87 protein-coding genes, 2 tRNA genes, 1 pseudogene and 1 other annotated feature (1 of these 91 running past the window's edge) are annotated in these 115,343 nt (G+C 45.8%); of the genes and pseudogenes, 52 read left to right on the top strand and 38 right to left on the bottom strand.

Translation table 11 applies throughout. The annotated features are described in order from the left end of the window. Nucleotides 1–126 precede the first annotated feature (126 nt). The 5 genes and pseudogenes from rapA (at nucleotide 127) to MU515_RS08115 (ending at nucleotide 7,160) form a co-directional block, all read left to right on the top strand. Nucleotides 127–3,036: an RNA polymerase-associated protein RapA gene (gene rapA, locus MU515_RS08135; RefSeq protein WP_260259921.1), complete on the top strand. Its 2,910-nt coding sequence runs from the start codon at nucleotides 127–129 to the stop codon at nucleotides 3,034–3,036. A 102-nt stretch (nucleotides 3,037–3,138) separates the two neighbouring features. Further along, on the top strand, nucleotides 3,139–3,876 hold the full coding sequence (gene rluA / locus MU515_RS08130; RefSeq protein WP_260259920.1) for a bifunctional tRNA pseudouridine(32) synthase/23S rRNA pseudouridine(746) synthase RluA: 738 nt from the start codon (nucleotides 3,139–3,141) through the stop codon (nucleotides 3,874–3,876). Nucleotides 3,877–3,915: 39 nt separating this feature from the next. Then, nucleotides 3,916–4,878, top strand: a complete 963-nt coding sequence (locus MU515_RS08125) for a D-2-hydroxyacid dehydrogenase (RefSeq protein WP_260259919.1) — start codon at nucleotides 3,916–3,918, stop codon at nucleotides 4,876–4,878. 128 nt (nucleotides 4,879–5,006) lie between these two features. Then, nucleotides 5,007–6,168: pseudogene (locus MU515_RS08120) on the top strand (YjgN family protein). Beyond that, nucleotides 6,168–7,160 (top strand): M48 family metallopeptidase, encoded by a 993-nt coding sequence (locus MU515_RS08115; protein ID WP_260259918.1) that lies wholly within the window; start codon nucleotides 6,168–6,170, stop codon nucleotides 7,158–7,160. The pseudogene MU515_RS08120 and the gene MU515_RS08115 overlap by 1 nt, the downstream one beginning before the upstream one ends. A gap of 86 nt (nucleotides 7,161–7,246) precedes the next feature. On the opposite strand, the gene MU515_RS08110 is transcribed toward MU515_RS08115, so the two are convergent. The 3 genes from MU515_RS08110 to pepA form a co-directional block, all read right to left on the bottom strand. After that, entirely contained in the window at nucleotides 7,247–10,102 is a 2,856-nt protein-coding gene (locus MU515_RS08110; RefSeq protein ID WP_260259941.1) for a valine--tRNA ligase, read from the bottom strand. 245 nt (nucleotides 10,103–10,347) lie between these two features. Further along, nucleotides 10,348–10,797 carry a DNA polymerase III subunit chi gene (locus MU515_RS08105; RefSeq protein ID WP_260259917.1) on the bottom strand — a complete coding sequence of 150 codons (450 nt, stop codon included), beginning with the start codon at nucleotides 10,795–10,797 and terminating at the stop codon, nucleotides 10,348–10,350. Nucleotides 10,798–10,860: 63 nt separating this feature from the next. After that, nucleotides 10,861–12,369 carry a leucyl aminopeptidase gene (gene pepA, locus MU515_RS08100; RefSeq protein WP_260259916.1) on the bottom strand — a complete coding sequence of 503 codons (1,509 nt, stop codon included), beginning with the start codon at nucleotides 12,367–12,369 and terminating at the stop codon, nucleotides 10,861–10,863. A gap of 191 nt (nucleotides 12,370–12,560) precedes the next feature. Between pepA and lptF the strand changes: the two genes are divergently transcribed. Then, nucleotides 12,561–13,661, top strand: a complete 1,101-nt coding sequence (gene lptF, locus MU515_RS08095) for an LPS export ABC transporter permease LptF (protein WP_260259915.1) — start codon at nucleotides 12,561–12,563, stop codon at nucleotides 13,659–13,661. A gap of 3 nt (nucleotides 13,662–13,664) precedes the next feature. Beyond that, nucleotides 13,665–14,735, top strand: coding sequence for an LPS export ABC transporter permease LptG (gene lptG / locus MU515_RS08090; protein WP_260259914.1), 1,071 nt, complete (start codon nucleotides 13,665–13,667; stop codon nucleotides 14,733–14,735). A 55-nt stretch (nucleotides 14,736–14,790) separates the two neighbouring features. Here the strand turns inward: lptG and MU515_RS08085 are convergent, their stop codons facing one another. Both MU515_RS08085 and nadC read right to left on the bottom strand, forming a co-directional pair. Then, nucleotides 14,791–14,934: a putative periplasmic lipoprotein gene (locus MU515_RS08085; protein ID WP_260259913.1), complete on the bottom strand. Its 144-nt coding sequence runs from the start codon at nucleotides 14,932–14,934 to the stop codon at nucleotides 14,791–14,793. A gap of 112 nt (nucleotides 14,935–15,046) precedes the next feature. Beyond that, nucleotides 15,047–15,949: a carboxylating nicotinate-nucleotide diphosphorylase gene (nadC, locus tag MU515_RS08080; protein WP_260259912.1), complete on the bottom strand. Its 903-nt coding sequence runs from the start codon at nucleotides 15,947–15,949 to the stop codon at nucleotides 15,047–15,049. A 132-nt stretch (nucleotides 15,950–16,081) separates the two neighbouring features. Between nadC and ampD the strand changes: the two genes are divergently transcribed. Further along, nucleotides 16,082–16,630, top strand: coding sequence for a 1,6-anhydro-N-acetylmuramyl-L-alanine amidase AmpD (gene ampD / locus MU515_RS08075; RefSeq protein ID WP_260259911.1), 549 nt, complete (start codon nucleotides 16,082–16,084; stop codon nucleotides 16,628–16,630). A 42-nt stretch (nucleotides 16,631–16,672) separates the two neighbouring features. Here ampD and fldB read toward each other — a convergent pair whose 3' ends face one another. Next, a complete protein-coding gene (gene fldB / locus MU515_RS08070; RefSeq protein WP_260259910.1) occupies nucleotides 16,673–17,194 on the bottom strand; it encodes a flavodoxin FldB in 522 nt (173 codons plus the stop codon). Nucleotides 17,195–17,363: 169 nt separating this feature from the next. On the opposite strand from fldB, the gene xerD reads away from it, so the two are divergent. The 7 genes from xerD to lpdA all read left to right on the top strand — a co-directional run bounded on the left by xerD (nucleotide 17,364) and on the right by lpdA (nucleotide 28,325). Continuing rightward, complete coding sequence (gene xerD, locus MU515_RS08065; protein ID WP_260259940.1) at nucleotides 17,364–18,260, top strand: site-specific tyrosine recombinase XerD; 897 nt, start codon at nucleotides 17,364–17,366, stop codon at nucleotides 18,258–18,260. 16 nt (nucleotides 18,261–18,276) lie between these two features. After that, nucleotides 18,277–19,029, top strand: a complete 753-nt coding sequence (locus tag MU515_RS08060) for a thioredoxin fold domain-containing protein (RefSeq protein ID WP_260259909.1) — start codon at nucleotides 18,277–18,279, stop codon at nucleotides 19,027–19,029. 64 nt (nucleotides 19,030–19,093) lie between these two features. Further along, a complete protein-coding gene (gene recJ / locus MU515_RS08055; protein ID WP_260259908.1) occupies nucleotides 19,094–20,833 on the top strand; it encodes a single-stranded-DNA-specific exonuclease RecJ in 1,740 nt (579 codons plus the stop codon). Between the two features lie 388 nt (nucleotides 20,834–21,221). Continuing rightward, nucleotides 21,222–21,986, top strand: a complete 765-nt coding sequence (pdhR, locus tag MU515_RS08050) for a pyruvate dehydrogenase complex transcriptional repressor PdhR (protein ID WP_260259907.1) — start codon at nucleotides 21,222–21,224, stop codon at nucleotides 21,984–21,986. Between the two features lie 31 nt (nucleotides 21,987–22,017). Beyond that, nucleotides 22,018–24,681, top strand: coding sequence for a pyruvate dehydrogenase (acetyl-transferring), homodimeric type (gene aceE / locus MU515_RS08045; protein ID WP_260259906.1), 2,664 nt, complete (start codon nucleotides 22,018–22,020; stop codon nucleotides 24,679–24,681). A gap of 30 nt (nucleotides 24,682–24,711) precedes the next feature. Further along, nucleotides 24,712–26,622, top strand: coding sequence for a pyruvate dehydrogenase complex dihydrolipoyllysine-residue acetyltransferase (gene aceF, locus MU515_RS08040; protein WP_260259905.1), 1,911 nt, complete (start codon nucleotides 24,712–24,714; stop codon nucleotides 26,620–26,622). A gap of 272 nt (nucleotides 26,623–26,894) precedes the next feature. Next, nucleotides 26,895–28,325, top strand: coding sequence for a dihydrolipoyl dehydrogenase (gene lpdA, locus MU515_RS08035; RefSeq protein ID WP_260259904.1), 1,431 nt, complete (start codon nucleotides 26,895–26,897; stop codon nucleotides 28,323–28,325). Nucleotides 28,326–28,443: 118 nt separating this feature from the next. Here the strand turns inward: lpdA and MU515_RS08030 are convergent, their stop codons facing one another. Next, on the bottom strand, nucleotides 28,444–29,058 hold the full coding sequence (locus MU515_RS08030; protein WP_260259903.1) for a LuxR/HapR/OpaR family quorum-sensing transcriptional regulator: 615 nt from the start codon (nucleotides 29,056–29,058) through the stop codon (nucleotides 28,444–28,446). 369 nt (nucleotides 29,059–29,427) lie between these two features. On the opposite strand from MU515_RS08030, the gene hpt reads away from it, so the two are divergent. Next, entirely contained in the window at nucleotides 29,428–29,958 is a 531-nt protein-coding gene (gene hpt, locus MU515_RS08025) for a hypoxanthine phosphoribosyltransferase (RefSeq protein ID WP_260259901.1), read from the top strand. A 78-nt stretch (nucleotides 29,959–30,036) separates the two neighbouring features. Here hpt and can read toward each other — a convergent pair whose 3' ends face one another. Continuing rightward, a complete protein-coding gene (gene can, locus MU515_RS08020; RefSeq protein WP_260259900.1) occupies nucleotides 30,037–30,705 on the bottom strand; it encodes a carbonate dehydratase in 669 nt (222 codons plus the stop codon). Nucleotides 30,706–30,949: 244 nt separating this feature from the next. Here can and MU515_RS08015 point away from each other — a divergent pair, with 244 nt between their 5' ends. The 4 genes from MU515_RS08015 to lpxL all read left to right on the top strand — a co-directional run bounded on the left by MU515_RS08015 (nucleotide 30,950) and on the right by lpxL (nucleotide 35,543). Continuing rightward, nucleotides 30,950–32,623: a SulP family inorganic anion transporter gene (locus tag MU515_RS08015; RefSeq protein ID WP_260259899.1), complete on the top strand. Its 1,674-nt coding sequence runs from the start codon at nucleotides 30,950–30,952 to the stop codon at nucleotides 32,621–32,623. 143 nt (nucleotides 32,624–32,766) lie between these two features. Further along, nucleotides 32,767–33,690, top strand: coding sequence for an ABC transporter ATP-binding protein (locus MU515_RS08010; RefSeq protein WP_260259898.1), 924 nt, complete (start codon nucleotides 32,767–32,769; stop codon nucleotides 33,688–33,690). A gap of 1 nt (nucleotide 33,691) precedes the next feature. Further along, the gene (locus MU515_RS08005) at nucleotides 33,692–34,462 is read left to right on the top strand and encodes an ABC transporter permease (protein ID WP_260259897.1); all 771 of its coding nucleotides are present in this window, start codon (nucleotides 33,692–33,694) and stop codon (nucleotides 34,460–34,462) included. 148 nt (nucleotides 34,463–34,610) lie between these two features. Beyond that, nucleotides 34,611–35,543, top strand: coding sequence for an LpxL/LpxP family Kdo(2)-lipid IV(A) lauroyl/palmitoleoyl acyltransferase (lpxL, locus tag MU515_RS08000; RefSeq protein ID WP_260259896.1), 933 nt, complete (start codon nucleotides 34,611–34,613; stop codon nucleotides 35,541–35,543). A 76-nt stretch (nucleotides 35,544–35,619) separates the two neighbouring features. On the opposite strand, the gene panC is transcribed toward lpxL, so the two are convergent. The 7 genes from panC to sfsA all read right to left on the bottom strand — a co-directional run bounded on the left by panC (nucleotide 35,620) and on the right by sfsA (nucleotide 41,612). Then, nucleotides 35,620–36,528, bottom strand: a complete 909-nt coding sequence (gene panC / locus MU515_RS07995; RefSeq protein ID WP_260259895.1) for a pantoate--beta-alanine ligase — start codon at nucleotides 36,526–36,528, stop codon at nucleotides 35,620–35,622. An 11-nt stretch (nucleotides 36,529–36,539) separates the two neighbouring features. After that, nucleotides 36,540–37,334, bottom strand: coding sequence for a 3-methyl-2-oxobutanoate hydroxymethyltransferase (gene panB, locus MU515_RS07990; RefSeq protein WP_260259894.1), 795 nt, complete (start codon nucleotides 37,332–37,334; stop codon nucleotides 36,540–36,542). Nucleotides 37,335–37,357: 23 nt separating this feature from the next. Beyond that, on the bottom strand, nucleotides 37,358–37,843 hold the full coding sequence (gene folK / locus MU515_RS07985) for a 2-amino-4-hydroxy-6-hydroxymethyldihydropteridine diphosphokinase (protein ID WP_260259893.1): 486 nt from the start codon (nucleotides 37,841–37,843) through the stop codon (nucleotides 37,358–37,360). Continuing rightward, the gene (pcnB, locus tag MU515_RS07980) at nucleotides 37,840–39,207 is read right to left on the bottom strand and encodes a polynucleotide adenylyltransferase PcnB (RefSeq protein WP_260259892.1); all 1,368 of its coding nucleotides are present in this window, start codon (nucleotides 39,205–39,207) and stop codon (nucleotides 37,840–37,842) included. The genes folK and pcnB overlap by 4 nt, the downstream gene beginning before the upstream one ends. Nucleotides 39,208–39,294: 87 nt before the next feature. Then, the gene (gene gluQRS, locus MU515_RS07975; protein WP_260259891.1) at nucleotides 39,295–40,185 is read right to left on the bottom strand and encodes a tRNA glutamyl-Q(34) synthetase GluQRS; all 891 of its coding nucleotides are present in this window, start codon (nucleotides 40,183–40,185) and stop codon (nucleotides 39,295–39,297) included. 124 nt (nucleotides 40,186–40,309) lie between these two features. Then, on the bottom strand, nucleotides 40,310–40,756 hold the full coding sequence (gene dksA, locus MU515_RS07970; protein WP_260259890.1) for an RNA polymerase-binding protein DksA: 447 nt from the start codon (nucleotides 40,754–40,756) through the stop codon (nucleotides 40,310–40,312). Nucleotides 40,757–40,889: 133 nt separating this feature from the next. After that, entirely contained in the window at nucleotides 40,890–41,612 is a 723-nt protein-coding gene (sfsA, locus tag MU515_RS07965; RefSeq protein WP_260259889.1) for a DNA/RNA nuclease SfsA, read from the bottom strand. Nucleotides 41,613–41,640: 28 nt separating this feature from the next. Here sfsA and hrpB point away from each other — a divergent pair, with 28 nt between their 5' ends. The 4 genes from hrpB (at nucleotide 41,641) to acnB (ending at nucleotide 51,788) form a co-directional block, all read left to right on the top strand. Then, nucleotides 41,641–44,169 (top strand): ATP-dependent helicase HrpB, encoded by a 2,529-nt coding sequence (hrpB, locus tag MU515_RS07960; RefSeq protein WP_260259888.1) that lies wholly within the window; start codon nucleotides 41,641–41,643, stop codon nucleotides 44,167–44,169. Between the two features lie 40 nt (nucleotides 44,170–44,209). Beyond that, on the top strand, nucleotides 44,210–46,570 hold the full coding sequence (mrcB, locus tag MU515_RS07955) for a penicillin-binding protein 1B (RefSeq protein WP_260259887.1): 2,361 nt from the start codon (nucleotides 44,210–44,212) through the stop codon (nucleotides 46,568–46,570). Between the two features lie 44 nt (nucleotides 46,571–46,614). Then, nucleotides 46,615–48,906 carry a patatin-like phospholipase family protein gene (locus MU515_RS07950; RefSeq protein ID WP_432816137.1) on the top strand — a complete coding sequence of 764 codons (2,292 nt, stop codon included), beginning with the start codon at nucleotides 46,615–46,617 and terminating at the stop codon, nucleotides 48,904–48,906. Nucleotides 48,907–49,199: 293 nt separating this feature from the next. Continuing rightward, complete coding sequence (gene acnB / locus MU515_RS07945) at nucleotides 49,200–51,788, top strand: bifunctional aconitate hydratase 2/2-methylisocitrate dehydratase (RefSeq protein WP_260259886.1); 2,589 nt, start codon at nucleotides 49,200–49,202, stop codon at nucleotides 51,786–51,788. A gap of 71 nt (nucleotides 51,789–51,859) precedes the next feature. Here the strand turns inward: acnB and MU515_RS07940 are convergent, their stop codons facing one another. The 3 genes from MU515_RS07940 to MU515_RS07930 form a co-directional block, all read right to left on the bottom strand. Beyond that, the gene (locus MU515_RS07940) at nucleotides 51,860–52,993 is read right to left on the bottom strand and encodes a glycerate kinase (RefSeq protein ID WP_260259885.1); all 1,134 of its coding nucleotides are present in this window, start codon (nucleotides 52,991–52,993) and stop codon (nucleotides 51,860–51,862) included. Nucleotides 52,994–53,009: 16 nt separating this feature from the next. After that, a complete protein-coding gene (locus tag MU515_RS07935) occupies nucleotides 53,010–54,275 on the bottom strand; it encodes a GntP family permease (protein ID WP_260259884.1) in 1,266 nt (421 codons plus the stop codon). 134 nt (nucleotides 54,276–54,409) lie between these two features. Further along, nucleotides 54,410–55,561: a sugar diacid recognition domain-containing protein gene (locus MU515_RS07930; RefSeq protein ID WP_260259883.1), complete on the bottom strand. Its 1,152-nt coding sequence runs from the start codon at nucleotides 55,559–55,561 to the stop codon at nucleotides 54,410–54,412. 72 nt (nucleotides 55,562–55,633) lie between these two features. On the opposite strand from MU515_RS07930, the gene MU515_RS07925 reads away from it, so the two are divergent. The 6 genes from MU515_RS07925 (at nucleotide 55,634) to MU515_RS07900 (ending at nucleotide 61,721) form a co-directional block, all read left to right on the top strand. Beyond that, on the top strand, nucleotides 55,634–56,005 hold the full coding sequence (locus MU515_RS07925; RefSeq protein ID WP_260259882.1) for a YacL family protein: 372 nt from the start codon (nucleotides 55,634–55,636) through the stop codon (nucleotides 56,003–56,005). Nucleotides 56,006–56,189: 184 nt separating this feature from the next. After that, nucleotides 56,190–56,528 (top strand): P-II family nitrogen regulator, encoded by a 339-nt coding sequence (gene glnK / locus MU515_RS07920; protein WP_260259881.1) that lies wholly within the window; start codon nucleotides 56,190–56,192, stop codon nucleotides 56,526–56,528. A gap of 23 nt (nucleotides 56,529–56,551) precedes the next feature. After that, nucleotides 56,552–57,781, top strand: a complete 1,230-nt coding sequence (locus MU515_RS07915; protein ID WP_260259880.1) for an ammonium transporter — start codon at nucleotides 56,552–56,554, stop codon at nucleotides 57,779–57,781. A gap of 171 nt (nucleotides 57,782–57,952) precedes the next feature. Next, nucleotides 57,953–58,966, top strand: a complete 1,014-nt coding sequence (locus MU515_RS07910; protein WP_260259879.1) for a Fe(3+) ABC transporter substrate-binding protein — start codon at nucleotides 57,953–57,955, stop codon at nucleotides 58,964–58,966. A gap of 95 nt (nucleotides 58,967–59,061) precedes the next feature. Then, on the top strand, nucleotides 59,062–60,690 hold the full coding sequence (locus MU515_RS07905; RefSeq protein WP_260259878.1) for an ABC transporter permease: 1,629 nt from the start codon (nucleotides 59,062–59,064) through the stop codon (nucleotides 60,688–60,690). Then, on the top strand, nucleotides 60,690–61,721 hold the full coding sequence (locus tag MU515_RS07900) for an ABC transporter ATP-binding protein (RefSeq protein ID WP_260259877.1): 1,032 nt from the start codon (nucleotides 60,690–60,692) through the stop codon (nucleotides 61,719–61,721). The genes MU515_RS07905 and MU515_RS07900 overlap by 1 nt, the downstream gene beginning before the upstream one ends. 68 nt (nucleotides 61,722–61,789) lie before the next feature. Here MU515_RS07900 and MU515_RS07895 read toward each other — a convergent pair whose 3' ends face one another. The 14 genes from MU515_RS07895 to hemL all read right to left on the bottom strand — a co-directional run bounded on the left by MU515_RS07895 (nucleotide 61,790) and on the right by hemL (nucleotide 84,196). After that, nucleotides 61,790–63,202: a phosphoglucomutase/phosphomannomutase family protein gene (locus MU515_RS07895; RefSeq protein ID WP_260259876.1), complete on the bottom strand. Its 1,413-nt coding sequence runs from the start codon at nucleotides 63,200–63,202 to the stop codon at nucleotides 61,790–61,792. A 50-nt stretch (nucleotides 63,203–63,252) separates the two neighbouring features. Then, nucleotides 63,253–65,661, bottom strand: coding sequence for a glycoside hydrolase family 94 protein (locus MU515_RS07890; RefSeq protein WP_260259875.1), 2,409 nt, complete (start codon nucleotides 65,659–65,661; stop codon nucleotides 63,253–63,255). A 58-nt stretch (nucleotides 65,662–65,719) separates the two neighbouring features. After that, complete coding sequence (locus MU515_RS07885; RefSeq protein WP_260259874.1) at nucleotides 65,720–67,651, bottom strand: beta-N-acetylhexosaminidase; 1,932 nt, start codon at nucleotides 67,649–67,651, stop codon at nucleotides 65,720–65,722. Nucleotides 67,652–67,663: 12 nt separating this feature from the next. After that, on the bottom strand, nucleotides 67,664–68,539 hold the full coding sequence (locus tag MU515_RS07880; protein WP_260259873.1) for a glucosamine kinase nucleotide-binding domain-containing protein: 876 nt from the start codon (nucleotides 68,537–68,539) through the stop codon (nucleotides 67,664–67,666). Nucleotides 68,540–68,543: 4 nt separating this feature from the next. Further along, nucleotides 68,544–70,262, bottom strand: coding sequence for a glycoside hydrolase family 9 protein (locus MU515_RS07875; RefSeq protein WP_260259872.1), 1,719 nt, complete (start codon nucleotides 70,260–70,262; stop codon nucleotides 68,544–68,546). Nucleotides 70,263–70,340: 78 nt separating this feature from the next. Next, entirely contained in the window at nucleotides 70,341–71,336 is a 996-nt protein-coding gene (locus MU515_RS07870) for an ABC transporter ATP-binding protein (RefSeq protein ID WP_260259871.1), read from the bottom strand. A 45-nt stretch (nucleotides 71,337–71,381) separates the two neighbouring features. After that, nucleotides 71,382–72,365: an ABC transporter ATP-binding protein gene (locus tag MU515_RS07865; RefSeq protein ID WP_260259870.1), complete on the bottom strand. Its 984-nt coding sequence runs from the start codon at nucleotides 72,363–72,365 to the stop codon at nucleotides 71,382–71,384. A gap of 2 nt (nucleotides 72,366–72,367) precedes the next feature. Continuing rightward, nucleotides 72,368–73,393, bottom strand: a complete 1,026-nt coding sequence (locus tag MU515_RS07860; RefSeq protein WP_260259869.1) for an ABC transporter permease — start codon at nucleotides 73,391–73,393, stop codon at nucleotides 72,368–72,370. A gap of 2 nt (nucleotides 73,394–73,395) precedes the next feature. Further along, entirely contained in the window at nucleotides 73,396–74,382 is a 987-nt protein-coding gene (locus MU515_RS07855; RefSeq protein ID WP_260259868.1) for an ABC transporter permease, read from the bottom strand. A 171-nt stretch (nucleotides 74,383–74,553) separates the two neighbouring features. After that, nucleotides 74,554–76,236 (bottom strand): ABC transporter substrate-binding protein, encoded by a 1,683-nt coding sequence (locus MU515_RS07850; RefSeq protein WP_260259867.1) that lies wholly within the window; start codon nucleotides 76,234–76,236, stop codon nucleotides 74,554–74,556. Between the two features lie 646 nt (nucleotides 76,237–76,882). After that, nucleotides 76,883–80,266 carry a hybrid sensor histidine kinase/response regulator gene (locus MU515_RS07845; protein WP_260259866.1) on the bottom strand — a complete coding sequence of 1,128 codons (3,384 nt, stop codon included), beginning with the start codon at nucleotides 80,264–80,266 and terminating at the stop codon, nucleotides 76,883–76,885. Nucleotides 80,267–80,462: 196 nt separating this feature from the next. After that, the gene (gene rsmC, locus MU515_RS07840) at nucleotides 80,463–81,485 is read right to left on the bottom strand and encodes a 16S rRNA (guanine(1207)-N(2))-methyltransferase RsmC (protein ID WP_260259865.1); all 1,023 of its coding nucleotides are present in this window, start codon (nucleotides 81,483–81,485) and stop codon (nucleotides 80,463–80,465) included. An 89-nt stretch (nucleotides 81,486–81,574) separates the two neighbouring features. Further along, nucleotides 81,575–82,660 carry an AI-2E family transporter gene (locus MU515_RS07835; protein WP_260259864.1) on the bottom strand — a complete coding sequence of 362 codons (1,086 nt, stop codon included), beginning with the start codon at nucleotides 82,658–82,660 and terminating at the stop codon, nucleotides 81,575–81,577. A 243-nt stretch (nucleotides 82,661–82,903) separates the two neighbouring features. After that, nucleotides 82,904–84,196 carry a glutamate-1-semialdehyde 2,1-aminomutase gene (gene hemL, locus MU515_RS07830; protein ID WP_260259863.1) on the bottom strand — a complete coding sequence of 431 codons (1,293 nt, stop codon included), beginning with the start codon at nucleotides 84,194–84,196 and terminating at the stop codon, nucleotides 82,904–82,906. A gap of 281 nt (nucleotides 84,197–84,477) precedes the next feature. Here hemL and erpA point away from each other — a divergent pair, with 281 nt between their 5' ends. From erpA to MU515_RS07815, 3 genes are all read left to right on the top strand, one after another. Next, entirely contained in the window at nucleotides 84,478–84,819 is a 342-nt protein-coding gene (gene erpA, locus MU515_RS07825; RefSeq protein ID WP_260259862.1) for an iron-sulfur cluster insertion protein ErpA, read from the top strand. Between the two features lie 332 nt (nucleotides 84,820–85,151). Next, nucleotides 85,152–86,243, top strand: coding sequence for an efflux RND transporter periplasmic adaptor subunit (locus MU515_RS07820; RefSeq protein ID WP_260259861.1), 1,092 nt, complete (start codon nucleotides 85,152–85,154; stop codon nucleotides 86,241–86,243). Between the two features lie 8 nt (nucleotides 86,244–86,251). Beyond that, a complete protein-coding gene (locus MU515_RS07815; protein ID WP_260259860.1) occupies nucleotides 86,252–89,368 on the top strand; it encodes an efflux RND transporter permease subunit in 3,117 nt (1,038 codons plus the stop codon). A 68-nt stretch (nucleotides 89,369–89,436) separates the two neighbouring features. Here MU515_RS07815 and shyC read toward each other — a convergent pair whose 3' ends face one another. Then, nucleotides 89,437–90,723: a peptidoglycan DD-endopeptidase ShyC gene (gene shyC / locus MU515_RS07810; protein WP_260259859.1), complete on the bottom strand. Its 1,287-nt coding sequence runs from the start codon at nucleotides 90,721–90,723 to the stop codon at nucleotides 89,437–89,439. A gap of 126 nt (nucleotides 90,724–90,849) precedes the next feature. Here shyC and tyrS point away from each other — a divergent pair, with 126 nt between their 5' ends. Beyond that, nucleotides 90,850–92,037 (top strand): tyrosine--tRNA ligase, encoded by a 1,188-nt coding sequence (gene tyrS / locus MU515_RS07805; RefSeq protein WP_260259858.1) that lies wholly within the window; start codon nucleotides 90,850–90,852, stop codon nucleotides 92,035–92,037. Nucleotides 92,038–92,445: 408 nt separating this feature from the next. After that, entirely contained in the window at nucleotides 92,446–93,291 is an 846-nt protein-coding gene (locus MU515_RS07800) for a magnesium transporter (RefSeq protein WP_260259857.1), read from the top strand. Here the strand turns inward: MU515_RS07800 and dacB are convergent. Together dacB and MU515_RS07790 are read right to left on the bottom strand one after the other, a co-directional pair. Beyond that, complete coding sequence (gene dacB / locus MU515_RS07795) at nucleotides 93,270–94,697, bottom strand: serine-type D-Ala-D-Ala carboxypeptidase (protein WP_260259856.1); 1,428 nt, start codon at nucleotides 94,695–94,697, stop codon at nucleotides 93,270–93,272. The genes MU515_RS07800 and dacB overlap by 22 nt on opposite strands. Nucleotides 94,698–94,797: 100 nt before the next feature. Next, a complete protein-coding gene (locus tag MU515_RS07790) occupies nucleotides 94,798–95,838 on the bottom strand; it encodes a porin (RefSeq protein ID WP_260259855.1) in 1,041 nt (346 codons plus the stop codon). Nucleotides 95,839–96,356: 518 nt separating this feature from the next. On the opposite strand from MU515_RS07790, the gene greA reads away from it, so the two are divergent. Beyond that, nucleotides 96,357–96,830: a transcription elongation factor GreA gene (gene greA, locus MU515_RS07785; protein WP_260259938.1), complete on the top strand. Its 474-nt coding sequence runs from the start codon at nucleotides 96,357–96,359 to the stop codon at nucleotides 96,828–96,830. 62 nt (nucleotides 96,831–96,892) lie between these two features. Here greA and yhbY read toward each other — a convergent pair whose 3' ends face one another. Beyond that, nucleotides 96,893–97,189 carry a ribosome assembly RNA-binding protein YhbY gene (yhbY, locus tag MU515_RS07780; RefSeq protein ID WP_260259854.1) on the bottom strand — a complete coding sequence of 99 codons (297 nt, stop codon included), beginning with the start codon at nucleotides 97,187–97,189 and terminating at the stop codon, nucleotides 96,893–96,895. Nucleotides 97,190–97,343: 154 nt separating this feature from the next. Here yhbY and rlmE point away from each other — a divergent pair, with 154 nt between their 5' ends. From rlmE to truB, 12 genes are all read left to right on the top strand, one after another. Next, the gene (rlmE, locus tag MU515_RS07775) at nucleotides 97,344–97,973 is read left to right on the top strand and encodes a 23S rRNA (uridine(2552)-2'-O)-methyltransferase RlmE (protein ID WP_260259853.1); all 630 of its coding nucleotides are present in this window, start codon (nucleotides 97,344–97,346) and stop codon (nucleotides 97,971–97,973) included. 107 nt (nucleotides 97,974–98,080) lie between these two features. Further along, entirely contained in the window at nucleotides 98,081–100,045 is a 1,965-nt protein-coding gene (ftsH, locus tag MU515_RS07770; protein ID WP_260259852.1) for an ATP-dependent zinc metalloprotease FtsH, read from the top strand. Nucleotides 100,046–100,096: 51 nt separating this feature from the next. Continuing rightward, nucleotides 100,097–100,927 (top strand): dihydropteroate synthase, encoded by an 831-nt coding sequence (folP, locus tag MU515_RS07765; protein WP_260259937.1) that lies wholly within the window; start codon nucleotides 100,097–100,099, stop codon nucleotides 100,925–100,927. A 23-nt stretch (nucleotides 100,928–100,950) separates the two neighbouring features. Next, entirely contained in the window at nucleotides 100,951–102,291 is a 1,341-nt protein-coding gene (gene glmM, locus MU515_RS07760) for a phosphoglucosamine mutase (RefSeq protein ID WP_260259851.1), read from the top strand. Between the two features lie 284 nt (nucleotides 102,292–102,575). Beyond that, complete coding sequence (gene secG, locus MU515_RS07755) at nucleotides 102,576–102,914, top strand: preprotein translocase subunit SecG (RefSeq protein ID WP_260259850.1); 339 nt, start codon at nucleotides 102,576–102,578, stop codon at nucleotides 102,912–102,914. 34 nt (nucleotides 102,915–102,948) lie between these two features. Then, nucleotides 102,949–103,032: transfer RNA gene (locus tag MU515_RS07750), tRNA-Leu, on the top strand. A gap of 56 nt (nucleotides 103,033–103,088) precedes the next feature. Further along, a tRNA-Met gene (locus MU515_RS07745) sits at nucleotides 103,089–103,165 on the top strand. Nucleotides 103,166–103,395: 230 nt separating this feature from the next. Further along, entirely contained in the window at nucleotides 103,396–103,851 is a 456-nt protein-coding gene (gene rimP / locus MU515_RS07740; RefSeq protein ID WP_260259849.1) for a ribosome maturation factor RimP, read from the top strand. Nucleotides 103,852–103,884: 33 nt separating this feature from the next. Next, nucleotides 103,885–105,372 (top strand): transcription termination factor NusA, encoded by a 1,488-nt coding sequence (nusA, locus tag MU515_RS07735; RefSeq protein ID WP_260259848.1) that lies wholly within the window; start codon nucleotides 103,885–103,887, stop codon nucleotides 105,370–105,372. A 20-nt stretch (nucleotides 105,373–105,392) separates the two neighbouring features. After that, nucleotides 105,393–108,077, top strand: coding sequence for a translation initiation factor IF-2 (gene infB / locus MU515_RS07730; RefSeq protein ID WP_260259847.1), 2,685 nt, complete (start codon nucleotides 105,393–105,395; stop codon nucleotides 108,075–108,077). 109 nt (nucleotides 108,078–108,186) lie between these two features. Beyond that, entirely contained in the window at nucleotides 108,187–108,582 is a 396-nt protein-coding gene (gene rbfA, locus MU515_RS07725) for a 30S ribosome-binding factor RbfA (RefSeq protein WP_260259846.1), read from the top strand. Further along, a complete protein-coding gene (gene truB / locus MU515_RS07720; RefSeq protein ID WP_260259845.1) occupies nucleotides 108,582–109,535 on the top strand; it encodes a tRNA pseudouridine(55) synthase TruB in 954 nt (317 codons plus the stop codon). The genes rbfA and truB overlap by 1 nt, the downstream gene beginning before the upstream one ends. Nucleotides 109,536–109,613: 78 nt before the next feature. Here truB and arcA read toward each other — a convergent pair whose 3' ends face one another. After that, the gene (gene arcA, locus MU515_RS07715) at nucleotides 109,614–110,330 is read right to left on the bottom strand and encodes a two-component system response regulator ArcA (protein ID WP_260259844.1); all 717 of its coding nucleotides are present in this window, start codon (nucleotides 110,328–110,330) and stop codon (nucleotides 109,614–109,616) included. Nucleotides 110,331–110,659: 329 nt separating this feature from the next. Between arcA and MU515_RS07710 the strand changes: the two genes are divergently transcribed. Both MU515_RS07710 and MU515_RS07705 read left to right on the top strand, forming a co-directional pair. Further along, nucleotides 110,660–111,046 carry a DUF3293 domain-containing protein gene (locus MU515_RS07710; RefSeq protein WP_349775411.1) on the top strand — a complete coding sequence of 129 codons (387 nt, stop codon included), beginning with the start codon at nucleotides 110,660–110,662 and terminating at the stop codon, nucleotides 111,044–111,046. 30 nt (nucleotides 111,047–111,076) lie between these two features. Next, complete coding sequence (locus MU515_RS07705) at nucleotides 111,077–111,562, top strand: putative 4-hydroxy-4-methyl-2-oxoglutarate aldolase (protein ID WP_260259842.1); 486 nt, start codon at nucleotides 111,077–111,079, stop codon at nucleotides 111,560–111,562. Here the strand turns inward: MU515_RS07705 and MU515_RS07700 are convergent. Beyond that, nucleotides 111,559–112,017: a ribonuclease regulator gene (locus MU515_RS07700; RefSeq protein WP_260259841.1), complete on the bottom strand. Its 459-nt coding sequence runs from the start codon at nucleotides 112,015–112,017 to the stop codon at nucleotides 111,559–111,561. The two genes, MU515_RS07705 and MU515_RS07700, sit on opposite strands and share 4 nt — an antisense overlap. Before the next feature lie 281 nt (nucleotides 112,018–112,298). Beyond that, nucleotides 112,299–112,415 (top strand) — a sequence feature (Thr leader region). A gap of 31 nt (nucleotides 112,416–112,446) precedes the next feature. Between MU515_RS07700 and thrA the strand changes: the two genes are divergently transcribed. Both thrA and thrB read left to right on the top strand, forming a co-directional pair. Continuing rightward, the gene (thrA, locus tag MU515_RS07695; RefSeq protein ID WP_260259840.1) at nucleotides 112,447–114,906 is read left to right on the top strand and encodes a bifunctional aspartate kinase/homoserine dehydrogenase I; all 2,460 of its coding nucleotides are present in this window, start codon (nucleotides 112,447–112,449) and stop codon (nucleotides 114,904–114,906) included. A 26-nt stretch (nucleotides 114,907–114,932) separates the two neighbouring features. Further along, on the top strand, nucleotides 114,933–115,343 hold the start of the coding sequence (gene thrB, locus MU515_RS07690; protein ID WP_260259936.1) for a homoserine kinase. It continues 546 nt past the right edge of the window; the window shows 411 of its 957 coding nt (coding positions 1–411); it begins with the start codon at nucleotides 114,933–114,935; its stop codon lies off the right edge, out of view.

Raw genomic sequence — 115,343 nt, 5'->3', positions numbered from 1 at the left:
TGCAGTAATATTAGCGACCTTTTTCTGCGCCATCGCTGACCTATAATTACCCTCGTCAGCCGCCTTTGAAATGGCGTAAGAACAGCTAAGATAAATAATAAATTTATTAAATGAGGTAGTCGATTCATGACATTTGCTTTGGGCCAACGTTGGATCAGCGATACGGAAAGCGATCTGGGTTTAGGAACTGTAGTAGCATTGGATGCTCGCACTGTGACATTAATGTTTGCCGCTTCTGAAGAAAACCGAGTCTATTCGCGTAACGATACGCCTGTTACTCGCGTGAGCTTTAATGCTGGAGATACAGTAGAAAGCCAACAAGGTTGGTCATTGAAAGTTGAGCAAGTGATTGAAGACCAAGGTCTGTTTACTTACGTTGGTGTACGTGAAGACACTGAAGAAGCGGATGTTGCTCTGCGTGAAATCATGCTGAGCAATCAGATTCGTTTTAATAAACCTCAAGATAAGCTGTTTGCTGGTCAAATTGATCGTATGGACAACTTTGTTCTGCGTTACCGTGCATTGGTGAATCAATATCAGCAGCACAAAAGCCCGATGCGTGGCCTATGTGGCATGCGCGCTGGTCTTATTCCTCATCAGCTATACATTGCCCATGAAGTCGGTCGCCGTCATGCACCACGTGTACTTCTGGCTGATGAAGTTGGCCTAGGTAAAACTATTGAAGCCGGCATGATCATTCACCAACAAGTGTTAGCGGGTCGTGCAGAGCGCATTCTTATCGTGGTTCCAGAAACTCTACAGCACCAATGGTTAGTAGAGATGATGCGTCGCTTTAATCTGCATTTCTCTATTTTTGATGAAGAGCGCTGCATTGAAGCATTTGCCGAATCAGATAACCCATTTGATACCCAACAATACGTATTGTGTTCATTAGATTTCCTACGTAAGAGCCGTAAGCGTTACGAGCAAGCGCTAGAAGGTGAATGGGATCTCTTAGTCGTCGATGAAGCGCATCACCTTGAGTGGAGCCAAGAAAAACCAAGCCGTGAATACCAAGTGGTTGAAGGTTTAGCGGAAAAGACACCAGGTGTCCTTTTGCTCACCGCAACCCCAGAACAGCTAGGTCGTGAGAGCCACTTTGCTCGTCTACGTCTGCTAGATTCTGATCGCTTTTACGATTACGAAGCGTTTGTAAAAGAAGAGGAGCAATACGCACCAGTTGCGGATTCAGTTAGTGCGCTTTTCTCAGGTCAAACTTTGGCGGACGAAGCGAAAAACCAAATTACAGAACTGCTGTCAGAGCAAGATGTTGAACCTTTGTTCCGCATTATCGAAAGCGATAGCGAAGAAGAAGCCAAAGCGGCAGCTCGCCAAGAGCTGATCGATAACTTAATGGATCGTCATGGTACTGGCCGCGTGCTATTTAGAAATACACGCGCTGCGGTAAAAGGTTTCCCGAAACGTAATGTTCACCTTATGCCGATGGCGATTCCGCAGCAATACACGACGTCTATGCGCGTGGCTGGCATGATTGGTGGCAAAATGACACCAGAAGCGCGTGCGATTAAGAACCTTTACCCAGAAGAGATCTTCCAAGAGTTTGAAGGTGATGATGCAAGCTGGTGGCAGTTTGACTCTCGCGTAAACTGGTTGATTGAGAAAGTAAAAGATAAGCGTGCAGAGAAGATTCTAGTGATTGCTTCACGTGCCAGCACAGCGTTGCAACTAGAACAAGCTCTGCGTGAGCGTGAAGGTATTCGCGCAACAGTATTCCATGAAGGCATGTCGATTCTGGAGCGTGATAAAGCAGCCGCTTACTTCGCTCAGGAAGAGGGTGGTGCTCAAGTGCTTATCTGTAGCGAAATCGGTTCAGAAGGTCGTAACTTCCAGTTCGCGAATCAGCTAGTGATGTTTGATTTACCATTCAACCCAGATCTGCTTGAGCAACGTATTGGCCGCTTGGACCGTATCGGTCAAAACCGCGATATCGATATTCACGTACCATACCTAGAAGGTACGTCACAAGCGATCATTGCTCGTTGGTTTGACGAAGGTCTGAATGCGTTTGCGGAAACGTGCCCGACTGGCCGCTCGGTTTACGATCAATATTCAGAAAGCTTAATTGAGATGCTAGCTTCAGGTGATACCACCGAACTAGACGACATCATTGACCAATCTGCGAAGATGAACAAAGAGCTAAAATCGCAGCTTGAGCAAGGCCGTGATCGTCTACTAGAAATGCATTCAAACGGCGGTGAAAAAGCGCAAGCCATCGTAGATAGCATTGCTTCGACTGACGGTGATACTAACCTAGTGACGTTTGCCCTGAGCCTGTTTGATACCATTGGTCTTAACCAAGATGACAAAGGTGAAAACGCATTGGTGGTAACGCCATCTGAGCACATGATGGTACCAAGCTACCCGGGCCTACCTTATGAAGGAGCAACTATTACCTTTGATCGTGAAACCGCACTTTCTCGTGAAGACATGAACTTCATTAGTTGGGAGCACCCAATGATCCAAGGCGGTATTGATCTGCTTATGAGCGAAGGCGTGGGCGTGACTGCTATGTCTTTATTGAAGAACAAAGCTCTGCCGGTTGGCACTATGCTGCTTGAGCTGATCTACAAAGTGGACGCACAAGCACCAAAACGCAGCGGTATTGCTCGCTTCCTGCCTGCTACGCCAATCCGCATTATGTTGGATGGCAAAGGCAATGACTTGTCTGAGCAAGTCGAGTTTGAAAGCTTTAACCGTCAGCTAAGCCCAGTAGGCCGTCATATCGCAACCAAATTGGTTTCTTCCGTTCAAGCGCAAGTACACCAGTTGATTACCGCAGGTGAGGCTCTGGTCGGCGATAAAGTGACTAAGATTCGCGAACAAGCTCAGCAAGAGATGCAAACCAGTTTGAACGCTGAGCTAGAACGTCTACAAGCGTTGAAAGCGGTTAACCCAAATATCCGTGATGAAGAGATCGAAGCTATCGATGAGCAGATTAAGCAGCTAACCGGTTACATCTCTCAAGCGCAATACCAATTAGATTCACTGCGTCTGATTGTTGTTTCGCATAACTAGCCTAGAATCTAAATCATTAAGCCATTTCCGGTGGTTCGCCTAAAACCACCGGAAATTTTATGTCGTAACTTGCCTTTTGACAGGTAGAAATTGGAATAACCAATGGCAATGCTAGAGTACAACCCACCGAAAGATCCATGGGTTGAGATTGTTTATGAGGATGCGCAGATCCTCGCGGTTAATAAGCCGTCAGGGCTACTGTCGGTACCAGGGCGATTAGAAGAGCACTTCGATAGTATGTGGAGTCGTTTACAAAGCGATTACCCAGATATTCAAGTGGTGCATCGACTGGACATGTCGACCTCAGGTTTAATGGTTTTTGCTAAAGACAAGTACGCAGAAAGATCACTGAAAAAACAGTTTCAATATCGTCTAACCCACAAGGTTTACTATGCACGAGTGTGGGGAAATGTTGAACAGGAACAAGGTGAAATCGATCTGCCATTGATTTGTGATTGGCCAAACAGGCCGAAACAAAAGGTATGTTTGGAGACTGGCAAACCTTCAAAAACCTTGTATCAAGTGGCTAAGCGTGAAGAGAAAACCACGATTGTGCGCTTGTTGCCGATTACTGGGCGTTCACATCAGTTGCGTGTTCACATGCAGGCTTTGGGTCACCCAATCGTTGGCGATGAGTTTTACTCAGAAGGTGAGGCTTTTACTTTCTCAGACCGTTTGGATTTGCACGCAGCAGAGCTGAGTTTTTATCATCCGCGTTGTGAATGGTTGCGTAGCTTGTTTGTGCCATGTGATTTCTACCCAGAAGCGCAGGCTGTAGTGCTTAATGTTTTCGATCCTGTGCGAAAATTACCTGATTACAAAACGCTACCGCGTTCTTAGGTAAATGCTCATTAATAGGTAGCGCGTTAAGGAGAACTTATGCCGCTACCTACTGTTGTCTTTCTTGATAGATCGACCATTCCTGATCATATTGACCTTCCCCATCTTCCTTTCGATCATCAATGGATTGAGTACGACTCGACCCCAGCCGAACTAACGGTTGAGCGTTTACAGCAGGCAGATATCGTCATCACTAACAAAGTGGTGCTGTCTGAGGCTGAGTTGCGCCATCTTCCTCAACTCCAACTCATCGCCGTTTGTGCCACCGGTTTTAATAACGTTGATATCAACTTTTGCCAGCAACACCAAATAGCGGTTTGTAACGTCCAAGGTTATGCGACGCGCTCAGTGCCTGAACATGTCATAGCGATGCTTTACGCTCTAAGGCGTAATTTGTTTGGCTATCACCGAGATATTGCCCAAGGGGTTTGGCAAAAAGAACAGCAGTTTTGTTTCTTTACACACCCTATTGGTGATGTTGCAGGTTCAACCATGGGCATTGTCGGTAGTGGCGCTCTTGGTCAAGCGACAGCTCAACTGGCGAAAGCAATTGGTATGAAGGTGCTGTTTGCTGAGCGAAAAGGGGTGCAGCAATGTCGTGAAGGCTTTTTACCGTTTGAGCAAGTATTGCAATACGCAGATGTCATCAGCCTTCATTGCCCTCTCAATCAACATACTCAAGATTTGATTGCAGCCAAAGAGCTTTCATTGATGAAGCCCTCTGCAATATTGATCAACACTGGTCGCGGCGGTTTGGTGAATGAATCCGCTTTGGTGGCTGCATTACACAATGGTGCGATTGCTGGTGCCGGAGTGGATGTCTTTACTCAAGAACCTGCCGATGAATCTAATCCGTTACTTGCGAACATTCATTTGCCTAATCTGCTGTTAACCCCTCATGTAGCGTGGGGGAGTGACTCTTCGATTCGACAGTTACTATCGATCTTAATGGCTAATATACAGGCCTTTGTTGAAGGTAAGGCCAAGAATAGAGTGGTGTAATGTTACTTTTAGAGTGTGATTTGCAGCTATAAACATGACCGCACGGTATGCATTATGATGCACTTGTTCTGATAACTTGTTACTCTTTGCTTCCTTTTGTTTTATAACAGCTTTTGGGATTAGTGAAGATGGAATCTACACAAGTGAGAAATTCAGTTTTATTTAATGGTCGCGCTGGAGAGTTCTTCGGTATCTGGATTGTTAATGTTTTACTCTCAATAATTACTCTTGGGATTTACTCTGCATGGGCAAAGGTACGTACTAAGCGTTATTTCTATGGCAACACACAAATTGCTCAAGAACGTTTTGAATACCATGCAACACCGATACAGATCCTTAAAGGCCGCTTAATTGCGGTGGGCTGCGTGATTGCTTGGGTTGTACTGAGCACCATGAACCCAATCATTTCTTCCATATTATTATTGGCCTTTTATGTCGGCTTTACCTTGGTTGTTATGGAGCAATGCACGATTTGATTGTGCAATGACGAGCTTTGCTAATGTTCGTTTCTCTTTTGCGGGATCGTTAAAAGATGCGTATATCACTTTGTTTGGTCGTGCAGTCTGTGTCTTCGTAGGATTCATTTTAGCCGTAGTTATAATTTCTGTAGCTGGGGCTGCGGGCTCTGCAGTTGCTTTGACTATCGGTGTAATTGGTTCGCTTGCTCTACTACTGTTTGGCCAAGCTTGGGTGATGCAAGGGGTGTATAAATACTTTTTGAATGGTTACCGATACGGCCAACGAGAGTTTAGTGCGGAAATTAAGACGGCTGAATTTGTTAAAATATTTCTGTCTGCAGCATTAGTTGGTTTGGGAATATTGCTGATTATTTTTGCAGTAGGGTTCTTTACTGTACTGGGCGGCACATTCTATGGTCTAGATAATCTGCTTTATTCGGGAGTAGTGGCCCCGATCATGATGGTTACCTACTATTTGGTATTCCTTGCGTTTGGTTTTGTTATGACTGCCTTTATCGCTGCTCGTATCCGAAATTACATTTTTTCTCAGACTCAATTATCTAATGGTGATAAGCCTGAATATAACTTTGAGTCCTCGTTGTCCGCATCAAGTTATGCTTGGTTAATTTTCTCTAACCTGTTGGCGCAAATCGTCACTTTTGGTTTGGCTCGACCATGGGTTATGGTGCGCACCGCTCGATACGTTGCGTCAAGAACGACGGTAATTGGTGATGTTAGTCAATTAGATGCAAAAAGTAGTGACTCGAATATTCGTTCTGCGGCTTCAGATGAAATCGCTGAAGCCTTTGACGTCGGTATAGGCATCGGTTAATGCGCTTCGAAGGTTATGCCTTTCCACCTCACAGCTCGCATAAACAGCGAGCTGTGTTGACGCTTTACAATCAAACATCATTTCGCCTCCAATTTACGGACCACGAAGAACTGGTTTCGTTAGATCAGGTTAAATTCAGCGATTCGGTTGGGAATTTGCCTATTCGGTTAACTTTTCCGTCAGGTTGGGCTTTCGACGCTGATAATAGCGATTCACTTAAAGAGTTAGCGATAGCCTCCAACAAAAATGCTTGGTTAGTAAAGCTGGAGCGATATTGGCTTGCTGTTTTAGCCAGTGTTCTCTTGTGTATATCGTTGACGATTGCAGGTTTCTATTATGGTGTGCCTTGGGCAAGTCGAGCGATCGTTTCTGCTGTTCCTGCTTCTGTAGAGCAGAAATTTGGAGAACAAGTATTTTCTCAATTCGAACGTCATTGGTCAGCCAGTAATGTTCCGTTTGAAGTGAGAAAAAAAGTCCGAGAAAGGCTTAAGCAGCATCTTGTCACTATTGACTATCAGGGGATGCCCATTGAGCTGGTATTTCGTTCTATGGATGAGCAAGCGAATGCGTTTGCTTTTCCGGGCGGCACCATCGTGGTTCTTGATGGCTTAGTATCATTAGCGCAAAACGATCAGCAGTTGGATAGCATTATTTTGCATGAAGTGGGGCATGTGCATCATCGCCACGTCATGATTCAAGTTGTGGAGTCGAGTATTGTTGCGATAGGTGTGGCGGTATTAACGGGTGAAGCAACAGGAGCTCTTGATTCAATGGCAGGTATTGGGGCTTTTTTGTTGAGTAATGGTCGTTCTAGGCAAGCTGAGCAACAAGCTGATATGTTTGCCAAACAAGCAATGATTGATATTTATGGCAGTGCCCAGCCGATGGTTGAAATATTTGAGTTGCTCGATGGTACCAGCCAGTTTGAAATACCGGAGTGGATCAGTACTCACCCAGAAATGCAGCAACGGATTGAAGATTTGCAGCAGTAATAATCGTCAGACTATTTGCCATCGGCACGTCACCTACAAAAAAGGCAGCGATAACTCGCTGCCTTTTGCTTAGGTTTTAAACTAGATTATAGCGCTGCAATCGTTGCTTTCTGCTCTTCTAGTTTCACTAGGGTTTCTTTGTAACCGTCTAGTTTCTCACGCTCTTTCGCGACAACCGCTTCAGGTGCTTTAGCAACGAAGCCTTCGTTACCGAGCTTACCTTCGATACGTTTGATCTCGCCGTGCGTCTTCTTGATTTCGCCATCAAGACGAGCAAGCTCTGCATCTTTATCGATCAGACCAGCCATTGGGATAAGCAGCTCAGCTTTACCTACAAGTGCCGTTGCACATGCTGGTAGCTCATCGCCTTCGCTCACGACTTTGATTTCTTCAAGCTTACCTAGTGACATTAGCACTTGGCGGTTTTGCTCAAGGCGCGCTGCATCAGCTTCGCTTGCTTTTAGCATCACGTCTAGTGGCTTGCTTGGCGCGATATCGTATTCAGCACGTAGGTTACGGATGCTAGTAATGAACGCTTTTACCCACTCAATGTCTTGTAGCGCAGCTTCGTCGAAGTTTGCTTCATCGTATTGAGGTAGAGCTTGTAGCATGATGGTGTCGCCTTCAACGCCGTCTACTAGAGGCTTCACGCTTTGCCAGATAGATTCTGTAATATATGGAATCACTGGGTGAGCAAGACGTAGTGTCTTCTCTAGAACCGTAATCAATGTGCGGCGAGTACCACGTTGTTGAGCTTCAGTACCCTTCCAAAGAACAGGTTTTGTTAGCTCTAGGTACCAGTCACAGAATTGGTTCCAGATGAATTCGTAGATAGTGTTTGCTGCCATATCTAGACGGTAGTTGTCTAGGTGGGCGTTAAACTCTTTCGCTGCAAGTTCAAACTGAGATTCGATCCACTTGTCTGCTAGTGAGAATTCGATCTCACCTTCACCAAAGCCACAGTCTTTATCTTCTGCATTCATCAGTACGTAACGGCTTGCGTTCCATAGCTTGTTACAGAAGTTGCGGTAACCTTCTAGGCGCTTCATGTCCCAGTTGATGTCGCGGCCAGTTGAAGCCATAGCAGCAAGAGTGAAACGCAGTGCGTCAGTACCGTATGGTTCGATACCATTTTCAAACGTCTTACGCGTGTTCTTTTCAATCTTCTTAGCAAGCTGAGGCTGCATCATGTTGCCAGTACGTTTCGCAACTAGAGACTCTAGGTCGATGCCGTCAATCATGTCGATTGGGTCAAGTACGTTACCTTTAGACTTAGACATCTTGTCGCCGTTTTCATCACGGATAAGGCCTGTCATGTAAACGGTCTTAAATGGTACTTGTGGCTTACCGTCTTCATCTTTTACAAAGTGCAGCGTCATCATGATCATACGCGCAACCCAGAAGAAGATGATATCGAAACCAGAGACAAGCACATCAGATGGGTGGAACTGTTTCAGTGCGTCAGTATCTTCTGGCCAACCTTGTGTGCCAAACGTCCAAAGCGCAGATGAGAACCATGTGTCCAGTACGTCATCATCTTGGCGTAGAACAACAACAGGTGCGAGGTTGTTTTCTGCACGAACTTCCTCTTCAGTGCGACCAACATATACGTTACCGTCGTTGTCGTACCATGCTGGAATACGGTGACCCCACCATAGCTGACGAGAAATACACCAGTCTTGAACGTCACGCATCCAAGAGAAGTACATGTTTTCGTATTGCTTAGGTACAAATTGAATGTCGCCGTTTTCAACCGCTTCGATTGCTGGCTTAGCCAGAATCTCAGTACGAACGTACCATTGGTCAGTTAGCATTGGCTCGATAACTACACCACCACGGTCACCGTAAGGAACGGTTAGGTCGTGATCTTTGATTTCGTCCAGTAGGCCAAGCTCTTCAAATTCTGCCACGATAGCTTTACGTGCAGCGAAACGCTCCATACCTTGGTATTTAGTCGGAAGTTCAGTGCTGTATGCATCGCTTGCTTCACCGTTAGTGGTGAATACTTCAGCTGCATCACGGATGTCTGCGTTGAAGGTTAGGATGTTGATCATTGGTAGGTTATGACGCTTACCTACTTCATAGTCGTTGAAATCGTGCGCAGGAGTGATCTTCACACAACCTGTGCCTTTTTCCATATCTGCGTGCTCATCACCTAAGATAGGGATGCGACGGTCAACGATAGGTAGAATGATTTCTTTGCCGATCAGATCTTTGTAGCGAGGATCTTCAGGGTTAACCGCAACGCCTGTATCGCCAAGCATGGTTTCAGGACGAGTGGTTGCAACAACAATGTAGTCTTTACCATCAGCCGTTTTCACGCCATCCGCTAGAGGGTAGCGGAAGTGCCACATGTGGCCTTTTTTGTCTTTGTTTTCTACTTCTATGTCTGAAATAGCAGTGTGTAGCTTAGGATCCCAGTTAACCAAGCGTTTGCCGCGGTAGATAAGGTCTTCTTCATAAAGGCGTACAAACACTTCTTTTACAGCGTTAGATAGGCCGTCATCCATAGTGAAACGTTCGCGGTCCCAGTCCACAGATGCGCCAAGACGACGAAGCTGTTTAGTGATAGTGCCACCAGACTCGCCTTTCCATTCCCAAATTTTGTCGATGAAAGCATCACGACCGTAGTCATGTTTTGTTTTACCTTCTTCAGCAGCGATTTTACGCTCAACAACCATTTGAGTCGCGATACCAGCGTGGTCAGTACCCACTTGCCAAAGCGTGTTTTTGCCTTTCATACGCTCAGCACGGATTAAAGTATCCATGATAGTGTCTTGGAACGCGTGGCCCATATGTAGGCTACCAGTGACGTTCGGTGGCGGGATCATGATGCTGTATGATTCTTTAGTGGTGTCACCGTGTGGCTTAAAGTAGCCTTTCTCTTCCCAAGTCTGATACAGAGCTTGTTCGATAGCTGTTGGGTTGTATGTCTTTTCCATATCGCTCATCTTTCTTCCTCGTCATACTTGGCGTTGTATCGGTGTTGGCTGCATTCGCTCACCTCAATCACATATAAAACATATGCTCAGAGGGTTCGCTCATTTTGCCGCCTAGATACACCACCAATTATCTAGAGGAAGTGTGTTCTGGTTAATGGGTTAATTTGCGTCAATCTTTATAAGTGAGGCTTCTCTGTGAAGATCGCCTTAACTATAAGGATTGCGCGGTTTGTTGTTTGCTGGTTTTAGCTATGCTCAATTTCTATTGTTTGCAGTTGAAAACCGGCGTGGCGATAAAGTTTATACCTTTCTCGCGCTAGCTGCTTTGCTTTTTCTTCGCAAGGCACGAAGTCTACCACCTCAGCAAACTTGTTCGCAAAGGTTGTCTCATTTTCAGCCAAATTTATTACCAATTGACGGTTCCAACTTGGTTTTACCTTTTGGTGGCCAATTTCAATTGGAGAGGCATAACGAGGTCCTTCGCCAACGAGGTTGTGGGCGATAAAATTTTCTGGCTCAATTTGCCAAAATAGCTCCGCTAACTGCTCCGCTTCACTTTTATCTTGCGCGTTTAGATACACTTTAGCCCCTTGCTTGGCAAAATGCTGAGCAAGAAACACCACATATCGATGAAACCCTGCAGTTTCGGCTTGTGGGCTATCTGGCTTAATAATGTAAAACGTTGCGTTTGCCATGGTCTATTTTCCTGCATCCAATACTAAAAAAGGGCCTTGCGGCCCTTTTCGATATTGTGAGGATTATTCCTCGGTCTCTTGGCCGCTGCGATTTAGCAAGAATTGGACAAGCATTGAGACCGGACGGCCTGTTGAACCTTTTGCTGCACCTGATTTCCATGCTGTACCTGCACAGTCAATGTGCGCCCAGTTATACTTCTTAGCAAATTTAGACAGGAAACAGCCAGCAGTGATTGTGCCCGCAGGACGACCACCGATGTTTGCCATATCAGCAAATGGGCTCTTAAGTTGCTCGTGGTATTCATCTGCCATTGGTAGACGCCATGCACGGTCACTCGCTTGCTCAGAAGCGTTAACTAGCTCATGAGATAGTGGGTTATGGTTTGAGATAACCGCACTGATGTGGTGACCAAGTGCCATGATACAAGCGCCTGTTAGCGTTGCTACGTCAACCACACACTCTGGTTCGTAACGCTCAACGTAAGTTAGCGCATCACAAAGTACCAAACGACCTTCTGCATCTGTGTTTAACACTTCAACAGTTTGACCTGACATAGTGGTTAGGATGTCACCTGGACGGTAAGCGTTGCTACCCGGCATGTTTTCACAACCAGCTAGGATACCCACTACGTTAATTGGCAGGTTCAGCTTCGCCAGCGCTTTCATGGTACCGAATACAGATGCCGCACCACACATGTCGTACTTCATCTCATCCATGCCTTCACTTGGCTTGATTGAGATGCCGCCTGAATCGAAGGTTAGACCTTTACCAACCAATACAATTGGTTTTGCATCAGGATCTGGGTTGCCCTTGTACTCCATGATAGACATCATAGATTCGTTTTTAGAGCCACGACCTACCGCTAGGTAAGATGTCATGCCCAGTTTTTCCATCTCTTGTTCGCCAATAATTTTGCTGGTTACCGTTTCGTAATCATCAGCAAGGCGGCGTGCTTGAGAGGCTAGGTAAGCTGGGTTAGCAATGTTTGGTGGCATGTTGCCAAGATCTTTCGATGCTTTTACACCAGAAGAAATGGCTAGACCGTGCGCAATCGCTTTTTCACCAAGGTTTAGCTCGCGGCGAGTTGGTACGTTAAATACCAGCTTGCGAAGTGGACGACGAGTTTCTGGTTTCACACTCTTGAATTGATCAAAGGTGTATAGACCATCTTTAGTCGCTTCTACTGCTTGGCGAACTTTCCAATAAGTATCGCGACCTTTAACGTGTAGCTCAGTTAAGAAGCATACAGCTTCCATCGAACCTGTTTCGTTAAGAGTGTTGATGGTTTTTTGGATAATTTCTTTGTATTGGCGCTCACCAAGCTCACGTTCTTTACCACAGCCGACTAGCAGAACGCGCTCAGAAAGCACGCCAGGTACTTGGTGCAATAGCAGCATCTGACCTGGTTTTCCTTCTAGATCACCACGGCGAAGCAGTGAACTGATATAGCCATCGCTAATTTTATCTAGCTGTTCGGCAACTGGAGAAAGGCGACGTGGCTCAAAGACGCCAACGACGATACAAGCGCTGCGCTGCTTCTCAGGGCTGCCACTTTTTACACTGAACTCCATGCGTACTCCTACATCCTGAAGACATTTACAACTAAATGTTAGATAATGTTCGCTTACTTGTTGATTCCTTAATCGGAACTACCTTTAAATAAGCCTGCTAACACCTAGCAAAAATTTAAAAAAATAAAGGGTTCAACGGGAAACTATAGTGATTCAATCAAAAAAACAAGTTTTGTATAGGTAATTTCAGCGTGATTATTGTTAGATATTTGATCCGCGAGACACTCAAGAGCCAGTTTGCGATCTTTTTCATCCTGTTTTTGGTGTTTTTGAGTCAAAAGTTGATCAGAGTATTGGCTGATGCATCCGATGGTGAAATCCCTGCCAGTTTGGTGATGCATTATGTCTCATTGAGTATGCCATCGATGGGCTTACTCATGCTGCCGCTCAGTTTATTCCTAGGTATTTTGATTACCTTTGGACGTTTGTACGCGGAAAGTGAAATTACCGTAATGAATGCGACCGGTATCGGGAATAAATTTCTGATTCGTGCTGCACTCTATTTAGCCGTGATCACTGGTGTTGCTGCTGCGGCTAACTCGTTTGTGTTGTCCCCGTATAGCCAAGAAAAATTGATTCAGCTTGAAGAGCAAGTTCAATCTGAAAACAGTGTCGACCTTTTAAAGAAAGGCCATTTCCAAGCAACGCCTGATCGCTCGTCGGTGGTGTTTATTGATGATATCGATGGGGATCAATTAAAGCATGTGTTCGTTGCACAGATGCGCCCGCGTGATTCGATTCTTCCTAGTGTCTCTTTTGCTCAATCAGGTGAAGTGAAAGAGCTCAGTGATGGGCGTCAGGTTATCCGAATGTTTGATGGTACTCGTTATGAAGGTGTACCAACACGCATTGATTACATGGTGACTGATTTTAGCCAATATGAAGGTTTGATTGGTCAAAGCGAAGTAAGACGTAAAGGGCGTGATTGGGAAGCGATTCCAACCTTAGATTTGTTCTCTAACCCCGATCCTAAAGCGCAAGCGGAACTGCAATGGCGTATCTCGCTGGTGGTGTGTATTCCACTGTTAACCATGCTGGTAGTGCCATTATCTGCGGTAAACCCTCGTCAGGGGCGCTTTGCTAAGATGGGCCCAGCCATCTTGGCCTATCTGGCTTACTTCCTTGCGATCAGTGCAACTAAGTCTGCACTTGAAGATGGTGCGATACCCGCGATGGTAGGTATGTGGCCAATTAACGGTGCGCTGTTGATTACTGCACTTGGGGTTAACATGCTAGACAGTATTCCTGTTCGACGCTTTAAAGATAAATTAAGACAGAGAAAGGCAGCCTAAGTCGTGTTTAAGATTTTAGATTTATACATTGGTAAAACCATTATCGCGACCACGTCTTTGGTGCTAGCAACCTTCGTTGGTTTATCTGCGATCATCAAATATGTAGAGCAGCTTCGTAAAGTGGGTGAGGGCAGTTATGACCTCCTACAAGCACTGTTTTACGTTGGTTTAAGTATTCCCCGTGATGTGGAAATGTTCTTCCCAATGGCGGCTTTATTAGGCGCTTTGATTGGTTTAGGCATGTTGGCTTCAAGCTCAGAGCTAGTGGTGATGCAAGCAGCGGGCTTTTCTAAGCTTAACATCGGTGTTTCGGTACTAAAGACCGCAATTCCTTTGATGATCATCGTTACTTTGCTTGGTCAATGGGGCGCTCCACAAGCGCAGAAGATGGCGCGTGATTTACGTGCATTCGCCACTTCTAATGGTGCCATCATGTCAGTGCGGACTGGGGTTTGGGCTCGTGATGCTAATGATTTTATCTTCATTGGCAAAGTGGAGAACGACACCATTTACGGCATGAACATGTGGCGTTTTAACGATGATAAAAAGTTAGAAAACGTCTTTTATGCCAAGCAAGTCGATTACATCGCTAACAATCAATGGCTGATGAAGGACGTACAAGTCACTTACATGAATGACAAGATTCAATTGTCAAAAGTGGCATTACCTGAATTCCACTGGACGACGTCTCTTGAACCGGACAAATTGGCGGTAGTAACGGTTAAACCGGAAGAGTTGTCTTTGGCTGGTTTGTACGATTACGTAACGTATTTAAAAGCTTCAGAGCAAGATGCATCGCGTTATGAGTTGGCCTTCTGGCGTAAAGTGACTCAGCCATTCTCGATTGCGGTAATGATGTTGATGGCACTGTCGTTTATTTTTGGCCCACTGCGTAGTGTGACGATGGGGGCGCGTATTCTATCTGGCGTTGTCGCTGGCTTCTCGTTCTATATTTCCAGCGAGTTCTTTGGCCCGCTTAGTTTGGTGTATAACATCCCGCCCGTGTTCGGTGCGGTCATGCCAAGTATCGTGTTCCTATCTATCGCGATAATGTTGTTAAGACGAAAGTTATAATGAACAAGCCCTCTCACCTGAGAGGGCTTTTTTGTATCGGTTGTACTAGTTATTGCTAATTAAGGTCGCCGTGCACTTTACGATTCAAATCTTCAGCTACGGAAGATAGGCCTTCATCAACGACTGTAACGGTTTCATCAACGCTTGCGCAGCCAGAAATGGCGAGCGTCCCTAACAACATAATTACCAGTGCTTTCATTTTGGAACTCCTAATCATTGAGTTAGGGTGTAAAAAAGGCCACTTAATAAAGTAGCCTAGTTATTGTTTGATTTTAAGTGCACCGAGTTAAAACGTTTCGGTGCTGAGTTTTTTACTTAAAGCGCATCGATAGGTCCATCGCTTTCAGGTGCTTTGTTAGCGCACCCACGGAGATGTAATCAACACCTGTTGCTGCAAACTCACCGATGGTCTCAAGGGTAACATTGCCTGAGTTTTCAAGTGCTGCGCGGCCAGCATTGATTTTCACTGCTTCGCGCATCATGTCTGTAGTGAAGTTGTCTAGCATAATGATGTCTGCGCCGGCATCAATCGCTTCTTTTAACTCTTCTAGGCTTTCAGTCTCGACTTCAACTGGCTTACCAGGGTTAAGCTGTTTTGCCGTCGAGATAGCTTGAGTGATGCCACCACAAGCAATGATGTGGTTTTCTTTAATAAGGTAAGCATCAAACACACCAATACGGTGGTTAAAGCCGCCGCCACAAGCAACCGCATATTTTAGTGCGCTGCGCAGGCCAGGAATGGTTTTACGAGTATCGAGTAGGCGACAATCGGTGTGCTGAATTTGCTTAACGTATTGTGCAACCGTAGTTGCGCAGCCTGATAGCGTTTGAATGAAGTTCATTGCATTGCGCTCACCTGTCAGCAACATGCGAGCGTTACCTGTTAGTGTGCAAAGCACTTGGTTCGGTTCAACAACATCACCGTCTTGAACATGCCATTCAATTTCGATTTGGCTGCCATTTGGTTGCTCAGCAAGTTGTTTGAACACTTCATCTGCCCACGCTTGGCCACAAAATACGCCGTGCTCGCGAGTAATGATTGTCGCAACATTGTTTGCGTCAGCCGGAATTAGACTTGCAGTAATATCAGCCGCTGGATCAAGTGTGCCACCCAAATCTTCTTTCAGGGTATCGCTTACAGAGCGAGAGATTTCAAGGGGCAGTTGCTGTTTCAAATATTCGAGACGTTCTTGGCTGTTGTGTGTGTTTTTCATCGCAAATCTAATACGCAGTTGAACAGAGGTGGGCATGATACGCTGACTGAGAGTGAAATTCAGCCATTAATCTCGCATTTCATTGGTAAAAAGTTAAAATTGCACTCAGTTATGGAAAGTGAGAACCGATAGATGATTGACTCGAAAGGGTGGTATGCAAACGCGAAACATGTGCCATCGCCTTATTATGATCAGCGCAGTAATAGCTCAGATATTTCGTTATTGGTTATCCATAACATCAGTTTGCCGCCCGGTCAGTTTGGTGGCCCTTACATAGAGCAGTTTTTTACTGGCAAGCTCAATCCTGATGAACACCCTTTCTTTAAAGTGATTCATAACATGGGCGTATCGGCACATTGTTTGATTCGCCGTGATGGAGAGATAATACAGTTCGTCTCGTTTTTAGACCGCGCTTGGCATGCTGGAGTATCGAGTTTTGCTGGGCGAGAAAGGTGCAATGATTATTCGATTGGAATTGAGCTAGAAGGCAGTGATTATGTCGCCTATACCGATGAACAATATCAGGCGCTGCATAGCATCACTCAACACCTTATGCGCACTTATCCGCAGATAACCTTGCCAAGAATTACTGGGCATCAATACATTGCACCGCTGCGTAAAACCGACCCCGGTTTAGTCTTCGATTGGCCGCGTTATAAGCAGCTGCTTATTGATGGGTAGTCAATAAAAAGGCCGATGAGTGAAGCATCGGCCATTAATTCTTTACAGCGACTCTTGGTATTCAACCAATACTTGCTCAATCCAAGTTGCGATACGCTCATCGCTGAGCTCGTATTGTGAGTCTTCATCGAGCGCGAGGCCAACGAATTGTGAGCTATCCTCAGTGAGTGCTTTAGAGGCTTCAAATTCATATTTGTCATCATTTGGCCAGTAGCCAATCACAGTCGCGCCACACTTTTTCACTTCATCATGCAGTAGGCCCATCGCATCAAGGTACCATTCGCCGTAACCTTCTTGATCGCCAAGGCCAAATAGCGCCACGGTTTTGCCTTGTAGTGAAATACCGTTAATCGAATCCCAGATTTCTAACCAATCTTCTTGGATCTCACCGAAATCCCAAGTGGAAATTCCCAATAGTAATAAGTCGTAGTCGGCCATTAATGTCAGCGGCGTTTGTTTCACATTGTGAATATCCACCAAATCGTCGCCAATAATTGCGCGCATCTTCTCTGCCGCCATTTCGGTATAGCAAGTAGTGGAGCCGTAAAATAGACCTATTTTCATAACTGGTTTTTCTTGGTTAATCTTTGGATAGCGAATTCTAACCACAAAATGGCCGACTTTGCAGCGAATATCCTTTGGTAGTTTAATTTTTATGGCTTTGTTTGCTGTATGCATTTACAGTAAAGACAATTAAACAGTCAAAAGTTAGAGAGTGGTTGTGTCAGAAGTAATGTCACCCGACCAAGGGCTAGTTGAACAATTTTTAGATGCGATGTGGATGGAGCGAGGGTTGTCAGAGAACACCTTGGCTTCGTATCGTACAGACTTGTTTAAGCTGCTGACGTGGATGAGCGAGCACAATTATCGATTGGATTTTATTAGTCTCTCTGGCCTGCAAGAGTATCAAACTTGGTTAGTGGATCAAGACTATAAGCAAACCTCGCGTGCGCGAATGCTCTCTGCCATTCGCCGTTTGTTCCAATATATTCACCGTGAAAAAGTCCGAGCGGATGATCCAAGTGCATTGCTGGTTAGTCCTAAGCTGCCTAAACGCCTGCCAAAAGACTTAAGTGAAGCGCAAGTGGATGCGCTGCTTGATGCGCCAGACCCAAATGATCCGATTGAGTTGCGTGATAAAGCCATGCTGGAACTATTGTATGCAACGGGTTTGCGTGTGACCGAATTGGTCAGCCTAACCATGGAAAATATCAGCCTGCGCCAAGGTGTCGTTCGTGTGACAGGTAAGGGCGGTAAAGAGCGCTTAGTACCGATGGGTGAAAATGCCATTGATTGGATTGAAACTTTTATCCAACAAGGGCGGTCTCAGTTACTGGGAGAAAATACTTCCGATGTGGTGTTTCCTAGCAAACGGGCAAGACAAATGACCCGTCAAACCTTTTGGCATCGTATTAAACACTATGCGGTGTTAGCAGGAATTGATACAGAATCCTTGTCACCTCACGTTTTACGTCATGCGTTTGCTACCCATTTATTGAATTATGGGGCAGACTTACGCGTGGTACAGATGTTGCTGGGTCATAGTGACTTGTCGACCACACAAATTTATACTCACGTTGCCACTGAGCGATTGAAACAACTACACAGCGAGCACCATCCAAGGGCTTGATAAAAAGGTGAACATAATGAGCGTATTACGCCGAATGACTTTACTTGCGCTGCCATTTATCGCAGCGACTTCTTTTGTAGCGCAAGCAAGTAATGAAGTGACGATTGATAAGAGCAAATTAGAACAGCGTTTTGCGCCTTTGGGTTTGCAAATTTTGAATGTTGTTCCGGCTGATATTGATGGGCTTGTTGAAATTCAAACCTCTGGCGGTGTGTTGTTTGCCTCTCCAGATGGCGAATACTTCATTGCAGGTACGCTCTATCAATTGGATGAGAAAGGCGGTTACCAAGATGTATTGGCTAAGCGTCAAGCGCCAATCAACGCAGAGAAAATTGCCGCGTTTAAAGACAGCATGATTGAGTTTAAAGCGGATGATGAAAAATACGTGGTGACAGTATTTACAGACATCACCTGTGGCTACTGTGTGCGCCTGCATAACCAGATGAAAGGCTACAACGATTTAGGTATTACCGTGCGATACATGGCTTACCCACGCCAAGGAGCAACAGGTAATGTCGCTGACCAAATGGCAAGCATTTGGGGCGCTGAAAACCCACAAGCAGCTATGCATGATGGTAAGGTAAATCGTGAGTTCCCAGCACAAAGCAAAGATTTCGCCAAATACCAATCGATCATCAAACAGCACTATGCATTGGGTCGTGAGCTGGGTATTAGCGGCACACCTGCGATTTTCTTACCAAACGGTGAGATGGTTGGTGGTTACTTACCGCCAGCACAGCTGATCAAACGTCTGCAACAAGCACAATAAAATATTCTCTCGCCACCTCTAAACTGAGGTGGCGACCTTTCCTTCAGAATGTCGGCCAATAGCTATGATAGAAATCCAACGTCGCCCAGAAGCTGATCTGACTCTACTTCCTGACTCCATCCCTCCTTTACTTAAACGCATTTACATCTCTCGCGGAATCAACAACCTCAGCCAGTTAGAAACGGCAGCAAAGGCGCTGCATTCCTATCAGAAATTGCATGGTATTGAGCGCGCAGTAGAACTGCTATTTGCTGCGATTCGTCAAGGTAAACGCATTATCGTCGTTGGCGATTTTGATGCGGATGGTGCGACAAGTTCAGCATTATCGGTGTTAGCGCTGCGTATGTTGGGCAGTCAGAACGTAGATTACTTAGTGCCGAACCGATTTGAAGACGGGTATGGTCTAAGCCCAGAAGTCGTTGATCAAGCGATAGAGATTGGCGCGCAAGTGATCATGACGGTCGATAACGGTGTGTCATCGATAGAAGGGGTGAAATACGCTAAGCAGCAAGGCTTAGATGTTTTAGTGACTGATCACCACTTGCCCGGCTCAGTTTTGCCTGAAGCGGATGCAATGGTGAACCCTAACCTGCAAGAGTGCGCTTTCCCTTCTAAGTCTCTTGCTGGGGTCGGTGTCGCTTTCTATTTGATGATGGCGCTGTGCGTAGAAATGCGAAAAATCGGTTGGTTTGCTGAGCAAGGCATGGCTGAACCTAAATTGATGGAGCTGATTGACCTTGTCGCATTGGGCACGGTTGCTGACGTAGTTGCGTTAGATGAAAATAATCGCATCTTGGTCCATCAAGGTTTGCAACGTATCCGCGCAGGTAAGGCGCGCCCGGGTATTCAAGCATTGATTGAAGTGGCCAAGCGTGACGCTAGCCGCTTAGTCGCCTCTGATTTTGGTTTTGCTTTAGGGCCTCGCATTAATGCAGCAGGTCGATTAGACGATATGTCGTTTGGTGTCGAGCTTCTGATGAGCAATAACATTCACGCGGCACGTCGAATGGCAAGTGAGCTAGATGGTCTAAACCAAACCCGTAAAGAGATTGAAGAAGGCATGAAACAAGAAGCGATGGCTTTTTGTGAGCGTTTACAATTCGGTGAAAATGCTAAATTGCCGCATGGCTTAGTGCTATTCCAACGAGATTGGCACCAAGGGGTGATAGGTATTTTGGCCTCGCGTATCAAAGAGAAGTTTCACCGCCCAGTGATTGCGTTTGCTGATGGTGGCGATGGCTTAATCAAGGGATCGTGTCGTTCCATTCCGGGCTTGCATATGCGTGACATCTTAGATCGCATTGATACCCAAAATCCGGGGCTGATTCTTAAATTCGGTGGTCATGCCATGGCGGCAGGTTTATCCATTGAAGAGAAAGACTTTGAACGTTTCGCGCGCTTGTTTGACGAAGCGGTTCAACAAGATCTTGATGAAGCGGCATTAAAAGGTGTGGTGCTTTCTGATGGTGAGTTGAAACCGGAAGAGTTTTCGATGCACGTGGCACAAATGCTTCGCGCTGGTGGACCATGGGGACAAGCCTTTCCTGAGCCGATTTTTGATGGTGAGTTTAAAGTGCTACACCAAAAGCTAGTCGGTGAGAAACACTTAAAGCTGATGTTAGAGCCACTGTTTAAAGGCCATCCAACCAATGTGATGATTGATGGTATTGCTTTTAATGTCGATCTGCGCCGCTGGCCAGATGCTTCAGTAAAAACAGTGCATTTAGCCTATAAGCTAGACATCAATGAGTTTCGCGGCAATCAATCTCTACAGCTGATGATTGATCATATCGAAGCGAAATAAATAGTTTTCCAGTTATCAAAGCGAAGCCACATGGCTTCGCTTTTTTGTTTCTGTTGTTATTTGGTTAGTCTCAGACACTGATATCATTTTCGCTGATACTTGCTCACTTCTTACTTAATTTTCAAACATCCTTTCATATTCATTTAAAACTTACCAATTACCCTGTGATGCCTAGCACGCTTTATTCCCATCTGTTTATATATTGTAATTGGTAAGGCCAATTTGATTGCTGTTTTAATCATCTATTGTTAACAAAGTGTATGCGCCATAGCGGTTCTATGATTTGGGTCAACTTTTGTCTGGAACTTGCGTTTAAATTATGTTAATTTCTTGCCCAACATAAAATTGGTAATACCAATTAACTGCAATCAGTAGAAGAACAATAAATATGGCTTATCAAAGGATTCGTCAGCCGAAACTTTCTGATGTTATTGAACAAGAGTTAGAAAGGCTGATCGTGGAGGGAACACTGTCTCCGGGGCAACAATTGCCACCAGAGCGCGAACTGGCTAAACAGTTTGATGTGTCTCGTCCTTCAATTCGCGAAGCCATTCAACGCTTGGAAGCGAAACGCCTTCTTACTCGTCGCCAAGGCGGCGGTACGTTTGTTAGCGAGACTATTTGGAAAAGCTTTTCCGATCCTCTGCTAAATTTATTGTCTAGTCACTCTGAAACTCAGCTGGATTTATTGGAATCGCGTCATGCGATGGAAGGTATCTCCGCTTACTTTGCAGCTTTGCGTGGAACCGATGAAGATTTTGCTCGCATTCAAGCATCCCTTGAGTGCATCACCAAAGAGCAAGGCAAGCAAGATGTTGAAGCAGAAGCCGCTGCGGTTATGCAGTTTCTGATCGCTTTAACGGAAGCGGCGCACAACGTGGTGTTATTACACATCATTCGCAGCCTTGCCCCTTTGCTAGAGCAAAATATTTTACAGAATTTAAAGTTACTGCACCGCCGCGAAGATGTGGTGGATAAAGTCAGCAAACACCGAGCCAATATTGTGGATGCGATTGTTTCTGGTCAGCCAGAAAAGGCGCGTGAAATGTCTCACTCACATTTGGCTTATATTGAAGAAACATTGTTGGATTTGACGAGAGAAGAATCACGCCGTGAGCGCTCACTTCGTCGAATTCAGCAGGGTAACGAATAAGTAGATCCAACCAACAGAAGGATAGATCGCCATGTCTGACATGAAGCATGACGTAGATGCACTGGAAACTCAAGATTGGCTAGAAGCCCTTGAATCAGTCGTTCGTGAAGAAGGTGTAGAACGCGCACAGTTTCTACTAGAAACCGTTCTAGAAAAAGCACGTTTAGATGGTGTTGATATGCCAACAGGTATCAACACAAACTACATCAATACTATTCCAGCAGCACAAGAGCCAGCTTACCCTGGTGATGTAACTCTTGAGCGTCGTATTCGTTCAATCATCCGCTGGAACGCAATCATGATCGTATTGCGTGCATCTAAGAAAGACCTAGACCTAGGTGGTCACATGGCTTCTTACCAGTCAGCTGCAGCGTTCTACGAAGTGTGTTTCAACCACTTCTTCCGTGCTCCAAACGAGACAGACGGTGGCGATCTAGTGTACTACCAAGGTCACATCTCTCCGGGTATCTACTCTCGTGCATTCGTTGAAGGCCGTCTAACTGAAGAGCAGCTAGACAACTTCCGTCAAGAAGTAGACGGTAAAGGTATCCCTTCATACCCACACCCTAAACTAATGCCTGAGTTCTGGCAGTTCCCAACAGTATCTATGGGTCTTGGCCCTATCTCTGCTATTTACCAAGCGCGTTTCCTTAAGTACCTAGAAGGCCGTGGCCTTAAAGATACTTCAGCTCAACGTGTATACGCTTTCCTAGGCGACGGTGAGATGGATGAGCCAGAATCACGTGGTGCAATTTCCTTCGCTGCGCGTGAGAAACTAGACAACCTATGTTTCCTAATCAACTGTAACCTACAGCGTCTAGATGGCCCTGTAATGGGTAACGGTAGCATCATTCAAGAACTTGAAGGCCTATTTAAAGGTGCAGGTTGGAACGTTGTTAAAGTTATCTGGGGTAGCAACTGGGATTCTCTACTGGCTAAAGACACCACAGGTAAGCTTCTTCAACTAATGAACGAAACTATCGACGGTGACTACCAAACATTCAAATCTAAAGATGGCGCATACGTACGTGAGCACTTCTTTGGTAAGTACCCAGAAACAGCTGCACTAGTTGCAGACATGACTGATGAGCAGATCTTCGAGCTTAAGCGCGGTGGTCACGATTCTTCTAAACTGTTCGCTGCATTCAACAATGCAAAAGAAACTGGTGGTAAACCAACGGTAATCCTAGCTAAGACTGTTAAAGGTTACGGCATGGGTGAAGCTGCTGAAGGTAAGAACATCGCACACGGTGTTAAGAAGATGGACATGACTCACGTACAATACTTACGTGACCGTCTAGGCCTACAAGACATTCTTTCTGATGAGAAAGTGGCAGAGCTTCCTTACCTGAAACTTGAAGAAGGTTCAGCTGAGTACGAATACCTGCACGCGCGCCGTAACGCTCTACACGGTTACACGCCTGCTCGTCTACCTAACTTTACGCAAGAATTCAAAGTACCTGAGCTAGAAGAGTTCGCTCCACTACTAGGTGCTCAAAAGCGTGAAATCTCAACGACTATGGCTTACGTACGTACGTTGAACATTCTGCTTAAAGACAAGAACATTGGTAAGAACATTGTTCCTATCATCTGTGATGAAGCACGTACGTTCGGTATGGAAGGTCTATTCCGTCAGGTTGGTATCTACAACCCACACGGTCAAGAATACACGCCAGAAGATAAAGGCATCGTTTCTTACTACAAAGAAGCGACATCAGGCCAAGTTCTTCAAGAAGGTATCAACGAACTAGGTTCAATGGCATCTTGGGTTGCTGCTGCTACTTCTTACAGCACAAACGATCTGCCAATGATCCCGTTCTACATCTACTACTCAATGTTTGGTTTCCAACGTATTGGTGACATGGCATGGCTAGCAGGTGACCAACAAGCTCGTGGCTTCCTACTAGGTGCTACAGCAGGTCGTACAACGCTAAACGGTGAAGGTCTACAGCACGAAGATGGTCACTCGCACATCCAAGCGAACACTATCCCTAACTGTATCTCTTACGACCCAACATTCGCTTACGAGCTAGCAGTAATCATGCAAGACGGTATTCGTCGCATGTACGGCCCTGAGCAAGAGAACGTTTACTACTACCTAACAGTAATGAACGAGAACTACGCAATGCCAGCAATGCCAGAAGGCGCTGAAGAAGGCATCCGTAAGGGTATCTATAAGCTTGAATCTCACGAAGGTGCTAAGGGTAAAGTTCAGCTAATGAGCTCTGGTACTATCATGAACGAAGTACGTAAAGCAGCGACTATCCTAAGCGAAGAGTACGGCGTAGCTTCAGATGTATTCTCTGTAACATCGTTCAACGAGCTAACTCGTGACGGTCAAGACGCAGAGCGTTACAACATGCTTCACCCAGAAGCAGAAGCGAAAGTACCTTACATCACGACAGTTCTAGGTAACGAACCAGCAATCGCTGCGACGGACTACATGAAGAACTACGCTGAGCAAGTACGTGCTTACATGCCAACTGAGTCTTACAAAGTACTTGGTACTGACGGCTTTGGTCGCTCAGACAGCCGTGAAAACCTACGTCGTCACTTTGAAGTTAACGCAGGCTACGTAGTAGTTGCTGCACTAACTGAACTAGCGAAACGTGGTGATGTTGAGAAGTCTGTTGTTGCTGAAGCAATTGCTAAGTTCAACATTGACACTGAAAAAACAAACCCACAATACGCTTAATACAGCGCTTAACTAGAAGGTAAATAAGCAATGGCAATCGAAATTAATGTACCTGACATCGGTGCGGATGAGGTTGAAGTTACTGAGATTCTTGTAAGCGTTGGCGACAAGGTTGAAGAAGAACAATCTCTGATCACTGTTGAAGGCGACAAAGCTTCTATGGAAGTGCCAGCGTCTCAAGCAGGTATCGTTAAAGAAATCAAAGTAGCGGAAGGCGATTCTGTTACGACTGGTTCTCTTATCATGATTTTCGAAGCCGAGGGTGCAGCTGAAGCTGCACCTGCTCCTGCGGCAGAAGCAGCTCCAGCAGCAGCTCCTGCTCCAGCAGCAGCGGCAGAACTGAAAGAAGTTCACGTTCCAGATATCGGTGGCGATGAAGTAGAAGTAACTGAAATCATGGTTAAAGTTGGCGATGCAGTAGAAGAAGAGCAATCTCTTCTAACTGTTGAAGGCGACAAAGCTTCTATGGAAGTTCCAGCACCATTCGCAGGTACAGTTAAAGAGATCAAGATTGCTGAAGGCGATTCAGTAACAACTGGTTCTCTTGTAATGGTATTTGAGGTAGCTGGCTCAGGCGCAGCGGCTCCAGCTCCTGTTACAGCAGAAGCGCCAGCAACACCTGCGGCGGCTCCAGCAGCTGCAGCGGACAAAGAAGTAAACGTTCCTGACATCGGCGGTGACGAAGTAGAAGTTACTGAGATCATGGTTAAAGTTGGCGATACAGTGGAAGAAGAGCAATCTCTAATCACTGTTGAAGGCGACAAAGCTTCTATGGAAGTTCCAGCACCATTCGCAGGTACAGTTAAAGAGATCAAGATTGCTGAAGGCGATTCAGTAACGACTGGTTCTCTAATCATGGTATTTGAGGTAGCGGGCGCAGCACCTGCTCCAGTAGCGGCACCTGCGGCAGCGCCAGCTCCGGCAGCAGCTCCAGCTCCTACGGCGGCACCAGCTCCAGCAGCAAAAGCTGAAGCAGCACCTGCGGCGAACGATTTCCAAGAGAACAACGAGTATGCGCACGCGTCTCCTGTTGTACGTCGTCTAGCTCGCGAGTTTGGCGTAAACCTATCTAAGGTTAAAGGTACTGGTCGTAAGAGCCGTGTACTAAAAGAAGACGTTCAAGCTTACGTTAAAGATGCGCTTAAGCGTCTTGAGTCTGGTGCTGCGGCAGCTGGCAAAGGTGGCGACGGTTCTGCGCTTGGTCTACTACCTTGGCCAAAAGTTGACTTCAGCAAGTTCGGCGAGACTGAAGTTCAGAAACTTTCTAAGATCAAGAAGATCTCTGGTGCTAACCTACACCGTAACTGGGTAATGATCCCTCACGTTACACAGTGGGATAACGCAGACATCACAGAGCTAGAAGCATTCCGTAAAGAGCAGAACGCAATCGAAGCGAAGAAAGACACTGGTATGAAGATCACTCCTCTTGTGTTCATCATGAAAGCGGTTGCTAAAGCATTAGAAGCGTTCCCAGCGTTTAACTCTTCACTTTCTGAAGATGGCGAAAGCATCATTCTTAAGAAGTACGTAAACGTAGGTATCGCAGTTGATACACCAAACGGTCTAGTTGTTCCTGTATTCAAAGACGTGAACAAGAAAGGCATTTACGAGCTATCTGAAGAGCTAATGGCAGTGTCTAAGAAAGCACGTGCTGGTAAGCTAACAGCAGCTGACATGCAAGGCGGTTGTTTCACAATCTCTAGCCTTGGTGGTATCGGTGGTACAGCGTTTACGCCAATCGTAAATGCGCCAGAAGTTGGTATCCTTGGTGTGTCTAAGTCTGAAATGAAACCTGTATGGAACGGTAAAGAATTCGAGCCTCGCCTACAGCTTCCACTGTCTCTATCATACGACCACCGTGTGATCGATGGTGCTGAAGGTGCGCGCTTTATTACCTTCCTAAACGGTGCGCTATCAGACATCCGTCGTCTAGTTCTATAATTGAACGGATTGAGAGGCGGCCTAATAGCCGCCTCTATTACTAGGGGCTTAGTCCCCAAGAATCTAAAATAATCCGACTTGCCTTAGTGGTAGTTAGGTTTAAAAGTCGAATTGTTGTCTAGCTCACAGGCTAAATTGATTTACTTTTCACATCGTTAACATCTCTGTAAACTATTAACGGTCTGAAAATAGCTGTTTAAAACAAAACCCTTTGAACAAATAACATCAATACCCACTCAGCCTGTTAGGGATAATGACTACAAGAGGTCAAAATGAGCAAAGAAATTAAAGCCCAAGTTGTTGTACTTGGTTCTGGTCCTGCTGGTTACTCCGCTGCATTCCGTTGTGCAGACTTAGGTCTTGAGACTGTACTTATCGAGCGCTACAGCACTCTTGGTGGCGTATGTCTAAACGTTGGTTGTATTCCATCAAAAGCGCTACTGCACGTATCTAAAGTGATCGAAGAAGCGAAAGCGATGGCTGATCACGGTGTCGTGTTCGGTGAACCACAAACTGACATCAACAAGATCCGTATCTGGAAAGAAAAAGTTGTAAACCAACTGACTGGCGGCCTTAGCGGTATGGCTAAGATGCGTAACGTTACCGTTGTAAGCGGCTACGGTAAATTTACTGGTCCTAACTCTATCCTTGTAGAAGGTGAAGGCGAAGCGACAACAGTAAACTTCGATAACGCAATCGTTGCTGCGGGTTCTCGCCCAATCAAACTACCATTCATTCCACATGAAGACCCACGTATTTGGGATTCTACAGACGCTCTAGAGCTGAAAGAAGTTCCTGGAAAACTGCTTATCATGGGTGGTGGTATCATCGGTCTAGAAATGGGTACGGTTTACCATTCTCTAGGTTCTCAAGTTGACGTTGTTGAGATGTTCGATCAGGTAATTCCTGCTGCGGATAAAGATATCGTTAAGGTTTACACCAAGCGTATCAAAGACAAGTTCAACCTAATGCTGGAAACGAAAGTAACAGCGGTTGAAGCGAAAGAAGATGGTATCTACGTTTCAATGGAAGGCAAGAAAGCACCAGCAGAAGCTGAGCGCTACGATGCTGTTCTAGTTGCTATCGGTCGTGTACCAAATGGTCTACTTATCGATGGTGAGAAAGCGGGTATTGAAATTGATGAGCGTGGCTTCATCAACGTAGATAAGCAAATGCGTACTAACGTACCTCACATCTTCGCTATCGGCGATATCGTTGGCCAACCAATGCTTGCTCACAAAGGTGTGCATGAAGGCCACGTTGCAGCAGAGGTTATCTCTGGTAAGAAGCACTACTTCGATCCTAAAGTTATTCCTTCAATCGCGTACACTGAGCCAGAAGTTGCATGGGTTGGTAAGACAGAAAAAGAAGCGAAAGCAGAAGGCATCAAGTACGAAGTGGCGACATTCCCATGGGCTGCTTCTGGTCGTGCAATCGCATCTGACTGTGCAGACGGTATGACAAAGCTTATCTTCGATAAAGAAACTCATCGCGTAATCGGTGGTGCTATCGTAGGTACTAACGGTGGTGAACTACTTGGTGAAATCGGTCTTGCAATCGAAATGGGTTGTGATGCAGAAGATATCGCACTAACGATTCACGCTCACCCAACTCTACATGAGTCTGTGGGTCTAGCTGCTGAAGTATTTGAAGGTTCAATCACTGACCTGCCAAACAAGAAAGCAGTTAAAAAGAAGAAGTAATTCTTCTTGAAGATTAAATGATAAAAACCGCTGAGTAATCAGCGGTTTTTTTGTATCTAGCGGGCATTAAAAAAGGCTGATGTTGGTACATCAGCCTCTATCATTACAGCAAGTGGTATTACTCAGCTTGTTTGTAAATGCACAGCATATTTAAGTAGCTATCTGTTAGCTTAAGCAGCGCTTTCTCATCGTGAGTACGGTTAGCTTGTACAAACAGAGAGTAACAAATGCCGTGGAATAACGTCGCAAGATCCGCAGGATCATGTTGGTCACACACTTCACCACGTTCAATCGCTTTGATAAACATGTTCTGCACTAGCAATTGGTTGGTGCGGTTAGTTGTTACAAACAGTGGCCATACTTCATCACGTGTTGATGCGCTCCATTCAAACCAAACTTTTAGCCAGTGGCAGTCTTCAGCAATTAGGTTAACCATTGCTGAAGTCAGGTTTGATAGGTTTTCCTTGGCATGCAAGTCTAGGTCAATGTTATCTGATAGGAAGTTCGAGAACTGACGAACAACGTAGTTCAGTACATCATCGACTAAGTCTTCACGAGTTGGGAAGTAGTTGAATACTGTAGCAACAGAAACTTGCGCAATTTCAGCGATATCAGCGTGACCACCACGACCAATACCACGACGAGCGAACACCTCTAAAGAGATATCCATTAGTTGTTGCTTACGTTTTTTTGGGGAAAGACGCGTACGAGGTCTTTTTGCAATTGAGTCCATTTTTTTAATCCTTGCCAATTTGAGTTGATTACCCCTCATTGCTCTACACGTGCGCTTACTCTTCGGTTCGCTGCACACAATGGTGGGTCACTGGGCTTTGCCCTAGTTAGTATTTTATTAATTGCATATAGCACCAATGAGTGTAATGGTGCATATTTTGAAGGTCAATATTTTCAGTACAATTTATAATCACTTTTATTAGTAACCGTGCTTGATGTCATACTGTTTGAAGCTGTTTCATAGATTTCTTGCAGTGGTGAGGTTTATTCTGCTTCTTTGCTGGTGTTAAACTACGCGCTTGAAAACATCCGCCAGTATCTGATCTACGCTTTATGGGTTCGGTACTGAAATTGAATAAATGAGATTGGTATGAAACATACAGTAGAAGTAATGATTTCTGAGCAGGAAGTTAGCGAACGTGTTCAGGAACTGGGTAAGCAGATCACCGAGCACTACCAAGGTAGTGAAGATTTAGTCTTAGTGGGTCTATTACGTGGTTCATTTGTATTTATGGCGGACCTAGCGCGTGCGATTGAACTGATACACCAAGTCGATTTTATGACGGCATCTAGCTACGGCAACACCATGGAAAGCTCTCGTGATGTACGTATTCTAAAAGACTTAGATGACGACATTAAAGGTAAAGACGTACTGCTAGTGGAAGACATTATTGATACGGGTAACACGCTGAGCAAAGTGAAAGAGATTTTATCACTACGTGAACCTAAGTCGGTAGAGATTTGTACGCTTTTAGATAAGCCTTCACGTCGTGAAGTGGATGTGCCAGTGAAGTGGATTGGCTTTGAAATTCCAGACGAGTTTGTTGTCGGTGTTGGTATCGACTACGCACAAAAATACCGCCATCTACCATACATTGGTAAGGTTGTTCCTCAGGAATAATTCGGCCAAGTAAAAAAGATAAAGAAAACCCATCGCATACGATGGGTTTTTACTTTTAAGTGCGCTGATAAATTCTTATTAGCGACACAATAATTTGTAATCTGGGTTTAGAATCTTCTCGAGAGCGGTTTGGTAGCACTCTTCCACGGTCTCTTGAGAGTGAGAGCGAATACCCAAATACTCTAAGCGGCCATCATCAATGCCGTAAACCACGCCATGAATTTCCACTTCTTGATCGCGTTCCCATGCGTTTTGCATGATGGTTGAATTACCCAAGTTATATACTTGCTCAGCAACGTTAAGCTCACTTAATTTGTCCGCTTTTTCTTGCTCTGGCATTTGGTCTAAGTAGTTACGGTGCTTGAGGTAAATATCGCGAATGTGCAGTAGCCAGTTGTTGATTAACCCAAGTTTTGGGTTATCGATGGCAGCGTTGACACCACCACAGCCATAGTGACCACAAATGATGATGTGTTTAACCTTGAGAACATCTACTGCGTATTGCACAACAGATAAACAGTTAAGATCGGTATGAATTACCAGGTTGGCGACATTACGGTGAACGAACAGTTCGCCAGAAAAAAGGCCAGTGAGTCGTTCGGCTGGGACGCGGCTATCAGAGCAGCCAATCCAAAGAAAATCAGGCTTTTGTCCTTGTGCTAATTTAGCGAAGTATTCAGGTCGTTCCGATTTGATTTCTTCAGACCATTTAGAGTTATTATCAAATAGTTGTTTGATTTCTGGCATTGTGTTCACTATATCCCTAGTTTTTCTAGGCGATAATATACACAATGTTACAATTCCAATCTCGTTAAAATTACGCTTACCCATACTCATCTGACGTCTTCAAGCCAGAAAAACCATAAACTTAGCCTCATTTAATCATTGCAGTGATAAGACCTAGAAAATCTATCTAACTTAACACTTCTAAGTAACTCATAACATTTGTTACAGTGATGCCAGTTATCGGCATTGAACAGGGAGCGATAGTTTGTTCGGAGATCGTTTTAAAGACATCAATTTTAAGGGTGATTTATTTGGTGGTGTCACCACTGCGATTATTTCGTTGCCTTTAGCATTAGCCTTTGGTGTGGCCTCAGGTGCGGGCGCTGAAGCCGGCTTGTGGGGCGCAATCATGGTGGGCTTGTTTGCCGCTTTGTTTGGTGGCTCGTCGACTTTGATATCGGAGCCAACCGGCCCGATGACCGTAATCATGACTGCTGTGTTAACCAGTATGATGGCAAAGTACCCAGAAACGGGTATGGCAATGACCTTTACAGTGGTCATGATGGCGGGGGCGTTTCAGGTACTACTGGGTACATTAAAGCTCGGTAAATACGTCACTTTGATGCCTTATAGTGTGATATCCGGCTTTATGTCCGGTATCGGTGTGATATTGATTATCCTGCAACTATCACCTTTGCTTGGCCATGCAGCCCCGTCTGGTGGTGTGATGGGTACCTTGTCAGCTCTGCCTGATACCTTATCGAACATGAAGTTTAGCGAGCTGTTTTTAGGCTTGTTAACTCTTGGCATTTTATTTTTCTTCCCTGACAAATACCGTAAATATGTACCGGCCCAACTTGTGGCTTTGGTGGCGGTGACATTACTTTCGGTTATCTTCTTTGATACTGATGCTATTCGTCGTATCGGTGAAATCCCGGCGGGCTTACCGTCTTTAGTGATGCCGCATATCAACCCTGAAATGCTGACCACCATGGTTATTGATGCCTTGGTATTGGGTACGCTAGGTTGTATTGATACCTTATTGACCGCAGTGATTGGTGACTCATTAACACGTAAAGAGCATGACTCTGATAAAGAGCTGCGCGGCCAAGGCTTAGCCAATATGCTGTCTGGCTTATTTGGTGCACTGCCAGGCGCGGGTGCAACCATGGGGACAGTGACCAACATTCAAGTTGGAGCGCGTTCACCGCTCTCTGGCGTGATTCGTGCGCTTATGTTGGCCTTGGTTGTTCTTGTTGCTGGTGGCCTGACTGAACCGATTCCAATGGCGGTATTAGCGGGTATTGCTGTCTATGTTGGCTTTAACATTCTCGATTGGAGTTTCATCCAGCGCGCGCATAAGGTCAGTGTTCAGGGCATGGCTATCATGTATGGCGTAATGCTGTTGACCGTATTTGTCGACTTGATTGCAGCAGTTGGCCTAGGTGTTTTCATCTCCAACATTATCATTATTGAACGTTTGAGCCGCGAGCAAGCGCGCCAAGTAAAAGCCATCAGTGATGCGGATGAAGATGATGTGCCGCTAACTGACAGCGAACGAGGTTTGCTCGATAAAGCTAACGGCAAAGTGCTGTTCTTCTACTTGTCGGGCCCAATGATCTTCAGTGTCTCGAAAGCTATTTCCCGTCAGCACAGTAGTATTTCTGATTATGAGGCGATGATTCTCGATCTGACCGATGTGCCTATGATTGATGTTACGGTTGGCCTTGCGCTAGAAAACGCGATTAACGATGCGCTAGACGCGAACTGTGCGGTTTACTTGTTATGCCCGAATAAAACTATTTGGCAGCAACTAGAGAAGTTCCATATCTTGGATCTTGTGCCAGTAGAGAACACCTTCTCGTTCCGTTATGAAGCGCTGCGCGCGGCAATTAAACATGTTGATACGGATGAGCACGAGAATATTAGCGCCGCTTAGACTGCTATAATCACCTTTCTTAAACGCCAATGACTCTGCCATTGGCGTTTTTTATTTCTAATTTATTAGAAAGGTCTAATTGTATTCATCGTTATTCGACGATAAACTCAATGTTAATATCGAATGGTAAAAGCAAATAAGCTATGTATGCATTAGAAATTGAGCAATTGAGAAAAACCTACGCAGGCGGTTTTGAAGCGCTAAAAGGGGTGAGCCTTAACGTAGAAAAAGGTGACTTCTATGCGTTACTTGGCCCAAATGGTGCGGGTAAGTCGACCACCATTGGGGTGATTTCCTCATTGGTAAACAAAACCTCAGGTAAGGTAAAAGTCTTCGGTTTCGATATCGATACCGACCTTGAACTTGCTAAGCAAAACCTAGGTTTAGTGCCGCAAGAGTTTAACTTCAACCAGTTTGAAACCGTTGAACAAATCGTGCTGCAACAGGCGGGTTACTACGGCGTATCTAAACCTTTAGCGAAAGAACGTGCGCAAAAGTATCTAACTAAACTCGATCTATGGGAAAAACGTAGTGAACGTGCGCGTAACTTGTCGGGCGGTATGAAGCGCCGATTGATGATCGCGCGTGCACTAATGCACGAGCCGCAATTGCTGATTCTCGATGAGCCGACTGCAGGGGTAGATATTGAGCTGCGCCGTTCTATGTGGGATTTCTTAAAAGAGATTAATCAGCAGCAGGGCATTACCATAATCTTAACGACTCACTATCTGGAAGAAGCAGAAATGCTGTGTCGCAACATCGGCATCATTAACCGTGGTGAGTTGATTGAGAACACCAGTATGAAAGATTTACTGGCTAAATTGGATGTAGAAACCTTTATTTTAGATCTTGCTGGTGAAGGGGAAGTACCGCAACTGCAAGGGGTGATTTCGCAAACTTTGGTCAATGGTTCTCTAGAGATTGAGTTAGAGAAAACCCAAGGTTTAAACCATGTGTTTAGTCAATTGAGTGAGCAAGGCATTCAAGTGATGTCGATGCGAAATAAAGCGAACCGATTAGAAGAGCTGTTCGTAAGTATTGTGCAGAAACAGAGCCGAGGTGAATAGGATGTATAAACTGTACTGGACAGCTTTTTGTAGCTTATTGACCAAAGAGGTTAACCGTTTTACGCGTATTTGGGTGCAAACCTTAGTACCACCAGCGATTACTATGACGCTGTATTTCATCATTTTCGGTAGTTTGATCGGCTCACGCATTGGTGAGATGGGCGGTTTTAGCTACATGGAATACATCGTGCCGGGCTTGATCATGATGTCTGTGATCACGAACTCCTACTCGAATGTGGCTTCGTCGTTCTTTAGTGCTAAGTTTCAGCGCAATATCGAAGAGCTATTGGTCGCGCCTGTACCAAACTATGTGATCATCGCGGGCTTTGTGATGGGCGGGGTAGTGCGCGGTTTGTTAGTGGGTACGATTGTTACCTTCGTGTCGCTGCTATTTGTTGATCTGCAGGTTGAGCATTGGGGAGTGATCATTGCGACCGTGTTTATGACCTCAGTTGTGTTTGCCTTAGGCGGCCTAATTAACGCTGTGTATGCCAAGACGTTTGATGATATTTCGATTATCCCAACCTTTGTCTTAACCCCATTGACCTATTTAGGCGGTGTGTTTTATTCCATTAGCTTGTTACCTGAGTTTTGGCAGGGCGTTTCTAAGATCAACCCAATCGTGTATATGGTCAACGCGTTCCGCTACGGCTTCTTGGGTGTTTCGGATGTTGGTATTGTCACTGCATTCAGCGTGTTGAGCGTATTTGTCGTGGTTTTATACGCAATTGCTCATTACTTAGTGACAAAAGGTATTGGTTTAAGGTCATAACAGCCATATACGCCATATATTTGTAATCTTTTAAAGATTATTGCTTCAATGTCTCGTAAACTGACCTAGCCTTCATATTGGAATTTCTGCCCTGTTGGCCGACATTTCCAATATGAAGGCTCAAAGCGTCATTTTACGAGATATTTTTATGAACACAGTCCCTCGACCAAAGTTCACTTGGTCACTAATAACTCCTAAATATTGGCCGGTTTGGCTGGGTTTCGGCTTGTTAGCACTGATCGTTAACATACTGCCATTTCGTCTTATTCAACTGCTTGGTGCGCTGTTAGGTCGCCTAGTTAAAGTAGTGGGTAAGAAGCGTTGCAAAATTGCCAAGCGTAACCTTGAGCTCAGTTTTCCTGAAATGTCACAACAAGAGCGTGATGACATTTTTGAAAAGAACATGACCAATACCGGTATGGCATTGTTAGAAACCGGCATGGCTTGGTTTTGGCCAAAATGGCGTCTGAAAGCGCTGAGCAATATCGTCAATAAAGAAGCATTGCTAGAGCAGGTTGAGAGCAACCGTGGCGTACTGGTTGTATGTAGCCACCACTTAAATCTTGAACTTACGGCAATGTTCTTTAGTCAATTTACGAAAGGCTACGGCGTGTATCGTGCGCACACCAACCCTGCTTACGAGTTTATTCAGCATCGTGGTAGAACACGCAGCGGCCATAAGATGGTGGATCGTAAAGATGTAAAAGCCATGCTTAAATTGCTAAGGCAAGGCCATCGCTTATGGTATCTACCTGATCACGATTACGGTCGTCGTTCAGCGGTTTATGTACCATTTTTTGGAGTTGAAGAAGCGTGTACTACTACAGGTAGTAGCATGCTGATTGATGCGTCTAAGTGTGCAGTTATCTCTGGTGTGAGTGTACGCAAAGATAACCAATACACGCTTTATGTTGGCGATGACATCAGTGGTCAAATAGAGCGCCGCAACCCTGAGCAAGCAGCGAGAGTGATCAATGGTGAGCTTGAACGTATGATTCGCCGCGATATCTCGGCTTGGATGTGGCTACACCGCCGCTTTAAAAATCAGCCGGATGAACATGCGCCGAGCTTATACAAATAGTATTTGAGAATCACAGACAAACAAAAAGGGTTGGCCAATGCCAACCCTTTTTAGTGTCTATGAAGAAACGTTGTGATTATTCTGAGTCTTCCGCTGCGGTTTCAGTCGCTTCTGTTGGTTCTTCTTTCGTTTCTGTCACCATATCAAGCGTTTGATTATCGATAAGACGCGCTTTACCTAAGAAAGCTGACATCAAGATAACCGCTTGAGTCGTTTCTGCTGTGATGGTTTGCAATGTGCGCGCATCACGAATGAAGATTTCATCTGGCTGTAGACCTGCTGCGCGTAATTGATCGCTCGCATCTTCAATAACAGATGCGTAATCATCACGGCCACCACGAACAGCACTGCTGATCCAACGCATAGTGCGAGCTAAAACGGGAGCGCGTTGGCGTTCATCTAACGTCAGTAGACCATTACGAGAGCTCATTGCTAGGCCATCCATTTCACGTACGGTTGGTACGCCAATGATTTCGATGTCCATTGCCAAGTCTTCCACCATCTTGCGAATGATCGCCAGTTGCTGGAAGTCTTTCTCGCCAAAGCAAGCGAAGTCAGGTTGTACGATGTTAAACAGCTTGGTCACTATGGTCGATACACCACGGAAGTGACCTGGGCGTGAAGCGCCCTCAAGCATCGTCGATAGACCCGGTACATCAACAGCAGTTTGCTTATCTAAACCTTCTGGGTAGATAGTTTCAGGTGTCGGTGTGAAGACTAACTCGACACCTTCGCCATTTAGCTTGCTTAAGTCGTCTTCTAATGTACGAGGGTAGTTGTTTAGATCGTCAGCACGGTCAAACTGCATCGGGTTAACGAAAATACTTACTACGACCACGTCTGCGTGTTCGCGCGCTTTACGTACTAGCGTTAAGTGACCTTCGTGCAGGTTACCCATGGTTGGGACAAAAGCGATTTTGCGATCGTCACGCTTATACTGTTTGATCTGCTCGCGCAGAGCCGAAATGTCAGCAAAAGTTTGCATGATGATATCCTCTAAGCAATGGTGTGCGCTTCATCAGGGAAGGCACCGCTTTCCACGTCTTGAATATATTTTGCTACAGCTTTACGCATGTCGCCGGTTTCAGCAAGGAAGTTTTTCGAGAATTTTGGCATGTAGTTCGCCGAAATTCCGAACATGTCGTGCATCACCAAAATTTGGCCGTCCGTTACATTACCTGTCCCAATTCCGATAACAGGTACATCTAGAACTTCAGTAATACGAGCTGCAAGCTCTGCTGGTACACATTCAAGTAATACGATTTGTGCGCCCGCTTCTTGTAATGCTAGTGCATCACGAACCATACGGTCTGCTTTCTCTTGATCTCGGCCTTGAACTTTAAAGCCGCCAAAGATGTTGACTGATTGTGGCGTCAAGCCAAGGTGTGCACATACTGGTACCGCACGTTCAGTCAGCATTTTTACCGTATCTACAAGCCAATCACCGCCTTCAATTTTTACCATGTTAGCGCCAGCTTGCATTAGCTTGCCTGCGCTCTCACACGCTTGCTCAGGCGTTGCGTAGCTCATGAATGGCATATCAGCCATAAGTAAGCAATTCGGGCTACCAGCGCGTACACAGCGCGTGTGGTAAGCAATATCATCTACTGTTACAGGTAAAGTGCTGGTTTCACCCTGTAAAACCATACCTAGCGAATCACCCACAAGAAGTACAGGCATACCTTGATCTTCGAATAGTTGGGCAAAACTTGCATCGTATGCAGTAGAAGTAGCGAATTTACGACCTTCTTGTTTCCACTTCATCAGGTCGTTGATTGAAATTTTTTTCATTGAATTTCCTTACTAGGAGCTGGCTAAGATAGCCAAATACGGAGCCCATTACGATCTACTTGTGTAAGTAGTTGTTGCAGCTCAGTCCCGTCAGGGAGTTGTAAATTAGGTGCGATTTCAGCAAGCGGGTAGAGAACAAACTCTCTCTCTCTCATTCCATAGTGTGGAATGGTCAACCGCTCGGAATCCATCACCTCATTGCCGTAAAGAATGATATCGAGATCTAAGGTTCTTGGGCCCCAGCGTTCATCTTTACGGACACGACCTTGCTCTAGCTCAATCGCTTGTGTGCAATCGAGAAGTTCAAGTGGCGTTAATTCGGTTTTTATTGCCGCAACTGCATTGATGTAGTCCGGCTGATTTTGTGGCCCCATCGGCGTGCTGCTGTAGAGCTGTGATGCAGCTAAAAACTCACTACGAGGTAAGGTTTTTAGTGCTTCAATTGCATCATTTGCCTGACTAACAGGATCGGCAAGATTACTGCCTATCGCAATATAGGCGGTAATCATGATTCAGCTCGGCTTTTCTTATTGCTGCTGCGCTTGTTTTTACGACGACGGTAGTTACTTGGTTTTTGGTTTCCGCCATCCATATCTGCAACCATCGCTTGGCGCATATTACGCCCTGCGTTTTGGAATGTGTTCCACCACTTCGCGAGTTGCTCAGTGTCACCACCTTCGATTTCGCCACGCATCTCTAGGAAGTCGTAGCCCGCTCGGAACTTGTTTAGCTCCATTAAGCGGAACGCGCGTTTGCCGTTACGACGAGGTAAGCGGAGTTGCAGTTGCCAGATTTCACGGATTGTTGCCGTGTGACGACGAGGAATCGCGATACTACGTACTTGGTCGTCCAAGATGTAGTTACTTGCTTCCATAACTGCGTCGTAGTGGCAAAGGTTGCGGGTCTCCATTAGCTGCTCAGCTTTCGCAAGTAGCGGGTACCACAACATCGCAGCGAACATAAACGCAGGATTGATGCGTTTACCTTCTTCTACTCGTAGATCGGTTGAATCAAGCACCAAATCTAGCATCTGCTCAGTCTTTGAATCGTATTCTTCGGTAAAGAACTCGGCCACAGCAGGGAACATCTGTTGGAACAGATTGTACTCACGCATCAGGTGGTAGGTTTCTAGGCCATGACCTGATTGCAGCATTTTCAGTGATTCTTCATACAGGCGCGCAGCAGGAATATCTTGCAATAAATGGGCAAGCTCTTCGATTGGCGCTGCGGTGTCTTCTTCGATATCAAAATCAAGCTTCACGGCAAAGCGCACTGCGCGCAGCATGCGAACAGGGTCTTCACGGTAGCGCGTTTCAGGATCACCAAGCAGACGAACTAATTTATCTTCAAGATCTTCCATACCACCGGCGTAATCGTGAATCGAGTAGTCGCCGATGTTGTAATACATCGCATTGATGGTGAAGTCGCGGCGCTCAGCATCTTCGTCGACAGTGCCATACACGTTGTCGCGCAGTAGCATGCCTTCTTTTGACTGCTGAGAGACATTTTTACTTGGTTCTTGATGGTGACCACGGAAAGTCGCGACTTCAATAATATCGCGGCCAAACATGATGTGTGCCAAACGGAAACGGCGGCCAATTAGGCGGCAGTTTTTAAATAGCTGGCGAATCTGCTCTGGTGTTGCATTGGTGGCAATATCAAAGTCTTTTGGCGCTTGACCAAGCAATAGGTCACGCACGCCACCGCCAACAAGGTACGCATCAAAACCAGCACCATGAAGTCGGTATAGCACCTTCAGTGCATTGTCACTGATCTGTTTGCGCGAAATATTGTGCTCTTGGCGAGTAATAATATTTAGAGCGAGCTCGGTGATATTCACGTTCTCGCTGGGTGTATAGTCGTTTTTATTCATGTGCTTCTAGCAAAATCAGGTTTTAAAATCCCGCTTTGCTTCCATTAAATTCTAACGCTCAGAGGCGAATTTGCGGCTAATAATAGCCTAACAAGGCCGATTTGAGAATCTTGGTGTGATCTCGGTTGAATTAGGTAACTGCTTTATCTGCCAATTACTCACTCCCCAAGCGATGATTTCCGCTAATGAGGCTTGGCAAATATCACTGCTCATTTCAAAGCCAAGAAAGCGCATGGCCTCAATTAAAGCAGGCTTAGGGTTGTTGTTATCAATCGCAGGAGCATGATTTTGCTTGGATAGCTTATTGCCATGCTCATCTAATGCAAGTGGCAAATGTAAGTAGCTAACTGGTTGATGGCCAAGCATTTGGTACAAACTAATTTGTCGACCAGTTGGCTCAATCAGATCTGCGCCGCGCACTACTTCAGTCACGTCTTGATCAATATCGTCTAATACTACCGCAAGGTTATACGCAAATAAGCCATCGCGGCGTTTTATAATAAAATCTTCATCTGCCAACGCTTTCGGAATCGCCAGTTGACCATGCTTCTGATCATCAAAGTGATACACAGGATGAGTCATCTTTAGGCGAATCGCGTAGGGTTCGTTACCTGCAAGCTTCTCATTTCGGCATGTGCCAAGGTAAAACCCGCCAGACGCTTTAATCGCTTTACGGGTGCATTGGCAGTAATAAGCTTGGCCTTGTTGTAACCATTGTTCTATTTGCTGTTGATATAACCCGTGACGTTGGCTTTGGTAGACCACTTCGCCATCCCAATGTAATTGGTACGCTTCTAGTGTGTTTAAAATCAGCTCTGACGCGCCCGCCATTTCTCGCGGTGGATCGAGGTCTTCAATACGGACTAGCCATTGGCCTTGTTGAGATTTAGCTTGGAAGTAGCTACCTAAGGCGGCGACAAGCGAGCCAAAATGCAGTGGGCCAGAAGGTGATGGGGCAAAGCGACCAATGTAACTCATAGTGAATGTGGGTTAAGTAGGTTGATGGGCTATTATAACGAAAAACAGAGTTTCGCCAGAAAGCTAAATCATAAAATTAAAAAAGGGAGCAATATGCTCCCTTTTCTCGATTTGCAGGTTGTGATTAACCTTGCATCTGTCTTTCTTTGATCTCTGCAAGAGTTTTACAGTCGATACAAAGGTCAGCGGTTGGACGCGCTTCTAGACGACGAATGCCGATTTCAACACCACAAGATTCGCAGAAGCCGAAATCGTCTTCTTCGATTTTAGTTAGTGTCTTCTCAATCTTTTTGATCAAGCGACGCTCGCGGTCACGGTTACGCAACTCTAAGCTAAATTCTTCTTCTTGCGAAGCACGGTCAACGGGATCTGGAAAGTTAGCTGCTTCGTCCTGCATATGGTGGACAGTACGCTCTACTTCTTCCCTGAGCTGGTCGCGCCAAGCGGTTAAAATCTTTTTGAAATGTTCCAACATTTCAGGTGACATGTACTCTTCACCTGCTTTCTGTTGATACGGTTCAACACCTGCAATGGCTAGGATGCCTAGCGCTTTTTTCTTCGATTCTGGCATGCAGCATCTCCTACTAACACCTAGTCAACTGCTTGAGCAGTTAATTTTAAGGCGGGTATCTATAGCAAAAAGAACTTTAGGAGGCAAATACTGTTGAGTAAAGTTATTGTCAATGTGAAGACGGCATCATTTTTTAACTTTGATAACAAAAATCAACAGCCTTTACGAGTTTCATCTCACATTGGGAAAGTTCTGCCTTGTAGCACAGGACTTCCACTCCTTGTTCAATCGCGGTTTTCAGTAATTGTGAATATTTGGCGTCTATATGGTGCGCTGGAGAAACTTTTTCAATACCCGAATGCAAAACAATGAATAAAAGTACCGCTCTGTTTCCATTTTTAGCCATTTCTGCCAATTCACGTAGGTGTTTTTGTCCTCGAGTGGTCACTGTGTCAGGAAAGTAGCCTTGGCCTTGCTGCGCTTGCTCATCTAGCAAGGTGACGCTCTTTACTTCTATATAGCATGTTGGCTTTGATTCATCGCTGAGCAAGATATCAATTCGACTATTTTCTTGGCCATATTTCACTTCAGTTCGCAGTTGAGCATAGTCTTGTAATTCAGAAATTACACCTTGCTCGATACCTTCGACCGCTAAGTGGTTGGCCCGTGCGGTGTTAATACATATACGATGCCCAGCTTGTGTTTCGGTCAACTCCCAGCTGTTGGGGTATTTACGCTTGAGGTTATCGGAAGTGGAAAACCACACCGTATCTCCCTCTATGGCGCAACCTGTCATGGCGCCAGTGTTAGCACAGTGAATGGTGCGTTCGCTGCCATCAGACAAGGTAATATCGGCAAGAAAGCGTTTATAGCGTTTAATAAGCGTAGCGGGTTGTAGCTCTGGTTCGAACTTCATTTTGGTCTGACTAAGATTCTTCTATACAATGTGGCCATCATTACATCACAAGGCCTTTCCTTTGTCACAACTGCCCATTCAAGCTGTGTTACCTGAGCTGTTGTCAGGTGTTCGCTCTCATAACCAACTGATTGTTAAAGCGGCGCCCGGAGCCGGTAAATCGACATATTTCCCGTTGCAACTGCTGTTAGAAAAAGTCGTCACGGGCAAAATAATTATGCTTGAGCCGCGCCGCTTGGCCGCGAGAAACATTGCTCGTTATTTGGCGCAGCAGTTGGGTGAAGACGTCGGGCAGCGCGTGGGTTACCGCGTACGTGGCGAAAATAAGGTCAGCGCCAATACTCAATTAGAGATTGTCACTGAAGGGGTCATGACCAGAATGATCCAGACCGATCCGGAGCTTTCTGGTGTCGATATGATCATTTTCGATGAGTTTCATGAGCGCAGCATACATGCTGATACTGCTTTGGCGCTGAGTTTGGAGATTCAAGAAGCGCTGCGTGACGATCTTAAACTCATCGTGATGTCAGCCACTTTAGATCAGCATGCTTTACTGAGCTTGATGCCAGAAGCGAACTATGTCGAATCTGAAGGGCGCGCCTTTGCGGTAGAGAAACGTTATCTACCACTTAAACCTAATGATTTTTTTGTCGATGTAATGGCAAGACAAATTACCTCACTTATGAACCAAGAATCTGGTTCGTTACTCGCTTTTCTACCCGGTGTTGGCAGTATTAATCAAGTGCAAGACAGGCTAACTCAACTGGCAAGCGATGTAGATATTTGCCCTTTGCATGGTCAGTTAGATTTTAAGCAGCAACAACAAGCCATTCAGCCCGCTCAGCAAGGCCGTCGTAAAGTGGTATTGGCGACCAATATTGCGGAAACGTCGTTGACCATTGAAGGCATTCGTATTGTGGTCGACTCAGGCCTAGAGCGAGTTGCGAAGTTCGATTTAAAAACAGGTGTCACCAAGTTAGAACAGGTGCGTATTGCGCAATCTTCAGCGGAGCAGCGCGCGGGTCGTGCTGGGCGTATTGAAGAGGGCATCTGCGTACGCTTATACAGTGAAAGCCAATTAAACCAACAACCTATGGTGCCGAGTGCGGAGATTAATCATTCTGATTTGTCTGGCCTTGCTATGGAACTAGCGCAGTGGGGCTGTGTGAATCCAGCGGATCTGTGTTGGTTAGATGTGCCGCCAGCGCAGGGTTTAAATCAAGCAAGGCAGCTTTTGCAGCGCCTTGGTTTGATGGATGACAATCATCAGCTCACTCAGTTAGGCCAACAAGCGCAGCAATTGGGTGGGGAGCCTCGTTCTGTTGCGATGCTGATGCACGCTAAGCAGCATTCTGGTTGGTTAGATACAGCCATTATTGTTGCCGCTTTAATTGAAGAGCCTGAGCGCAATGTGTCTGATTTGCTGCACAGTGTGCATCGTTTTAAACAAGGTAAGCACAGTAAACAGAGCGTTGTAAATCGCCGTGCTCAAGCATTAGGACAGAAGCTTGATTCACCGTTTAAAGCCAACAAGGTTAATGAATCGCTAGTAGGTTTAGTGCTGGCTTTGGCTTATCCAGATCGGTTGGCACAGAGTCGTTCCGTTCTTCATGGTAGCGTGCAGCAAGGCAGCTCCCAACAAGGTAAGTTCATCTTAGCTAATGGTCATGGTGTTGAAGCAAGGCAAGATGACCCTATGGCCGACCAAGATTACTTGATTGCGATTGATTTAATGCGTGGCCGTTCTGATTCATCCTTACTTAATTTGGCAGTCTCGCTTGATATTGCTGATTTGCAAACTGAGTTGCCGGAGCTGTTCACCGAGCAAGAGGTGGCTGACTGGGATGAACATAAAGGCCGTTTAGTCGCGGAGCAGCGCACGCTTTGGGGACGTTTGATTGTTGAGCGTAAAGCTTTGCCGAATCCACCAGCTGAAAAGATGACAGAGGCGCTGATCAACTATGTTCGTCGTAAAGGTTTGAGCTGTTTGAACTGGACGGAAAGCGCCAATGAGCTGCTGACTCGTATTCGTTGTGCGAGTGAATGGTTGCCAGAACAAGCATGGCCAAACATGCAAGAGCAAGCGTTAGTGGATGATTTAGAAGATTGGCTAGCACCGTATTTGGTTGGGGTTAGTTCGGTTAAATCTCTCAATAAAGTCAATCTGACAGAAGCATTGAATGCTTATCTCGGCTGGCCGCTGAGCCAAGAAATAGACCAATGGCTACCTACCCATTATCAAGTGCAGACGGGCAGCAACAAGAGAATTCGTTATCAAGTAGGGCAATCGCCAGTGCTTTCTGTACGCATGCAGGAGATGTTTGGGGAGAAAACTTCGCCAACTGTCGCACAAGGCAGCCAGACAGTAGTGGTAGAGTTGTTGTCGCCAGCACAAAGGCCACTGCAGCTGACCAGTGACCTTGCAAGTTTTTGGTCAGGAGCTTATGTGGAAGTTAAAAAAGAGATGAAAGGTCGTTATCCTAAGCACGTCTGGCCTGATGATCCTGCTAATCACGAAGCGACCAGTAAAACGAAACGTCAGTTTAATAAAAGCTAATCAGCCAGATAACGAACTAAATTAGATAATAAGACAAGTAATGACTAAGAAAACGACCAAAACCACACGTAAGACGCCAGCGAAAAAAACGACTAAGCGCCCTCGTGCTAAATCGACCAAAAAAAGCAGTACGGGCAAACAATCGTCGTGGCTGAAAAAATTGTGGAGCATTAGCTGGAAGCTCGCTTTGGCCGGTTTTGCGGTGCTGTTATTCGTCGGTATTTATCTCGATAATATCGTTAAGCAGAAATTTGAAGGGCAGCTTTTTGAGCTGCCAACTGTGGTCTATGCGCGCATTTTAACGCTCTCTCCAGGTGATAACATCAGTATCAAAGAAGTGCGTAATGAGCTGGATGTGCTCAACTATCGCAAAGTTCGCCAGCCTAAGTACCCTGGGGAATATTCGTCTTCTTCAACCAAAATTGAGCTAATTCGGCGCCCGTTTGAGTTTACTGATGGCCCAGAGCCTGACCGTCATGTGATGCTGCATTTCAGTGACACAGGGCTACAGCGTATTCAATCGCTAGAGACGAAGAAAGACTTTGGTTACTTGCGTATCGAGCCAAAAATGCTCGGCATGTTAGAGAAAAACAAAGATCAGCAGCGGCTATTCTTGCGCCGTGAAGAGTTCCCTGAGGTGATGGTCGATGCTCTGTTGGTGACTGAAGATCGTGACTTTTATCAGCATGAAGGGGTATCACCATTGGCCATTGCTCGCGCCATGGTGGTTAACCTTAAAGCGGGGCGCACTGTTCAAGGTGGCAGTACCTTAACTCAGCAGCTAGCGAAGAACCTCTTTCTGAACAGTGATCGAACTTTATGGCGTAAAGTTCGAGAGGCCTACATCGCGCTTATTTTGGATTACCGTTACGACAAAGATCGAATCTTAGAAGCGTATTTAAACGAAGTTTATTTAGGTCAAAGCCGCGGTGAAGCGATTCATGGTTTTGGTTTAGCGGCGCGCCTTTACTTTGGTCAGCCAATTCAAGAGCTGCGCATTGATCAGCTTGCGCTCTTAGTGGGTATGGTGAAAGGCCCATCCTATTACAATCCAGTTCGTTATCCAGAGCGCGCACAGAAACGTCGTGATCTCGTACTGCGTTTGATGATGCAGCAAGGTCTACTGACCTCCAGTGAATTTGATCAAGCGGCCAGTCGTCCACTCGATATTCAAAAGAACCCGCAAATTGCTAGCCGCCAGCCTGCCTATTTCCAACAGGTGAAAATCGAGCTCAAGCAGAAAGTTGGTGATGCTTATGAGTCGGGCAAAGGGCTACGTGTGTTTACCTCGCTCGATCCGGTTTCACAAGATCAGCTTGAAAAGGCAATAGAGAAAAAGATCCCGCAGTTGGCAAAAGTTGCGGGTAACTCATTAGAAGGTGCAGCCATTGCCGTTGATCGCCACAGTGGGGAAATTCGCGCCATGGTTGGGGGAAAACGCACAGGCTATGACGGATTTAACCGCGCGTTGAATGCCAGTCGTCAAATTGGTTCTTTGGCTAAGCCTGCGGTGTATCTAACTGCACTTCAGCAGCCAGAGCGTTATAACTTAGCCACGACGTTAAATGATAAACCGATTAGCCTTAAGGGCTCGAAAGGCAACGTATGGTCGCCGCGCAACTACGATCGTAAGTTCCGTGGTGATGTACCGCTCTATATTGCATTGGCGAAATCTCTCAATGTTCCAACGGTTCAACTAGGGATGCAGCTGGGTATCGATAATGTCGTTGATACCTTAGAAAAGCTGGGCGTGGATCGAAATGAGGTTCGTCCAGTGCCATCGATGTTCCTTGGTTCATTTACCCTGACACCATTTGAAGTGGCTCAGATGTATCAAACGCTGACCAATTCAGGTAAACAAGCCAAACTTTCTGCACTGCGTTCAGTGGTCGATATGGAAGGGGAGATATTGTTCCAATCTTTGCCAACGGCAAAACAAACGGTAGACCAGCGAGCGGCATGGTTAACCACGTATGCCATGAAACGCGGTGTTGCAGAAGGTACGGGCCGTTACTTGAACAGTCAATTTGCTTGGGCAGCTTTGGCGGGTAAAACCGGCACCAGTAACGATACTCGCGACAGTTGGTTTGTTGGTATTGATGGTCGAGAGGTGACGACAATTTGGCTTGGTCGCGATGATAATAAATCCACTAAATTGACCGGATCAAGCGGCGCTTTGCGAGTGTATGCCGAATATTTGCAGCATCGAATCCCGACTCAACTAAGCTTACCTTGGCCAAAAGGCATCAGCACTTTAGGGTTTGAAAAAACTGAAAAAGGTGACTTACAGCTTGATTGTAGTAACAATTTTAAGCTGCCAGTTTGGGATGAAAATGGTAAGTTGCAGCAAGAGTGTGAAAAGCAACCTGCTCAATGGCTTAAAAATATATTCAGTTGGTAGCTATCCCAAACCGTTCAAGAGTAATCGATAAAGGAATTTTCGTCGTGAAGAAGCTTTGCCATGTGTTAATGGTAGTTTTAGTGGCATTACCGAGTTTAGCCCGAGCAGAAGCCATCGCTGAAACGCAAGCCGAGCGCCCAAAAGTTGCGGTTGTATTAGCTGGTGGTGGCGCTAAAGGTGCCGCGCATATTGGTGTTCTAAAAGCGCTTGAAGAGATGCGCATTCCAGTCGATTACATCACCGGTACCAGTATGGGAGCCTATGTTGGTGGTTTGTATGCCACAGGCATGAGCGCCGATGAAATTGAAAGCTTTATTACTACGGTCGATTGGAACCACGGCTACCGCGATCGCGTAGATCGCAGCCAGCGTCGTGTGCGTGATAAAGAGTATGAAGACCGCTACCAATTGACCACTGACCTTGGCCTAGGTTGGGGTGAAATCAAAGCTGCTCGCGGGGTTGTGCAAGGGCAGAATATGCTGAAAATCTTGCGCGAAACTTCAGGAAACCTACCGGCATTCAGTTCATTTGATCATTTAGCGATCCCTTATCGCTCAGTGGCGACAGACATTGTAAACCTTAAGCCTGTGATCATCGGTGATGGTTTCTTAGTTGATGCCATGATGGCCAGTATGTCAGTACCGGGGGCATTGCCTCCTTATCAACTTAACGATCAATTGCTGGTGGACGGTGGTGTCACCAATAACATGCCGGTCGATGTAGCGCGTGATCTTGGCGCAGATATTGTTATCGCGGTTGATATTAGTACTGACTATAAAACCGAAGAAGACTTTACTGACCTATTTACCGTGGCCGATCAGCTGTCTAATTATCTAGTGCGCCGCAGCACTGCTAAGCAAGCAGAAACCCTAGCGGAAGGCGATATTTTACTGCGCCCAGAAGTGGGAGAAATGGAAACCACAGAGTTTGATCGTATGCCTGAGGCCTATCAAACCGGTTATCAAGTGGCGCTAAAGGCGCAAGAGCAGCTGGCAGTTTTATCGGTATCCAACGCGGAATATCAACAATACATCGATCGCAAGCAACAAGCGCGTAAGCAGCTACGTTATGGTGATGAAATTGTGGTAAGCGATGTCGTGATCAATAACAACACTCACTACACCGATGATTTACTTGATAATCGCTTAAACTTAGAAGCAAACCAAACGCTCAGCACCGCTGAAATTGAACGCAGCGTACAAGATCTTTATGCCTTAGACCGTTTTGAATTGATCACTTACCAATACGAACAGCGCGATGACGAAGACGTATTGGTTGTTGATGTGAATGAAAAAGCGTGGGGACCAAACTACGTTAACTTTCGTTTCTTCCTCGAAGATGACTTTAGTACCGACAGCCAATATTCCATCGGGGTGTCCACTAACTTTACCGATTTAAACTCGCACGGTGCCGAGCTAAGAACTAACGTTGAAATGGGAACTGACAAAGCATTCGAAGCTGAGTTGTTTAGCCCATTTTTCTCTAGCCAAAAGGCATTCACTACCTTTGGCACTAGCTACAGTAAACGTAAAAGGAATGCGCCTGTCAGTGGCTTTGAAGATACAACTTTAGAAGCAACGCAGGACTTTCTACCTGTGACATATACTGAATGGGTTGTAGAAGCCGCATTGGGTTACCAGCAAACCTTATGGCGAGAGTTTAAAATTGGTGGCCGCTACACTGATGGTGATGGTGGTTTCTCTTCTTTGCCTTCATTAGGCGATGCGGCCTTTAAAAGGTTAGGCGTATTTGCAAACTACCGTATTGATACACTCGATAGCTTTGGTTTGCCAACTCGCGGCATCTATTTGGATTTGGATTATCTAATCTCACGTGATGAGATTACTGGCGATTCGTTACTTGTTGAAGGTAGTGAAGAAGAAGATACTGTTTATGAATTCGGAGCGACCTTTATTGGTGCGTACAGTGTTGATCGCCATACTTTGGTCGCAACAGTCGATACAGGCTTCATGGAAAGCAAAAAATCGAGTTTGCCGATTGATCCCAAAGAGATTGGTGGCTTCCTGAATTTATCCGGTATTCCGAGAAATAGCTTAGTTGGACAAAACAAAGCGTTTGGTAGCCTAGTTTACCGCTACCGTTGGTTTGACAATGATTTCGGCTTGTTTACCTCGCCGTTTTATATCGGAGCCTCACTTGAATATGGTGGCGTTTGGTCAGATCCAGACATCAAACTAGATGACGCGCCTTTGTATGTTGGTGGCTCGTTATTTGCGGGTATTGATTCGCCGCTTGGGCCTATTATGTTGGCTTATGGTCGTACCGAGAATGATTTTGATTCAATTTATTTGATCGTAGGGACAACGTTCAAATAATTGAAATAAATAGACAAATTGCCTTTTTGGTAGTTTATTTGTTAGGCATGTTAGTTTTTGAATACATAGGACTTTAGTCTTAAGTTGCTATGTTGGTCAAAATGATGAGATTTTAATTTATCGTTAAATTTGCTATCATGCCGCCCACAGTTTGGCCTCTCTGGCGCTGTTTATCAGTCTAAAAAGAATGACAAAAGTGGCAATGGAGAGCCAAAGTTTCCAAGGATGTTGCTCCTCAGGTTTATTAATAGAAATTATAAATTGAGGAGGGACCGCAATGAGAGGAATAAGTCGTGCTTGAAGCCTACCGTAAACACGTCGAAGAACGTGCTGCTGAAGGAGTAGTACCTAAACCACTAGATGCTGAACAGGTTGCTGGACTTGTTGAGCTGCTTAAAGCCCCGCCACAAGGTGAAGAAGCCTTTATTCTTGATCTTCTTGAAAATCGAATCCCACCGGGCGTAGATGAAGCCGCTTATGTTAAAGCGGGTTTTCTAACGGCAGTTGCAAAACAAGAAGTTGAATCACCTCTGGTTAGCCGCGAGAAAGCCGCTGAGCTTCTCGGCACTATGCAGGGTGGTTACAACATTGAACCTTTAGTTGCCCTTCTAGATGATGACCTACTTGCTCCAATCGCAGCAAAAGCCCTATCACATACACTACTGATGTTTGATGCTTTCTACGATGTAGAAGATAAAGCCAAAGCAGGCAATACATACGCTCAACAAGTGATGCAATCTTGGGCAGACGCTGAGTGGTTTACTTCGAAAGAAAAAGTCGCAGAAAAAATTACCGTTAAAGTATTTAAAGTTACCGGTGAAACCAACACCGATGATTTGTCACCTGCCCCTGATGCTTGGTCTCGCCCTGATATTCCAGTGCACGCAAAAGCGATGCTTAAAATGGAACGTGATGGTATCAACCCAGATGAGCAAGGCAGTGTTGGTCCAATCGCTCAGATTGAAGAGCTGCAAAAAGATGGCATTCCACTGGCTTATGTCGGTGATGTTGTGGGTACGGGTTCTTCGCGTAAATCAGCGACTAACTCTGTACTGTGGTTCATGGGGGATGACATCCCTTATGTACCAAACAAACGTACAGGCGGTATTTGTTTAGGCGGTAAAATTGCTCCGATCTTCTACAACACGATGGAAGATTCAGGCGCACTACCGATTGAACTGAACGTACAAGATATGAATATGGGCGATGTGATTGACATCTATCCATACGAAGGTGTTGTGCGCAAAGGCGATGCGGAAATCTCTAATTTTGAGCTAAGTAAAGTACTGCTTGATGAAGTACGTGCTGGTGGCCGTATTCCACTGATTATCGGTCGTGGTCTAACGAGCCGCGCTCGTACATCACTTGGTTTAGAAGAGACAGATCTCTTTGCTAAACCTATCGACCCAACGGCTTCGAGCAAAGGCTATACACTAGCTCAGAAGATGGTTGGTAAAGCGTGTGGTGTTGAAGGTGTTCGTGCAGGCCAGTACTGTGAGCCAAAAATGACCACAGTAGGTTCTCAGGATACCACTGGTCCTATGACGCGTGATGAACTGAAAGACCTAGCTTGTCTTGGTTTCTCCGCTGATCTTGTGATGCAATCTTTCTGTCACACCTCTGCATACCCTAAACCGGTTGATGTAAATACTCACCATACGCTACCTGACTTCATTATGAACCGTGGCGGTGTGTCACTTCGCCCGGGTGATGGTGTTATCCACTCATGGCTAAACCGCATGCTTCTGCCTGATACTGTTGGTACTGGTGGTGACTCTCATACTCGTTTCCCTCTGGGTATTTCATTCCCAGCGGGTTCAGGTTTGGTTGCATTCGCAGCGGCAACCGGTGTTATGCCACTGGATATGCCAGAGTCAATTTTGGTTCGCTTTAAAGGCGAAATGAAAGAAGGCATTACACTGCGTGATTTAGTCCACGCGATTCCTTACTACGCTATTCAACAAGGTCTACTGACGGTTGAAAAAGCGGGCAAGATCAACGAATTCTCAGGCCGAGTGCTTGAGATTGAAGGCGTTGAGCACCTAACGGTTGAACAAGCATTTGAGCTGTCAGATGCATCAGCAGAGCGCTCTGCTGCAGGTTGTACCGTTAAGCTTTCTCAAGAGTCGATTGAAGAATACCTTAACTCGAACATCACCATGTTGAAGTGGATGATTTCTGAAGGTTACGGTGACCGTCGTACTATCGAACGTCGTATTACCGCGATGGAAGATTGGGTCGCAAACCCTGAGCTAATGGAAGCGGATGCTGATGCGGAATACGCGCATATCATTGAAATTGATTTGGCCGATATTGATGAGCCAATTCTGTGTGCGCCGAATGACCCTGATGATGCACGCCTACTGTCTGAAGTTCAAAACACTAAGATTGATGAAGTGTTTATCGGTTCTTGTATGACGAACATTGGTCACTTCCGCGCAGCAGGTAAACTGCTTGAGAAGTTCAATGGTCAATTGGATACCCGCCTATGGGTAGCACCGCCAACTAAGATGGATAAAGACCAACTGATTGAAGAAGGCTACTACGGCATCTTTGGTCGTGCTGGTGTTCGTATCGAAACTCCGGGCTGTTCACTCTGTATGGGTAACCAAGCTCGCGTGGCAGATAAAGCAACGGTGATGTCTACTTCGACACGTAACTTCCCGAACCGCCTAGGTACAGGTGCGGATGTGTATCTAGCCTCTGCTGAATTAGCAGCGGTGGGTGCGATTTTAGGTAAGATTCCAACTAAGGAAGAGTACCTGCAGTACGCGCAGCAGATTGATGCAACGGCGGCAGATACTTACCGTTATCTAAACTTCCATCGTATGGGTCAATACACTGAAAAAGCAGACACGGTTATTTTCCAAGAGCCAGCTTAATCAGTATTGATAGTAATAAAAAACCGCTGAATATTCAGCGGTTTTTTGTTTTTACGTCAGTGAACAGCGATTTACTTCTGCATCTTGTAGATGGCAGCAACGTTACGTGCGGTGATTTCTACGTTTTCAGCTGCTTCTTTGAGTGCGGTCGCTAAATCAACCGAGCGATTGACGACTGCGAAGACAGCGTCGATGCCATGGTCATGCACTACGCCGCAGTCAGCTGATAAACAACCTGCAATACCAATCACAGGTAGATCGTATTGTTTAGCACAACGTGCAACACCGATTGGCGTTTTACCGTGAATAGTTTGTCTGTCGATGCGTCCTTCACCGGTGATAACGAGATCAGCATCTTTTAGCACGTCGCTTAGGTTTACTGCGTCCATGACGATTTCGATACCCGGTCTTAGTTCTGCATCCAGTAAACCAAGTAATGCTGCACCTAAACCACCAGCTGCGCCAGCACCTGCCATCTCTTTTACATCTTTACCTAGCTGCGCTTTCATTACGTCAGCGTAATGGCTTAAGTTGCTATCGAGCTGCTCAACCATCTCTGGCGTTGCGCCTTTTTGCGGGCCAAAGATTTGAGAAGCCCCTTTTGCACCACATAGTGGGTTATCCACGTCACAAGCTACTTCTAAGCGAACATTTGCCAAACGAGGATCTAGCTTAGAGGTATCAATGGTGGCTAGGTTAGCCAAAGCACCGCCGCCATGACCTAGCGGGCTGCCCGCAGAGTCCAGCATATCAATGCCTAAGGCTTGAGCCATACCTAAGCCACCATCGTTCGTTGCACTGCCGCCAATGCCGACAATGATGTGTTCTACACCGCGATCTAATACCGCAAGAATCAGCTCGCCAGTACCGTAAGTGGTCGTCAGTAGTGGGTTACGAAGCTCTGGCTCAACAAGGTGTAAACCAGACGCTGCGGCCATTTCGATGATAGCGGTTTTGCCGTCACCTAGTAGACCATAGAAACCTTCGACTACTTGGCCTAGAGGGCCTGTCACTTGGTGGCTAATCACTTCACCGCCAGTTGCGTCTACTAATGACTGTACCGTGCCTTCGCCGCCGTCAGCCATTGGCAATTTAATGTATTCCGCTTGAGGTAATACTTGTTTGAAACCTTTCTCAATGGAAGTCGCGACTTCCATTGCTGTTAAGCTTTCTTTGTATGAATCAGGAGCAATTACAATTTTCATTTTTAACCTCAGAGCCTTATACGAACAGACCGAATACACCAAACATCATGACAGAAACGAATGCGATCATTAAGCCAACCGCTGATTCGTAAGGAATAAGTTTAAGACGCTCACGGATATCCATGTGCACCGCACCACCTGTTGCATGGAAGAAGCTACCGTGTGGCATGTGGTCTAGCACAGTTGCGCCAGAGTGAATCATTGCCGCACCCGCAAGCGCTGGTACACCAAGCTCAAGAATAGTGTGGCTAAATACGTTAGAGGCAACGGCTGTACCTGCTGTTGTCGATGCAGTCGCCAGTGACATCATTGCACCAGAGATAGGAGCTAGTAGGTAAGAAGGCAAACCAGAAGCGGTCAGAATATCGATTAGGCCATCTTTTAGACCTGAGTTTGCGATGATACCTGCAAGTGTACCTGTACCCAGTAGCATTACCGCTACAGGTGCCATACGGCTAAGGCCAGATACTGCAAAGTGGTTAGAGTCTTTAAAGCGGCCCATGACCACCGCACCAATTAGACCACCAAGTGGCAGGGCAATCAGTGGGTCAACGTTGATGCCAGCGATTGGGCGCAGTGCGAGTAGGGCAATCGCCACTAGAGGTGCGATGATTGCAGCTGTAAAGGTTGGTAGCTTGCTGTGATCCACCGCGACAACTTCACACTCAGCTACTTTAGTGCCTTTGTTTACTAAGCGCTTAGCGATGAAGTAAGCCAAGATAAGACCGCACAGGCCTGGTACAACACCGGCTGCCATTACAGACGTTAGCGGAACATCAAAAGCATCTGCTGCTGCAATCGCATTTGGGTTTGGTGACATGACGTTACCCGCTTTACCGCCGCCAACCATCGCTAACAAAATCGCTGTTTTAGAAATGTCTGCGCGGCGAGCAATTGCTAGCGCAATAGGAGATACAGTGATAACCGCTACGTCAACAAACACACCAACCGCAGTTAGAATCATGGTTGCGAGTGCGAGTGCAAGTAGGGCGCGAGTTTCACCCACTTTCTTAACAATGGTTTCAGCAATCGAGGTTGCCGCGCCAGATTCAATTAACACACCAGCAAGAACACCCGCAGCTAAGATACGTAATACTGCGGTTACGATGCCTTGAGCACCGCCAATCATTAGACCAACGGTATCGGTTAGGGATACACCGCCTACGACACCACCGACAAGTGCGCCGATGATCATGCCATACGCTGGTGGCACTTTTTTTAGAATTAATGCTATCGCGACGACGAGCGCTGCGAGAGCGCCGAGAGTAGAGACTTCAATCATGTTCTATTTCCAAAAGAAAAGTTGTAAGAATAATTTTTCGCCAAATATAGGGATTGAAGTAAAAAGCGTCTTTAGCCGTTGTGACAAATAAACGCAGCGAATAGAGTTTGTTCTTGTGCAAATGCACAAATTGTCTAATTTGAGTTGAACAAATTAATGGCTAGATATAGTTGTAAAATATCATTTAAGTTGCTGATATTTAATGATGTTAGTTGTTCTATTTTTTCCAGTCGATATCTGAGAGTATTTCTATGAATATGCAGTTTTTGGCAAGTCTGACATGCGTCACAATTTTGTACAAAATACTCACTAAGAGTGCGGACTAATATTCCCTTAGTGTCATATTGTTTCAATAAATCATAAGGTTGGCGAAGTTGCTCCGCTTTCCACGGTTCACTCAAAATAGAACTCATCAACACCGGCAATTTATGGTCTTGATAGAAGAACACTTCCCCTGATTGGTTGGTGACCGATTGCATGGTTAACTGCGCGGTTTCGTAAGATTTTGCTAAGCCATCAACCCCAGAGAAGTACTCGCCAAGAGCGATCTTAATTGAGAAATTACTGAGTTTTTTAACCCGAGTCAGTAACTGATTGATGCGTTTTGTTTCCGCTTTCTTAGACCAACCAGAGTCAGTGAAAGAGATCGGTTTTAATACCACCACTTCATTCTTTGACACTGAGAGAATGCCAACCAGATTATCTCGCTCTGGGTATTCCAATAAGTGGACTAATTGTTGAAGGTGCTCAAGCGAGAACGATTGATCTTTATCGGGTATCACTTTTACTACTGCCGCAATTCTAGGGCGGCTTAGATCTAATTCTAATCTTTCTGCAATAGTGCCAAGCTGTGAGTCATTGAGTTTGGCACCTTGGATAAGCTGCAATACCAGTTCTTCACGGTGGCGCTTGTTCCATTCTACCTGTGACATCAATGCCGCTTGTTCAACGATCAGTTCAGCCGTCATTTTGACCAATTCACCGTAGTGCTGCACTTGTTCCGGTGTGCCGGAAATGCCAATTACCCCTATGACTTGATCAAGGTAGATGATCGGTAAGTTGATCCCCGGCTTTACCCCTTTAAGGTGTTGAGCGGTCGCTTCGTCAATTTCAACCACGCGATGTTCGGCAATCGCCAGCACGGCGCCTTCATGCTTTTGTTGCAATCGAGCACGGTCGCCAGAGCCGATGATTCGGCCTTTATCGTCCATAACGTTTATGGAGTGAGGAATGATTTTCATGGTGCGCTCGACGATCTGACGGGCGATAGTCTCATTTAACTGCATAGAAGATTCGTTGGAGTGTTGCCGATAATTGGCCGATAATAGCACCGAGAAAATACATCCGTAGAGAAAAAGATGGACTACGAATTTAAAAAGAACACCTTAGAAGGCAATTATTATTGCCATTGCTCGATGGGGCATGAAATCGTGGGACGTTGGGTTCAGGAAGAATTGGGTACCAATGCGCAAGCTATTGCTGAAGTGTTTGATTTACTGGATCAAGCAAAGCAAAACGCGGTGCAAGAGTATAAGCGTATTGGCCGTGAAATCTCGCTCACTGTGTGTGGTGACGAAGTGGTTATTGAGGAGAATGTTCTCTCTCACGATAGCGAACTCGATGCCGATAGCGAGTTTGATTTGTACCAAAGCGAGAGTACTGCAAGCTGCGGAATGGAAGATTTTGTCGATCTGCTTGAGCAGTGGCAGGCGTTCGTGAAACGCTTTTAGCACCATGAGTGAGCACGGCTCATAGAATGCTTTAAAGTTGGGAATAAGCGCACCAGGTTGGTGCGCTTTTTTTGTGCGACAAAGATGAAAATTACGAATGTTCTTTATAAAACAGTCAATTAAAAAACTGGCACGCCAATTGGATTGTAAGGAGAAAACAACGAGAGCTTTGAGAGAGGACGCAATGAAACTAATCAACGCCATAATCAAACCATTCAAATTGGATGATGTACGTGAAGCACTGGCTGATGTGGGTATCGAAGGGATGACCGTATCAGAAGTGAAAGGATTTGGTCGCCAGAAAGGCCACACAGAACTCTATCGTGGAGCAGAGTATCAAGTGGATTTCTTACCAAAAGTGAAACTGGAGATCGCCACACAAGCGGAGAATGTGGATCGCGTCATCGACGCAGTCAGCAAAGCCGCTCACACCGGAAAAATCGGTGACGGTAAGATCTTCGTGTATGACTTAAGCCAAGCGGTTCGCATCCGTACTGGTGAAATGGACTCAGAAGCACTTTAACTCTCAAGGATTGGAGATATCACATGGAATTAGCATCAACAGTATCTGAACTTCGTTACGCACTCGACACTTTTTTCTTCCTCATTTCTGGTGCGTTGGTAATGTGGATGGCAGCCGGTTTTGCCATGTTGGAAGCGGGCTTAGTTCGCTCAAAAAACACCACTGAAATTTTAACTAAAAACGTCTGCCTATACGCAATTGCCTGCACTATGTATTTGGCCGTAGGTTACAACATCATGTATGTCGATAATGCCGAAGGCAGTTGGCTTCCGTCATTTGGTGCTTTAATCGGCACGCAAGGTGAAGGGGCGGATCACTCTCTAGAATCAGACTTCTTCTTCCAAGTTGTATTCGTTGCTACCGCGATGTCTGTTGTATCGGGCGCTGTGGCTGAGCGAATGAAACTATGGTCTTTCTTGATCTTCTCTGCTGTATTGACCGCATTTATCTACCCAGTCGAAGGTTACTGGACATGGGGTGGCGGCTTCCTATCAGAAGCAGGATTCAGTGACTTTGCTGGCTCAGGTATCGTACACATGGCCGGTGCAGCCGCTGCGCTAGCAGGCGTGTTGCTACTGGGCGCTCGTAAGGGTAAATATGGTAAGAACGGTGAAATCTACCCAATCCCAGGTTCAAACATGCCATTAGCGACGTTAGGTACATTTATCCTATGGTTTGGCTGGTTCGGCTTTAACGGTGGTTCTCAACTGATGGTGTCTGACTTTGAGAACGCAACAGCAGTAGGTCAAATCTTCCTAAACACCAATGCCGCGGCAGCAGCAGGTGCAATTGCAGCGCTACTTGTGTGTAAAACCACTTGGGGCAAAGCAGATTTAACGATGATTCTGAACGGTGCGTTGGCAGGCCTTGTGGCTATTACCGCTGACCCACTATCACCTTCTCCAGTGTACGCCGTGTCAATTGGTGCAGTGTCAGGCGCGCTAGTGGTATTTAGCATCATTGGCCTAGATAAGCTTAAGATTGATGATCCAGTGGGTGCCATCTCAGTGCATGGTGTGTGTGGTTTGTTTGGCCTAATGGTGGTTCCACTAAGTAACAGCGATGCGAGTTTCAGCACACAGCTATTGGGCGCAGCGGTTATCTTTGGTTGGGTATTCCTAGCAAGCTTAGCAGTATGGGGCGTGTTAAAAGCAACAATCGGTATCCGTGTATCGGAAGACGAAGAGTTAGAAGGTATGGATATGCATGATTGCGGCGTAGGTGCTTACCCAGAATTTGTAACGGTGAAATAATAAGCAAAGCGCTGTTTATATTCAAAAGACATAAACGGTTACAATATTTCAACCTAGTAAACCTGCCCTTCGAGGCAGGTTTTTCATTTTTAAGAATTGTTTTCCGGTTGGACATGAATATAATAACGCGACTGATAAAAATTATCATTTAGAAAGTAAAGGATTAACACTATGAAAAAGCTGCTAACATTTTCAGCACTTGCATGTGCTACTTTGGCCCCAACAGCAATGGCTGCTGAAGAAGTGAACGTATACTCTTACCGTCAACCTTTCCTAGTTGAGCCAATGTTCAACGAGTTCACTAAAGAAACAGGCATTAAAGTTAACGTTAAGTTCGCGAAAAAAGGTCTAGCTGAGAAGCTAGCTCAAGAAGGCGAATACAGCCCTGCGGACGTAATTCTAACGGTAGACATCAGCCGTCTAGCTGAGCTGACTAAACAAGGTCTGGTTCAAAAAGTAGACAGCGAAGTTCTAGAGAAAAACATCCCAGCTCAACTTCAAGACGATGGCAACGAGTGGTTCGCTCTAACAACTCGTACTCGTAGTGTTTATTCTTCTCGCGACCGCGTTGGTAAACTAGGTGAAGACTTCACTTACGCTGACCTAGCTAAGCCAGAGTTCAAAGGTAAAATCTGTACTCGTAGCGGTAAGCACCCATACAACGTTTCTCTAGTATCTTCTATGATTGCTCATAAAGGCGAAGCTGAAACTAAAGCATGGCTAGAAGGCGTAAAAGCTAACCTAGCTCGTAAGCCTCAAGGTAACGACCGTGCACAAGTTAAAGCGATCAAAGAAGGTCTATGTGACGTTTCTCTTGGTAACAGCTACTACTTAGGTAAGATGGTAAACGACGAAGAGCAAAAAGCTTGGGCTGATTCTGTTTACATCAACTTCCCTAACCAGAAGACAACGGGCACGCACGTGAACATCTCTGGTATGGCGATGGCTAAGCATTCTCCAAACAAAGACAACGCTCTTAAACTAATGGAATTCCTAGCAGGCGACCAAGCGCAAGGCATGTACGCTGAAGTAAACTACGAATACCCAGTTAAGCCAGGTGTTAAGCCATCTGAGCTAGTTGCTTCTTGGGGTGAGTTCAAGGCAGACGATATCTCTCTAGATGAAATCGCGTCTTACCACGCTGCGGCAATTAAACTTCTAGATGAAGTGAAATTTGACCTTTAATCTAGTCTAGAGGTATAACAACACCTTAACCTCTAAAAGGTATATGAGATGTATTTGTAACCGCATTTACATCTTGTATATCTCACAGACTAGATATGAAAGAAAAGAATAATTTCTGGAAAACCAGCAGTGGAGCAGTAGCTCTACTGCTGGTTTTGCCTATATTAGCGATATTTATTACCGCTTTTGGTGAGGATACGGAACAACTGTTTTCTCACTTAATGAACACTGTAATGCCAACTTACATCTTCAACACGATTGCATTGGTTGCGGGTGTTCTGTTGCTGTCATTGATTCTCGGCGTTCCTTCTGCATGGCTGATGGCCATGTGTCGTCTTCCTTCTGAGCGAGTTTTACAGTGGGCTTTGGTTTTGCCCCTTGCCATGCCGGGCTACATTGTCGGTTACATCTTTACTGATTGGTTTGATTTTGCAGGCCCAGTGCAAATCCTACTGCGTGACTTAACGGATTGGCAGGCGAGGGAGTACTGGTTTCCTGATATTCGAACTTTAGGCGGTGCGATTACCGTTTTATCGCTGGTTTTATACCCTTACGTTTATTTGCTGTGTCGCGCTGCGTTTATGGAGCAAAACGTCTCTTTGCTGCAATCAGCAAGGTTACTCAAATGTTCCCCGTGGCAGAGTTTTTTCCGTATCTCTTTACCGTTAGCGCGTCCTGCAATTGCAGTAGGCCTATCGCTGGTGGCGATGGAAGCCATTGGTGACTTTGGTACGGTGAGTTATTTTGCGGTTAATACTCTGACCACTGCGGTTTATGATACTTGGTATGGCTACGGCAATTTGTCTGCCGCGGCTAAGATCTCCGGCATCATGTTGGTGTTTGTTATTTTGCTGCTATCCACTGAGCGTTATAGTCGCCGTCGCCAGAAGCTGTTTCAAAACCAGTTCAGCAGCCGTGAAGATTTTCGTTATCAGCTAACGGGATGGAAAAAGTGGGCAGCGCTAAGTTGGTGTTGGGGATTGGTCGCGATTGCGTTCATCTTCCCATTAGGCCAGTTATGTATCTACGCTTATAAGTACTTTGCGCAAAGTTGGACAGCTGAATTCCAACAGTTCGCCATCAATAGTTTATATGTGTCGATAGCGGCAGCGGTTATTGCCGTTGCTATTGCTCTAGTGGTCAACTTCTACTATCGACTTCGCGCTGATCGCGTCGCTTTAGGCTTTATGCGGTTTTCCTCAATGGGTTATGCAGTGCCGGGCACAGTACTTGCGATTGGTGTTCTTGGCTCAAATTCGGCCATCGAACATTTGGTCAATGATAGCATCAAAGCGATGGGAGGCACGCCACCGGGCTTGTTCTTATCGGGGACCATGTTCGCGATTATCTTCGCCATGGTGGTGCGCTTTTCTGCGGTTGCTATTGGTAGTATTGAAAGTAGTTTAAGTAAAGTATCGCCTTCGTTAGATATGGCTGCGCGCACCATGGGGTGTAAGCCAAATGCGATGCTCATCAAAGTGCATCTGCCTTTGATTCGTCGCGGTGCGTTGATAGCTGGTTTGTTAGTGTTTATTGAGTCGATGAAAGAGCTCAACGCAGCATTGCTGTTGCGTCCGTTTAACTTCGAAACCTTGGCGACCTACGTGTATAACTTTGCTTCCGATGAGCATTTAGAATTAGCGGCGATGCCCGCTGTATTGTTAGTGCTGGTGGGCTTAATTCCACTGGTATTGGTTAACCGATCTTTAGAGCAGGTGCATTAATGAGCTGCGCATTATCAATCAACAATTTAACCTGCAAATATGATGAACAGACCACGGTTTTAGAAGACCTGTCGTTACAAGTCGAACAAGGTGAGATTGTCTGTCTACTCGGTGCGAGTGGTTGCGGTAAAACAACGCTACTCAAGGCTATTGCGGGTTTGCTTCCGCTAAGCTCAGGTTCGATGAGCTTAAACTGTATGACCATTGATGATGGCAAACATTGGTTGCCACCGGAGCAGCGTAACATTGGGATGATCTTCCAAGATTACGCTCTGTTTCCACATTTAACTGTCGAGCAAAACGTCGGCTTTGGCCTTCGCTCTGCGTCACCAAGTGAACGTGACAGCAAAGTGAAAGAGATGCTGAACCTGGTGCATTTATCCGAGTTTGGCGACCGTTATCCTCATCAGCTTTCTGGTGGTCAGCAACAACGTGTTGCGATTGCGCGTTCGTTGGCTTACAAACCTGATTTACTTTTGTTGGATGAACCCTTCTCGAATATTGATACTCAGGTGCGCCATGAGTTGATTGGTCAGATCCGCAGTATCTTTAAGCAGCAAGGCGTGACGGCGATTTTTGTGACTCACAGCCGTGAAGAAGCGTTTGCGTTTGCCGATAAAATGGCCGTGATGAACCGTGGTGTAATTGAGCAATATGGCACGGCTAGCGAGCTGTATTATCAGCCATCAAGTAAGTTTGTTGCGGATTTTCTTGGCGGCGGCAGTTATCTGGTTGCGAAACGTATGTCTGAGAGCGAATACGATACCGAGCTTGGTGTTATCGAGGCGCACGCTCAGCAAGCGATCGATTTTAATGCCAGCTGTGAGCTGTTACTAAGACCGCAGCATGTGCAAATCAGCGCTGCAGAAGAGAGCAGTGTGTATGTTACTGAGCAGCAGTTTATGGGTGACCACTGTCGTTATGTGATTAACGCCAATGGCAGTCACTTACTGGCCAGCTCTGCAGAGCCGTTGGAGATTGGTCAGGCGGTCTCAGTGAAGGTTGAAACTCAAGGTGTACTTGCGTTTTAGTCAAAAAAAGCCCGGTGTATAAACCGGGCAAATGCTCTTCACCTATAGGGTGTAGGTGCTTGGTAAAGTTATAGTTTAAGGAAAGCTTTTACTTGTTCTACGACCTTCTCTGCTGTTGGTTGGTCTTCCATCTCTGCGAAGATACGCAGTAATGGTTCGGTACCAGAGAAGCGAGCGATTACCCAACCGCCATTCTTAAAGTAAACTTTTGCGCCATCTTCGTAGCTCACTTTTTCGATCTCGTAGTCAAACTCAGGCAGTTGTTTTTCTACGTAAATCTTATTGTAAAGCGTCTCTTTTTGCGCAGGTTTGAAGGTGCAATCACCTTCTGCTGTGTAGGCATAGCCGTACTTGCTATAGATTTCATCCAATAGGTCAGACAATTTCTTGCCGGTTACAGAAATCATTTCTACCAATAGGCTTGATGCGAACACACCATCTTTACCCTTGATATGGCCGCGAATTGTTAGGCCACCTGAGCTTTCACCACCAATCAGTGAGTCATCAGCTTCCATTTGTGAGCTGATGTGTTTAAAGCCTACAGGAACCTCAAAGCTCTTCTCACCGTGATCTTCGGCAATCTTGTCAAGGATATGAGTAGTGGCAATGTTACGTACCACAGAGCCTTTCCAGCCTTTGTATTCAAGCAAGTAGTAGTAAAGTAGGATTAGCACTTCGTTCGGGTGAATGAAGTTACCTTTCTCATCGATAATACCTAGGCGGTCAGCATCGCCATCAGTACCTATACCGATGTCGTAGCCTTCTGCCGCGACGAGGTGTTTTAGACGGTAAAGAGTCGCAGCACTTGGTGATGGCATTAGGCCACCAAAGTCTGGGTTTTTACCATCGTTGATTACGTCTACGTCACAGCGACCATTGATCAATACTGTTTGCAGCGCATTCTTCGCTACGCCAAACATTGGATCGATCAGAACGCGTAAGTTAGCTTTCTTGATTGCTTCAATATCAATAGCGTTAATGATCGAATCAACGAACTCGTTCATTGGGTTGATCGGTAAGATCAACTTGTCTGTCACTGCTTGTTCAAACTCAACGCTCTTCACTTGATCGTGAGATAGCTGAGCAATTTGCTCTTCTACTTTTCTCGTGATTACTTCGTCTGCATCACGGCCACCTTCAATGAAGATTTTTACGCCGTTGTAATCCGCAGGGTTGTGTGAAGCTGTAATACAAGCTGAGTAAGCACAGCCCATCTCTTTTGCTTTGAACATGACGATAGGTGTTGGAACAAACTTGTCGATGAAGCTGACGGTTACGCCATTAGCGGCCAATACTTCAGAGAACCAACGACCTGCTTTGTCAGATAAGAATCGACGGTCGTAACCAATAACAAAGCCTTTGTCTGCTACTGATTCTTGGTTAATGATGTTTGCCAGTGCTTGAGCAACAAGACGAACGTTATCTTTAGTGAACTCTTCACCAATAAAGGCGCGCCAGCCGCCCGTACCAAATTGAATCATGGGGAATTCCTCGGGGAAAGAGGGCAACCATTGCTGGTTGCCCATGACGATTAGCCTAGAGTAACGATAACTTCGTTTACGCTGCCTTCTGCTTGTACAGGAACAGAAGCACCAGTGATTTGCTCACCGTTAACCGTGATAGATTTAACGCCTTTGCTTACTGATTCAGGGTTTTCTACCTTGATGTTGTAAGTTGCGCCTAGCCATTGACGAGTCACCTCGAAACCTGGCCAGTCAGTTGGGATACATGGGTCGATAGTTAGACCATCAAAACCAGTACGAACACCCAGAATGAAGTTCGTTACCGCAAAGTAAGCCCAACCAGAAGTACCTGTTAGCCATGGGTGGTTTGCACGGCCATGGTCTTGGTGGTCACGACCCATGATGAATTGAACGTATGAGTATGGTTCAGCCACACGCTTTTCAATGATGTCGTTTTGGTTGTATGGGTTTAGTGCATCGTAGAACTTCATTGCACGGTCACCACGGCCTAGTTTTGCTTCAGCAACCCATGCCCATGGGTTCGGGTGAGAGAAGATAGCGCCGTTCTCTTTCACACCTTGGTATACGCGAGTAACAAAACCGATATCGTCGTTTGGCGTTGCAAACGATGGTGAGTTTAGATGTAGACCGTATTCAGAGAATAGGTTCTCATCGACTGCGTCCATCGCTTTTTCACCGCGCTCTTGAGAAACCGCACCAGATAGAACCGCTAGTGTGTTTGACTCAAGGTGTACACGACCTTCAGCTTGTTGTGCTGTACCGATCTTGTCGCCATTTTTAGTTAGACCACGGATGTACCAACCGCCTTCGTCATCCCATAGGTGCGTTTCACATGCTTCACGCACGTTCGCTGCCATTTCAGTGTATTTCTCTACGTCTTCTTGCTTACCTAGGAACTTCGCTAGGTCGATGAACTCTTGCAGAGCCCAGAAGTGTAGGAATGACACCATTGAAGACTCACCACCGCCTAGGTTTAGACAGTCGTTCCAGTCAGCACGAAGACCTTTACAGATACCTGTTTGACCAACGTACTCAGCAGAGAAGTCTAGAGCCGCTTTCATGTGCTCGTAAACGCTAGCGTCACCGCCGTCTGCGTATGGAATCACTTCATCAAAGAACTTATGTTCGCCTGTTTCCATCACGTACTTACAGATGGTAGGAACTAGCCATAGGTGGTCATCAGAACAAGTGTCTTCAATACCATGGATTTTATCGTCATCAGATGGAGTAGGAACTACCGTTGGTGACTTAGATGGCTCAACGTCTGCTTTTTCTGGATCGAACCAATCAGGATCGAATAGGTGCAGGCCGTAACCCGCTTTAACCTGACCACGTAGTAGGTCAACAATACGCTTGCGCGTCATTGCAGGGTTAGCGTGTGGTACTGAGATTGCGTCTTGTGCAGTATCGCGGTAGCCCAGACCAGTACGGCCACCTACCTCGATGAATGATGCAAAGCGAGACCAAACCACACACGTTTCTGCTTGGTAAAGCGTCCAAGCGTTGATCATTGTGTCTAGGCCTTCGTTTGGCGATTTCACTTGGAACTTGTCGCAACGCTCGTTCCAGTGTTCTTTAATGCCAGCGAATGCAGCATCAACGTTCGCAAGGTCTTGGTACTTAGTGCGTAAACGCTCACCGTTACCTTTACCGATACCTAGGATGTAAGCAAAGCGTACTTCTTCACCCGGTTGAATGGTGAATTGCTTGTGCAAAGAACCACAGTGGTTGTAACAAGTTTGCGCAGTGTTGAAACACTTACCTTGCTCAACCGCTAGTGGGTTCGCTTCATCACGGTATAGGCCAAGGAAGCTATCGCGTTGACCGTCGTATGAATCTGGGTCAAATGTTGATGCTAGGTAGTAGAAGCCTTCGAAATCGTTAGTGTTGTAGTACAGGTCGTACTCAATCACGCCGTCTTTGTACTCAGTACCCGCAGAGTATAGAGACATCTGGTGGTTCTGGTTGTCAGATTGAATGTGGCTGAATGAGAACTCAACAAATGAGAACGCACTGATTGTACGTGGTTTGTCTGAAGTGTTCTTAATCACAACATCCCAGATCTCTGCATCTTCACCTTTCGGTACGAACAGAGTCTTAGTGGCAGTGATGCCGCTGTATTCACACTTGAATTTAGAGTAAGACAAGCCGTGACGAACTTCGTAGTTCGCTTCGTCTAGGCTTTTTGCTACTGGTTGCCATGAGATTGACCAGTAATCACCCGTCTCATCATCACGTAGGTATACGTAGTGCCCTGGGCGATCGAATGTCGCGTTTGGACGGAATTTAGTCACGCGGTTGTACTCAGGTGAGTTGTAGAACGAGTAACCGCCCGCGTTATGAGAGATAACGGTACAGAATTTTTCTGTGCCCAAGTAGTTCGTCCATGGTGCAGGCACATCTGGGCGTGTGATGACATATTCACGATTGTCATTATCGAAATAGCCGTATTTCATCTTAATTTCCTTTTTTACCAAGCCACTCTAAGGTGGTTAAATTTTTAAGCTAGAAAAACTAATTGTTTGTTGATTGTTTCGATTTCCACGGATGACGGTATTTCACCTCTTGAAGATCAAGTAGAGGGAAATGGCCTTTCAAACGTGATAAATAATCTTCCCAGTCACGCTGAGATTTATTGGTCCAACACGCTTCTGACATAGCCGTTAAGCGTGGAAATATCATGTAATCCATACGCTCTTGGGTGGTGATGATTTCACACCAAAGCGCGCATTGAATGCCGAGAATTCGTTTACGAATCGGGTCGTTTTCAGGAACTTCTTGTAATGGTTCATAGCGGTAGGCGTTTTCTAAAGGAATCACCGCTGCCCAATCTACACCCGGTTCATCCGGCGAGTAGTCTTGAGTCATATCTAAGTAAGTCGATTGAGCCGGTTGCAAAATCACATCAAAACCTTGGCTCGCACAATTCAGTGCTGCTTCTTCGCTTAGCCATGAGTAGATAACGGTATCTTTGCTTACCTTGTTGCCATGCTGAGCTTCTTCCCAGCCCACCATACGTTTGCCTAAAAGCTGGAGGCGTTTTTCTGCGTAACGCAGTAGGTGGCCTTGTAGCTCTTTGCTGTTTTGGTAGCCGTGATTTTCCATCAAGGCTTGGCAACTTGGGCTATTTACCCAAACGCCATCAGGTACTTCGTCTGCGCCAATGTGTACCCATGGTGATGGGAACAGTTGGGCAACTTCGGTTAGCACTTTATCGAGGAACTCGTAAGTACCCACTAACGAAGGAGAAATAACGTTATCGTTGTAGTGTTGAATACTGCGGTATTGCGACTGATCCGCTTCATCAAGCAGTAGATGAGGCAGTGCTTTTAGCGCAGCGCGGCAGTGACCTGGGATATCAATTTCAGGGATGATGGTAATGCCGCGTTCTTCTGCATAAGCAATCACTTCGCGCACTTCATCTTGGCTGTAGTAACCCTTGTGTACCGTGTTTAAGCTACTGAATTGAGGTTCGAGTAGTTTACCTGGGCCACGTTCCGAACCGATTTCAGTCAGCTCTGGATAGGCTTTGATCTCTAAGCGCCAGCCTTCATCATCAGTCAGATGCCAATGAAATTGGTTAAATTTGTAATGCGCCAAATGGTTAATTAGGCGTTTAACTCGCTCTAGCGGGTGGAAATGACGCGCACAATCCAACATCATGCCGCGGTACTTAAAGCGAGGCGCATCGGTGACCTTGATGTAAGGTACACGCAACGTGTTGTCTTGCTCAGTCTTTTCAACCAATTGAATTAAGGTAGCACTCGCGTGAACAAATCCTGCGTGAGAGCCCGCTTCTAAACGAATACCACTGTTTGAAACAGTGAGTGAATACTCACCTTCATCTAGGGTCGGGTTATTGCGAAATAGAATGTCGCTGTGGCCAATTGGACTCGCTTCAAAAGTGAAAAGCCCTTTAAGTTCCGCTTGTAACCAAGTCGCTGCTTTCTCTGCTAGTGTTGCTTGTAGAGTAATCTGGCTTGTTGGCGTCAGTATATAGTGACCATCAAATGCCACCACCTTATTCGGGCGAGGAATGAGTGATAATTTCGCTGCATCCACTTCAGGTACTTCACTGCGCTGGCGGTAAGGCGAAGCGAGTGCAATTGGTGTAATGCTCACTGGGTGCTTCACATCATCACGCTCAATCACAAGCGCGTCTTTAAAGCCATCGGTATAGAAGCGCAGTGGAGCGGTGTTGATGCTAAATTCGCAATAGAAGTGTTGGTTAGCAGGGAGAACTTCTACATCAGGCGTTACTGTGCAAAAGCTACCCACTTGCTTAATTTCACCATGAGTAAAGCTATCGGGAAGAATGTATCGATCGATAATAAACTGCAGTTTCCAATCAACCAGATCTTGGTCTGAAAGGTTGTGAAGCGTTATACCAAAACGGCAATGCTGTTTTTGTTCTGAGAGAACGGTAAGGTCAACGCGATAGCTCATATCTACAAATCCTTAATACAGATTATGCTCTGGCTTACCCGCAAACATGATCGCCCCTTCGATTGCATCGAATTGAGGTGTTACGATCCACTGTTGTACTGGAGGAGAGAGCCAATCTTGAATGCGTTCTGCGATGCTACCCATTAGACAGATGCGTGTAGCACCTTTCTTATTCAAGGCAATGAGGAACATCTCGATATCTGCCGCAGTTTGCTTCAGCATTGAAATTGCTAAAGGGTCACCTTGGTAAGCGTGTTGGAAAATAGCTGGAGAGAATTGGCCGTAATCTTTAGGTATCGCACCCTTAGACCACTCAACAATTGCATCCACATCATTATCAAAATGATTAAGCACGTGCGCTGCAAGAGGGGTTTTCTCTATAATGCCATCATAAGCCAGCAAAACTTGCTGAATAAGGCGAAGGCCCATTATTGCGCCACCACCTTGATCTGAAATTGGGAACTCACGACCGCCAACAACATGTTGTTGACCACCTTCAAGGTAGATACCACACGAACCTGTGCCGCCAATCATGATTGCGCCATCGTCACCATTGTGTGCACCAATACACGCGCCGTAGGCATCGGTATTCAGTGTCATTGAAGCGAACGGATGTGAAAGCGCCATGAATTTTTGCCATGAGCCTTTGTGCTCAGCGCCTGCGAGCGCAAGACCAACGTGCATCTTGGCAAAGTCTTGCTCAGTGAGACCACCTTGTTTCGCGGCTTCAGTAATGGCTTCTACAATGGATGCCATTGCGATTTCAGCACCAAGCATAATGTTGGCGCTGCCTCTTTTTGCCTCGCCAATAAGGTTGTTTTGTTCGTCGCGGATACGGGCGCGGCAAGATGTGCCGCCACCATCAATACCAATTCGGTACAGAGTCATAGGATTAGTCCTCTAAGCTGTCAAAGTGATTGAATTGACAGATGATCGCGAGCAAATACCACGCCCCATGAGGGATCCATTGCTCACCCCATCGCCAGTTCTGCAACATATCATCTTTCTGACCCGGAGGATTGAAGGCAATATCTTCCTCGTCCTCAAATCCGCCTGTAATACCGTTGCAAACACCACCTTTGGCATTAAAGAAGCCCAAGTGAGGTAAATAGTCTGGGTTGTTTTGGCCGAAACCATCCAACATACACATGTTGTAAGGGTTATGACCGACAATCCAGTTCAAAGCATTTTGTGCAAACTGCGCGAGCTGTTTTTGCTGCTCGCTGTCTTTCGCGTGATTTTGAGCAAGGAAAGCCATGCTTGCTAAAGAGCCTAAACGCGCGTTTTCACCCTGCCACCAGTAACCTGATTCGTTGTCATGCGCGACGAAGAAAGCTTCGCGTTTATCGCCATTAACTGGTTTTACGTATTGGCGTGGGTAGCCAAATGGGTTCGCTGCGTTATTAGTGATAGTGAGCTCAAAGTCGATCGCTTGAGCGACAACTTGTTTGGTTGCTTGATAAGCCTCACGATCACTTTCAATCGATAGGTACTCACACAAAGCAATAACGGGTAAGCCTGCTTCTGCTGCGTGGAAGTATGGGCGAGAGCCATCAGTATTGGCTGCCCAGTAGTGTGCTACCTCTGAATCTGAGGTTTGACGAGTCGCGAGGCGATCTGCCCAGCGACGAGATTCAATAAGATAATTTTCATCTTGCGTTGTGCGGTACAGTTCTACGGCCGCAAGCAATGCGCAGTATTCATCAATGATGTTTTCTTCACCATCATTGAGGTATTGCGTGTTGTTTTCTTGTAAGTGCCAGTAGCCCTTTTCTGCCGCTTGTAGGTAGTCCTCACTTGAGAATTCACCGCTAACGTCTAAACGTGCCGCAGAGGCTAATGCCGCAATTGATACACCGCCGCCTTGGCGGAAGCCGGCTTGATAATCGTCAGATTTGTGACCATCTTGAGTCGCGTAAGCGCAGATCTCACGTTGAATAATGTCTTTCGACCATTTATCGAATACGGTCATGTAGAAGAAGCCATCTTGGTTTTGCATACGCACCAAGAAGTCTGCGCCAAATAGCGCCTCTTCAGTAAGGCGAACTTGTGAATATTTAGCGAATTTTTCATTCTCACCCAGTAGCTCTAACCCTTTTAGCATGTTCCAAACCACCATAGGGATTTGTTGCGGGTTGAGGTAATTGGCGTAGGAGAGGTGGCTTAAGTATTTGCTTACGTCGCCAGAAGCGTCATACCAACCGCCATGAACATCTGCGGTTTGATCGCTACCCAATAGTGGCGCTTGGCGGTCTTGTTTATCAAAAATGCCACCACAACGTTGGGATTTGAAGTAATGTAATACATCAGAAAAAGTCTGTTGCATCAGTACGCCGCTACCGATTTCGAACTCTTCTGAGCGAACATTATCGGCTCTTAGGTAGTAATTACCCGGCGTCTGGAAAACAGAAAAATCAATGCGAAAAAAATACCCTTGGTGCCAGTTGGCGACTTTAGTGCCTTTCTCGACATCTAATGTCGCTACAGTTTGATGACTATCCGCGCACACCAGCAAGGCAGTGGATGTAGACAAGCGTGGCTTCTTGGTCATCAAAATAGCCTGCTTAGGCCCAAGGGATTCGTAACCAATATGGTTAGTGATTAGCAGCATTGATATCTCCGCAAAAAATCTATTTGTAGCTGTAAGGAAAGAGATTGAGCCAAGAGACCTCTCTTGGCTCGTTGTTGCTTAGTTTTCGTATAGGTAACAGCGTACAAAGTGGTTGTCAGACAACTGTGTTACGCCTGGTAGACGTTCACGACATTTGTCGGTTGCTTGCTGACAACGACCTGCAAATGGACAACCTGCTGATTCTGGCGTCCAAAGAGGGATTTCACCCTTGTTACCTTTCAACTTCTCGTGGATCGATTTACTTGGATCCGGTACCGCAGAAACCAATAGCTGCGTGTATGGGTGTTGAGGATCGTGAATGATCTCTTCTGTATCACCCCATTCAACCATGTGGCCTACATACATAACCGCTAGGTCTTCTGCAATGTAACGAGCTGTCGCGATATCGTGCGTGATGTAAAGTAGAGACATTTGCTTCTCAAACTTCATCTCTTCCATCAGGTTAAGAACACCGGCACGAATCGATACGTCTAGCATTGAGGTTGGTTCGTCCGCCAATACGACTTCTGCACCTACCGCGATGTTACGTGCAAGGTTTACACGCTGACGCTGACCACCAGATAACTGGTGAGGGAATTTCTGTGCAGTTTCTTTTGGTGGAATCAGACCAACTTGTTCAATTAGGTCGTATACACGCTCTTCAAGTTCCTTCTTATTGCCCGGCTTGATCTTCTTGTGAATAAGAAGCGGACGCGCAATATGGTGGAAAATGTTGTGCGTAGGGTTTAGCGAGCCAAACGGGTCTTGCCAAACCATTTGTACGCCTTCACGGTAGTGCATCAAGTCGCTTTTAGAGTTGATGTCTAGAATGTCGCGGCCTTTGTACTCAATCGTACCTGAGGTTGGTGCGTACATTTTCGCAATCATCTTAGCGGTGGTTGACTTACCTGAGCCTGATTCACCTACTACAGCTAAACCACGGCTTTTGTACATTTTGAATGACACGTCGTTGATCGCACGCATCATTGGTTGTTTTAGGGCATTACTGTTGATAGGGAAATCTTTGACAAGATTCTTACCTTCAACCAGTAGTTCGCCGAAATCTTTGCTCATAATTGTCTCCAGAATAATTTTATTTTTGCTTATTTTTTGACATTGCTAGATCTTGGTCTGGGCAATTGGCTCACCGTAAAGGTGGCAGTTTGAGAAGCGATTTGGCTCAATCTGTCTCAACTGAGTTTGCACCTGAGTACATTTCTCATGTACACGGTCGCAACGAGCTTGGAAACGACAACCTTGTGGTACTTCAAGTAGGTTTAATGGGTTACCCGGAATACCAGTAAGTTTCGTTTTTGGGCCTGTCAGTGGAGGGAATGAGCTACCCAAGCCCTTGGTGTAAGGGTGGTATGGGCTAGTTAAAATTTCCTTCGACGGAGCAACTTCGATCAACTCACCTGAGTACATGATGCCGATACGGTCTGAGAACTCGACCATCAATGAAAGGTCGTGAGTAATAAACAGAATCGAGAAACCGAACTCTTCTTTAAGTGCGTAGATCTTTTGCAGGATTTCACGTTGAACCACTACGTCTAGTGCTGTAGTTGGCTCATCCATGATGATCATTTTCGGGTTAAGAGCGAGCGCGATTGCGATAACTAGGCGCTGACGCATACCACCAGAGAATTGGTGAGGGTAGTCAGTCAGACGGCTAGGGTGAATATCTACAATTTCAAGTAGACCTTCAGCACGCTTACGAGCTTGCTCACGAGTCATGTTCGTGTGACGCATAATTACGTCACAGAACTGCTCTTCCATAGTCAGTACAGGGTTGAGCGCGTTCATCGCGCTCTGGAACACCATTGACATCTCGCTCCAGCGGAACGCTTGCATGCGTTCGTCGCTGTATTTGAGGATATCTTCGCCATTGAAGATAACCTCACCACCAGTGATAAACGCTGGCGGCTTATGTAGACGCATTAGTGAGAAGGCTACAGTTGATTTACCACAGCCAGACTCACCGGCAAGGCCAAAGACCTCGCCCGGTGCAATATCAAAGCTTACGTTGTTACAGGCGCGGACATCGCCCGCTTCTGTAATGTAGTCAACGCAAAGGTTGCGGATAGAAATTAGTGGTGCAGTCATGATTATTTATCTCCGCTCCAAAGTGCATTTTGTGGTGGTAGCTCAGGCTCACGTTCTTCTTTGTCTTGCGCTGCAAGTTTCTTCCAGCGTTTCATACCTTTGTGAGAACGTAGCTGCGGGTTAGCAATTTCATCAACCGCGAAGTTAAGTAGAGCTAGACCAGTCATCAGTAGAATCAGCGCCATACAAGGTGCTAGTAGTTCCCACCATGCGCCAATTAGCATTGAAGAAGACGTTTGTACGTTGTACAGCATGATGCCCCAGCTCACTGTGTTCGGGTCACCTAGACCTAGGAACGAGATAGTCGCTTCCATCATGATTGCGTACATAACCGAGCCGATGAAACTTGCACCCACGATAGGGATAAGGTTTGGCAAGATTTCAACGAAGATGATGCGCCATGAAGATTCACCAAGAACTTCAGCGGCTTTAACAAACTCTTTTTCACGTAGGGCAAGTGTTTGGGAGCGTATTACACGAGCACCCCATGCCCAGGCCGTAAAGCCGATAATCAAGGAGATTGTTAGTGGCCCTGCCTCACCGATGAAGGCTGCCAATACAAACAGTAGTGGATATTGCGGAATAACCAGCATGATGTTCATGGCTGCAGTTAACACATCGTCCACTTTGCCGCCAAAGTAACCAGCTGAAATACCGATGATTGTTGCTAGGAAACATACTGTGATACCAGCACCGAAACCTACTGCTAGCGATACGCGAGCACCGTGTACGAATTGAGACCAAACGTCACGACCCATACGTGTTGTACCCATCACGTGATCTGCTTTTTTAGACATAATCAGAGTACGGCGGTCATCTGCAAGGTTTGTCGCTACCCAACCATCAGGGCTGCTTTGCGCTAGTTTAACGACTGGCGCAGGGTATTCATGTGGGTTACCTGTACGTTTGTCTGGCGCATGTTTTGCTAAAAACGGTGCAAACAGTGCAATGAACAGGAAAAGAGCAAGGATAATACTACCCGTAAGTGCCATCGGGTTATTACCGATGAGTTTTAGGAAACCTTTCATGATTATTTGCCTCCCTTACGTAGGCGAGGGTCTAGAACAACGTATAGCATGTCTGCTAGTAGGTTAAAGAACAGCATGAACAGAGTCATGATTAGTAGCTGACCTTGAAGTACTTGGTAGTCACGCGCTTTAATCGCGTTGAACAGTACTGAACCTAGGCCTGGGTAGTTGAAGATGATTTCGATGATTAGCTGACCACCGATCGCCATGCCTAGTGCCATTGAAAGCGCGGTTACACTTGGAAGCATCGCGTTACGCGCCGCGTAGTTGAATACAACACGTTTTTCGTTAAGGCCTTTACCCTTCGCCATAGTGATGTAGTCTTCCGCTAGCAAGTTAATCATGTTGTTACGCATGTTAACTAGGAAGCCACCAATCTGAACGATGGTTGCACAGAATAGAGGGAGTACAGCGTGGTAACTTACGTCTTTAATGAATTCCCAGCTTGTCCAGTCAGGTGTTGTGCCCGGTGTATATGCGTAGCCAGTTGGGAACCATTTAAGGCCGATTGCAAAGGTAAATAGTGCGATCATCGCGATTACTACCTGAGGAACCGCTTGAACAACAAGCATACCCGGAGTAACAAACGCATCGTATTTGCTACCGCGTTTCCATGCTGCGTAGATACCAAGAATTGAACCAAGCGAGAACGAGATAATTACAGCAGTACCTGCTAGGAATAGTGACCAACCAAATGCACCACCTAGAAGTTTGTTTACTGATAGAGGGTAGAATTGAATCGAAGTACCCAGTTCCCAGCTTAAAATATTTTTCATGTACGCAATGTACTGAACAAATAGGCCGCCATCGACGAAACCTAGTAGCTCTTTCATTGCTGCGATACGTTCAGGTGTTACCTGAACAGAAGCATTCGCGAACATCATGGTAACTGGGTCACCTGGCATCGCTCGCGGAATAATAAAGTTTAGTGTTGCCGCAACTAAAAGGGCGACAAGATAAAATGACAAACGTCTTAAAAAATAACCCATAACTTACACCTTACACACCCAGATTTTCCCTGTTCCTGGTTTCAGGACGCTCCTAGCGAACTACAAAATTGAGCGTAGATAATCCCCTGACGACGAGCGCCATATCTAAACTAACGAGAGTGGGGGGGATTAAGCGGCGTACTGAACGTACGCCGCAAGATTAAACGTCGATTACTTAACTGGTTTTAGGTCCAGTACGTGAAGTAGACGCTCTGGGATACCGTCCCAAATGTTTGGACGACCCTTAGGATTTTCTTCGTTCCACCAACCAGTAAAGCGAGTTGTGTTGTATTGGAACATGTATGCACCAGACATTACTGGAACAGTTACTTGGTCAGCTGCAATGATTTGCTGAATACCGTGAGCGATTTCCATCTGCTCCGCTTTATCAGCAGTTTTGTAGAAGCTGTTTAGTAGGCTGTCTAGCTTGTCGTTTTTGTAGTAGTGCATTGCGAAACGTGGCATACCGTCACCAGACTGAAGCGCTGAGTTGTAGCCGCTGTTCCAGTATAGGTGTGGATCCGCACCGTGGAAGTAGTTAGTGTAAGCAACATCATATGTTGCTTCTAGCATCGCTTGGTTGTACACAGAGAAATCTGGAGTACGTGCTTTCGCTTTGATGCCTACTTCTGCTAGTTGCTCAACTGCAAGTTGAACTGTGTTGTTGAAGTCAGTCCAGCCGTTTGGAGATTGAACTAGAAGCTCGAATGGCTTACCAGATGGAGAATCAACGAAACCGTCTTTATCTACATCTTTGAAACCAGCTTTCGCTAGAAGCTCTTTAGCGCCTTCAACGTTGTACGTGTTGAAACCTTTGTACTTGTTGTGAGTCGCTTCATCAGACCAAGGTTTGAATGCGTAACCTAGACCAGATGCGAAGTCATTCACTGTACCGCCACCGTAGAATGCGATGTCGATGATAGTTTGACGGTCAAGAGCCATTGAGAACGCGCGACGGAAGTCAACGTTAGTTAGTACTTCGTTCTTAACTGGATCTGGGTGTTTGAAGTTAACAACAAACGCCTGAGTACCTGATGGCGGGTACCAGTACTGGTGGTTAGGGCTTGCTGCTGCGTAAGTACGGTCGATGTCAGGAATGAACGAAGAAGTCCAGTCCATTTCGCCGTTTACAACTTTACCTAGGAACTGGTCGTTGTTCGCGATTTGAGGAACGCGTAGACAATCAACGTCTAGGTTATCAGCATCCCAGTATTTAGGGTTAGCACACTGAAGGTATAGTTGTGGAGTAAAGTTAGCGATTTCAGTGAACGGGCCAGTACCTACTGGTTGCTCGTTCATGAATGTTGCTGGATCTTTCACTTTAGCCCAGATGTGCTCTGCTACTACAGGAACCTTAACGATTTCGTAAGGAGCGTTTGAGTTAGCTTCTGAGATGTAGAACTTAACTTGGTAGTCGTTAAGTTTTTCAACTTTAGTTACCCATGCGTTGATACCAGATTGGTCTAGCTCAGGCTTCTCTTTAACTAGGTTGAAAGAGTACATAACGTCGTCTGCGTTGAATGCTTCACCGTCAGACCAAGTTACGCCTTTACGTAGATCAAATGTAACGCTCAATAGGTCGTCAGCAATTGTGAAGTTCTCTGCTAGACGGAATACAGGAGTGTTACCGTGCATTTCGTTGAATACTACTAACGGCTCGTAGATGAAGTCACGAGTAGTATGAAGGTTAGTAGCACCTAGGTACGGGTTAAAGTTACGTACGAAAGTTGTGTACTCTTTAGGGTGGATCGTTAGTTCACTTTTCTCAGCTGCAGTTGCTACTGACGCAAAGCCAGTTGTAGCTGTTGCGATAATTGCTGTTGCTAGTGCTGTTTTTTTAATGTTGGCAAGCATAGCTGTTCCTTACTATTTGCTTTCATTTCACTTATGGATACGAATGTTATCAATTGATGAACACTCCTCTAAGGCCTACCTCAATGCTCGTTTAAAAACTTCGGAGGAAAGTCAGTAAACATGAGTGGCCTGTAGGCCTTAGGCATAGCTAGAAGACACCGAAAACGATTGTTTAGCAATTGGCATTCCCGTTAAAAACGTCAAAACATATCGCTATCTCGTTAATAACGTTAATTAACGTTAGTTTTGCGCGATTTTGGTTAAAAAACACACTTTGAACCAGGTCGCATATTACTAGGGGGTGAAGTTTCTATATTAGTGGTTACTATCGTATTTGTTTAGCTTAAATAAGCGGTCTGAGTGGTAGGTTCTTATCTGAGATCTTCATCACTAGCCGGTTTTTAGGTTATTTTCTCACGCTAATTTAAAACTGCCGAATTGTTGTGATTGGCCTCTCAATATCGATTCAAAAATAGACAAAGAGGCCTTTTTAGCGTTTTTTACAGTGATTTTCGACCATGAAAAAGTCGTGATTTAACGTCGGTATAGGGGTTGTTTTTCGTCGTGTAAAAACTGTAATGAGAACGATTATCTCGAAGCCAAAAAAAGCCCGCATTGAATGCGGGCTTTATGCTTGGGAGGTTCGTTAGCTAGTCAGTAAGTGTTGTAACTTGTCACGCTGTTCTTCGATGTGAGTACGTTGTGATGTTGATTCCTTACAGTGCTCAAGGATGTAGTCTAACGAGCTCAGTACCGTGCGCCAACGTGGTGTCTTTGGTAGCGTTTCGATACGTAGGTACTTATCTAATGTGCGCGTCTGTAGAGTACTGCGGTCAAGATAAACACGCCACAGGCCACTTTGCTCTGCAAAGGTGAACTTAGTTTGCCCCGTTGCACTCTCCCAGTAATCGATAGCGCTTGTCATGGCATCTACCAACACTTCACGCATGATTTCTTGCTTAGACTGAGACTCACCGGTGACCTTATCTGCAAGGCGGGTAAACTCACCACCGAGTTCTTTTAACTGCTGTAGCTTGCCTTTATCGCCGTCAAATGCGTAGCTTGAAAGCGCTTCGATTGCCGTCTCTAGGTTGTTAATCCTTACCGCATTAATGCTGCCACCGACATTGAAGATGTACATCGATTTAAGCCCTGAGGCTTGCGGTAACTTGAGGATATCAGCAGAGACATGTTGTCGAACGTCTTCAACGTAAATATCAACGTTGCCACAGAAGTGCTCTTGATTCACATCGAGGAATCGCGGTGCCAATATTTCTTCGGCGTTGGAGCGTTTTAATTGTTCTGTAGAACGTTTGAATAGACGAGAAGCGGCTTCGTTGGCAAAGCGGATACGCCCATCTTCGCGAATGCAGATGATCGCCTCAGGCGCGGATTCTAGCTGTTCAAGCAGTCTGCCTTGAGTCTCAAGTAAGCTTGCTTCTACGTTGGCACGTTCTTTTAGCTCTATTAAAAGCTGTTGATTCTCAACTCTTCGCTGCTCAGCCTTGCTCGCCGTTAAGTGGGCGACGATACGTGCCGCCAGTTCTTGCTTGTTGAACGGCTTCGATAGGTAGTCGTTTGCACCAGCGTTAAAGCCACGCACGCGGTCATCGGGTTGATTTAGAGCGGTCAACATGATGATTGGCAACTGAGTATGATCGTAGCTTTCACGCAGTGTTTGACAGACTTGGTAACCACTAATGCCCGGCATCATGATGTCGAGTAGTAATAGCTCTGGCTTTTCTTCTTCTATTTTTTGCAGCGCTTCATAGCCATCTTTTGCTGTACGCACCTGATAACCCGCCAAGCGTAAGAAGCTTTCTAGCACGCGCAGGTTAACCGGTTCATCGTCGACAACTAGTAATAGAGGGCCATCAGGGTTTTCTGGCAAGCTTGCTGGCGGCAGTTCGGCGGTTTCATTTGCCTCTGGCGCTCTAAAGTGCAAGCTATCTAGATGACTGGCTTGTTCAATCTGCTCTTCTGTTGCGAGTGGTAGCGTAAAGCTGAAAGTAGTACCAACCATCGGCTGACTGCTGACATACAGTGAACCGTCCATCAACTCAATAAGCTGACGGCTGATGGATAGGCCCAGGCCAGCACCTTGACGATAGCGGCTAGAGTCTTGCCCTGCTTGAATCAAAGGTTCAAAGATGTGTTCTAGCTGATCGGCTGGGATGCCTTGGCCTGTATCCACAACTTGTACACGAATCTTATCGTCTACAACCGACGCAGAAATCACAATCTTACCTTCACGGGTATACTTGATGGCATTGCCGACAAGGTTGTATAGCACCTGCTCAAGACGCTGCGGATCCGCCGCGACCCATAAAGCCTCAACCGGAACTTGGTTAATAATACGAATCGGTTTATTACCAAGTAGATGCGATGAAAGCTCAAGTACCAATCTGGTTGAACTTGCAAGATCGACCGCGCTGAGCTCTATATCCAAATTGCCATAACGCATTTTATGATAGTCGAGCAGATCATCTACTAAGGTCGTTAAGCGTTGACCGCTGCTAATGATAATGTCGAGCTGATATTTGTGATCAGCGGTAATTGGTCCGCTAGCACCTGAGATCAACGCTTCAGCAATGCCCACCATGCCGTGAAGCGGAGTACGCAACTCGTGTGAGGTGGTTGCTAAGAAGTCATCTTTCAGTTTATTTGCTAGCTGTAGCTCATCGTTTTGTTTCTGAATGACTTTGAGGTTGTTCTCTAGTTCTTCATTTTGCTTTTTGATCAGCTCAATCTTCTCGCGAATAGAGCGTTGCATACGCTCAAAGCTCACCGCTAGGCGGCCAATTTCATCTTTACGTTCGGTATTGATTTCCGCGTTAAGATCACCAGCCGAGGCTTTTTCAGCCGACCATGTCAGTTTGAGTAGTGGAGCGGTAATGAAGTTCGACAGATAGTGCGAGGCAATCACTACCAAAATAATCGCAAACAGCATGGCGAAAACAAACACGGTTTCTAGCTGTTGCACGCGCGCAAAGGCATGTTTTTCAGGCACTTCGACCACTAGCGCCCAATTGATGCCTTTTTCGTCAATATGACTATATGCGGCGATAGTATCTTCACCTAACGCATTCTTGAAAGTACCGACTTCAGAGGCTGAGGTGAATGCTCGCTCGATGATAGTGCGGCTATTGTCGACATCTTGCTGCTCGTAGGCGAGGGTGCGCAGTTTGTAGTCAGCGCCTACTAACAAGGTTTTGATGTCCCACGTTTGGTTATTGTCGGCAATCAGCTTGGTGAGGCTGTTGTTCGGCAATCTGAACATCGCGTAGCTGTGAAGGTGACCTTGTTGAATAATTGGTGCGCCCAACCATGCAACGTATTTGCCTTGCTGCATTTCGAAATCAGAGAAAATAACGGGCGTGTATTCTTCGTTGGTTTTACGCGTAGCCGTGACTTTGTCATGCAACGTTTTAAACGCTTTACCTAAGTTGTCGTCTCGGTATTTGCCCGTTAGCAGGTTAGTACCATAGTTGTCATGTTTGTAGATTGAATAGGTGACGTTACCGTTAATATCAACCAGCAAAATATCATCGAAATCAGAGCGTTTAAGCAGCTCTAAATAAGCGCGGTGGTAACGCTTGTGTAATAAGCGGTAACGCTCTGTGCCATTGTAAACTTGCGATTGAGGCAAGATGGCGGTCTTAATTTGATCGCCAGAGCCTTCGATATAGCGCTTTTGTGCGTATTCGCGTGCTTGCTCGATATCTAAGCCCAAACTTTGGAACGCATTAACCAGACCATAAAAACGTCCGCCACTTGCGTAAGCCAGTTCAGAACGAACAAACCCCATCACTTCCGACTCTTTCGCATCAAGATAATCGACGATTTGTTGATGTTTACTGTCACGCACAGAGATCAGGTGAGAGGTGCTCTGCTCTTGCAAGTCCTGACTGTGTGATTGAAGGAAGAACAGTGCAGTCACTGTTAAAGGGGTAATACTGAGCACCAAAAACGCCAACATGAGCGTATTTTGCAGGCGCTTAAACCTTTGCTTTCGGTACAACTTGAACATATTAGATGTATGACTTTCCGTGAAATACGGTGAGCGGTTTGCTTACCGTTAAAAACGTAGATATTCCTAAAATGACAAAATTAACGAGTTTTTTTACTTTGACAAGTAAGTAGCACGGAAAGCGTGGATAGAGGCGCAGTTTTAGTGAGGGGAGATTATAAAACGCCCAGAAATTACGTTATTTCTGGGCGTGACGTTATTTACTTGCGTGATAAATGACAAATTTATTAGTCTTATTTAGCGTCTCGCAATTACCGAAAGCTTGCTCAATAATCGGAGGGTATTTGAGGAAGCTATTGGCAACGATGATCAGCTGACCTGCACCGTTTAGATAGTTTGGCGCTTCAGCAAGCAGGGTTTCCGTTGCGCTATAACTGGTATCTAATCCAGAGTGGAACGGTGGGTTACTGATGATGAACTCATAGTTCGATGATACTTGAGAGTAGACATCGGTGGCGAAGACATGGCCTAGCAGATTATTAGCCGCTAGCGTTGCTTTGCTTGATTCAACCGCAAGAGCGCTTACATCGCACATTTCCAGCTCAATCTCAGGGTTGAGGATTGCCATCACACTACCAATAACGCCTGCACCACAGCCAAAATCGAGTACTTTACCTTTCAGTGTTGGTAGCGTGTCGAGCAGTAGCTTACTGCCGATATCGAACTCGCCATGGCTGAATACGCCCGGTAAACTTTTTATAGTAAGCTGATGGCCTTGGTATTCCACTTGATAGCTTTTAAACCAATCTTTCAGGTTGAACGGCTTCACCTCTTGAGTACATTGACCCCAGTAGAACGAGCAGCGACGCGCTGAATCGTATTTAGTGATGATGCCGTAATCTTTGAACATCTTTTCAACGCTTTTAACGCCCGAGCGATTTTCGCCGACTACCACGATCTCGGTATTAGTACCCAATTTAGCCATTAGCATCGCGAGTAGGAATTCTGCTTCAGCTTTTGCTTTTGGCCAGTACAACAGCACCATGTCTGCTTGTGTTTCCTGATCGAACTCAGCGCCAAAGACAGTCGTTACCTTTGAGTAACCCTGCATCTTACGCGCATAGCCATAGTGAGTAGTAAAGACAGTGACAGATTCACAATGATCGGCAAGTTCTACAGGAAAAAGGTCTTCCGCTTCACCAGCGACGATGACGTGTTTTCCTGAGAAATAGGCCAGTTGTCGCTCGGCAATTTGGCTTGGGGCAATATAGGCAGACATGGATTAGCTCGATTCAATATCGGTTAAATAAAAAGAGGGAGGATTCTCTCATAATCCTCCCTCGCTTAAAACTATCAGTGCGGTTTGGCTTAGTTCTTATCTTGCGAGTCTAAAAAATCTGAGAACTCTTCTTCGTAAAGATTGAACAATACAATGGTAATGGCAAAGATCAGTGGGCCATAAATCAAACCGACTAGGCCAAATAAGTGTAGGCCGCCTAGTAGCGAGAAAAAGATCATTAGGGTGCTCATGCCCGAGCTACCTTGCATTAACAATGGGCGCAGTAAGTTATCAATAGAGCCAACGATAGCTACGCTCCAACCGAGTAACGCAAAGGCCCAGAAGGTATCACCCGTTAGGAATAGATAAATCACGGCTGGCACCCAAATTAAGGCCGTACCGACAACAGGGATGAAGGAAGCAAAGCCCATCATAGTGCCCCAGAACAAACCTGGGAATCCGGCGATAGCCATACCGATACCACCAGCAATACCTTGTGCAATCGCAGTTAAGAAAGAGCCCATTACCGCCGATTTAGACACTTGCTCGATTTCATCAAGTAGCTTGTCTTCTTGGCTACGAGATAACGGTAAAATATGACGAAGGGCTGAGATGATTTTGTCGTGGTCGCGCAGCAGGAAGAACAGCACAAACAACATGAGTAAGAACGACATCAAGAAGTTAGTCGCGTCACCGAGAATTTTGGCGCTGATGCCCACTAAGTTGGTGCCAAATGACGTGGCGAATTCGGCCACTTTAGACGCGATGCCTTGCGGGTTAATCTCGTCAAAAGGTAGGTAAGTGTTTACTAAGGCCAAGCCTTTGGTTACCCAAGGGTGTTCAAAGACTTGCTGAATGCCGCCATGGGTTACCCAATGGTAAGTATTTTGCGAAAATAGTGACCCCTGCTGAATGATGGCAGCAAAGACAAATAGCAGTGGGATGACGATAATGAACGTCAGAACGATACAAGAGAGCAAGGCAACGACGTTTTTATGATTGGGCAACTTGCTCTCAATCCATTCGTGGATAGGGAACATCAGTAAAGAGATGATAAATGCCATCACAATCGAGTTAATATAAGGTTCAACCAATAAAAAACAGGCGGATGCAGCAACCAGTAATGCTGCAATGAGCACCCAGTGGCTGGAAGTGATTTTGATCTTATCTGACACAATGTTGTCCAATCGGTAAAGAAGTTAGCAGTATAATGGCTCTAAATCAGAGCGTTATCAATCGAGAGTTAATATTATGGGCTGTTGCAATAACGATAAATGTAGTCAAGAAAATCATCAAAAACCAAAGAGACGTATTCCTTGGTTTAGTTTGCTAGTGATTGCGATTGCTCTGCTGGTGGTTTTCAACTGGCAATAAAAAAGGCTGCGATCATCGCAGCCTTTGCAGGGGTTCTATATTGATTACGCGTCTTGCGCCAAGATTGCGAAACTGCGATCAGCCGCTTCTAGCGTTGCTTCAATCTCTTTCGAACCGTGCGCTAGAGAGGTAAAGCTTGCTTCGAATGCTGAAGGAGCAAGGTAAACACCGTGATCAATCATTAGGTGGAAGAAGCGCTTAAAGCGTTCAACATCGCACTTAGTCACATCTTCGTAGCAAGTTACGCTTTCTTGGTCTGTGAAGAAGAAGCCAAACATGCCGCCCACTTGGTTTACAACTAGTGGAATACCGTGCTTATCTGCTAAATCTTTAAAGCCATTTGCAAGCTGTTTGGTTTTGCTTGCTAGGCGTTCTTCATTGCCTTCGTTACGCAGTACGTTTAGACACGCGAAGCCAGCTGCCATAGCGACTGGGTTACCTGAAAGTGTACCCGCTTGGTAAACAGGGCCAGTTGGTGCGATGTATTGCATCACATCTTTACGGCCACCAAAAGCGCCCACAGGCATACCGCCGCCGATCACTTTACCTAGCGTGGTTAGATCTGGCTTGATGTTGTAGTGAGCTTGAGCGCCGCCAAGAGCCACGCGGAAACCTGTCATTACTTCATCAAAAATCAGTAGGGCGCCTTCTTGGTCACAGATTTCACGTAGACCTTGGTGGAAGCCTTCTACTGGTGGAATACAGTTCATGTTGCCCGCAACTGGCTCAACGATGATACATGCGATCTCGCCTTTGTTCGCTGCGAATAATTCACGAACTGAGTCTAAATCGTTAAAGGTTGCCGTTAGTGTGTGCTTAGCAAAATCAGCAGGAACACCTGGCGAGCTTGGTTGACCTAAAGTCAAAGCACCAGAACCTGCTTTTACTAGCAAGCTGTCTGCGTGGCCATGGTAACAACCTTCAAACTTCATGATCTTGTCACGGCCAGTAAAACCACGAGCTAGACGAATCGCACTCATAGTTGCTTCTGTACCAGAGCTCACCATACGTACTTGTTCCATTGATGGAACAAGTTCAGAGACAAGCTCTGCCATGTTGATTTCAAGTTCTGTAGGTGCGCCAAAGCTTAGGCCGCGCTGAGCTGCATTGATAACAGCTTCACGAATAATGGCGTGGTTATGGCCAAGGATCATTGGGCCCCAAGAGCCAACGTAATCGATGTATGCTTTACCGTCCGCGTCAAAAATAAGAGGGCCATCAGCGCGCTCCACAAAAATAGGGGCTCCGCCTACACCATTAAAAGCACGTACTGGAGAGTTCACACCACCTGGGATGGTATTCTGTGCCTTTTGATACAGTTCTGCTGATTTGGTCATTGATATATCCTCTTTTGATTGCTCGGACCAATTTGGCAGGCATTGTACCTGTCTGCCCCTCTTCAAGAAATGCTTTCTAGCACATTCTGCGCAATTTCAACTCAATTGCCTTAGAAATCAGAGTGAATCGGTGGATACTTGCAGAGATTGTTGGTGAATACTTGAACGCTACACTCAGGTATTAGATAATCCCATCATTAAGTATAAAAAATTGTCGCTATTTCTGACCATGGCACGGCCATTTTAACGAGAAGTAGCGCTATGAAGTGAGAGAGGTCGTCGTGAGCGAAGCCAGCATTCCCCTAAAGTTCTCTGATGCAGCCGCACAGCGTGTAAATGCATTGATTGCAGAAGAAGAAAACCCAGAGCTGAAATTACGTGTTTACATCACTGGTGGTGGTTGTAGTGGTTTCCAATACGGATTTACGTTTGATGAGAACGTAAACGATGGCGACACGACGATTGAAAACAGTGGTGTAACTCTAGTGGTTGACCCAATGAGCCTGCAATACCTAATCGGTGGTGTGGTTGATTACACTGAAGGCCTAGAGGGTTCTCGCTTCTTTGTAAATAACCCTAACGCGACAACGACTTGTGGCTGTGGCGCATCATTTAGCGTGTAATTGCATCGACAACGAATTTTTGAAGGCTGCCATTTGGCGGCCTTTTTTATTGCCGCTAGTTTGGTATTCACCATTCAACGACATAGATCTATATCATATTTAGTTGAATTATAAATTTAAGGTAATTTATAAACTTGTTATCCGCGTCATCCTTGTTATTCTAGGTTGAGTAAAAAAACGTCAGTGCTGATTTTATTAGGTTGTTTGAATTGGCTTTTTAGTCACAACCCTCAAATAGCCGACCGTCCTAATCTGATCACACTCTTTGCGAAATCAGTAAAAGGCGTCATAAGCCATCAGGAAGTAGGCTTATGTAAATAAAAAGGATAGTTATGGCTAAGTTGTCTTTGTCGCGTTATTTGGCGACCAAACCTTATATCGTTTCTCTGTTTCTTATCGTTCTGCTGAGTGTTTGGCTTGGTCTTGGCGCTTTAAAAGCGGAAGATGACACCGAGCAGAAGCAGCAGAACACGCAAGATATCCCGCTTGCTAAAGTGGCCTATCAAACTTTTCATTCAGTGCCTACCCATAAAACCATTGATTTGTATGGCCGAACCGCGCCAGACCGCCAAGCTAAGTTAGGCGCTGAATACGCAGGTAAGATTGCTCGTCTGCAAGTAGATAAAGGCGACTTGGTCACGCAAGGTCAAGTTATTGCCATTATTGATAAAGGCGATCTCGATATTCAACTCAAACGTGCTAGAGCGATGCTCAACGTACGTGAAAAAGAGTACAAAGCCGCTCAGGCTTTGAAAAAGCGTGGCCTACAAGGTGAGGTGGCGTATGCCAATGCGCAAGCAGCATTAATAGAGGCGAAAGCGTCAGTGACTAATGCTCAGATTGCTCTCGCCAACACCAAAGTAACAGCGCCGTTTGATGGCATTGTCGATCACCTATTTATCGAGCAAGGGGATTTTGTCGGCATTGGCGATCCTGTCGCGTCGTTGATTGATCTCAGCAAGTTGGTGATTGAGGCCGATGTCAGTGAGCGTCATATCCAAGACCTTAAGTTAAATCAACCTGCCACCATCCGCTTTATTAATGGCCAAGAGACTCAAGGTAAAGTGCGCTACATTTCGCGTGTGTCATCTGAATCAACCAACACTTTCCCAATTGAAGTGGAAGTCGCTAACCCTAAGCAAAAGATCCCTGCAGGTGTCAGCACTGAAGTCGCGCTTAATCTGCAGCAGCAGTCTGCGGTTAAAATTACTCCAGCCATGTTGGCTTTAGATGAATCGGGCAATCTGGGAGTGAAAACTTTGCTGCAAGAGAGGGTGAAGTTTGTGCCTATTCAGTTAGTTAAAGCTGAGCAAGATGGGGTGTGGCTGACGGGGCTCGGTGAGCAAGTGGATATCATCACTACTGGACAAGGGTTCGTACGCGACGGTGATCAAGTGATCGCAGTTGAGCAAGTTAAACAGTAGGAGGCGCTATGTTTGCAATCATTGATGCAGCGCTAGCGCGCACTCGTACTATGATGGTGCTGCTCGTGTTCATTTTAGTCGCGGGGCTTATCACCTATATTACGATTCCTAAAGAGTCGAGTCCTGATATTGCGATTCCAATTATCTATGTTTCAGTTAGCCATCAAGGTATTTCCCCTAATGACGCGGAGCGTTTGTTAGTTCGACCTATTGAGCAAGAGTTGCGCTCTTTGGAAGGAGTCAAAGAGATGACTTCCACAGCTTCTGAAGGCCATGCCTCAGTGGTGTTAGAGTTTTCGGTCGGGGTCGATCTTAATAAAGCGATGGCGGATGTGCGTGAGGCGGTTGATTTAGCCAAGCCTAAGCTGCCAGAAGACAGTGATGAGCCAACCGTGAATGAGGTGACACTCGCCTCAGAAGAGCCAGTATTGAGCTTGGTTTTGTACGGCACTGTGCCTGAGCGAACCATAGTGCAAATTGCCCGCAAGCTACGTGATAAATTGGAAAGTTATCGCCAAGTGCTAGAGGTCGAAATCGCAGGCGATCGCGAGGACATCGTTGAGATCGTGGTCGATCCGCTGTTGATGGAAAGTTATGGCTTAGATCAGGCCGATATTTACAACTTAATCGCGTTGAATAACCGCGTAGTAGCGGCTGGCTTTGTTGATACGGGTTACGGACGCTTCTCTGTCAAAGTCCCTTCGGTGTTTGATTCGCTAAAAGATGTTCTTGAGTTGCCAATTAAAGTGGATGGCAAACAGGTGATCACCTTCGCTGATGTTGCCACTGTGCGCCGCGCGTTTCGTGACCCAGAGAGTTACGCCCGCTTAGATGGTGAATCGGCGATAGTACTCGATGTCAGTAAGCGTGCAGGTGAAAACATCATAGAGACGGTTGAGCTGGTTAAACTGGTGTTAGCCGAGGCGCAGAAAACGCCTGAATGGCCAAATAACTTATTGGTTAAGTACACTTGGGATCAGTCTGACGACGTCAAGATGATGCTTAACGATCTGCAAAACAATATTTTATCCGCCATCATTTTGGTGGTGATTGTTATCATCGCAATCCTAGGTGTTAGAACGGCACTGTTGGTCGGCGTGTCTATACCGGGGTCATTCTTAACAGGTTTATTGGTACTGGCCTTGTTTGGCATTACGGTCAATATTGTGGTGCTTTTCTCCTTTATCATGGCGGTCGGCATGCTGGTGGATGGTGCGATTGTAGTGACCGAGTTTGCCGATCGACGAATGCAAGAGGGTGTGGAACGCAAACAAGCCTATCGAGATGCCGCTAAGCGAATGGCGTGGCCAATCACCGCCTCTACCGCAACCACATTAGCTGCGTTTGCTCCTTTGCTTTTTTGGCCGGATGTCACTGGCGAGTTCATGAAATATCTTCCGCTGACACTTATTGCTACGTTAGCGGCGTCTTTGGTGATGGCAATGTTGTTTGTGCCTGTGTTGGGGGGCTTGTTTGGTAAGCCTCAGAATGTCACCGACAGCAATCGACGCCGAATGATGGCGTTGCACGAAGGGGATTTTTCTCAAGCAACGGGCTTGACTAAGCTCTATTATCAGACGCTGAGAGTCGCGATTGGTCATCCGCTTAAAATCTTGGCGTTAGCGATTGTATTGGCTATTGGTGTGGGTACTGCTTATTCCAAAGCGGGCTTAGGTGCTGAGTTTTTCCCAGAGGTTGATCCGCCGTTCTTTACCATCAAAGTTCGTTCTTATGGCGATCTTTCGATTAATGAGAAAGATCAGCTCATGCGCCAGATAGAAGTAGAAATGATTGGTCATGACGAGTTTGAAAGCGTCTATACCCGCACGGGGGGCGATGATGTGATAGGCCAAATTCAAATTACGCCAGTGGATTGGCAATATCGCCGCAGTGTGAAAGAGATTATTGCTGAGCTTAAGCAGATCACAGACAGTTATGCAGGGGTTGAGATCGAGTACAAATTCCCTGATGCGGGGCCACCTGTTGAAAGTGACCTCGTTATCGAAGTTACTGGGAACGATTTAACCGAGATTGATATAGCCGCCAAGCAGGTGAGGGCGTGGGCTGATCAGAATCCTGCCTTTACCAATATCAGTGATAATTCGAGCAAAGAAGGCATTGATTGGAAGGTCGACATTCGTCGTGATGACGCCTCTCGTTTTGCCGCAGACGCAACCTTAGTCGGTAACACTGTTCAGTTTGTGACTAATGGTTTAACCATTGGCGACTACTTACCTGATGATGCGACTGAAGAGGTCGATATTTTAGTCCGTTATCCAGAAGATAAGCGCGACATTGGTAAGTTTGATGAGCTACGTGTGAAGACTCCTGCCGGAATGGTACCAATCACTAACTTCGCCAGTATCGTACCCGATCAAAAGCAGGATACGATTCATCGTGTCGATGGCTTACGCGTCATCAGCATTAAGGCCGATATGAGTGATGGCTACAACTTAGCGATTGAGCTACCAAAAATTGAAGAGGCCTTGAATGAACTTGGGTTAAACCCAAATGTTGGCTTTAAATTACGTGGTCAAAATGAAGAGCAGCAAAACTCCTCTGCGTTTTTACAAAATGCTTTCCTCGTCGCGCTAGTAGCGATGGCGCTGATATTGATTACTCAGTTCAATAGCTTCTATCAAGCCTTCTTGATTTTGAGTGCAGTGCTGTTTTCAACGGTTGGCGTTTTTGCTGGCTTACTTATCTTCCAAAAACCGTTTGGTGTGGTGATGTCAGGTATTGGCGTAATTGCGTTAGCGGGGATAGTGGTAAACAACAACATCGTATTGATAGATACCTTCAACCAGCTGCGCCGACGTGGTTTAGATAAGCGTGAAGCTATCTTACGTACTGGTGTACAGCGTTTAAGACCGGTTATGTTGACCACGGTGACCACCATCTTGGGGTTGTTACCTATGGTGCTTGAGATGAATATCGACCTGATTAATCAGAAGATTGAGTTTGGCGCGCCAAGTACTCAGTGGTGGTCTCAGTTAGCGACGGCGGTTTCTGGCGGCTTGGCATTTGCAACGGTGCTAACCTTGGTACTTACCCCATGTTTGCTGATGTTTAGCCGTAATAATGTGGCTCAAGAGTCTGAACAACCAAGTGAGATTAAGGTTTAGCTGGTTAGGCGCTTGGCTGCTAATCTCTCTCAAACGAAAAAGCGCTGGTCGAAACCAGCGCTTTGTTTTTATTTGCTCGCTAACAGTTCTCGGTAGCGTTCTAGCTTGTTCAGTCTAATTTCCGCATTGGCAATAAAGGTTTGCTTTGCTTTGCCTTTTAGAGACTTCGACTGCGGCAATTTCACGGTACGGGCGTTTTTATGAACCCCGTGAACCAAAAACTCATAGTGCAAGTGAGGGCCCGTTACGCGACCTGTACCGCCCAGAGTACCAATGGTTTGGCCCTGCTTAACCCGCTGGCCAGTTTTGACTGTGCGGCGTTTTAAGTGCAGGTACTTGGTGATGTAAGTATTGCTGTGTTTGATGAATACGTAGTTACCGTTGAATTGGTTATAACTTGATTTTTGTACGATACCATCACCGGCGGCCCAAATCGGTGTACCTACTGGTGCTGCGTAATCGGTGCCTCGGTGCGCGCGGACTTTACCCGTCACTGGGTGGCGACGATTTGGGTTGAAGTTCGAGGTCACTCGGCGGAAGTCGAGCGGTGAGCGCAAGAAGGCTTTCTTCATCGCGCGGCCCTTTTCATCGTAATAATTGCCGGTGTTGTCGTCCAAAATCGCTTTAAACGTATCGCCTTGGTTAGTAAATATCGCTGCAATAATTTTACCGCGGCCAACCACTTCGCCTTCTACGATTTTCTCTTGGTAAAGAATTTTAAAGCTGTCTCCGGCACGAATATCGAGTGCAAAGTCGATGTCCCAACCAAAGATCCCCGCTAGCTCCATGATTTGGTTGGCTGTTAGGCCCGCAGTAATCGCGGCATTCCAAAAGTTAGAGGTAATTGACGCTTCGGCGTAATTGTATTGATGTACCACTTCTTTTTGGTCAATCTCATCAACGAAGACATCACCTTTTTTCGTGATAAGGTAAGTTTCGTAAGCACTCAGTTGGCGCTTGATTTGGATGAGTTCGTCGTTAGCGTCGAAGCCAAACTGCAATACGTCACCAGGACGAAGCTTGGTCAGCTGGCGTTCGATTTCTTTGTTGGTGGTGGTCAGTTGATACAACAAACGAGAAGATAAGCCAGCTCGTTGAAAGACAACAGCGGCACTCTCACCGGATTGAACTTGATATTTTTCCCAACGAAGTTGGGCAAGTGGGGAGGTTTTCTCTGTGACGACTAAGTTTTCTGGTTTGATGTCTAGGGAGTAAGTTTGGCCTATTTTATAAAAGCCTTCTTCTTGTCGCAGAGATTTGGAGTCAGGCAGCAGTAGAGCCACCACGATAAGTAATGTGATAAAAACGATCAGTGCTTGGTGCATCCGTGGCAACCGAGCTAAAAGAGACAACATCTTGGTCCGTTCTAAAATTTCAATAAAAATGCTAGCTGATTAGTCTAACTGGTTTCAAAAAGCATCGCTATTCAAGTAAGATGTAAAATTACCAAATTTTTGCCAAATCTGTGGGAGTGAACAAGAATGGCGAGTATTGAAGCAGCACTGGCCGAGATTAAGCGCGGTGTCGAGGAACTGATTCCAGAAGAAGAACTGATTGAAAAGCTGAAAGAGGGCCGTCCTCTACGCATTAAATTGGGTGCCGATCCAACAGCGCCAGATATCCATCTGGGTCATACAGTTATTTTCAACAAACTGCGCGCGTTCCAAGAACTTGGACACGAAGTGACTTTCCTTATTGGTGATTTCACTGCAATGGTTGGTGATCCGTCAGGTAAGAACACTACGCGTCCACCACTAAGCCGCGAGCAAGTGCTAGCAAACGCAGAAACATATAAAGAGCAGGTATTTAAGATTCTAGATCCTGCTAAGACAACTATTTCATTCAACTCTGAGTGGCTATCTGATTTAGGCGCTGAGGGTATGATTCGTCTAGCGTCGCACCAAACCGTTGCACGTATGCTAGAGCGTGATGATTTCAAAAAGCGTTATGCTGGCGGTCAGCCAATTGCTATCCATGAGTTTATGTATCCGCTGCTTCAAGGTTATGACTCAGTTGCAATGGAGACTGACGTCGAGCTTGGTGGTACTGACCAGAAGTTCAACCTACTAATGGGTCGTGAACTGCAAAAAGCGAACGGTCAAAAACCCCAGGTTGTACTTATGATGCCGCTTCTTGTTGGCCTAGACGGCGAGAAGAAGATGTCTAAGTCTGCGAACAACTACATTGGTATCAGCGAAGCACCAAGCGAGATGTTTGGTAAGATCATGTCTATCTCTGATGACTTGATGTGGAGCTACTACGAGCTGCTATCTTTCCGTCCACTAGGCGAAATTGCTCAGTTCAAAGCGGATGTAGAGCAAGGTAAAAACCCTCGCGATATTAAAGTGTTGCTAGCAAAAGAAATCATTGCTCGTTTCCACTCTGAAGCAGATGCAGAAGCGGCTGAGCAAGAGTTCGTGAACCGTTTTGCTAAAAACCAAATCCCTGACGATATGCCAGAGTTTGAGTTTGAAGCAGGCCTACCAGTAAGTAACCTACTAAAAGAAGCGGGCCTATGTGCATCGACTTCTGAAGCGATGCGCATGGTTAAGCAAGGCGCAGCGAAAATTGAAGGTGAAAAGGTTGCTGACGCGAAGCATGCACCTGAAGCTGGCACATACGTATTCCAAGTTGGTAAGCGTAAGTTTGCTCGTATCACGATCAAGTAACTGAGTTTATTTGCTTAAATTGAGATAAAGCGCCTTTTAAAGGCGCTTTTTTATTGCGCTTTTGATAGCCCTCAATGGGAATGTCTTTTGGAATTTGTTATCATCTGCGCGCTGCTAAATCGGCAGTTTATTTGGAGTTATTAATGAACAATACCGACCATCCTCCCAGTTGTGGGATGAATAAGACGAAGGGAGAAATGTAACCCGCTTTGGTATTGGCACTCCATGCTACTACCTATCGGGTAGGGCATCCTTTGATTCCTCTTCTTTTTCTCTTTTCATTTTAGATTTCGATACTTTCTAGCGTATTTATGATGCGGCTAGTGGCCTATCTTTTGTTGCCACTTTCCACCCATTGCGCTCGATGTATCTGATGGTCGTTACCTTAAGCTAATCGGGAGATTCGCCATGACGGTAATGAACAACATCTATATGGAAAATTCTGCCAACTTCTCACTAGAAGAGATTGGTGCGGCTAGGAAAGCCTTTTTACAATACGATCAAACTCATCAGGTTCACTTGTTGACCGTTATGCCGATAGAAGAAGCGGTAGGGATTTTACATCACTGCTCACTCGGCTACGTTCAGCAACTTCTATCATTGTTAGAAGAAAATGGACAAGAAAAACTGGCGCGTCACTATGCGCACCAGCTAGGTTTGATCTATTCCGAAGCAAACGTAAGTGCCAGCTACTTAACAACCTCTGTCATGGATCATGTGAAACAGCGGATTGGCTGGATTGTGGCGTTGGCACTGCTGGGCATCGTTTCTGGTTTAATCATTGCGCAGTACGAAGATACGTTAAGCCAGCTAGTGTTGCTTGCGGTTTACATGCCTGTGATTGCTGCTGCAGGCGGTAACACTGGCTCTCAGGCGGCCACATTGGTGATACGCGCCTTGGCGACCGGAGAGCTGCGTAAGCGGCAGTGGCTGTCAGTACTTTGGAAAGAGAGTCGCGTTGCGGTTTGCTTGGCCTTGGCCATTGCGCTAGTGATTGTTGCTCGGGTTATGCTGTTTAGTGACAGCGGTTCAGCGGGTGGTTTTGAGCTGTCGACAATTGCCTTAGCCATTGCAGTAGCTTTGTTTGTGCAGGTGACGATATCGACCACATTAGGTGGTTTACTGCCAATTGTGGCTCGGGCTTGCAAACTAGACCCAGCCGTACTGGTAAGCCCAGTACTGGCCTCTGTGGTCGATATTTCAGGGATGTGGATCTACTTTACTGTAGTGAATTACTTTTTAGGTTTAGCCTGACTGTATTTCAATACATCCTGATAGAACAATTGTTCAAATTGAGTAATAGGGGCGATGGTCGGTTTATCATCGTCCCTTTTTACTGGGTGATAATCGGCAACATATTGAACAAAAATGGTGGTCGGGTTGCCATGACTATCCAGTCCGTATCCGGCCATGTTTTTGCTGCCATATACGGACCCACTTTTTGCAATCAGCTGTCCTTTCACCGGATCGTTACGCATGCTGCGGCGGTATTTCAACGTACCGTTCTCACCCGAGGTTGGCATTAACGCGATCAAGTTAAGCGTTGCATCATTTTTCCAAATAAAGCGCAGCACTGATGCCATATCTTGGCTAGTGAAAAGGTTGTTACGTGATAGCCCTGAACCATCGACAATTTTGGCATGCGCTAGGTCAATATTGGCTTTTTCTAACAGCAATTGCTTAATGGCTTCAGTGCCGTTGTTATAGCTACCAGCTTGGTTAAAGTATTGCGCGCCGATGGTTTTGGCTAGATTGTCAGCAATTAAGTTGTCAGATTTACGCAGCATTACGCTTAGTAGCTCTGGCAGCTTCGCTGAGTCATGGCGGGCAATTTGACGATATGGGCCACTATTAGGTTGGCCAATGCGAATGTCGCCTCTGAGTTTAATACCTACCTGATTTAGCGTGCTGTGCAGCGTGCGCTGGGTATAAAGCGCTGGGTTTTGTACGGCAAACTTAAGTGGCAGCGGTTTTTTACGCTCCACTAGGCAGCCTTGTAACTGGTAATGGTTATCTGGTGTCGTCAGTAGCTCTAAGCCACAGTTGTTCTCTTCGTAATATTCTTTGCTGACCGTTTTTGCGCTAGAGCTGACGTAAATAGGGAAGTGCTCAGGAGTATAAACACGCGTAGCCCCATTCTTTTGAGAATATATCGAGGCTTGTACGCAGTTTTCATCCAAGCTAATAGCCGCCGAAGGAGCGCTATAACAAACGCCAACGATGTCCCAAGGCCAACCGACTGCGCGCTCGTAGCCAGTAAATGCTGAGCCATCAAGCCAAAGGTCACCTTTAATTTCTTGTAAGCCTTGTTGTTTGGCGCTTAGTAGCAGTTGCTTTAAGTCTTCAGAAGTTAATGTTGGGTCGCCGCTAAAGCGAATCACCGCATCTTGTCGATTGGTTTCTATTTTGGTAGTGAAATGAAAACCATCACCCAGCTGCAATTTGGCGGCTAAAGCGGTCACCACTTTCAGCGTACTGGCTGGTGGAAAAAACTGATCGCGATTGGATGTTGTAAGGTAAGGCGTTGTGTCTTGCAAAGGCTCAATAGAAATCGCGACGCGACTGCCTGTTGGCAAATGATCAAGGGGAGCGTAAGCGAAAGCCTGAGCTGAACATAACAGCGCACTTGCACTGAGTAGGACGCGCGAAGAAAATTTCATAGCGGTTAAAAGAGCCAAATTGACGAAAATTGCTTTGAGTATATAAAAAAAACGCCTGCAAGCGAGCAGGCGTTTGAAGTTTGTGACTTATAGTCAGCAATTAGAAGTCGTAACGTAGACCTAGTGCTAGTTCGTCTTCAGCATCCGCTTTTGTAATGCCTTTGCTTGCATCTTCAGAAATTAGGTTGAAGTTGTAAGAAACGTAACCACGGAAGTTAGGCTTGAAGTAGTACGTCGCATCAATAGCGATGTTGTCTGCTTCGTCAGCTTTAACGCCGCCTTCTTTAGATTCAAGGTAGTTGTATGTTGTAGAGAATACAGCTTGGTTTAGTGAGTAAGCCGCTGCAAATTCGTAACCAGTTAGGTCAGTTTTGTCGCCTGTCGCTTTGTCTTTATCTTGACCGTCAACGAAAGTACCTGCGAAGTATAGGTCGTTGATTGAGTAAGAAGCCGCAAGCATGTATTGGTTGCGATCTACTAGTTTAGCATTATCAATTTGATTGCCATCAGCGTAACCCGCACCTAGTTTAAGGCCTGTTTCACCTAGTGCGTAGATAGCAGATAGTGAGTAACCGTCAGCATCGTTGTTATCGTAGTGAGTGTTGCCGTTTGCAGGGGTTACTTCAGTGATGTCAGAGAAACGGTAGCTTGCTTTCACACCTAGATCAGCAAATTGACCTTTGTACGAGATCATGTTGTCAGTACGGTCAGCGATAGCAATTTTGTATGCAGCTGAGTTACCGTGGTATGCCATGATATCTGTGAAGTCTGTGATTACGCCTAGTGCACCATCGTTTTTACCGTAAGTAACTTCGCCGAATGCGCCACCGATACCAGCGTATGCGTAACGGTTCGTTAGGCTGTCTGCGTCTGTATCAGTCGCTTGACCTTTATCTGCAGTAGTTAGCTCTCCTTCGTAGAAGCCAACACCGTACAGGCCGTTACCGATGTCTGTTTTACCTAGGAAGTTTAGACGGATGCGTGATTTATCATCTGCGTTGCCGTCTTTAAGAGATAGACGAGCTTCAGCGCGGCCGCCCATTTCTAGAGTTGTACCATCTTGGTTGTATAGTTCTGCTGCGTGTGCACCAGTCGCTACTGCTGCAGCCGATACTGCTAGAGCAATCAGAGTTTTGTTCATCTTATTAGTCCTAATTTCTGTCCATAAATCGTTTTATTAAGTAGAAGCATGGATAGCCCAGGCTTCATAACGATATCCACTAGTGACTTAGAGCGAATAAAATCAAACACTTCTCTAAGGCTAGGGCGGATAATTCGTGAGCCAATTTGTACCGCCAAAGTTCCGGTGTTCGTTAGTAAAACGATATAAATTTGGGTTTTGAACGCTGTTTTTTATTGTTTAATTTGGGTGTAAGTGACTAATTAGTAGTGGTTTTTTATTTGTATGAATTCAGCCGAAAAAATGAAGTTTTTTGCTTTTTTTTAGCTTTTATTAGTGGTGATTTAGCTGCGCAGTGAAGAAATTGCGCTGAGAAACTGCATGCAATGTGAGATAGCAAGCGAGTCGAATGGAATTAAGATGATTTAGTTTCAGAGTTTGTTTACACTAAAAGAAATGAATAATTGTACTCACTACCTGACCCTACGGGTTGGGTAGTTTTGTTTTGCCCAAAGTTTGCTTTGGCATAGAGGTATATGATGGAAAAAGTTCCAATGACATTACGTGGCGAACAACAGCTACGTGTAGAATTAGATCGACTACTTAAACTTCGCCCGCAGATCTCTGAAGCGATTGCTGAAGCGCGCGAGTTAGGTGATTTAAAAGAGAACGCGGAATACCACGCAGCTCGTGAAGAGCAAGGTATCTGTGAAGCTCAGATTCGTGATATCGAATACAAGTTATCTGTTGCTCAAGTTATCGACGTAACAAAAATGGATAACACAGGTAAGATTATTTTCGGTTCAACAGTGACATTGATTGATGTGGATACTGATGAAGAGAAGACTTACCAAATCGTGGGTGACGATGAGGCAGACATCAAGACAGGTCGCATTTCAGTAAGCTCACCAATTGCTCGTGGCCTGATCGGTAAGATGGAAGGTGACGAAGTTGTGATTACCACTCCAGGTGGTGATAAAGATTTCGAGATTGACCGCGTAGAATATATCTAAGCGAGTGCTCAGAAATCAAAAAGGTCGCCCTAGGCGACCTTTTTCTTGTTCCGTAAACGCTATTATTTACGTGGAATCTCGATTTTACGCTCTTCAGTTTGGCGGAAAAGTACTAACGTTTTACCGATAACTTGTACTTTTTCAGCGCCAGTTTCACGAATGATTGCATCAACGATTAGGTTTTTCGTTTCGCGATCTTCAGAAGCGATTTTCACTTTGATCAGTTCGTGGTGGTTTAGAGCGATTTCAATTTCCGCTAGAACAGCTTCAGTAAGTCCGTTTGCGCCCATAAGCACGACAGGTTTTAGACTGTGCGCTAGGCCTTTAAGATGCTGCTTTTGTTTAGTGCTTAGGTTCATTACGCGGCCAATTTTATTTAATATTAGGGTTGAAAAACGTCATTTTAACGCCATCTATGCTTGAAGACTATAATTTATTGGTCAAAGCCCACTTGTTGTTAAATACAATGAGCAAGATATAGAGCATGGCGTCTCTCTATTTATTAGGAATCAGATGAGTAAACAAAAACATTCAGCGAGCTCTGGCCGCTGGTTGAAAGAACATTTTGATGACAGATACGTGAACGAAGCTAAGAAGAAAGGCTACCGTTCGCGTGCGATCTTTAAGATCGAAGAGATTCAAGAAAAAGACAAATTACTAAAGCCAGGCATGACTGTGGTCGACCTTGGTGCAGCTCCGGGTGGTTGGTCTCAATATGCGGCTAAGATTGTTGGTGATGAAGGCCAAGTAATCGCATGTGACATTTTACCAATGGATTCCATTGCTGGCGTTGCCTTCTTACAAGGCGATTTTCGCGAAGATTCTGTACTAGAAGCGCTACTTGATCGTATACAACCAGACATGGTTGATATTGTGATGTCGGACATGGCTCCGAACATGGCAGGAAATTTATCTGTCGATCAACCTCGTGCAATGTATCTTGTTGAACTAGCATTAGATATGTGTCGACAAGTTCTAGCACCTAATGGTAGCTTTGTGGTGAAAGTCTTCCAAGGTGAAGGATTCGACCAATACGTGAAAGATGTTCGCGATATGTTCAAAGTTGTGAAGATTCGCAAACCAGATTCTTCAAGAGCTCGTTCTCGCGAAGTATATATCGTAGCCACTGGTTACAAAGGTTAACTATTTGCTTGTTTGAGCAGCAGTTAACACTATAGCTACAGTTTTCAAACTGTAGTACCCTACCTTTAATTACAATTAGTTATCGAGAGGCTGACACCTTGAGTGACATGGCAAAAAATTTAATTCTGTGGCTAGTAATCGCTGTAGTATTGATGTCGGTTTTCCAGAGCTTCGGGCCTGGTGAAAACAACGGCAGAATGGTTGATTACACCACATTCGTACAGGACGTTGGCCAAGGCAAGATTGAGGAAGCGACCTTTAAAGATAGCGAAATTACTTTCGTTCCTCGTAGTGGTGGTAAGTTTGTAACTTACATGCCTATTTACGATCAAAAACTTCTTGATGATCTAATCAAATTGAATGTGATTGTAAAAGGTACCCCACCAGAAGAGCCAAGCCTTCTAAGTACTATTTTCATCTCTTGGTTCCCGATGATCTTACTGATTGGTGTATGGATTTTCTTCATGCGTCAAATGCAAGGCGGCGGCGGTAAAGGCGCGATGTCTTTCGGTAAGAGCAAAGCTCGTATGATGAGCGAGGAGCAAATCAAGACAACATTCGCTGACGTTGCAGGTTGTGACGAAGCGAAAGAAGACGTTAAAGAACTGGTTGATTTCTTACGTGACCCAAGCCGCTTCCAAAAGCTGGGTGGTAAGATTCCAACGGGTGTTTTGATGGTAGGTCCTCCGGGTACCGGTAAAACGCTACTTGCAAAAGCAATTGCAGGTGAAGCGAAAGTACCGTTCTTTACTATCTCAGGTTCTGATTTCGTTGAAATGTTTGTTGGTGTTGGTGCATCTCGTGTACGTGACATGTTCGAACAAGCGAAGAAAGCGGCACCTTGTATCATCTTCATCGATGAGATCGATGCGGTTGGTCGTCAGCGTGGCGCTGGTGTTGGTGGTGGTCACGATGAACGTGAGCAAACACTGAACCAAATGCTCGTTGAGATGGATGGTTTCGAAGGTAATGAAGGTATTATCGTTATCGCTGCAACTAACCGTCCAGACGTATTAGACCCTGCACTACTTCGTCCAGGCCGTTTTGACCGTCAAGTTGTGGTTGGTCTACCTGATGTTCGTGGTCGTGAGCAAATCTTGAAAGTTCACATGCGTAAAGTACCACTAGCAGCAGACGTTGAGCCTTCACTTCTAGCGCGTGGTACACCGGGTTACTCAGGTGCAGACCTTGCTAACCTTGTTAACGAAGCGGCGCTATTTGCAGCTCGTGGCAACAAGCGCAACGTATCTATGGTCGAGTTTGAACAAGCGAAAGACAAGATCAACATGGGTGCTGAGCGTAAGTCGATGGTGATGTCGGAAGAGATCAAAGAGTCGACGGCATACCACGAAGCGGGTCACGCAATTGTAGGTTACTTATCTCCTGAGCACGATCCTGTACACAAGGTAACGATTATTCCTCGTGGCCGTGCATTAGGTGTGACGTTCTTCTTGCCAGAGCAAGATGCAATCAGCTACAGCCGTCAGTTCCTTGAGAGTAAGATTGCGACACTTTACGGTGGTCGTATCGCTGAAGACCTGATCTACGGTGCTGATAAAGTATCAACGGGTGCGTCAAACGATATTAAAGTAGCGACAAACCTAGCGCGTAACATGGTGACGCAATGGGGTTACTCTGAAAAACTTGGTCCTCTTCTGTACGCAGAGGAAGAAGGTGAAGTATTCCTAGGCCGTAGCGTAACGCAGACTAAACACGTGTCTGATGATACAGCTAAGCTGATTGACTCTGAAATCCGTGCCATTATCGACCGCAACTATGACCGTGCACTAAAACTTATCCAAGACAACATGGATATCATGCACGCAATGAAAGATGCGCTGATGAAGTACGAGACTATCGATGCAGGTCAAATTGAAGACCTAATGCAACGTAAAGAAGTCATTCGTGAGCCAGCTGGTTGGGGTGAAATTCCTCAGACTGAAGCGAAAACTGAAGAAGTGAAAGCGGAAGAAAAACCAGCAGCGCAAGAGCCAGCAGAAACTCAACCAGAAACTGCTGAAGCACAAGATAAGACTGATACTCCAGAGTCTGAAAAGAAAGATTCAGAGTAATAAAGTTGAATAGATTAAACCCCGGGGCAACTCGGGGTTTTTGCATTTATGATGAAGATTACTGCAAACAATAAAACCCTCGATTTATCGACCCCTCAAGTGATGGGTATTTTAAACGTTACACCAGACTCCTTTTCTGATGGTGGTCGATTCAACACGCTTGAAAATGCATTGCACCAAGCAGACAAGATGATTGAAGCGGGTGTGACGATCATTGACATTGGCGGTGAATCAACTCGACCGGGTGCGCCGGATGTTGAACTAGAGGAAGAGCTACAACGGGTTATTCCTGTGATTAAGGCGATTCGAACCAAGCACGACGTGTGGATTTCCGTTGATACCAGTAAAGCGGAAGTGATGCGCCAAGCGGCAGAAGCAGGTGCAGATATCATCAATGATGTGCGCTCACTTCAAGAACCCGGTGCGCTTGATGTCGCAGCTCAAGCAGGGTTGCCTATTTGCCTGATGCATATGCAAGGTCAACCTCGCACTATGCAGGCTAATCCTCACTATGATGATTTAATGGTCGAAGTAGGCGAGTTCTTACAAGAACGGATTGAAGCTTGTGAAGCTGTAGGTATCAAACGTGAACAGCTGATTTTAGACCCTGGCTTTGGCTTTGGTAAAACGCTAGACCATAATTATCACATGCTAGCGAACCTAGAACAGTTTCACCAATTCAATCTACCAGTACTTGCGGGGATGTCACGTAAGTCGATGTTATTTAAATTGTTGGATAAAACGCCGGCAGAATGTGTTGCGGCAAGCGTAAGTTGCGCTACTATTGCGGCACTAAAAGGCGCTCAGATTATTCGTGTCCATGACTTCGAGGAGACCCTCGATGCAGTCAAAGTGGTGACGGCGACATTGAGTAATCGATGAATTTAAAATAAAAAGGAAACATCATGTCTGATAAAAGACGTTATTTCGGCACTGACGGTGTTCGAGGCAAAGTTGGGCAGTACCCTATTACGCCTGATTTTGTATTAAAACTTGGCTGGGCTGCTGGTCGAGTGCTTGCGAAACAAGGCACCAAGAAAGTTATCATCGGTAAAGATACGCGTATTTCTGGTTACATGTTGGAGTCTGCTTTAGAAGCGGGTCTGGCTGCTGCTGGCCTTAAAGCGACCTTTACTGGCCCAATGCCAACTCCGGCGGTTGCTTACCTAACTCAAACATTTCGCGCGGAAGCGGGGATTGTTATCTCAGCATCTCACAACCCATATTACGATAACGGTATTAAGTTCTTCTCTTCGGAAGGGACAAAACTGCCAGATGACATCGAGCTAGCGATTGAAGCAGAGCTGGATAAAGAAATTGAATGTGTTGAATCTGCCGAGCTTGGTAAAGCAAGCCGCCTAAACGATGCTGCTGGTCGTTACATTGAATTTTGTAAGAGCACATTCCCATCTGAGTTAAGCTTAGCGTCGCTGAAAATTGTTGTAGATTGTGCCCACGGCGCGACTTACCACATTGCGCCAAACGTATTTAAAGAGTTAGGTGCAGATGTGATTTCAATGGGTGTTGAGCCTAATGGTACTAATATCAACGCAGAAGTGGGTGCGACAGATGTACGCGCGCTACAAAAGCGTGTGGTTAAAGAGGGTGCTGCGCTTGGTTTGGCGTTTGATGGTGACGGTGACCGTATCATCATGGTTGACCACCTAGGTAATAAGGTCGATGGCGACCAAATCGCTTACATCATCGCTCGTGATGCACTTCGCCGCGGCGAGCTAAAAGGTGGTGTGGTTGGTACGCTAATGACTAACCTAGGTATGGAAAACGGCCTAAAGCAATTGGGTATTCCATTTGTTCGCGCAGCGGTAGGCGATCGCTACGTGATGGAAAGACTGCTAGAAAAAGGTTGGAAGATCGGCGCTGAAAACTCAGGCCACGTGATTCTGCTAGACAAAGTAACCACAGGTGATGCGATTGTTGCTGCGCTACAGGTACTGGCTTCAGTAGTTGGTAGCGAAATGTCATTGAATGAGCTATCTCAAGGCATGACACTTTACCCGCAAGTATTGGAAAACGTCCGTTTTAGTGGCGATTCAAACCCACTAGAAGCGCAAGCGGTGAAAGATTCAGTTTCTGCCGTTGAAGCAGAATTGGGTGACAAAGGCCGAGTGTTACTGCGTAAATCAGGCACAGAGCCTTTGATTCGTGTGATGGTTGAAGGTGAAGACGCTGAGCTAGTTCAAAGCTCGGCGCTCAAAATTGCCGATGCAGTAAAAGCGAGTTTTTAATTCGTATAATTATTGAGAATCAAGCTGATAAAGAGAGGTCATAAGGCCTCTCTTTTTCTTTATTGGATAAGGGTATAGCTGAAATTGGTCTTTTGCCCCTTTTTTGAGCGATTGATTCTCAAGTTAGTCTTTTTTGTTATTTTTCGCTTGTCAGAGTTGAACGGTTTCGCTAGTATTGCTCGGCCTTCATAAAGGAGGTCGCTAGCCTTGTTCTGAAAAATTACTTACTAAGTAAATAAAGGAGCGGCGCTGGCCTAACAATTTGGAACATAGGTGGACAAATAATGTTTGAAGTTCTACTTGTGATTTACCTGTTGGCAGCGATTGGTGTAATCGGCCTAGTGTTGATTCAACAAGGTAAAGGCGCAGATATGGGAGCCTCATTCGGTGCTGGCGCATCAAACACAGTGTTTGGCGCAAGCGGCTCAGGTAATTTCCTAACCCGAATGACTGCAATTTTTGCAACAGTATTTTTCATCGTCAGCTTAGTGCTTGGTAATATGTCAACGCACAAACCTGAATCTCAGTGGATTGACCCTACAGCTGGTCAAGTTGTTGAGCAAGTAGCTGATGATGTAGCGAGTGATGTTCCAGCTCCAGTGAGCGAAGAAATCCCGCAATAAGCTAATCATTCTTAGCTAAGAAAAAGATTTAGCTGCCGAGATGGTGAAATTGGTAGACACGCCAGCATGAGGTGCTGGTGCCTTTGGTGTGAGGGTTCGAGTCCCTCTCTCGGCACCATTGATTTACAAACTTGTAAAAAGCATGTTTGAGCGTATAATGCTCAGCAAGTCGGACGCGGGGTGGAGCAGCTTGGTAGCTCGTCGGGCTCATAACCCGAAGGTCGTCGGTTCAAATCCGGCCCCCGCAACCAATACCTTTCTTTATGTTTAAAGAATGGAAAAGGACAAGTTTGCGCAAGGCAATCAATACTACGCTTTGCGAGTTAAGCAGATTCTGTTTAACGTATCAGGGTCCAGCAATAAAAAACCCCGACTTATCGGGGTTTTTTATTATCTAAATTTTTCCATCGGAAGAATTTGGGTAAATGCTTGGAATTTAAAATGGGCTCTGAGCCCTTTTTTTGTTTCTGGAGTGGTTTAAATGACTGGTTTAGAAAGACAACTTACTGAAATGCTTGAAGCTCCTGTAGCGGCATCAGGTTATGAGTTAGTTGGATTAGAATTTATTCGCGCGGGCGAACACTCAACGTTGCGTATTTTTATTGACCATGAGAATGGCATTACTGTTGACGATTGTGCAGAAGTAAGTCGTCAAGTGAGTGCAGTAATGGACGTTGAAGATCCAATCACTGTGGCTTACAACCTAGAAGTGTCTTCTCCAGGTTTAGAAAGACCACTTTTCAAAGCAGCACACTACGAGCAATTTATTGGTCACGAGGTGAGCATGGTTTTGAAAATGGCTGTAGGTAACCGTCGTAAATGGAAAGGTACTATCCATTCTGTTGATGGCGAGACCATTACTGTTACCGTTGAAGGTAATGAAGAGCAGTTTGCGTTAAGCAACATTTCAAAAGCTAACCTGATCCCTAAATTTTAGGTCCCTAAACATTGACCTTAGAGGCTATATCAAATGAGTAAAGAAATTTTAGCGGTAGCAGAGGCAGTATCGAACGAAAAAGCGGTACCTCGTGAGCGTATTTTTGAAGCACTAGAAATCGCTCTAGCTACTTCAACTAAAAAGAAGCGCGACATCGAAATCGACGTTCGCGTAGCTATCGACCGTAAAACGGGCGAATTCGAAACTTTCCGTCGTTGGTTAGTAGTAGAAGAAGTAGAGTTCCCAACAAAAGAGATCTCTCTAGAAGCAGCTCGTTTTGATGACGACAGCATTGAACTGGGCGATTACGTTGAAGACGAAATCGAATCAGTGAAGTTTGACCGTATTACGACTCAAACAGCGAAACAAGTTATCGTACAGAAAGTACGTGAAGCTGAGCGTGCACAAATCGTTGAACAGTTCATCGACAACGAAGGCGAACTAGTTACTGGCGTAGTTAAGAAAGTTAACCGCGAAACTATCGTTCTTGACCTAGGCAACAACGCAGAATCAGTAATCTTGCGTGATGACCAACTACCACGCGAAAACTTCCGTCCAGGTGACCGTGTTCGTGGTCTACTTTACAAAGTAGCGCCAGAAGCTCGTGGTTTCCAACTGTTCGTGACTCGCTCTAAGCCAGAAATGCTTAAAGAGCTATTCCGCGTGGAAGTGCCAGAGATCGCTGAAGAGATCATCGAGCTTAAAGGTGCTGCACGTGATCCAGGTTCTCGCGCGAAGATCGCAGTGAAAACTAACGACAAGCGTATCGACCCTGTTGGTGCTTGTGTTGGTATGCGTGGTGCACGTGTACAAGCTGTATCTGGTGAGCTAGGCGGCGAGCGTATTGATATCGTTCTTTGGGACGATAACCCAGCGCAATTCGTAATTAATGCAATGGCTCCTGCTGATGTTGCATCTATCATCGTTGATGAAGATACCAACTCAATGGACATCGCAGTAGAAGCAGATAACCTAGCGCAAGCTATCGGTCGTAACGGTCAAAACGTTCGTCTAGCATCTCAACTAACGGGTTGGGAACTAAACGTAATGACTGTTGAAGACCTAGAGAAGAAGCACGCAGAAGAGTCTCAAGCATCTCTAGATAACTTTATGAAGTACCTAGATATCGAGCAAGACTTTGCAGAGCTTCTTGTTGAAGAAGGTTTCTCAACACTAGAAGAAGTAGCCTACGTACCAGTAGCTGAGCTTCTAGAAGTTGATGGTCTAAACGAAGAGCTTGTAGAAGAACTTCGTAGCCGTGCGAAAGACGCTCTAACGACAATTGCCCTAGCGCAAGAAGAGTCGTTCGAAGGTCTAGAGCCAGCAGAAGACTTACTAGGCCTAGAAGGTCTAGAACGTGAAATGGCATTCAAACTGGCAGCAAAAGGTGTAGTTACACTAGAAGATCTAGCTGACCAAGGTATTGATGACATAGAAGGTATTGATGGACTAACAGAAGAGCGCGCCGGTGAACTTATCATGGCTGCACGTAACATCTGTTGGTTCGGCGAAGAAGAATAATTCAGCAAGGAGGAAGCGGAATGACACAACTTACAGTAAAAGCTCTTAGTGAAGAGATTGGTACGCCAGTTGACCGCTTAATTGAACAACTTGCTGATGCAGGAATGAAAAAAGCAAGCGGTGACACAGTTACAGATAGCGAGAAGCAAGCGCTTCTTGGTCATCTTAAAAAAGAACACGGCGATACGTCGGGTGAATCAGAGCCTACACGTCTAACGTTGCAACGTAAGACTCGTAGTACTCTGAGTGTTAACGCTGGTGGCGGCAAGAGTAAGGATGTTCAGGTAGAAGTGCGCAAGAAGCGCACTTATGTGAAGCGCAGCACTATCGAAGACGACGCACAACGTGAGGCTGAGGAAGCAGCGAAGCGTGAAGCGGAAGAGCTTGCGAAGCGTGAAGCTGAAGAGCTTGCAAAACGCGAAGCTGCAGAGAAAGCACAACGCGAGGCCGAAGAGAAAGCGAAGCAAGAAGCGGATTCAAAACGCCAAGCTGAAGAAAAGGCCAAACGCGCACAAGCTGATAAGGCTAAGAAAGAAATGAATGCAAAAAACGCTGAAGTTAACGATCAAGCGAAGAAAGAAGCTGACGAACTAAAACGTCGTCAAGATGCTGAAGCTCAACGCAAAGCTGAACAAGAAGCAGCTAAGCTAGTTGAGGAAGCGCGCAAGTTAGCAGAAGAAAATGCCGCTCGTTGGAGCGAAGAAGAGAAGAAAACTAAAGAGTTGGAAAACTCTGACTACCACGTAACAACATCAACTTACGCTCGTGAAGCGGAAGACGCGGCAGACCGCCGTGAAGAGACTGGTGTACGTCGTAAGAAGAAGAAAAAAGCTGCAGCAACACCTGACCGCAACCAACGTAACCAACGTGGTGGCAAAGGTCGCAACAAAGGTAAGCTTGCTAAACCAACTTCAATGCAGCAAGGCTTCGACAAAACAGCAACAGTAGCGAAAGCAGACGTTGTAATTGGCGAAACTATCGTTGTCTCTGAGCTTGCTAACAAGATGGCTGTTAAAGGCACAGAAGTTATCAAAGTGATGATGAAGATGGGCGCTATGGCGACTATCAACCAAGTGATTGACCAAGAAACAGCACAGCTAGTGGCTGAAGAAATGGGTCACAAGGCGATTCTTCGTAAAGAAAACGAGCTAGAAGAAGCGGTACTAAGCGATCGTGATAACGATGCAGAAGCGACACCACGTGCGCCTGTAGTTACTATCATGGGTCACGTTGACCACGGTAAAACTTCTACGCTTGACTACATCCGTAAAGCTCACGTTGCTTCTGGCGAAGCTGGTGGTATTACACAGCACATCGGTGCTTACCACGTTGAGACTGAGAACGGCATGATCACGTTCCTTGATACTCCTGGACACGCGGCGTTTACTGCAATGCGTGCTCGTGGTGCTCAAGCGACAGATATCGTAGTTCTAGTAGTAGCAGCAGACGATGGCGTAATGCCACAAACAATCGAAGCTATCCAGCACGCGAAAGCGGCAGGCGTTCCTCTGATTGTTGCTGTGAACAAGATCGATAAAGAAGACGCGAACCCAGACAACGTTAAAAACGAACTGGCGCAATACGACGTTATCCCTGAAGAGTGGGGCGGTGAGAACATGTTCGTTCACATCTCTGCGAAACAAGGTACTAACATCGATGGTCTTCTAGAAACTATCCTTCTTCAATCTGAAGTTCTAGAGCTAACAGCTGTAGAAGAAGGCATGGCATCTGGTGTTGTTGTTGAATCTCGTCTAGATAAAGGTCGTGGTCCAGTTGCAACGGTTCTAGTTCAATCTGGTACGCTACGTAAGGGCGACATCGTACTATGTGGTCAAGAATACGGCCGTGTACGTGCAATGCGCGATGAGAATGGCCAAGAAGTAACGACTGCTGGTCCTTCTATCCCTGTAGAGATTCTAGGTCTATCTGGTGTTCCTGCATCAGGTGACGAAGCAACAGTTGTACGTGATGAGCGTAAAGCTCGTGAAGTAGCGAACTACCGTCAAGGTAAATTCCGTGAAGTGAAACTTGCACGTCAACAGAAAGCGAAACTAGAGAACATGTTCTCTAACATGACTGCTGGTGAAGTTGCTGAGTTGAACGTAGTACTGAAAGCTGACGTACAAGGTTCTGTTGAAGCAATCGCAGACTCTCTACGTAAACTGTCTACTGAAGAAGTTAAAGTTAACATCGTAGGTTCTGGTGTTGGTGGTATTACAGAAACTGACGCAGTTCTAGCGGCAGCATCTAACGCTATCATCCTAGGCTTCAACGTTCGTGCTGATGCATCTGCTCGCCGTGCTGTTGAAAACGAAAACCTAGACCTACGTTACTACTCAATCATTTACCAATTGATTGACGAAGTGAAACAAGCAATGGGCGGTATGCTTGCTCCAGAATTCAAGCAAGAGATCATTGGTCTTGCTGAAGTTCGTGACGTATTTAAGTCACCTAAACTGGGCGCAATCGCTGGTTGTATGGTTACAGAAGGTGTTATCAAGCGTAACAACCCAATCCGCGTTCTACGCGACAACGTAGTTATCTACGAAGGTGAACTAGAGTCACTACGTCGCTTTAAAGATGACGTTCAAGAAGTTAAGAACGGCTACGAATGTGGTATCGGCGTTAAGAACTACAACGATGTTCGCGTTGGCGACCAAATCGAAGTATTCGAAATCGTTGAAGTTAAACGTACTCTTGATTAATTGACTAAAATTACTCGCACGCCCTTAGGCATGCAGTAATAGGTTGTTGAATACGCCATGGGGGGCTGGAATTATCCATCCCCCCATTCTTTCTAATAAGAGAAAAGTTATGTCAAAAGAATTTAGCCGCACGCAGCGCGTAGCGCAGCAGCTGCAAAAAGAATTAGCGATGATCCTGCAACGTGAAGTGCGTGATTCTCGCTTAGGTATGGTGACCATTTCTGATGTAGAAGTGTCACGTGACCTTGCTTACGCAAAAGTATTCGTTACTTTCCTATGTGTGGGCGAGCAAACGCCTGAATCATGCCTAACAGCGCTTCGTGAACACGAAGCTCACATTCGCATGATGCTAGGTAAGCGTATTCGTCTACGTCTTACTCCAGAGATTCGTTTCCACTACGACAACACGTTGGTAGAAGGTATGCGCATGTCTAACTTGGTAAGCGAAGTCGTAAGCCAAGATAAGCAGAAGCAAAAAGACTCTGGTCGTGAGGACGAAGAGTAATGGCTCGTCGTCGTAAAGGTCGTCCTATTGATGGCGTTATCCTACTGGATAAGCCTACTGGTATCTCTTCTAACGACGCATTGCAAAAAGTTAAGCGTATCTACTTCGCAGAAAAAGCGGGACATACGGGTGCGCTTGACCCTCTAGCGACAGGCATGTTGCCTATCTGTTTAGGGGAAGCGACCAAATTTTCCCAATTCCTACTGGATTCAGACAAGCGCTACCGCGTTATCGCGAAACTTGGTGAGCGCACCAATACGTCTGATTCAGACGGTGAAGTGGTAGAAACGCGTCCGGTGAATGTTGAGTTGGATAAGCTAAAGGAATGCGTTGAGAGCTTCCGTGGCGAGTCTGATCAAATACCATCGATGTTCTCTGCATTGAAATATCAAGGAAAGCCTCTTTATGAGTATGCTCGCCAAGGTATCGAAGTGCCGCGTGAATCTCGTAAAATCACGGTTTACGATATCGTATTGCATCGCTTTGAAGGCGATGAAGTAGAGATGGAAGTACATTGCTCTAAAGGTACTTACATCCGTACTATCGTTGATGATCTTGGTGAAATGCTAGGTTGTGGCGCTCACGTCACTATGCTGCGCCGTACCGCAGTGGCTGATTACCCATATGAGAAGATGGTCACGCTAGAGCAGCTTAATGAGCTACTAGAGCAAGCACATCGTGATGAGAAAGCACCAAAAGAGCTTTTAGACCCACTATTGCTGCCGATGGATACAGCGGTTGCTGATCTTCCTGAAGTAAACATGAACGCTGAGCTGACTGACCTTGTCCAGCATGGTATGCCAGTACAAGTTGCGGGTGCACCCGCAGAAGGCACAGTGCGAATGACCAGTGGTGAAGAGAAGTTATTTATCGGTGTTGCTAACATTGATGATAATGGTCGTGTTGCACCGAAACGCTTAGTAGTGTTTCGTGAGCCAGTAGAAAACGAATAACCAAGTTTGTTGTTCGTTAAGCTGAAATAAAAAAGGAGCCAATTGGCTCCTTTTTAGTATCTGGCTAATTGTGCACAATTAGTCTTCTAGGTCACCACAGAAGCGGTAGCCTTCACCGTGAATCGTCGCGATGATTTCTGGCGTACCAGACACTGATTCAAAGTGTTTACGGATGCGACGAATCGTTACGTCAACTGTACGATCGTGTGGTTTTAGCTCGCGACCAGTCATCTTCTTAAGAAGATCTGCACGAGTTTGGATCTTACCTGGGTTCTCACAGAAGTGCAGTAGTGCACGGAACTCTGAGCGAGGTAGCTTGTAGCTGTCACCATCAGGGCTTACTAGAGAGCGACTGTTGATGTCTAGCACCCAACCGTTGAATTGGTATTTCTCAACGCTACGTTTCTCTTCTTGAACCGCGTTTGCGTTCATAGAGCGGTTTAGTAGGTTACGAGCACGGATAGTTAGCTCACGAGGGTTGAATGGCTTAGTGATGTAATCGTCAGCACCAATTTCTAGGCCAAGGATCTTGTCTACTTCGTTGTCACGACCAGTTAAGAACATCAGTGCAACGTTAGCTTGCTCGCGAAGCTCACGTGCAAGGAGAAGACCATTTTTACCTGGAAGATTGATGTCCATGATTACCAAGTTGATCTGGTTATCAGATAGAACTTGGTGCATCTCTTCACCGTCGCTGGCCTCATAAACAGCGTATCCCTCTGCTTCAAAAATACTCTTTAGAGTGTTACGAGTTACTTGCTCATCTTCAACGATAAGAATCTGCGGGGTTTGCATTTGGCGGTACCTAAACTTGTGAAAAAATTGTGCTAATAGAATAAATTCTAGGCAAAAATATTACATACAGATAATTTGCTATTGATAATAAACCAAAGAGTTTAAAAAAACACTGTCTTTGGTAACCCGCCATCCTTGGTGTTACTTTCTTACAGAAGAGGTCCCTTGTCCTCATTTGTTCTATTAGGCGTTGAAACGAATTTTATATAGTTAACAGCATGCTAACAATGCACAAATGTTAATTCCATGCACTTTGTTGATTTATATCAAGAGAATCGATGTAACAAATATTAATAGTAACTGATAAATGTAAAATTAATGATTATATGATGATAGATGCGCAGTTATGGCAGGCATATGCTGATCCCTACTTTAAATTTGCCTCCCCACCTCCTCAGCAAGATTTTGCAATTGTTACTGCATGCAATCCATACAGTAAGCTTTGCTCAGAACAAGAAAATGGCTTAAAAAATAGTCAGTTACGTAGTGAGGTGTGTCGCAAAGTTTGCGTTGATGTTTTAGTAGGAAATGAAGATTTTTCATGGGCGGAAGCGAGCTTTGCCATTGTAATCACCAAACAACAAGCGATAGATCTAGCGCAAAAATATCACCAAAATGCGATCTATTTTGTACAGGGTAAGCAATTATTTTTGTTATCGTGTTTGCCAGATCGAACAGAAATTAATCTAGGAGAATGGTTGTTTCGGCTTAGATAAGGAATTCAAAATTAGCATCATGGAGGAAACATGAGAGATATTACGCCGGATATTTGTGACAAGTTTGCAGATCACGTCACTTACGTAAATTTACCACTAAGTAACTTTGGCCGTAAGAGTGCTTTTTGGGGAGAAATAGTCACTGTACGTTGCTATCACGACAACTCTAAGGTTCGTGACATGCTAGAGCAAGATGGTACTGGTAAAGTGCTTGTTGTGGATGGAAATGGCTCCTGCCAAAAAGCACTGATGGGCGATCAGTTAGCAATCTTAGCAATAGAGAATAACTGGGAAGGCGTCATCATCTATGGTGCAGTGCGTGATGTCGCTATCATGGCCGAAATGGAGTTGGGCATTCAAGCGCTAGGCACTTGCCCATTTAAAACAGAAAAACGTGGCGCAGGCGAAGTGAACGTCACGCTGACGATTCAAAATCAGATGATTCAACCGGGTGATTATATCTATGCGGATTGGAATGGGATTTTGACGTCAACTGAATTACTCAATTGGAACTAGAATCGAAACCCTAAGCCGACTTCAACACCTTGCTGCCACTCTTGATAATCAAGGGTGGCATGCAAATCGATGTTCTCGGTTAGTTGAACACGGCTAGAGACTTCCGCACCAATCCCTTCTTCTTTACCGCTCGGCGCGGTGATATCAGAGTATGAATGCAAAGTACTTTTGACCGATAGACGAGGGGAAACTTGGTAGCTCACACCACTTAAGAAGCCACCTTCATTATTTTTGCCGTTATTCAAACGAGCGCCTACATACAGATCAAGATTATCGAATAGGCTATAAGAGTAGCCGCCATCAATTGTCCAAGAGTCGAAGCGATATTGGTTACTTTCACTAGAGATGAAAGGCTTAAAAGGCGTGTTGTTTTGATGTGCAGGTAAAATGGGCAGATCAGTAGCGAAAGCCGTGCCGCTAAGCAAAGCAAGAGTGAGGCTGATTATTTTTTTCATACGCCGCTCCATACTATTCGCTGTTCATTTTTTCCACTGCCCTGTAATTAAAGCATAAAACTTCCGAACTAGTCGCAAGATTTATATTCCAATTCGTTATTATGACATAAGCGTACAGTTTCACTGTGATCTTGGCGTTGTTTTGTACGCCTTGATTGAATGTTGAGCAAGTTAAAAAGCAAAAAAGCAAAACTTTTCGTTGACTAGTTGTTAGTGAATAAGGTAATTGTATGGGTAAGCAAACACACAATATTCAACAAAACCATATGTTTCATAACAGCCTAACAGTAATGACCACAACCATTATTATTACCGACACCACACGCGTTGGGGCAGGCTGCTAAGCGAAAGAAATTCAAAAAAAGGCCTGTAACCCATTCGGTACAGGCCTTTTTTTATGCCAATTTATAAGAAAATTTGGAGACAGGGATGCGAGTTTTAAAATTTGGTGGCTCATCGTTAGCCGATGCGGATCGTTTTTTACGGGCTGCGGATATCATTGCAAATAATGCGCAGCAAGAAGAAGTTGCCGTTGTGCTCTCAGCGCCGGGTAAAACAACCAACAAGCTGGTTGCGGTTATTGAAGCTTCATTGAAAAAGGGCGATGCCGAGTTGCAAATCGCCGACCTAGAAGATGCGTTCCGCGATCTTTTTCAAGACATCAAGCAAGTTTTGCCAAGCATCGATGGCAGTGGCTACGACAATCAAGTTAAAACCTCGCTTAATCAATTACGCCAGTACGTAAATGGCATTAGCTTGTTAGGCATGTGCCCAGACAACGTAAACGCACGCATCATTAGTAAAGGTGAGCGTGTGTCGATTCAACTGATGAAAGCGGTACTTGAAGCAAAAGGCCAAGCAGCGAGTCTGATTGACCCTGTGGAGTACCTATTTGCTCGTGGTGATCACCTTGAAGCTATGGTTGATGTGGATGTTTCAACTCAGAACTTCCGTCAAAAACCATTACCTCAAGGCCACGTTAACATCATGCCGGGCTTTACCGCAGGTAATGAAAAAGGCGAGTTGGTGACACTAGGTCGTAATGGCTCTGATTACTCAGCAGCGGTATTGGCGGCGTGCTTACGTGCGGATTGCTGTGAAATCTGGACTGACGTTGATGGTGTTTACAACTGTGATCCTCGCTTAGTCGATGACGCGCGCTTGCTTAAATCACTCAGCTATCAAGAAGCAATGGAGCTTTCCTATTTCGGTGCATCTGTTCTGCACCCGAAAACTATCGCGCCGATTGCTCAGTTCCATATCCCATGTCTGATCAAAAACAGCTTTAACCCACAAGGTGCGGGTACGCTAATTGGCCAAGACACTGGTGAAGACAATCTTGCGATCAAAGGCATCACGACTTTAAGTGACCTGACAATGGTCAATGTATCAGGCCCGGGTATGAAAGGTATGGTGGGCATGGCAAGCCGTGTCTTTGGTGCGATGTCATCTGCGGGCGTATCGATTGTACTTATCACTCAGTCATCTTCTGAGTACAGCATCAGTTTCTGTATTGAGGCGGAAGATAAAGCGCGCGCTCAGCAAGCATTGCGTGATTCTTTTGAGCTAGAGCTTAAAGATGGTCTGCTAGAGCCAGTAGAGTTTATCGATCATGTTGCGATCGTAACTTTGGTTGGTGACGGTATGCGAACTTCTCGCGGCGTGGCTTCTCAGTTCTTCTCATCATTAGCCGAAGTTAACGTAAACATCGTTGCTATCGCGCAGGGTTCATCGGAACGTGCTATCTCAGCGGTGATACCAGAAGACAAAATCTCTGAAGCAATCAAAGCATGTCACGAGAACTTATTTAACTCGAAGCACTTTTTGGATGTCTTCATCGTTGGTGTTGGCGGCGTCGGTGGTGAACTGGTGGATCAGATTCAACGCCAGCAAGCAAAATTGGCAGAGAAGGGGATCGTACTGCGAGTTTGTGGCCTTGCGAACAGTAAGGGCGTATTGCTCGATGGTGAAGGCCTTCCGCTCGATCACTGGCGTGATCGCTTAAATGGTATCAGCGAAGAGTTCAGTCTACCGCGTTTAACGTCACTGGTTCAGCGTAATCACATCATCAACCCAGTATTAGTTGATTGTACATCGAGCGAGAAGATTGCTGAGCAATATGCAGATTTCTTGGCGGCAGGCTTCCACGTTGTGACGCCAAACAAAAAAGCCAACACTTCGAGCATGGCTTACTACCATCAGCTTCGCGATGTAGCGCGTAGCTCACGTCGTAAGTTGATGTACGAAACAACGGTAGGTGCCGGTCTGCCGGTTATCGAAAACTTGCAAAACCTCATTTCAGCAGGTGATGAGCTAGAGCGTTTCTCTGGCATTCTGTCTGGCTCGCTGTCTTACATCTTCGGTAAGCTTGATGAAGGCATGACCCTAAGCCAAGCGACTAATATTGCGAAAGATAATGGCTTTACAGAGCCTGACCCTCGTGATGATTTATCGGGTATGGATGTCGCGCGTAAGCTACTTATCTTGGCTCGTGAAGCGGGAATGAATCTTGAACTTGAAGATGTGATTGTTGACCAAGCTCTACCACCAGGTTTTGACGATTCAGGCAGCGTTGAAGAGTTTATGGCGCGCCTACCTGAAGCGGATGCGTACTTCCAAAAACTTGCATCAGAGGCGGCGGCAGAAGGCAAAGTATTGCGTTACGTGGGTGAGATTGTCGATGGCCAGTGCCGCGTAAGCATTGCTGCTGTGGATGGCGATGACCCAATGTTTAAGATTAAAGATGGCGAAAATGCGCTGGCCTTCTACAGCCGCTACTACAGCCCAATCCCATTGGTGCTGCGTGGTTACGGTGCTGGTACGGCAGTAACTGCTGCGGGTGTATTCTCTGATGTAATGCGTACATTAGGTTGGAAGCTAGGGGTTTAACGATGAGCAGTGATATGAGTAGTGGTATGGATGTCGTTGTTTACGCGCCAGCTTCAATTGGCAACGTAAGTGTGGGTTTTGATGTGTTGGGGGCGGCCGTGTCTCCAATTGATGGCACGCTATTGGGTGACCGAGTATTAGTGAAGAGAGGCGAGCAGCCATTCACGCTAGATACTGCTGGTGACTTTGTTTCAAAGCTACCCGTCGATCCAAAAGAAAACATCGTTTATGACTGCTGGCGAGTGTACTGCCGAGAGTTAGCAAAGAAAGGTGTTGAGCCTTTACCTGTCGCAATGACGTTAGAGAAAAACATGCCAATTGGTTCTGGGTTAGGCTCTAGTGCGTGCTCGATTGTGGCTGCGTTAGATGCATTGAACCAATTCCATGCTAAGCCATTAAATGAGACAGAGCTGTTAGCACTAATGGGTGAAATGGAA

Source organism: Vibrio intestinalis (assembly GCF_025195085.2).
GTDB classification, from domain to species: Bacteria; Pseudomonadota; Gammaproteobacteria; order Enterobacterales; family Vibrionaceae; genus Vibrio; species Vibrio intestinalis.
The sequence above is the reverse complement of the archived record's forward strand: the minus strand, read 5'-3'. Positions and strand labels throughout refer to the sequence as shown.

Excerpts from the sequence above, each read along its gene's own strand:
- MU515_RS07705 (WP_260259842.1), top strand. The coding sequence starts at position 111,077 with ATGAGAGATATTACGCCGGATATTTGTGACAAGTTTGCAGATCACGTC.
- MU515_RS07710 (WP_349775411.1), top strand. The coding sequence starts at position 110,660 with ATGATAGATGCGCAGTTATGGCAGGCATATGCTGATCCCTACTTTAAA.
- MU515_RS07850 (WP_260259867.1), bottom strand. The coding sequence starts at position 76,236 with ATGCTTGCCAACATTAAAAAAACAGCACTAGCAACAGCAATTATCGCA.
- nusA (WP_260259848.1), top strand. The coding sequence starts at position 103,885 with ATGAGTAAAGAAATTTTAGCGGTAGCAGAGGCAGTATCGAACGAAAAA.
- folP (WP_260259937.1), top strand. The coding sequence starts at position 100,097 with ATGAAGATTACTGCAAACAATAAAACCCTCGATTTATCGACCCCTCAA.
- lpxL (WP_260259896.1), top strand. The coding sequence starts at position 34,611 with ATGAACACAGTCCCTCGACCAAAGTTCACTTGGTCACTAATAACTCCT.
- MU515_RS08125 (WP_260259919.1), top strand. The coding sequence starts at position 3,916 with ATGCCGCTACCTACTGTTGTCTTTCTTGATAGATCGACCATTCCTGAT.
- rsmC (WP_260259865.1), bottom strand. The coding sequence starts at position 81,485 with ATGTCTGCCTATATTGCCCCAAGCCAAATTGCCGAGCGACAACTGGCC.
- thrA (WP_260259840.1), top strand. The coding sequence starts at position 112,447 with ATGCGAGTTTTAAAATTTGGTGGCTCATCGTTAGCCGATGCGGATCGT.
- fldB (WP_260259910.1), bottom strand. The coding sequence starts at position 17,194 with ATGAAAATAGGTCTATTTTACGGCTCCACTACTTGCTATACCGAAATG.
- MU515_RS07700 (WP_260259841.1), bottom strand. The coding sequence starts at position 112,017 with ATGAAAAAAATAATCAGCCTCACTCTTGCTTTGCTTAGCGGCACGGCT.
- MU515_RS07855 (WP_260259868.1), bottom strand. The coding sequence starts at position 74,382 with ATGGGTTATTTTTTAAGACGTTTGTCATTTTATCTTGTCGCCCTTTTA.
- ampD (WP_260259911.1), top strand. The coding sequence starts at position 16,082 with ATGATTGACTCGAAAGGGTGGTATGCAAACGCGAAACATGTGCCATCG.
- sfsA (WP_260259889.1), bottom strand. The coding sequence starts at position 41,612 with ATGAAGTTCGAACCAGAGCTACAACCCGCTACGCTTATTAAACGCTAT.
- MU515_RS08110 (WP_260259941.1), bottom strand. The coding sequence starts at position 10,102 with ATGGAAAAGACATACAACCCAACAGCTATCGAACAAGCTCTGTATCAG.
- hemL (WP_260259863.1), bottom strand. The coding sequence starts at position 84,196 with ATGACCAAATCAGCAGAACTGTATCAAAAGGCACAGAATACCATCCCA.
- yhbY (WP_260259854.1), bottom strand. The coding sequence starts at position 97,189 with ATGAACCTAAGCACTAAACAAAAGCAGCATCTTAAAGGCCTAGCGCAC.
- dacB (WP_260259856.1), bottom strand. The coding sequence starts at position 94,697 with ATGAAATTTTCTTCGCGCGTCCTACTCAGTGCAAGTGCGCTGTTATGT.
- panB (WP_260259894.1), bottom strand. The coding sequence starts at position 37,334 with ATGAAAAAAATTTCAATCAACGACCTGATGAAGTGGAAACAAGAAGGT.
- tyrS (WP_260259858.1), top strand. The coding sequence starts at position 90,850 with ATGGCGAGTATTGAAGCAGCACTGGCCGAGATTAAGCGCGGTGTCGAG.
- MU515_RS07790 (WP_260259855.1), bottom strand. The coding sequence starts at position 95,838 with ATGAACAAAACTCTGATTGCTCTAGCAGTATCGGCTGCAGCAGTAGCG.
- can (WP_260259900.1), bottom strand. The coding sequence starts at position 30,705 with ATGCCAGAAATCAAACAACTATTTGATAATAACTCTAAATGGTCTGAA.
- nadC (WP_260259912.1), bottom strand. The coding sequence starts at position 15,949 with ATGAAAAACACACACAACAGCCAAGAACGTCTCGAATATTTGAAACAG.
- MU515_RS07870 (WP_260259871.1), bottom strand. The coding sequence starts at position 71,336 with ATGAGCAAAGATTTCGGCGAACTACTGGTTGAAGGTAAGAATCTTGTC.
- MU515_RS07880 (WP_260259873.1), bottom strand. The coding sequence starts at position 68,539 with ATGACTCTGTACCGAATTGGTATTGATGGTGGCGGCACATCTTGCCGC.
- hrpB (WP_260259888.1), top strand. The coding sequence starts at position 41,641 with ATGTGGCCATCATTACATCACAAGGCCTTTCCTTTGTCACAACTGCCC.
- rbfA (WP_260259846.1), top strand. The coding sequence starts at position 108,187 with ATGTCAAAAGAATTTAGCCGCACGCAGCGCGTAGCGCAGCAGCTGCAA.
- gluQRS (WP_260259891.1), bottom strand. The coding sequence starts at position 40,185 with ATGAGTTACATTGGTCGCTTTGCCCCATCACCTTCTGGCCCACTGCAT.
- MU515_RS07890 (WP_260259875.1), bottom strand. The coding sequence starts at position 65,661 with ATGAAATACGGCTATTTCGATAATGACAATCGTGAATATGTCATCACA.
- MU515_RS07895 (WP_260259876.1), bottom strand. The coding sequence starts at position 63,202 with ATGATTCAATTTGGTACGGGCGGCTGGCGCGCCTTTATTGGTGAAGAG.
- rlmE (WP_260259853.1), top strand. The coding sequence starts at position 97,344 with ATGAGTAAACAAAAACATTCAGCGAGCTCTGGCCGCTGGTTGAAAGAA.
- lpdA (WP_260259904.1), top strand. The coding sequence starts at position 26,895 with ATGAGCAAAGAAATTAAAGCCCAAGTTGTTGTACTTGGTTCTGGTCCT.
- rimP (WP_260259849.1), top strand. The coding sequence starts at position 103,396 with ATGACTGGTTTAGAAAGACAACTTACTGAAATGCTTGAAGCTCCTGTA.
- MU515_RS07915 (WP_260259880.1), top strand. The coding sequence starts at position 56,552 with ATGGAATTAGCATCAACAGTATCTGAACTTCGTTACGCACTCGACACT.
- MU515_RS07940 (WP_260259885.1), bottom strand. The coding sequence starts at position 52,993 with ATGAAAATTGTAATTGCTCCTGATTCATACAAAGAAAGCTTAACAGCA.
- MU515_RS08005 (WP_260259897.1), top strand. The coding sequence starts at position 33,692 with ATGTATAAACTGTACTGGACAGCTTTTTGTAGCTTATTGACCAAAGAG.
- recJ (WP_260259908.1), top strand. The coding sequence starts at position 19,094 with ATGATAGAAATCCAACGTCGCCCAGAAGCTGATCTGACTCTACTTCCT.
- glmM (WP_260259851.1), top strand. The coding sequence starts at position 100,951 with ATGTCTGATAAAAGACGTTATTTCGGCACTGACGGTGTTCGAGGCAAA.
- glnK (WP_260259881.1), top strand. The coding sequence starts at position 56,190 with ATGAAACTAATCAACGCCATAATCAAACCATTCAAATTGGATGATGTA.
- MU515_RS07860 (WP_260259869.1), bottom strand. The coding sequence starts at position 73,393 with ATGAAAGGTTTCCTAAAACTCATCGGTAATAACCCGATGGCACTTACG.
- dksA (WP_260259890.1), bottom strand. The coding sequence starts at position 40,756 with ATGCCAGAATCGAAGAAAAAAGCGCTAGGCATCCTAGCCATTGCAGGT.
- aceE (WP_260259906.1), top strand. The coding sequence starts at position 22,018 with ATGTCTGACATGAAGCATGACGTAGATGCACTGGAAACTCAAGATTGG.
- ftsH (WP_260259852.1), top strand. The coding sequence starts at position 98,081 with ATGGCAAAAAATTTAATTCTGTGGCTAGTAATCGCTGTAGTATTGATG.
- pdhR (WP_260259907.1), top strand. The coding sequence starts at position 21,222 with ATGGCTTATCAAAGGATTCGTCAGCCGAAACTTTCTGATGTTATTGAA.
- MU515_RS07930 (WP_260259883.1), bottom strand. The coding sequence starts at position 55,561 with ATGCAGTTAAATGAGACTATCGCCCGTCAGATCGTCGAGCGCACCATG.
- greA (WP_260259938.1), top strand. The coding sequence starts at position 96,357 with ATGGAAAAAGTTCCAATGACATTACGTGGCGAACAACAGCTACGTGTA.
- MU515_RS08030 (WP_260259903.1), bottom strand. The coding sequence starts at position 29,058 with ATGGACTCAATTGCAAAAAGACCTCGTACGCGTCTTTCCCCAAAAAAA.
- MU515_RS08115 (WP_260259918.1), top strand. The coding sequence starts at position 6,168 with ATGCGCTTCGAAGGTTATGCCTTTCCACCTCACAGCTCGCATAAACAG.
- rluA (WP_260259920.1), top strand. The coding sequence starts at position 3,139 with ATGGCAATGCTAGAGTACAACCCACCGAAAGATCCATGGGTTGAGATT.
- MU515_RS08060 (WP_260259909.1), top strand. The coding sequence starts at position 18,277 with ATGAGCGTATTACGCCGAATGACTTTACTTGCGCTGCCATTTATCGCA.
- MU515_RS07845 (WP_260259866.1), bottom strand. The coding sequence starts at position 80,266 with ATGTTCAAGTTGTACCGAAAGCAAAGGTTTAAGCGCCTGCAAAATACG.
- infB (WP_260259847.1), top strand. The coding sequence starts at position 105,393 with ATGACACAACTTACAGTAAAAGCTCTTAGTGAAGAGATTGGTACGCCA.
- MU515_RS07815 (WP_260259860.1), top strand. The coding sequence starts at position 86,252 with ATGTTTGCAATCATTGATGCAGCGCTAGCGCGCACTCGTACTATGATG.
- xerD (WP_260259940.1), top strand. The coding sequence starts at position 17,364 with ATGTCACCCGACCAAGGGCTAGTTGAACAATTTTTAGATGCGATGTGG.
- MU515_RS07925 (WP_260259882.1), top strand. The coding sequence starts at position 55,634 with ATGGACTACGAATTTAAAAAGAACACCTTAGAAGGCAATTATTATTGC.
- truB (WP_260259845.1), top strand. The coding sequence starts at position 108,582 with ATGGCTCGTCGTCGTAAAGGTCGTCCTATTGATGGCGTTATCCTACTG.
- MU515_RS08085 (WP_260259913.1), bottom strand. The coding sequence starts at position 14,934 with ATGAAAGCACTGGTAATTATGTTGTTAGGGACGCTCGCCATTTCTGGC.
- rapA (WP_260259921.1), top strand. The coding sequence starts at position 127 with ATGACATTTGCTTTGGGCCAACGTTGGATCAGCGATACGGAAAGCGAT.
- MU515_RS07905 (WP_260259878.1), top strand. The coding sequence starts at position 59,062 with ATGAAAGAAAAGAATAATTTCTGGAAAACCAGCAGTGGAGCAGTAGCT.
- folK (WP_260259893.1), bottom strand. The coding sequence starts at position 37,843 with ATGATTACCGCCTATATTGCGATAGGCAGTAATCTTGCCGATCCTGTT.
- arcA (WP_260259844.1), bottom strand. The coding sequence starts at position 110,330 with ATGCAAACCCCGCAGATTCTTATCGTTGAAGATGAGCAAGTAACTCGT.
- pcnB (WP_260259892.1), bottom strand. The coding sequence starts at position 39,207 with ATGAATAAAAACGACTATACACCCAGCGAGAACGTGAATATCACCGAG.
- aceF (WP_260259905.1), top strand. The coding sequence starts at position 24,712 with ATGGCAATCGAAATTAATGTACCTGACATCGGTGCGGATGAGGTTGAA.
- MU515_RS08010 (WP_260259898.1), top strand. The coding sequence starts at position 32,767 with ATGTATGCATTAGAAATTGAGCAATTGAGAAAAACCTACGCAGGCGGT.
- MU515_RS07820 (WP_260259861.1), top strand. The coding sequence starts at position 85,152 with ATGGCTAAGTTGTCTTTGTCGCGTTATTTGGCGACCAAACCTTATATC.
- hpt (WP_260259901.1), top strand. The coding sequence starts at position 29,428 with ATGAAACATACAGTAGAAGTAATGATTTCTGAGCAGGAAGTTAGCGAA.
- MU515_RS07885 (WP_260259874.1), bottom strand. The coding sequence starts at position 67,651 with ATGAGCTATCGCGTTGACCTTACCGTTCTCTCAGAACAAAAACAGCAT.
- MU515_RS07935 (WP_260259884.1), bottom strand. The coding sequence starts at position 54,275 with ATGATTGAAGTCTCTACTCTCGGCGCTCTCGCAGCGCTCGTCGTCGCG.
- panC (WP_260259895.1), bottom strand. The coding sequence starts at position 36,528 with ATGCAAACTTTTGCTGACATTTCGGCTCTGCGCGAGCAGATCAAACAG.
- MU515_RS07875 (WP_260259872.1), bottom strand. The coding sequence starts at position 70,262 with ATGCTGCTAATCACTAACCATATTGGTTACGAATCCCTTGGGCCTAAG.
- pepA (WP_260259916.1), bottom strand. The coding sequence starts at position 12,369 with ATGGAGTTCAGTGTAAAAAGTGGCAGCCCTGAGAAGCAGCGCAGCGCT.
- secG (WP_260259850.1), top strand. The coding sequence starts at position 102,576 with ATGTTTGAAGTTCTACTTGTGATTTACCTGTTGGCAGCGATTGGTGTA.
- MU515_RS07910 (WP_260259879.1), top strand. The coding sequence starts at position 57,953 with ATGAAAAAGCTGCTAACATTTTCAGCACTTGCATGTGCTACTTTGGCC.
- MU515_RS08105 (WP_260259917.1), bottom strand. The coding sequence starts at position 10,797 with ATGGCAAACGCAACGTTTTACATTATTAAGCCAGATAGCCCACAAGCC.
- shyC (WP_260259859.1), bottom strand. The coding sequence starts at position 90,723 with ATGTTGTCTCTTTTAGCTCGGTTGCCACGGATGCACCAAGCACTGATC.
- MU515_RS07900 (WP_260259877.1), top strand. The coding sequence starts at position 60,690 with ATGAGCTGCGCATTATCAATCAACAATTTAACCTGCAAATATGATGAA.
- MU515_RS07800 (WP_260259857.1), top strand. The coding sequence starts at position 92,446 with ATGACGGTAATGAACAACATCTATATGGAAAATTCTGCCAACTTCTCA.
- mrcB (WP_260259887.1), top strand. The coding sequence starts at position 44,210 with ATGACTAAGAAAACGACCAAAACCACACGTAAGACGCCAGCGAAAAAA.
- MU515_RS07865 (WP_260259870.1), bottom strand. The coding sequence starts at position 72,365 with ATGACTGCACCACTAATTTCTATCCGCAACCTTTGCGTTGACTACATT.